Here is a 93081-nt window from a genome sequence, read left to right on the forward strand (position 1 = left end):
CAGATCAAATGGATTTTAGAGATCAGGAAAGTTCTGATAAAGTTCTGCGTTAATCATCTTAAATCGGCGGGAGATTATGCGCTTCCGCAACAAACATTAGTAACAGTTATTTTTCCCGCAGATCAAACGGATTTTGCAGATCAGGAAAGTTCTTAAAGCAACGATCTGGGTTGATCATCTTAAATCAGCGGGAGATTATGCGCTTCCGCAACAAACATTAGTAACGGTTGTTTTTCCCGCAGATCAAACGGATTTTGCAGATAAAGAAAGTTCGTAAACAATCGTCTGCGTTAATGATCTTAAATCGGCGGGAGAAAATGCGCTGCAACAACAAAACATTAGTAACAGCTATTTTTCCCGCAGATCAAACGGATTTTGCAGATCAGGAAAGTTCTTATCAAGTTCTGCGTTAATCATCTTAAATCAGCGGGAGATTATGTGCTTCCGCAACAAACATTAGTCACAGTTGTTTTTCCCGCAGATCAAACGGATTTTGCAGATCACTAAAGTTCTTAAAACAACGATCTGGGTTGATCATCTTAAATCAGCGGGAGATAATGCGTTACAGCACTTCCCGCTATTAAATCCTAAAAATTTAAAGTCGCCTTTAACATGGCTACCCGCCCGGGAATATCATAAGTCCCGGTAGTAAGGGAGTTGGCTGAAAGGTAAATGGCATCAAACCTTTTAATATTAGTCAGATTCGTGACTCCAAATTCTAAATCGGTCTTCATCTTTAACCATTTGTAGCGCAGGTTTGCATCGGCAAAAAGGTATTTCAAATCAGGTTGTGATGATTGGCGGGTAAACAGGTGTTCAGCAGATAGGTTTACATACAGATTTTTAAATGTGGTAATCGCTAAAGCAGACTGTTGCCTCAATTGCTTAAAATTCGTTTTTACCCCGCCGGCTACCATAGCTTTATTATCGGTAACGGCAAAATTGGCAGCGTAAGACCAGTTGATGAAGTTGCTCAGTTTAGCTTCAAACCCAAGTTTGTAAGCTATGGTTTGCGTGTTAAATGGTAAAAGTGCATTGTTCTGTAGCTGATTGTATCTGCTTTGAGAATAAATAAGGCCGGCATTTACGGTACTTTTTAAGGTAAACAGGTATTTGCTGGCGTTTGCTGCAAGGGAGAAGTTACGCATATGGTTATTAAGCGGCAATACAATTTTCTGTTGGATGTTGTTGCTCAGGTTAAAAGCTGAAATGGTGTTCACCTCCGTATCGCTGTAATTGGCTGTTAAGTTGGCGAATAACATTTGCATGGCTTTTCTAAAGTTGAAACCGGCTCCTATATTATGTGTTTTGGATTCAGTAACTGGTGCGTCGTTTGAAAATAACGACCGGTAGTTTTTTAAGATAGTACCGCGGTACACATCACTAATATTTCCAAGATCGTTTCTGAAGCTATAGTTTGCCGTTACATAATTTTCGATACTGGTTTGATATTTTAGATTAAATGCGGGATTTATAAATAGTTTATTCAAGCTGTTGTCCAATTGATTAAGCGCATCGCTGTAGTTGATCTGGTTGTAGCTCAGTGGTAAGCTTAAACCAGCCTTTAACTTATCATTGGTGTACTCGTAAGTAGCTTCAGTATAAAGTTTAGTCTTAAGCCAATGAAGGTTATTCACTGTATTACCGGCCACAGGCTCTGTTTGCTGATTGTTTTGTGTGCGGAAAAGTTCCGAATTAAGTTGCTGCTGTTGCACATTAAAACCTGCCTTATAGGTTTGTACGAAATTGTTTTTTACAAAAGCGAACGATACATAATTATTGTTATACCAGGTTGGTAATTTAATAAATTGTGTTAAACCGAGGTAGCTATTTCCGTTATTCAAAACATCGGCATTTAGACCGGGCGTAATGTTCAGTGTTTCGGGTTGCGTAGTGCGATTTAAGTAGGAGTAGAAATTTATTATATCGTCCGATTTTAACTTTTTCCGGTAACTAAATTCGTTCGACAAGTCGAAGGTTTCCTGTTTAAGCACCTGGTTTGCTGCTACCTTGTTAATTGCAAAATCTGATGTGGTTTTAAAAGGCGTATATTCCAATACCAGATTGTTGTTCAGGTAGTATTGTTCAGCGTTACCGTTTAGGTTGAACTGCGCCCTAAGTTTTTGTGGATTAATGGTGTTATTTTGCGTTTCGGCATATTGTATGGTTTGACCGGGAAGGTAAGTCTCGGAAAATTTATTGTATTCCTGACGTCTTTGGTCATATAAATAGGAGATATTGGCCCGCAACTGAAGGTCGGGATTGAACTTGTATAGATTATTTAGATTAACTAAGCCAGCTTTATTAAACAGATATCTGCTTTGTGGTAAGAATGGTACTCCGGCAGCGCCCGTAGATAGCAGTCCGTTTGGTTTATCGTTGTCTAGTTTTTTTGTATAATCAGAAAAATTGTGTGCAATAAGGTCACTCCCCGGGTCAGTTCCGATATTGTTTCCTTTAATGTTGTTGATAAATTTTAGTTTTTTATTAAATAACATGGCGGTTAGGTTTTCATCAAATCGATTAGGTATGCCGGCGCCAACGGTGGCATCGCCCATCATTTTAAGCTTAGCTTCATCTTTGATCACCAGGTTTAGAGCAACTTCATCACTCATATTATTTTTGCGCATCATTTTAACAGGTTGATCGTTTTGGATAACCTGCACCTTATCAACAGCCCCATGCGGAATACTTTTGGTGCCTATATTGTATTTGTCATCCAGCAGGTTGTCGCCATCCAAATAAAGGTTAGATATCGATTTCCCGTTATAGCTGATCTTCCCATCCTCAGCCACTTCAACACCTGGCATTTTTTTCAGTACATCGCCAATACTTCTGTCTTGCTTATCGGCAAAGTCGGCAGTGCGGTAATTTAAAGTATCGCCCCTGGCTGTTAATGAAGGTCGGTTTTTTACGGTTACTGTTTCCAGCGAGGTTTCGCTGGTTTGCAAAGTCACTTCGTAATTTTGATTAACATCTGTTACTGTGGTAACCAGCTTTTTGAAACCGATGCTCGAAGCTTCAAGTTTGTAACCCGCAATCGCATCATTTTTGAGTTCCATGGTAAAAACACCATTTTTATTAGTCCGAGTAAAATTAATGATGTTGCCTTCAGGATCTTTTAAGGTGATGTTAACAGACTCAATACCTTTGCCACCAACATCTTTTACCAACCCCTTAAGTGGCTTTTGGGCAAAAACAGCAAAAGCTGCCAGCAAGAGCCAGCAGCTTAAAATGAACTTTCTCATTTTTTATCTTCAATTTCTATCGGGTTGTTAATTGCAGCTTTAATTGTATTTGTGCCGGCTGGGCGTGGTGCCTGATTGGTTTTGAAAGAGCCCTGCATACCATTTGCTGCCATTTGTGCCTGCATAAAACCTTGCGGGTCTTTATCACGGGCGGCTTTAAGTTTATCAAGTTCTTTACGCGTGGTTTTTATGGCATCGGTAGGTAGCTTGATTTCAGGCCCCAGGTAGCCTGTGCTGATATCCATGCCCATAATTTTTACCGAATTCACTCCGCCATTTGGCGCTGCAATTTTCACCTCTCCATCGGCGTTGGTTACGGCAGCCGCCTCTTTCACATTTTCTAATCCTGCAAATTCAAATTTCACTTCCTTTTTATCATCATAAGCTTCTATAATTAATCCAGGCAGGCCATTTAACTTCCAAGGACCGCTTTGAAGTGGAATTTCAGTAGCAAACCAGGCTATCCAGTTACGGCCTTTAAAGCGTGTGGTTGCTTTTTGGCAGGCAATTCCTGAAAAACTCATTGTGTCTTTTAATATCTTCCAGTTAATGGCTGGAGCGGGTTCTTCAATCAGGTAATTGTTGAACACGCGCTCTTTCGTAATCATTTTATGCGCATTTGTAAAAAAGAAATAGTCTTCCTGGGTAAGGGGAGCTTTCGTTTCACTTTTTACTTCAATTTTAACGTTGTTATTGCCTGTCTGGTTCTTCATTTGCTCCATTATTTGCATTTGCATGTTCTTTGCCTGGTTCAGTTTATCATAACTGGTAAATACCGATGCATTTTTGCCGGTTACCAGAAGCATATTCTCTACTTTAGGTTTATCCTTTTGTGTAGTATCAGTTACGTGTGTAAAAGTGTAGCGTACCCGGGCCAACGCTTTGTCTGGTTCCTGGGCCTTTGCCGAAAGTAAAATGGCCGTAGCCAGGCAGGTAATTAGAATTTTTTTCATGATATGGATATTTAGTTTCTATTTAATTTTCGTAAATCTACGAAATATTCGTAATTAAAAAATATTTTAACTTTTTTTAACGAGGAGGGGTACAATGGAAGACGGATGATGGAAAATGGAAGATGTAAAAATGGAAGATGGAAAATTGGGAACGAGAGGGTACGTATTTATTTGCCGGGATGAATAGACACCTACATTTTCGATATGTCATTTGAGTGGAGTTGGAACCGACAGAAATAATATTTGGAAATGAGCGTTGGGTGTTTCTTGGCGGCTTGCGGCCCCGCTTTCGCTTATAGTCCTCGCTGCGCTGTGGGCTATTCCGCTTAATCGGGTTTAGAAACAAAGCTTGTGCACCCTGGAACTTTACAAACGAGAGTATTCCGATTATAGATGATAAGCATCGCTGAAAAAGCGGAGGCCTTTCATTGCTATTGTGTGTGTAGACAGAGTGTGTGCAGGATGCGAGAAAGGAACTAAAATGCGTATCTTGGCGCTTTAAAAAACGATAACGGGGCGGGTAAACGGATCAGGAAGATGGGGCGAAGAAGAGGAGAATGTTTTGACTAAAAATATTTTCGATATCTATTTGTGTGTTAATTGAATTTGTTCTATATTTGCACCTCGTTAAATAAAAATTAAAAAACTAATATTTAAACAATGTACGCAATAGTAAATATAGCAGGGCAGCAATTTAAAGTTGCTAAAGACCAGCACCTTTTTGTACACAGATTACAAGGAGATGAAGGCGCTAGTATTGAATTTGATAATGTATTGTTGGTTGATAACGGTGGTGCAATTACTGTAGGTGCTCCTGCAGTTCAAGGTGCTAAAGTTTCAGCTAAGATCGTATCTCATTTAAAAGGTGATAAAGTAATCGTTTTCCACAAAAAACGTAGAAAAGGTTACAAAAAGAAAAACGGTCACCGCCAGTTTTTCACTAAGATTCAGATCTCTGATATCACGTTATAATTAATTGTTAACCCAATAATCCGCTTTTAGCGGCTTACAAAATATAAAATCATGGCACACAAAAAAGGAGCCGGTAGTTCGAAAAACGGACGTGAATCGCATAGTAAGCGTTTAGGTATTAAAGTTTTCGGTGGTCAGTTAGCTATCGCAGGAAACATTTTAGTACGTCAACGTGGTACAAAACACCATCCTGATAAAGGCGTGGGTATTGGTAAAGACCATACTTTATTCGCTTTAGTTGATGGTACTGTTGTTTTCAAAAAGAAACAAGATAACAAATCATATGTTTCTATTCTTCCTATTACCGATGCGGAGATCGAAGCAGCAATTGCTAAGCCAGCTGCTAAAAAAGCAACTGCAGAAAATGAAGTTGTAGCTGAGGCTGCACCTGCTAAAAAAGCGCCTGCAAAAAAAGCAGCTAAAAAAGACGAAGCTACTGAAGAAGCTGCCGCTGCAGAATAATTAGTACAAAATAATATATTAAAGAAGGTTCTGATGCAAATCAGGACCTTTTTCTGTTTACGCTCGTTTGTTGGTCATTGGTCATTGGTTGATCGGTCATTAGGTCAGTCTGTAAGGAAATTGAGGAGGCGCGCGGATGCATAGCTTAATTTTAAGCGATGTAAATTAGATTTTTCCCCGCCTGTACCGTCAGGGCCTGTCAGCAAAGGCGGCCGTTTCGACAACGGTGAAAACCGTAAAAACGACTACCTTAATATTCCCTGGCCATTAATTGGTGGGTAAGTGTTAACAGGCTTTCTTTTCTTTCATCGCACACATTGATCTGTTTAAATAAGGACAAAGCTTTATCACGGTAATGGTTCATGTGTTCTCTTGCAATTAGCTGTATATCGAGTGTATCGTAAACTGTTCTAACGGTTTCTACCTTTTCTTGTGCATTAAACGCTTTAGCAGTAGTCCAGGTATTTAAAATAGCCTTGTTGTCGCCTTCAGCTAGTTCAAAAGCTTTTAACAGGAGGAAAGTTTTTTTATTGGCAATAATGTCGCCGCCAACCAGTTTGCCAAACTTTTCAGGATCAGCATAAACATCTAAAATATCATCCTGCAGTTGAAAGGCAATGCCTATGTTTTCACCAAATTGCTCAATCAGGTCGGCATCTTTTGCTGATGCACCGGCAATGATTGCCCCTAATTTTAATGCACCGCCCAACAATACAGCCGTTTTGAGTCTGATCATATTGATATATTCTTCAATACTTACATCATCACGTCCTTCAAATTCCATATCAAGCTGTTGCCCTTCGCAAACACCTTGAGCGGTAGCATTGAAAGTATCCAATGCATCTTTAAGGAAAACCGGATTTACTTTAGCCAGGTTTTTATTGGCTTCTACCATCATCACATCGCCACTTAAAATAGCCACGTTGGTACTCCATTTTTCATGTACGGTGGCCTGTCCCCTGCGCAATGGCGCATTATCCATAATATCATCATGTACCAGTGTGAAATTATGGAAAATTTCAATGGCCATGGCAGCGTGGACAGATTCATTGGCATCGGTACCAAACAATTCGGTTGCCATCAGTACCAATAGGGGCCTGATACGTTTGCCGCCAAGGTTGATAATGTAACGGATTGGATCGTAGAGTTGCTTTGGGTAACCTGGTAAATTTAAATTTTGTATTGCGGTATCTAAAATCTGCTGTAATTGTTCTGTAGTTTGCATGTTTGTTTCAACCTTGTGTTTCGGACACAAATGTCTTAATTTTTTAATCAGGAATAAGGGTAAAATCGATCTGACGTTTAGAAAGGTCAACTTTTTTTACACGGATCATTACTTCATCTCCCAGTTGATACTTTTTCTTCTTTCTTTGACCCACGATACAGTAGTTTTTCTCGTCGAGTACATAAAAATCGTCTGATATATCCCTTAACCGGATCATACCTTCGCATTTATTCTCTTCAATTTCTACGTACATGCCCCATTCGGTAACTCCTGAAATAATGCCTTTGTACTCGGTACCGATATTGTTTTCTAAATATTCTGCCTGTTTGTATTTAACTGAAGCCCTTTCAGCATCAGCTGCCCGTTTTTCCATTGCCGAAGAATGTGCAGAAGCCACTTCATAAAATTCCATATCAGCAGATTTGCCGCCGTCAAGATAGGTTTGAAGTAAACGGTGTGCCATCACATCAGGATAACGACGGATGGGTGAGGTAAAGTGGGTATAATAATCGAAAGCCAGACCATAATGACTGGTTTTTTTGGTGGTATAAATGGCTTTGGCCATAGAGCGAATGGCCAATGAGGTTAGAATGTTCTGCTCTTTTTTGCCTTCTACATCGGCCATTAAGTGGTTGAGCGACTTTGCAATTTCCTTATCAGATTTGGTATTGATTTTATAACCGAAACGGGAAGCAAAGTTGGCAAAAGTTTCGAGGGTTTCCATATTTGGCGAATCATGTACCCGGTAAACAAAAGTTAATTTTTGTTTGCCTTTGCTTTTTTTAGCAATAAATTCGGCCACTTTACGGTTGGCTAATAGCATATAATCCTCAATCAGCTTATGGGCATCTTTACGTTCTTTTACATACACGCCTATGGGTTTGCCGGTGTCATCGAGTTTAAACTTAACTTCCGTACTTTCAAAACTGATGGCACCGTTTTTAAACTTACGCTCACGCAGGATATAGGCCAACTCGTTGAGTTTTTCTATTTCGGTTGCGTAATCGCCTGATTTACTTTCAATTAATTCCTGGGCTTCTTCATAGGTAAATCTGCGGTCGGAGTGGATTACGGTACGGCCATACCATTCATTTTGAATGTTTGCCTGTTCATCAAGTTCAAAAACGGCTGCAAAGCACAATTTATCTTCGTGTGGACGAAGCGAACATACACCGTTACTTAAACGCTCCGGCAACATCGGGATTACACGGTCAACCAGGTAAACCGAGGTAGCGCGGCTATACGCTTCTTTATCAAGTTCACTTCCCTGAATCACATAATGTGAAACATCGGCAATGTGAATTCCGATTTCGTGGTTGCCATTTGGTAGTTTCTGGTAAGAGATGGCATCATCAAAATCTTTTGCATCTGCCGGATCAATGGTAAAGGTTAACACCTCTCTGAAATCTTTGCGTTTAGCGATTTCAGCAGCAGGAATTTCTTCCGGAATTGCATTTGCTTCTTTTTCTACCTGTGGAGGAAATTCGAGCGGGAATCCGTATTGAGCCAGAATGGCATTCATTTCGGTGTTGTTTTCACCCTGGTTGCCCAGCACATGTTTTACCACACCTATTGGATTTTTCGCACTTTCAGGCCAATCGGATAATGTGACCAATACCCGTTGTCCACTTTTTGCACCATGCGTATCGGCTAACGGCACAAAAATATCATGCATCATTTTTTTATCGTCGGCAATAACGAAAGCAAAGCGATCTGATATTTTAATTACACCTGTAAAGTCTGATTTCGCTCTTTTAATAATTTCAACTACCTCACCATCATTTTTACGGCCACGTTTTTTGGCAAAAACATAAGCTTTTACGGTATCGCCATGCAGCGCATTTTTAAGCTTGCGGGGAGCTACGAAAATATCTTTTTCAAACTCATCTTCAGGAACAATATAAGCAGAACCATCGGCCGTCATATCTACCGTACCAATAATAAAGTTCTGTAGTTCTTTGAGTTTAAATTTCCCTTTTTGAGGTTCTAAAAAAATGCCTTCGCTTTTTCCTTCCTTTAATATCTCTAAAATCGTCTCTCTTGATTCCTGATCGTTTAGGTTCAATTTGGCCGAAACCTGTTTGTAATTAAGTAACTGATTGTTGTTTTTTTCAAAAACATCACTAACCAATTGATTCAGAACCAATTTAATATTTGCCGATTTTTTCTTTGCCATACGCTCAACTGAATTTACCGAAGATACAGAAAAGATAGGGAAGTGGCAGGATTTGCAGTGTAAAATGTGGGGGAGGTATGAGATTTGAGAAGTGAGCAGTGAGATATGAGATCCAAGATGAGGATCCCAACTATTGTTTTGTTAACTTAAGTTCTACATAGGTAATGTTTTTACGCTCAGCAGTATAACTGATATGGATGTTTCCTTTATCATCCTGAATAATGGCTGGATAGCTATATTCGCCCTTCAAATGGTTTTCGAGGGTATAGATGTCTTCCCAGTTTTCACCATCGCTTGATATGGCCAGTTTTAATACCGAGCGGCCTTCCCACCAGTTTTTACCTGCTGTTAAAGGGTTGTAAACAAGCAATTGCCGACCGTCTTTTAAGGTTACCGCATCGCTGCCCGAATTGGGATTGGGCAGTTGGGTAGGCTTTAGTTTTGACCAGGTTTCGCCGTCATCTGCCGACCAGCTTTCTACAATTACGTTTTGGCGGCTTCTGCAAAGCAATTGTAATTTATGATTAGGATAGATAAGGATGGATGGCTGGATAACGCCAAAGGTATCACAGTCGATCTCTATTTTCCTCCAGTTTTGGCCATTTGCATCCGATTTTTCGATGTGGATATGCCAGGTTTTTTCATCCTGGCTTTCGGTGCTTGACGGATAGAGAATGGTTCCGTTTGCCAGTTGGATGGGTTTGTTTTTGATAGGTCCCAGGAAATTTTCCGGTAATTTTTTAGCTTCAGACCAGCTTTTACCATTGTTGGCAGACGTTTTATATTCGGCCCACCAGGTACGGGGATTTAAGCCTACTTTGTAATGTAAAAATAAGATGCCGTTTTTTGCTTTAAAAAGAACCGGATTCCAGCAGGCTAAACGGCTGGTATCACTTTGTATCCCGTTGGCAATTTCAATAGGCTGGCTCCATTCGGTGCCCTTTTTTACCGCCGACCAGATAACCACATCTTTGCTGCCTTCGTGTTTACCACCAAACCAGGCGGCCATTATCTTTCCGTTTCCGAGATCAACCAGTGTGGAAGCATGGCAGGCTTCGAAAGTCACCTGCTTAAAAATAGGGCCTGATTGTATTATTTCTATTTTTTGCGCGTAGGTTGCTATGTAGAGCAGCAGTATAACAGTAAAAGAAAAAAATCTTTGCATAATTTATGGTTGGCCGGGAATAGCGGCTATAAGTTTCCGGGTATATTCGGCCTTAGGGGCATTAAACAATTCTTCAGGGAAGCCTTCTTCTTCAATTTTACCTTTATTCATCACTAAAATCCGGTCAGAAATATGCTTGATTACCGCCAGGTCATGTGAAATGAAAATGTAAGTGAGGCCAAACTCTTCCTGTAAGGACCTGATGACGTTGAGTACCTGCGCCTGAACAGATACATCAAGCGCTGATACAGATTCATCGCAAATGATAAATTTAGGCTGTAATGCCAAAGCCCGGGCAATAACCACGCGTTGCCGCTGGCCTCCGCTAAACTCATGTGGGTAGCGGTTAAAATGCCCGGCCTTTAAACCAACTTTCTCTAAAAGTTCTATTACTTTTTGTTTGCGTTCGGTATCATTTTGATAAAGCCGATGTACCTTCAGGGGCTCTAATATGGATTGGCCAATACTTAACTTAGGATTTAGCGAAGCATAGGGATCCTGAAAAATAATCTGGATATCTTTTCTGAGCTTTCTCAGCTCATTTTTATTTAGGTGCGTAATATCCTGACCATCAAATATGATATTGCCGGAAGTGGGTTGGATCAACCTGAGGATGGTACGGCCCAGGGTGGTTTTTCCGCAACCAGATTCACCGACTAAACCAAGGGTTTCACCAGGAAAAACCTCAAAGTTGATACTGTCTACCGCTTTGACATAATCGGTAGTTTTACCGAATAATCCGTTGCGGATAGGATACCAGGTGCATAAATCTTTAATTTGCAGTAACGGTTTTTGCTCATATAATTTTTGCCTTCTCTGTGTAATTTCAGTTAGTGTTAACTGATTAGCAGCCATTAAATAAGCAGGTAAATCTCCGGTTTGGTGGTTTAAAAAGTCAGCTACAACCGGTAATTTTTTTAATTGCAAGTTTGGCGAGGGTCTGCAAGCCAATAAACCTTTTGTATAAGGATGCTGTGGATTTTCGAACACTGATTTTGCCGAACCCTGTTCCACAATTTCTCCTTTATACATCACGGCAACACGATCGGCAATTTCGTTTACCACACCTAAATCGTGCGAAATAAAGATCATGGCCATGTTGCGCTCTGTTTTAAGCTTAAGAAGCAATTGCAGAATGGTTTTTTGAACGGTTACATCCAGGGCCGTGGTGGGTTCGTCGGCAATGAGCAGTTTAGGGTTGCAGCTTAAAGCCATGGCAATCATTACCCGCTGTTTTTGTCCGCCTGAAATCTGGTGCGGATAACTGTCAAAGATCTTTTCGGGCCGCGGAAGTTGCACTTCATTAAACAGCGCAATAGTTTGCTTTTTCGCTTCAGCTTTACCCACCTTTTGGTGCAGGGTAATCGCTTCAGCCACCTGATCGCCGCAGGTAAAAACAGGGTTCAGGGAAGTCATGGGTTCCTGAAAAATCATTGAAATCTGGTTTCCCCTGATCTGTCTGATTTCGTTGGCATTTAAATTAAGCAGGCTAATGTCTTCAAAATCTATATCACCGGTAATTTTGGCAAGGCCTTCATCGTGTAAACGCATAATGGAAAACGAAGTAACCGATTTGCCGGATCCCGATTCGCCTACTATACCCAAAACAGTACCTTTTTTAACCGTAAAGCTAATTTTTTTAACTGCATTGAACCAGCTTCTATCTTCCTGGTTGTAGAAATCAATATTTAAATTTTCAACGTTTAGCATTAAATTTTACCGATTACAATTTCTTTTGAACCTGATTCTAAACTATTACAATCATCTAAATGATAATGGCAACCGAGGGGAGTTTCGATTTGTGCCAGAAAAAGCAGCTGTTTTGCTAAAGAAATTAAGCCTGACTGGTTCGCTGAGATCACAATCTGATCATTTATAACTTTGCTTTTAATTACAAATCCATCCTCCCACATAGATATAGCACCCTTTTCTTTATCGTATTCCGGAATGTTTATTTTTAATTCAGCCATCAGGTTACAATGGTAATATTTTCTTCCGGAATTATATCCATCCCTTTAAATTTTAACAGCACCTGTGCCGTAGTAATTACATCTTTCTGGCAATAGGTTACAATCCGGGGCAGGTTTTTTTCTTCATAGTATACCTGTTTTACCTGACTGCCGTTGATATCATCTTTTGGAGTAGGTATATCCAGAATGGCAGCCAGGAGGTTAAGCGACGTGAAATGTTTATAATCGCCAAATTTCCAGAGTTCCATGGTATCGATATGATTAATTTCCCAGGGTTTTTTGCCCGATAATTCCAGTTGTAAAGGAATTTCTATTCGATTGATCAGAAGTCTCCGGCACAGGTAAGGAAAATCAAACTCTTTTCCGTTATGGGCGCAGAACATCAGGTTTGGCGTTTGTTTGTTCAGCAATGTTGCGAATTGTAAAAGAATTTCATGTTCATCATGGCCGGAAAAGGATTTGATGCGCAGTTTGTTTATTTTTTCCTCCGTATAAAAAATGCCGAGACTGATGCAGATAATTTTACCAAATTCGGCCATGATACCTGCACGGTCGTAAAAGTCTTCAGCACTTTGGTCACCATTGCGCTGGTAATGCGTTTTTTGTTCCCAAAGTTCCTGGAACTGAGGTGGTACATCCTGAAAGGAAGGATATTGTGGAACGGTTTCAATATCAAGAACCATAACCTGGTTTAAATCTATCGTTTTTAACATATAAACAGTTTTCAGTTAACAGTTTTCGATTAACAATTTACAGTTTTCTGTTCATAATTATAGAGACAGAGTGTATTTAGTTACACATGTGAGCAGGCAGGTCACGCTTTAGGGGAAGGAAAAGTCAGAAATGACTTTTCTATTTTTGGTGCATATAGCAGTCCGAAATTGGGTGAGCAGTCTTGAAGCCCGTTATTAGGGATTTGTAATCCCTAATAAAGTTTGTCTTTTAGCGCGGATTTACGTAGTAGAGATAACGATTATTGGCTAAATGTAATCTAAACTAAAATAAGCTTGGTGAACCGGGCGAAGCCTGGTTGGCCATTGCAGGGATCTTTAAATTTGTCCCCACCGCTTTGTTCAGTTTTTCTGTAAAATAAGCGGAGAATAACGGAGAGGAAAGTTCAACATTTTGATGTACAAAGAAGTATAAGTTTTCTAAACCCTGCTCTTTCCAGGTTACAATTCTTTCAATCCAGTCATCCAAACGCCTTTTATCGATTTCGTCATCATTGGCACCCACAAAACGTATAAATGCTGTTGGTGTAGTTAACCGCATGTGCAGCATGTCTCTTCGGCCCGAAGTATCAACAAGGATGTTGGTAATCCCATTGTTTTCAAAAAGTTTTGCAAATTCATTCGCGATGGCCGGATTGGTAAACCATTCTGTATTTCTCACTTCCACACCCAATGGGATTACCTTTGGAAATTCGTTGATTACAATTTTCAGCCTTTCAAAATCCTTAGGTTTAAAGTTATCGTGCAGCTGAAGAAAAGCCATGCCCAATTTATCTTCGAAATTACTAATGGCATCGCAGTATTGCGCTACAGGTTCCTTCACGTTGATTAATCTTTTAAAGTGACTGATGGTATTGGTCAGTTTCGGAAAAAATTTGAAATCTGCAGGTGTTTTTTGTGTCCAGGTGATAACCTGTTCACGGGTAGGCATACCGTAGAAAGTGGCATTCAATTCGATCGAATTAAACTGGGTAGCATAATAGGTCAGTTCATCCTTTGTTCCTTTTGGATAAAAACCTTTTAAATCGGCCTTGTTCCACTTTGCACAGCCAACAAAAGCCTTAAAAACCTGTTTAGGTTTATTTTGAGCCAAAATGGCCGCAGTTTCCGGAGCATCTGCCGGAAGGGTATAATCTATTATGGAAGGATCTTCTACTTTACCGAATTGCATTTTTTAAAAATATGTTAGGTGATACTAATTACGTTGACTTCTTCTGTTTTATTTAAAAGAACTTCTAATGCTGGGTTAATCTTTGGTTCCAGCCTTTGCCAAAACAGTTTGTTTGAACAATTCCCGAATTTAATAAGAATAAGTTTTGGAGGAGCACCAAACCAATCGATTAATTCTTTGAAATCAGAATCCTTGGAAACAATTATGACATTCTTTTTAATTTGAGCCATTCTAAAAATGGTCAAGTCATCTACTGAATGCAAATTTAGGCAGAAAGAGGATCTTGTTTTAAAATTTGTGTATTCTGAAATCCACTTGGCAATTATAGGAGATATATTGGTGTCGACCCAAATTTCCCAATCATTCATACATTAAGTCCTCATCTACTTTTTGGGCGCTGTATAAAAGGACAGCCCTAATATCTTCCTTTTCCAGGATGGGATGTTCTTCGAGGATTTGTTCCTCACTCATGCCACTTGCTAATAGTTCAAGTATATCAGAAACCGGAAATCTCAACCCGCGTATTGTTGGTCTTCCTCCCATCAAACCATCAGTAGCAATGATCCGATCGAATAACTTAATTTGTTCACGTGCCATATTCAAATATAAAAAAAAATACCTCAGTAAAAAAACTGAGGTATTTATGTATTTTAATTAATGTTTTGTTTTACGCTCGCTAAATCAAATGATCTAGTAACCCAGTATCTTCAACACTTGCTTACTGTTCTGCTCTTCACCAAAAACTTCAAAATTGAAACTCTCGTCACGGTTTCTGCGGATTAACACATGTTTCGGACTTGGCAATAAACAGTGATGTATACCGCCATAACCGCTCAATACCTCTTGGTACGCACCTGTATGAAAGAATCCTAAATACTGCACCTTACGGGTTTTAGGCATAAATACACTGTTCATGTGGGCTTCCTGGTTGTAATAATCCTGTCCATCGCAGGTAATACCGCCAAGGTTAACCCGTTCGTACTCTGCATCCCAGTTGTTAATTGGTAGCAGGATATATTTTTGGTTTAAAGCCCAAACGTCTGGCAGGTTGGTAATAAAAGAACCATCCAACATTAACCAGCGTTCGCGGTCGTTTTGCTGTTTACGCCCTAAAACCTTGTATAAGATACCCGAAGCCTCCGCAACGGTATACTTACCAAATTCGGTAATAATATCTGGTTCCATAACTTCGTGGATGGCGCAGATTTCTTTAATCCTTTTTACAATTTCGTTTACCATGTATTCGTAATCGAAATCAAAAACCAGCGAATCTTTGAACGGCATACCCCCGCCGATATCAAGCGTATCCAGATCAGGGTTGATTTTTTTGAATTTACAGTAAAGGGTTACGTATTTTTCCAGTTCGTTCCAGTAATAAGGCGAATCGGTAATTCCAGAATTAATAAAAAAGTGTAATAGCTTTACACGGAAGTTAGGATTGTGTACAATTTTGTTGTTATAAAAGTCGATTACGTCTTCCATACGCACACCTAACCGCGAAGTATAAAACTGCGAATCTGGTTGCTCTTCGGCCGCTATACGGATGCCCAGGTTACAAGGGGTATCGATATCTACCTCATCATCAAAAAGGTTAAATTCCTCTTTGTTATCTAAAACCGGAATAATATTGGTATAACCATCGTGTAGCATATCAATGATATACTGTTTGTACTGGTAAGTTTTAAATCCGTTGCAAATAATGGTTGTATCTTTGGTTAATGCACCTTTTTTTTCCAATGCATCAACCATAGGCATATCAAAAGCAGAAGAAGTTTCGAGGTGGATATTGTTCTTTAGGGCTTCTTCAACAATGTGTCTGAAATGCGAACTTTTTGTGCAATAACAATATTTGTAATCGCCGCGATAGTTGTTTTTTAAGATGGCAGTTTGGAAAAGAATTTTCGCCTGTTGAATTTTCTTGCTTACCATGGGTAAGTAGGTGAAACGTAGGGGAGTGCCATAAGTTTCGATCATTTCCATCAGGTTTAAATCCTGAAAATATAATTCATCATCTATCACATCAAAGCCTTCCTGCGGAAAGCCAACGCTTAGATCGAGAAATTCGGAGTAACTCTGCATTTACTGTTAAATAATTTTTGCAAAAATGTAATTTTAAATCGAGAATTAAACGGTATTAAGAATATTTTTACGGTGAATAAACGCTTAGATTAGCTACTAAGTTTCAATAGCGGGTTATTTTTAATAAGGAGCATCAATATATTTTATTTAACTAAATGGAAATCAGTAATATATAAGTGGTGATTATGTTTCCTGTATAAGAAAAGCAGGTTCCTGTTTTCTATAGATTTTGGTTAGCCCTGCTCTCTACTTTACTCGTTGCACTTGTGTTCGTTTCGATCAGGTTTAGGTGGCAAGAACCGTACAGCTATTGATGGTTTTATAGCAAGGTGCTTTAATGTGAAAGTTTTCCGTGTGTTCTGAGCTTCCGTGGCAAAAAATAAATGGTTCGTGCAGATACGAACCACGGCAGAAAAGGTTTGTTAAGTAAAAAATGATGCTTGCTGATCACGTGGAAAGCAGTTTCCTTTTTTTATGGGTCGGGTTAGTCCTGCTCTCCACTTTACTCGTTGCATTCGTGTTCGTTCCGATCAGGTTTAGGTGGCAAGAACCGTGCAGCTATTGATGGTTTTATAGCAAGGTGCTTTAATGTGAAAGTTTTCCGTGTGTTCTGAGCTTCCGTGGCAAAAAATAAATGGTTTGTGCAGACACGAACCACGGCAGAAAAGGTTGGTTAAGTAAAAAATGATGCTTGCTGATCACGAGGAAAGCAGTTTCCTGTTTTTATGGGGTCGGGTTAGCCCTGCTCTCCACTTTACTCGTTGCACTCGTGTTCGTTCCGATCAGGTTTAGGTGGCAAGGACCGTACTACTGTTTAGGTTTTTATAGCCCGGTGCTTTAATGTGAAAGTTTTCCGTGTGTTCTGAGCTTCCGTGGCAAAAAAATAAATGGTTCGTGCAGACACGAAACACGGCAGAAAAGGTTTGTTAAGTAAAAAATGATGCTTTCTGATCACGAGGAAAGCAGCTTCCTGTTTTTATGGGGTCGGGTTAGCCCTGCTCTCCACTTTACTCGTTGCACTCGTGTTCGTTCCGATCAGGTTTAGGTGGCAAGGACCGTACTACTGTTTAGGTTTTTATAGCCTGGTGCTTTAATGTGAAAGTTTTCCGTGTGTTCTGAGCTTCCGTGGCAAAAAAATAAATGGTTCGTGCAGACATGAAACACGTCGTATATTGGTGATAATGGCATTGATAACGATACAATCGTTGGGCTACTCAGGCACGTGTTAGAAACGCGCGCTAGCTATGAGAGTGAAGGATATGGTTTTGTAACGATACAATCGTTGGACTACTCAGTCACGCGTTTGAAACGCGCGCCAACAAACAACTGCTAACACGAAACGCCAGCTCGAAATTAACCTTTTCTCAGATATTTAGTTAAAATCACAATGGTCTGCCCTTCTACTTTACCTTCAATCTGTTCAGTATTATCATGTACCAAACGAATGTTTTTGACTACAGTACCCAATTTAGCACTCAATGTTGAGCCTTTAACATCAAGGGTTTTAACTAAAACTACGGTATCGCCTTCAAATAAACGGGTGCCGTTGCTGTCCTGATGGAATTCCACTGTGCCTTCCTGCTCATGGTCGCCGGTTTTTTTAGCCCATTCCAATGTCTCATCATCGAGATATAAAATATCCAGACTATCTGCTGCCCAACCTTCATTTCTCAGCCGGCTTAACATGCGCCAGGCCACTACCTGAACAGGGGCAAATTCAGACCACATGGTTTCCGTCAAAATTTTCCAGTGACCGGCATCAAGCTGTTCATTTTTTTCAATCTGATCTAAACAGGTCTTACAAACTAAAATGCTATTATCGGCATTGGCGTTGCTGGTGGGTGGTACCTCGTAAACCGATAAGCTGTTTTGAGCGGTACACAGTTCGCATTTATTGCCTGAACGGGTTTGCAATTCTTGTAGTAAAGACATGGGTATATAAATTTTCCGCGAAAGTAATAAAACTAATTGGAATAAGCAGGGATTCTGATGTATACAAAACTTCTTCATATCGATCCTCGGCAAAAAAATTAAGTGGTTCGTGCAGGCACGAACCACGGCAGATAAAAATAACAAGTACTATCCGGTCTCAGCGTCCACTATCTAGTCTTAGCGAGACGCTAAGACGCTCTGTAAGATTGAATAGGATTTAATATTTAAACGATAATTTGGAAAGCACGTTCCTGTTTTTTATAGGTTTGGGTTGGCCCTGCTCTTCACTTTACTCGTTGCACTCGTGTCCGTTTCGATCAGGTTTATTCATTTAGGCCGGTGCTACTATTTGCGGTTGAATAGCAAGGTGTCCTATCTGGTTTTAGCGTCTCGCTAAGACGCTCTGTAAGATTGAATAGGATTTAATATTTAAACGATAATTTGGAAAGCAGGTTCCTGGTTTCTATAGGTTTTGGGTTGGCCCTGCTCTCCACTTTACTCGTTGCACTCGTGTCCGTTTTGATCAGGTTTAGCTGGTGAGGACCGTTCAGCTATTTATAGTTTTATAGCAAGGTGCGTTAATGTTTAAATTTTCCGTGTGTTCTGGGCTTCCGTGGCAAAAATAAATGGTTTTTGAAGATACGAACCATTGGTTATATATTTGATAATGAGGTTAAAAAGAGGAAATCGTTAAGCTGTCAGGCACGCGTTTTAAACGCGCGCCAGCAGTTTTTATCAGAGCATAATGGTTCGTGGAGACATTAACCACGGCGAACAATAGCGCTATATTAAGAATAACTATACCGTTTATTTAACCGGCAAATGTATTTCTGCCAGCATACATCTTGCGCTGCCACCGCCATTTTTTTCAATGGTGTAAAGTGGAGCATAAATGATGCGGCTGTATTGTTCCAGCGCCTTAACTTGTTCAGGGTCTAAGGATAAATAAGCCTGCTCAGACATTACCAGCAAGCTTTCGCCGCTCGTATTGGAAACCTGTAACATATTCCCCGCAAATTTATTCATCTGCGCTAAACTGATTTCGATAATTTCCTTACCGCTACCTTTTAAACTGATGCCCACCTGCAGACGTTCTTCAGCATTGCGGATCGAATCAAGGCAAATTACGGCAAAACGATCGCCGATACACATCATCACGTTGGTGTGGTAAATCGGGAAGTTATCGCTATCTACTGCCTGGAAAACAACAGATTCATACCCGGTAAGCATGCAAAAGTTGTTTAAAACCTCTTCATCTGTACGTACACTTAAGCAGGCATAGGCAATTTTATGGGTTCGATCCAGTACCATACTACCGGTACCTTCTAAAAAAGCATGCTGCATTTCATAAAAACTCAGGTCGCTAATATGGTTTACTTCAAAGCGTTTTTTCAGATCTTCGAGTATTTCCTTCCTGCGCTCTAAACGGCGGTTTTCAGAAAACATAGGGTAGAGGTAAACCGAACCATCTTCGTGAAAAGATACCCAGTTGTTCGGAAAAATTGAGTCGGGGGTTTCTGGTTGCAGGCTATCATCAACTACCGTAACATCAACCTCGTTTTGTCTCAGCAGTTCAACAAAACCATCAAACTCTTTTAAGGCCTGCGCCTGTACGTCCTGGGTTTCGGATGCAACCTGAAATTTGTTGTTCGCCGCGGTTTGCTCGTTATACTTAAAATCGACCGGGCGGATCATGAGGATATGGCTGGTAGTCTGCATAATGGTAAAAGATAAAAGGCGTAAGGTTTAAGGTATAGGGTGAAAAGTATAGGTTGCAGGGGTTAAGGTAAAGGGTTTAGGCATATAAACCTTACACCTTTTACCTCACGCCTTTCACCTCAGATATCGTCTCTTAAAATAGGTAAACTCATGCAATGGAAACCACCACGGGCACGCGAAAGTTCTGCTGATGGCATTAAAATCAATGTATCGGTTATGGTTTCTGCATTTACCCTGCCACTTTCAAGATCCTGGATTAAATCTTTCACATCAACCACATCAAAACCGGCAGCTTTAAAGGCTTCAACGGTTTTATCATTTCGATCATAACCTAACACTACACCTTCTTTAATGGCTAACAAGTTACACGAATCAGTCCATTGTTCTCTCGAATCGTAAGGGAAAGTATTGTTTCCGCTATATATAATTTTAGTAGGTTCAGTACTTTTTAAATCATGCTGACTGATATCGTTCAGCAAAGCTTCCACGTGCTCAAAATGCTTCGGTTCCTGCGGGTTTGCTTTGGTAAACTGAATGGCTGTGGTCGCTTCGAGCTTCTCGGGTTCCTTTAAGAAGTTGATCGGCTCATAAGGATTGTATTTCGGTGAATGCGCAATTGAGTTTAAAATGACCCAGGTATTGCGTTTTACCTGTGTGAAAACGGTATCAAGGTGCATATAATCTCGCTTGCTCGGTATTTTTACCACGGTCACTTTTTCGACCACATTTTGCTCGAATAATAGTTTAATGGCTTCGTTGGCACCATGTTCTGATGTCCGTTCGCTACAACCGATTAATACATGATTGGGACTTACCATCATTACATCTCCACCTTCCAATGTGGTGCTGAAAGCAGGCTCATCTCCAGGGCGTAAAAAATGCATGGTCACATCCGGAATCTCGAGGATGTTGTTGCGGTAGTTTTCAAATAAAGGGTGGTTGAAAAAAATATAACGCATTAAAAGCGTTTCGCGTACGCGGGCTTTTTTGGCCGGTTTATTTAACAGAATGTGGTTGTTGATGGTGGTTCCCACATCCCGGGTAAAAATCAGGTTGGGAATTGGCGCAAAAATCATGGTATCATCTGCCAGCGTTCCCGAAATAAAAATCTCTGCAAGTTCTTTAGCCGGCGTTTTGGTCAGTGCAATTTGCACTTTATAGGTACAGCCTTCAATAGCACAAACTGCAGCTACCAGTTTCTTCCGGATGGATTCATCTTCCAGCATTTCACTCAGTAAATTCTGTATTTCAATTACTGCTGTCGAGTTGTGAAACTCAGGATGATTGGGCTTATAGAAATTTCGGTTGGCCGCTTCAGAATCAATTTCGGCCAGTTTGCCTTTTATCTTATCCGGATCTAAAAAATACATCAATAATTTGATGTAATAATCGTACTCCCCCTTACGGATGGTATCTAAATGTACAATATCTTCAAAAAGCCAGTCTTGTGCTTTCGAAGGTACCACTTTGCCCAAACCACTATCCGGGCTATGAATTAACAATTTACGCAACCTGCCGATTTCGGTGTTTACATTCACTTTAAAGTTTAAATTCTGCTCGCTCATAAATAAATTAATTGTTACAAATCTATTAGAATTTTTTAAAAGTCAGAGGTCGGAAAGTTTGGAGGTCTGAAGAATTGCCAGGCCACTGAACTAGATCCGTGGCTTTATTGCACAGCCAAAACATCTTAAACCTTATTGCAGCGACAGCTCCCGATTCCTTCAATCGGGACTATAGCGGAAAGAAGGACCATCAGTACCGACATGCACTACAGCACCTTTCCAAACGTGTAGAAGCTCAAAAACCTTCCCGCTTAAACCTTTCACCTTCCGCCTTTTTTACCTATTTTTACGCCATGAATTTTATTATTACCGAGACGCAGAAAGCTATTTTGGAGCTTTATAAAGAAGAAATAGCCGAAAGTGTAATCAATATACAGGAAACCCGTAAAGAATTTGAAGGTCAGGTTACTATTGTAGTTTTTCCCATCACTAAAATCTCTAAAAAATCGCCTGAACAAACGGCTACCGAAATTGGCGAATACCTGGTTGCCCATTTAGAAGATATTACTAAATTTAATGTTGTTAAAGGCTTTTTGAACCTTAGTATTGCTGAAAGTTATTTCTTAAAGCAATTTAACGAAGAAGTTTTAGCGACTGATTTTGGTGTTTTCCCATCAAACGGGAAAAAGGTCATGGTAGAATATTCATCGCCGAATACCAACAAACCGCTTCATTTGGGGCACGTACGCAATAATTTATTGGGTTATTCGGTTTCTGAATTGCTTAAAGCTTATGGCTACGATGTGGTAAAAGTGAATCTGGTAAACGACCGTGGTATTCACATCTGTAAATCGATGCTGGCCTGGCAAAAATGGGGTAATAATGAAACGCCGGAAAGTACAGGTGAAAAGGGCGACCATTTGGTTGGAAAATATTACGTGATATTTGATCGGGAATATAAAAAAGAAATTGAAGCTTTAAAGGCAGCAGGACAAACGGAAGATGAAGCCAAGAAAAATGCTCCATTAATCAAAGAAGCGCAACAAATGCTTTTAAAGTGGGAGCAGGGCGATGAAGAGGTGGTTTCGCTTTGGAAAAAGATGAACGAATGGGTATATGCAGGTTTCAATATTACCTATAAAAACCTGGGTGTAGATTTTGATAAGTTTTATTACGAAAGCAATACCTATCTATTAGGAAAAGGCACGGTTGATGAAGGTTTGGCCAAAGGTGTTTTCTTTAAAAAGGAAGATGGTTCTGTATGGATTGATTTAACTGAAGATGGTTTAGACCAGAAACTGGTACTGCGCGCCGATGGTACTTCGGTTTACATTACACAGGATTTGGGTACTGCCGAAATGAAACACGACGATTTCAACATGGATGAGTCGATTTACGTGGTCGGTAACGAGCAGGATTACCATTTTAAGGTTTTGTTTCTCATTTTAGAGAAACTGGGCAAAAGCTGGGCGAAAGGTTTATACCACCTATCATACGGCATGGTTGATTTGCCTAACGGAAAGATGAAAAGCCGTGAAGGAACCGTGGTAGATGCCGATGAGCTGATTGAAAGCATGATCAGCACTGCACGCGAGAAAACGGAAGAATTGGGTAAAACCAACGATTTTCCTCAGGAAGATAAAGAAGAGCTGTATAAAAACATTGGCTTGGGTGCTTTAAAATATTTCTTATTAAAGGTAGAACCTAAAAAACGTTTGTTGTTTAACCCTGCAGAGAGTATCGATTTTCAAGGAAATACCGGACCGTTTATTCAGTATACGCACGCCAGGATTAAATCATTGTTAAGTAAATCTGATTACAAGTTTGGCGTTGGGAGTTTGGCGTTTGGCGGGATAAGCGATGTAGAACTGGAAATGATCCTGCAATTGGCCAGATACCCTGCAGAGATAGAAATTGCGGCCAAGGCTTTTAGTCCGGCGAGTTTAGCCAACTATTTATACGAACTGGCCAAGCTGTTCAATAAGTTTTACCATGAGGTTCCTCCAATAGTAAAAACAGAAGATGGGGAGGTAAAACAATTCCGCCTAAACCTTTGCAAAAAAACGGCCGATATTATTTATGCCGGCATGCTCATTCTGGGTATTACTTCTCCGGAAAGAATGTAAATGTAAAGAAAGCCGTAAAATGGAAGATTTGAAATTGAAAATGTGAGATGGAAGAGGTAAGGTGGCTGATCTGTTGACAAGTGTAGAATGGCAACAGAACTGATTTTACTTTGTTTGGTGGCTTTTGCTGCCGGATTTATAGATGCAATTGTAGGTGGCGGTGGTTTATTGCAAACCCCAGCCATTTTACTCATTTTACCTCATTACCCCGTTGCCACACTTTTAGGAACAACCAAAATACCATCGGTTGCGGGAACAAGTTTAGCTGCATTTAAATATTCCCAACGAGTTAAATTTAATTTCAAAGTGCTTATTGCCTGTGCCAGCACGGCATTTGTTTCCGCTTTTCTGGGCGCTTTTCTGGTGAGCAGAATCGATAATTCGGTAATTAAGCCCATTATCCTGGTGGTATTGGTTTTTGTAGCCATTTACACTTATTTTAATAAACAATTCGGGATCCATCAGGAAAAGCATCATTCTATTCAAAAGCAAGTCTTAATGTCGGCTGTTTTTGGTTTGGTTATCGGATTTTATGATGGTTTGATTGGCCCCGGCACGGGAGCTTTTCTCATATTGATTTTCGTTGCCGTGATCGGCTTCGATTTTATTGGTGCGAGTGCGCATGCCAAAATCGTGAACATGGCAACCAATTTGGCGGCAATTCTTTACTTCAGTTCAACCGGGCATATCTTATTTCAATATGCCATACCCATGGCCGTTTTTAATCTCTGTGGTTCTTTTTTTGGCACCAAACTGGCCTTATTAAAGGGAAACAAATTTGTGAGGATATTTTTCCTTGTTGTGGTGTTTGGTACGATTTTGAGATTTGCTTATGATGTATTATTAAAGTAAGATAATCTTATTAGATTTGTTAATCCATGATCAGATTAACGTTTAAATTTATTCTCGCTTCGTTTTTAGTTACGCTTTTTACTTCGTTAGCGGCACGTGCAGAAGTTTTTTTGGTGACTTCAAATGCAGATGCCGGTTCAGGAACTTTAAGAGAGGCCTTAGTTAAAGCAGCGGCAAACGGTATTGTCGATAAAGACTTTATTCATTTCAACCTGGCTGATCAAAGTGAAAGCGGGAGAACCATCACTTTGTTAAGCCAATTGCCAGATGTCTCTTCAAATCTGGATATTGATGGATCGACACAATCAGGAAGTGTTTTTGGTGTAAGTACAGCTAAAGTGCAAATAAAAATGTCATTTTCTTATTTGACCACTTATTACGGATTAACCTTGATCAATGTTAATGATGTAGGTATTTATGGCATTTACATCATAAATTTACTGCCAACCACCGCGCCGGGTAGATGGGAGCAACGGCAAGGAATATGTTTGCGGCAGGCAAAAAATATAAAAATTGGCGCGGCTGGAAAAGGAAATGTGATTTGTGGCTTTACACATGAATTGGGGGTTAATGTGCATTTAAATGGTGGACAAATTCAGTATTATTCTGAAAATTTAACAGTGCAGGCCAATATTATTGGTTTTGAATCTGATGGGGTAACATTGCCCATGTCTTTTTCTGGAGCTCAGTCCATGTATTACATATATGGACTGGTAGATATTGGCGGAGCTAGTCCTGCAGAGGGAAATGTATTTGCAAAAGGTATCAATTTCTCGCAGAGTAATTACAGTTCTAATAATGATCCATTATATTCTACCCCGGCAACGATAAAGATTAGAAATAATAAAATTGGTACAAATTTTACCGGAGATATTGCAACACCATTGTCATCAGGTTTTAGCGTGGTAACAGTTAGCCCTAATGGTAAAAATACAATCGATATAGAAGATAATGTCATTTCAAGCGAAGGATATGCAATCAACCTCTTAAATAATGGAATGCCTGTAAATATCAAAAGAAATTTTATTGGTATTGACAAGAGCTTAACTAAACGATTGCGAGCTTCAACAGGTGTTTTTGTTTACTATTCGGATGGTGTAGTTATTGGCGGGCAAGACCCTGCAGACGCAAACTACATCGGCTATTGTAAGCCGGTAAATGTTTGGCCATTTTCTACTGTTTCAGTGAATAAGAATAGCTTTTTCTGTACAGTTGGTGCATATCCAATGATATTTACCAACAACACTCGTACGGTTCCAGTGGTAAATATTAACAATTTCACCGCAAATGCTGTTTCTGGCACAGCCACACCAAACTCAGCCATAGAACTTTTTTACAGCGACCTGTGCGGAACATGTTCTCCCGAAACCTATTTTGCCAGTACCACAGCTGATGCCAATGGCAACTGGAGCTATAGTGGTAACATTTCAAGATCTGTAATTGCTTCTGCAACGTTAAATGGCTCCACATCAGAATTTACCCGAACAAGAGTGGATGTCGCAGGCATTAAGATTATTAATACCTGTTCTAATAAAGGTTCTATTACAGGGGTTTTGCCTTTAAGCGCTGCTCATATAGAGTGGTTAGATGTTAATGGCAATGTAGTGGGCAGGGAAAAAGACCTTGTAAATGTGCCAGCCGGTACTTATCGGTTAAAAGCAAGTAACGGAGATTGTAGTGAGTTAACGCCATGGTTTGAAATTAAAAAAGGATTGATCATCAATTCTGCAAATGTTCAGATCATAAATCCTGCATGTGGCACTGGCGGCAGGATTAGTGGATTACAGGTGGTCAATAATACTTCATCAACCGCAGTTTACAGTTGGAAAAATGAATTGGGTTCTGAAGTAGCTGCAACATTAAATTTAACCAATGTTATACCGGGTAGATATACTTTAACCATTTCTGCAGCCGATAATAGTTGTACAGAAACTTATGGACCGATCACATTAACAACCATTTCCGGACCCAACGTTAGCCTGCTTTCCTTATCCATAACGGCGGCTAATTGCGGTACAAATTCTGGTCGTATTACCGGAGTTGTAGCAACCGGCAATGGCGCTTTATCCTATAAATGGAAAAATGGCAACAACTTGCAGGTGGCAAACATTAAGGATCTGGTTAATCAGCCACCCGGAAATTATACTTTAGAAGTGACAGATCAATCTGGCTGCGGACCGGTGATTACACCGGTTATTACCATTCCGGATGCCAATGCCATTACCATCGATGATAGCCAGAAACAAATTCTCAATCCTACATGTGTGGGTAACAATGGAAGTATAAAAGGTTTGTTAATTACTGGAGCTAGTTCGTATGTATGGAAGAATGGTGATGGCCAAATCGTTGGTCATCAGCTAAATTTAGAGGGAATGTCTTCCGGAAGTTACCAGTTAACAGCTGCAAATCAATCCTGTACTAAAACATATGATCTCACCCTGGTTGCACAGCCAAATTTAATTGATATCAGGGGTGGTATCACCAAAATGATTACCGATGCTTCTTGCGGATTAAACAATGGGAAAATTACTGTTACCATGACAAATGCAATTCATCCGCCGATAAGTTATAGATGGGAAGACGAATCAGGTAGAACGCTTGGTGGAAATACCGCAGTACTGGAAAACTTAGATGCGGGCAATTATAAAGTTTACGGAATAGATGATAACGGTTGCGAAAAATACCTGATTAGTTACAGGGTTAACAGGCAGGCTGAACTTGCTTTTTTAAATAGCAATGTCCATATCGCACAAGATCAGTGTAATCAAAAACAAGGAAGTATTACCGGAATCAAGATTACTGGTGGCCTTGCGCCTTTTAACTATAAATGGACCAATAGTGCAGGTGTACAGGTTGGCAATAGTTTAGATATAAATGATTTATCCAAAGGTAATTATAAACTGGAAGTTACTGATGCTATAAATTGCCAGCCATTGATTTCGGAATTTGTGGTTGATAACCTGACCAGTCAAATTGAAGTACCGGCAGTGACGCCCGTACAACTTTGCTCGCCGGGCGAAGCCATACTTCGGATAAATGGATTAACATCAGCCACCAGCTATGCCCTTTACGAAACTAAGGAGGCCTTATTCCCTGTTGACGTTTCTGTTAATGGCATTTTTAAAGTGGATGCCAGGAGCAATAAAAGTTACTTTGTTACTCAGCGTATTGGTGATTGCGAAAGCGTTAAAACAGAAGCTAAAATTACAGTAGGTTTATCAGGATTAACGGTAGCAAACTCGTTTACACCCAATAACGATGGTACTAATGATATTTGGAATTTAACGGGTATTGAAAATTATCCAAAGGCAAACATTCAGATTTTTAACAGAGCAGGAAATAAGGTCTATGAATCGGTTGGATATAAGATGCCGTTTGATGGAACCAGTAAGGGGACCAGACTGCCTACCGGTGTATATTATTATGTTATAAAGTTAGGTCAGGAATGTGAAATGGTTAGGGGTTCGTTAACGATATTATACTAATGTTGGCTATTGTGAGGAAACGGGCAAGCAAAAATAACCGGTATGGGTTGGGAAATAAATAATGCATTTCTGATGATGATAAAAAAAATAAAACTAATGATGGCCTTGGCGATGATCACTTTTGCGGTTCAGGCACAGCCTTTCCTGCTCAGATCAACTTCCGGAGCCAAACCCTTTCTCATGAATATCTATTATGCTGATGGCGGGAAGGGAGCCTATGTAAAATACCGTGGGCAGCAGGGAATTCTTCCCTTAAGATTAAAAAAACGAACAGCGCAGGGTAAAACATCAACATTAAATGTGGCCTATGTTTGGGATGAAGTAGTGGAAGGAAAAGTAACCGGAGTGTATACACTCAGCCAGATAGGCGATCAGATAGCAGCAGCATCATACTTAAGAAATAAAGATCAAAAGCTATTTAAGCTGGAGCAGGTAAAAAACGAGGAAGATGGTTCTGGAAAAGCAGGTTTTCTGTTGCATGGCGTAATTATATCTTTCTCGCAAGGTATGGATGAAATGCTTAGCTTCAGTTATCCGGATAAAACTGTTAAAACAGCCCATTTACCTGGTTTTGACAGCCCGGACCCACAGCGTAGAGGCACCATTGCAGATTATAATTTTGACGGTTATGATGATGTGGCATTTTCGATCCCGGATGCGGGAATGGGAGTTTACCGTACTTTTACCATTTACCTGTATAACCCGGTATCAAAGCGCTTCGACTTACTTGCAGAACCAAATGATCCCAGAGCCAAATGTTCCGGATTTTGTGATGTAACATTAGATAAGAAAAATAAGTTGCTTCTTACAGCCTGCAGGGGCGGGGCAAGCTGGTGGAATAATGTATATCAATATACTTCCAGTAAAGATTTAACCTGGGTAAGTTCCAAAAGAGCTAACAATTAGTTATCTTGTTCTTGGTATCAAATTCATAATTAAGCAAACCTTTTATTGCAAAACCAACCAAAACCAATACCATTGAAAGCCAAAGTATCTTTTCTTGTTTTTATCCTGTTAGCTTTATTCCATACAGTAAGCTATTCGCAAATCGTGCTTCCATTTGAATTGTATGACAGCAAAAGTATTCTGATCAAATTACCTGCTTTGAATGGTAAAGATTCTTTAACTTTCTTTTTTGATACGGGTGCCTCTACAATCTTACTGGATAATCAGATAGCCGAAAAATTTCATATTAAAGCAGATCTTCAACAAGAAGTTCCCGGAGCAAGTGGTAGTAAAATGTACCGCTATGCTACAGACCAAAAATTTTTCCTGAACCAATCAACAACAATTGATCACGTGAATTTTGTGCTTGATGATCTTTCAAGGTTAAATGCCACCCACGGCAGAAAGTTTGATGGTATTATTGGCAATGATATTCTAAGTAGATATTTAACGGTGGTAAATATTACGAAAAGACAAATATTGTTATATCCCTTTAAAACAGTCTTAGATACCACTAACTATAAGACGATAGATTTCGTGTTTGGTAATGGAATACCTATTCCCCGCTTCTCTATTGATGTTCAGTTATTGAACGGGGAAACACTTTCCGGAGATATCTTATTCGACAGCGGCGCAGGACTCACACTCTTGTTTAATACTCCTTTCCAGCAAAAAAACAATTTATTGGCAAAAGTGGGGAAAACGGTTTTGAGTACGCAAAATAATTTAAGCAATAAGAGCGCTACAACGCTTGCGGCCGTTGCCTCCGTATCTATCGGACCATATACATTCAAGGGTAAACTTCCGGTAAATATATCTTCGGATCAGGCAGGGGTTAGTTCATATAGTGGGTATCTGGGGATCTTAGGAAGCCAGATTATAAACCGTTTTGATTTTATTTTAGATTATGCTTCCAAAAAACTTTACCTGAAGCCAAATTTTTTATATCAACAGGATTTTACTACAGCTGTTCCGCCATTTAAGATCATCTTACAAGGGGGGAAGGTAATGATAGATGATATCATCGGGCAATCTGCAGCCTATCGTTGTGGTCTTCGTAAAGGCCAGGTTATTTTATCCATCAATAAAGTGAAGTCGGCAGACCTACAGGTTTATCGGCAAATGTTGTTGAATGAAAACGAAAATATAGAGGTAGGCTATGTTGACAGTGGTGGCAGAGCCAAACAATGTGTATTCAGGATAGAGAAATTACGATAGTTATTCTATTTAATAAAAATAAAATTGTGGAACAAAATATTTAAATTTTCTTATTAACCGACACGTGATGTTAAACAGTCAGCAAAAACTGATCAATCTGCAGTTGTAAATTCGATCAGATAGGGTTTAAGTGGCATTCCATTTTCATTGCGGAAACCGCTTCCTACCAGCAGCTGGTATCTGGTATTGGGTTTTAATTCTACATTAAAGGAGGCCGAATACCCATCTTCAGAAAAGCCTGTAAATTCTTTGATCTTCAATACATGTGTTTCTCCTAAGGGTCCAAATTCAAAATTCCGGTATCTTTTATCCATTTTGGAAGAAAATTTGATGGTTATCTGTGTTAAATCCGGATTCACTTTTTTGTTTCCGTTTTTAAATTCTTTAATGCCCACAACCGTCGGCCGACTGTTATCGTATTCCCGGTAAAATTTCGATACTGGTTTGTTAAAATAACGGGAGTGATCAACAAAACGATATAAAGCCGATGGATTATTGTAATCCAGGTTAATCATTTCATCAATGGCCCGTTTTTTATCTTTAGTGTTTTTATAATATTGTTTACAGATTTCATACCCAACATAGTAGCCCAGATCGCGCATTTTAAATTCATTTTCCGCATTACTGTACAACCAGAATCCGGTATCTTCAAAAAACATTTGTCGGGTAAATACGCTTCGTATATTTTCGAAATGCTGCTCTCCAAAATGAATGGCCGGCGAAGGTGATGGCTTCCCTGTAACCGTAACCGCTACAAATTCTGCTACACCTTCAATAACACATTGGGAGAGGAGATTATAGCCAATACTGCTTTTCTGCTGGGTATGCACGTATTCATGTACATTTAAGAATACGGTACCGTTTATCGGATTGCTCTTAAAAAAAGTTTTCAGGTGCGATAGCGCTTTCGGAAATTCAGAAGAAACGGTATTTTCATCCGCCAGGGCGAGTTCACTGCCGATCAGCACGTTTCCATCCAATGTTGTTCCATTGGTGCGTAAGGCGCCAACCGTAAAGTAAATATGGGCAGGTTTAAGCTTGCTGTAAATTCTGGCCAATTTATCTACTTCTGTGGCAATGCTATCTGCAAACTCATCTGCACGTAGGGTGTTGGCCCTTATCGAATGCCAAAAAAGCGGATAATGATAAATGGCATCTAAATAAGATTTAGCGGTGTATTCTCTCGCTTGCATGATCGATTTTAAGCCATCAGTACCTTTATCAATGAACAAATCGTTAAGGTAACCTATGTGCAAAGTACTATCATTGGTCTCCTTAATCTTATCGTACGCCGTCCAAAAGTTTTTAATATCAGAGGTAATAATACGCTGTTGCAGATTCTGGGCATTTGCCCTGAAGAGAAACAGGGAAAGAAGGAATAGTAGGGAAGATGGTTTCAACTGAGCTGTTTTTTAATGATTACAATAAAATTTGAAATAAACATAAGCAATTTTAAACAATCTTCCGACTAATAACGTTACAGGAAAATCTATGTCAAACCATTGCTGGCCATCAGGCAAAATCGAATAATCAATAACAGAAGCTTTTGCAGGTTATTTTTCGCTTATTTTTCCAAAATCGACAATCTCTTTCTCTTTAGGCAATTCATTATGGTGTAGATCATCCAAACCCTTTTGGCTGCCCGATCGGTAATGGTCAATTACATAAGGAATACCTTCTCCGGAAAGTAGTTTAGCGGAGGTGGTTACCTCAAAATGCAGATGTGGTTCCCGTGCATCTCCTGAATTGCCAATGTTGCCCAATAGTTGCCCTTTGCTTACATGGTCTCCTTTTTTAACACGCACAGTACCCGGCTTCATGTGCATATAATGGGCGTAGTGTCCGTCACCAAGATCAATGACGATATGGTTGCCCGGCAGTTTTTCAAAGGTTAGTGGCACTGCCGGGTGGAAGGCTTTTCCATGACCAGGAATGTTATCTGGTAATCCGTCTGTAGCAGTGATCACCGTGCCATCGGCCACTGCAAAGATTTCTTCCCCATAACAGAAATATGAACGTACATTTGCTGCATCGCCAGAAAAAGACACGCTGTCTTTAACCTTTTTCCAGTCAATAGCGAAACGTCTTGAATTTACTGCTCGTCCGCCAAGAACGATGTTCCCCCGCCAATGGTGATTATCAATGCTATTGCCGGGACCATCAGCAGCAATCCAATCTGAACCTGACACAGGAGCATGAAGCGTTTGAAGTTTAGAGGTATGTGTATTTATTGCCGCTCCATCTAAAGAATCAGTCGAGGTAATGATCCGATGTATGATATGATTGGGAAATGGTATCTTTTTGCTCGTTTTTGCCTCTATATATACGACTGCACTCTGCCCGGCTTCAATACTTAGTGCATCTTTTGTATTGTCGCTACCTAAAATTTTCACCATGGTTTTCAGTTCCGGTGAATCAAAAGACAGGAGCGGAACGTTGCTTTTTCGGTCTCCGTCAAGAAATTCCATCCGTTGTAAACGAATGGGTGATGCACTGAAGTTAGTGAGATAAAGTTCATAGATCAGGAAAAAATCTGATCCGTTCGGAAAAGCAGTAGGGCCAAAAGGGACACGCATTTCCAATTGCAGGGGAAATGAAAAAGGCTGAGCTGTGCGCTTCGACGCCGAATCTTGTGCGCTTAAAGGACTCAAAAAAACAAAATGGAGTAACCCAATTAAATAGATTATTCTTAGACCAATACTTTGCATGCGATAATATTTCTCTGTTAGATGTGGCTTGATGGATTTAGGTTACATGATGATATTGATAATAAATTAAATGATGTAAGATTAACACGTCATCAGTTCAATTCTCGTTTTTCCTGAAAGCGGTTCCTATCACTTTGCCATACTCCAGCATTTCGAGTTTTACCTCCTGGTTGGGCAATTCGGTAAATCTAAGTACGCCATCTGCACCGCCCTGTCTGATGCCCTGAAATTGATTTTCAGCGATGGGGAAAAAACGCATGTCCCATTTAATCTTATTGGTGTTATGAACCAGATGGCCTTCCAGATAGCTAATGAGCTGTGCTTCGCCATCATCTTTATTGATATAAGTACCTGCGTACTTTGCAATCTGAGCATCAGGCAATGTGATTTTTTTAGGGTATTCTATCTCAATTTTGCGATGGTCCAAAATCTGGTTAATCGTCTCGAAGGGGTAAGCGCCCATTTTGAAATTCTGCAGGGTAATAATCGTCCTGTCTTTATTTACATGATGGTAAATAAAAGATGCATAACCATCCCAACTGCCGGTATGGCCATATGAAAGATTCTTTTTCCCTCCGGAAAGTTCAAGCCCGAAACCGTAGGGAATATTTTTTCCTTTTGAGGTTTTGGTCACTTCTGTCATCAGTTCAAATTCTCCAGGCGTGAAGAATGTATTAGATTTTAATGCCTTTTCCCATTTATACAGGTCGGAGATGGTGGAATTGACCTTTGCACTTCCTACTATGCCGTCCAGGTAGTAAACCACACTATCGCCATAGTTAGGGTTTTCAGAAGTGATTTTATCAAACGATTGGCGCTTCCAGACATAGCCGGTAGCATAATTTTGTATCCTTTCAGGATTTAGTCTTCGGTTATAAACAAATGTCGACTTCATTTTTAGCGGGCTAAAGATGTTATCCTTAAGGTAAACTGCGTAAGTTTTGCCCGAAATCCGCTCAATGATACTGGCCAGAAGCGCATAGTTTGTATTGTTGTATCTGTGTAGGCTGCCCGGTTTAAAACTCAACGTATCCTTCCGGGCGGCATAAAATCCGATCAGATCTTTGTTGGTGGCGATTTTTCTGTGGTCCCATCCTCTGGCCATATCCCCGATATATTCAGGCAGTCCGCTGGTGTGCCTGAGCAGATGATATATGGTCACATCGTGCCATCGTTGAAGTTCAGGGATGTATTTGTCTATCGCATCATCATATTGCAGCAAACCTTGCCGGTGCAGCAATACAATGGCTGCCGCCGTAAACTGCTTAGAGCAGGAGCCCAGCTCGTATATCGTATTTTTATTGGTGGGATACCTGGATAAAGTATCACGGAAACCATAACCTTTTTCCAGCAATACTTTGCCTTTTTCGGCTACCAGTACAGAACCGTTAAACTGGTTTTGATTATACATTACGGTAAACACGCTATCTAAGCTGGCACGGGAGGCCTTCTGGGCATAAATATTAGTGGAGATAAGCAATAGAAGTGCAGTAATTCCGGTTTTATTCATCAATATTATATTTAAAAGTAAGACGCCGGATTTACAAATGTGTTGCATCTGGCACGAGATCTTTACCTATACTTTTAAAGTAATAATAGTGGATTCAAAATACACCCCGCATTTATTTTACCGTATTGTGCTAGTTGTTTTTATGCGCTGATAATGATTTAAGTTTTGTTACCGCTTCATTTCTGCTATTGATCTCCATTTTCATGAAGATATTTCTCATATGGTATTTCACCGTATTTACCGAAATAAAAATCTGCTCCGCGATCTCCGGATTAGACATCCCTTGCGCAAGAAAATGTAATATTTCTAATTCCCGGTCTGTAAGATCGTATGTATCCCGAAGGCTTTGCAAATCAAGTTCTTTTGGATCTGCCTTTTCCGCCAGATGTTCCTGTATTTTTTGCCTGAAATAGCGGTTTTCATTGAGTACCAGGCTGGCACGCTGGATCATACTATAAAGAAATACGATCATTTCAGTTACACAACTGACCTTTAGCTGACCTGAAAAAATTTGGATGCTCGGTAGACCGACTTGTCTGAAAACATAATATTCTATGGCGAAAAATAAATAGATGGAATACGCAAATACATAAGTTTTGGCATTCTCATTATGTTTAAACTTAATTAAGGCAATAAGCCAATAACTGGTTAGCATAGCCAGGGCAATACATTCGGCCATGATATAAAATAACATATTGCCGTTTTTGACGTATAGTAACCAGGCCAAACCACTACAAATTACAGCCAGGATGACGACCAACCGCATCTTTCTGAAAATTTCAGGAGCCTTTATAAAATGTTGAGAAAAGAAAAACCCGGCAACAAAAGCACCAATGTGGAGTGGAATATCAGCATAGTTTAAGAGATAGGGGTCATTGCTGAAAAACGTTAACAGGCCATCAGAACAGGCAATAGAGGTGACAATACAAGCCTGAAAGAGTCCGTAATAAGCAAATACCCGCTCGCGAAAAAAGATAAAAAACAGGGCATTTACGATAAATATAACGGTAGCAAGTCCGTAAAACATGCCTAAACTGAAATTTCCTTTTACTTCAAACCGTCTGAATTGATATTCCTCCATTAATTCAACAGGAAAATAGGCGGCCTTTTTAAAAGAGGTAACCAGGTAATAGGCATCTGCCCCGCCATTTACCCTGAAACGCGGATATCCCCAGGGGGTGATGTCGCTATGGTAGTCGTTTCCCGCACTATCAATTGGATAGAGGCTGTTTTGATCCAACTTACATAATTGGATACTCGACAGGTGTTCTGTCGGGAAATATAAGATCAGTTTTTGATGCCCGTTGGTTTTGATATTTGGACGGATCCTGAAAAGATAATAACCATCACGGTGGGCCTGAGCTTCAGTTGCATAAGGCTTAAAATGTAGCGTATTCAGTGCTAAGGGCCATACCATTTGAGGTAATCTGGCATATTCAATACGACAAGGCAGTTCAGCTTTTCCCTTCTCAGCTAAAGAAAGGAAAAGCAGCAAAAAGAGGAGACGATACAAGGATAAACTAATTTTGACAAACTTATCAAAAAAATTACAAAGCTTAAAACCAGACACTTTTTTTGACGCTTTGAAAGTATATACTCATCAGTACTATCGTGCGTAATAGCTTGTTTGAATGGTCATTCGAGGCTCAGACCTGTCAATTGATATGATAAATGTCAAAAGATATTTTACAACGCATGGTATGGCTTTGCCTCTAGCGAAAAGCTATGGGCCTAACCAATGTCGTGGCAAAGGAACACCAGTTTGTGATACAGGTTCAGTTGAAAGCCGTTTTGCTAAAACCGGCATGGTAGCACCATCAATCAATCGGTAAAAGAGATCATACCTTTGGCGAGTTTTAGGCCTGGCTTCCGAATAAGATGGAATAGATTTTCTACTCCATAACTGAACAGTTTAAATACGGACATGATGCAAAATCAACCCTGATTTTAGCGGATGAGGATGGTCAATCAAGGCTCGCAAAAAAAAAATCATTTTGAGCGGTAAAATGGCGCCTGTGGTACACGTGCCGTTAAGCTACCCCCCCACTGGATAGGCCTAAATCTCAATTTAGCGCTTTTTTTAAGTAGAACTACCCGGGGTGGGTAGGTAAAACTATACCATCAGGGTGGGAAAACGCAAGCTAAGGCCAGCTAGTTTTGCAGTACCAAACAAAAAGAATAATGTTTACCCTCCCTGTTTCAACTGGCACCACTGTCTCTCAGTGGAGCAGCAACTTTTTATTGAGAAAAAAATTATGGGCCTTGCTTATTGGCTTGATGATCAGTCTTAGCGCAATGGCTCAAACGCCTGATGCCAATGGCATCTTGTACGTGGATATCAACAAAACCAATGGTGACGGCAGTAGCTGGGATAGCCCGATAAAACAACTGGCCGATGCCTTGAAATTTGCCAATGAAAATGAGGGGACGGTGAAAGCTATATATGTAGCAAAGGGTACTTATACACCGCTGTATTTTCCAGATAATAGTACTAACACGACTAAAGATCCACGCAATAAAACCTTTCTGATGGTAAATAAGGTCAATTTGTATGGTGGTTTCGATCCCGCTAATGGCATAAAGACACTAACAGACAACCGTATATTTCCAAGTGCAGATGGCTCAGATTCGGGTACTATTTTATCTGGGGATTTTAATAATGATGATGTAGTAAGTGGTAGTGGAAAAGACTTAACTTTTAGTAATAATGGAGAAAACGCTTATCATGTACTTGTTTCTGTTGATGTAAGTTCTGCTGAATTAGATGGATTTAGCGTTAAAGATGGAAATGCCGCTATAAATGGTTATTACATTACCGTTAAGTCACGTAACATTTGGGCTCGTCACGGGGGAGGTATATATAATTACTCATCTTCACCTGTCATTAATCGATGTAAATTTTATGACAATAAATGTTTCCTATTTGGCGGAGGTATATTTAATGAAATTAACTCTTCTCCCGTCATCAAACATAGTAGCTTCTATCAGAACAGCGCTACCTTGTACGGAAACGGTGGGGGCATTTATAATAATGGAGGAAATCAGACGATAACCGATTGTATCTTCAGTAATAATTATGGTGGTTCAACTGGTGGGGGGATATATAATGATTCAAATTCTTCTACACAGATCAGTCGTTGTAGCTTTAATAATAATACTGCTTCTGATGGCGGTGGAATGTATAATTATAAATCCACTTCAAATATCAGTCTCTGTAATTTTTATAAAAACTTTGCTTCCAAGGAAACAGGAAGTGGCGGATTGACCAATGATAGCCAATCTTCTGCAACAATTAGTCAAAGTATTTTTTACGGAAATATTGGTGGCTACGTTGTGCATAACACTCAATCATCTACAGCTTGGTTTATCAACATCAGCATGAGCGGTAATGTAAACACTAGCAACAATGGACCCGCGTTAGGGCTTTATTTAGATTATAATTCCAACGGCAGTATTGTGAATAGTATAATATATAATGATCTAAATTCAACAAATACGCAAGTTATATGTGAAAATGGAGGTCAGCTTACTATAAAAAGCAGTATTGTTAGAGGTTTCAATCCATATAAAGCTAAAAATATAGCACCGGATCAGGTCATCACGAATGACCCCTTATTTAATGATCCCTCTAAAGGTGATTTAACTCTTCAATCGAAAAGTCCTGCTATTGACAAAGGTAACAATGATGCCTATACGAATGCTGGCGGTCAATTAAGTACTGATAAAGACCTGGCCGGCAATCAGCGTTTAGCGGGCAGCGCTATTGATATGGGGGCTTTCGAAGCACAGTTCATCAGTCAGTCCATCACAGCCAGCAACATCAATAAAACTTATGGCGATAGTCCATTTGAACCTGGCGCTACAGCTAGTTCTGGCTTAGCGGTCAGTTATGCATCGGCAAATAATAGCATTGCTGAAGCCTACCAGGATGCCAATGATGGCAACAAATGGAAAATTAAGATCAAAAAAGCGGGGAAAGTGAATATAACGGCTAGCCAGGCAGGAAATAGTAATTTCTATGCGGCTACACCTGTAACTTTTGAACTTAATATTGCAAAAGCACCTTCCACGGCTTCTGGCAGCGGTGCAGACCAGATCACTTTTTCGGATGCCAGCTTTGTCTACGACGGCATGGCAAAAGATCTTTCTGTAGCCAACCTTCCAACCGGTGCTACGGCGAGTTATAATGGCAACGGCAAAACGAACGTGGGCAAATATGATGTTTCAGTCACCGTTTCGCAGCCAAACTATGAGGACATTGTTAAAACAGCCAAGCTGACCATTAGCAAGGCACCAAACACGCCATCGGGCAGCGGCATCAATACCATCACTTTTTCGGATGCCAGCTTTGTTTACGATGGCACGGCAAAAGATCTTTCTGTAGCCAACCTTCCAACCGGTGCTACGGTGAGTTATAATGGCAACGGCAAAACAAACGCGGGAACCTATACGGTAACGGCGACTGTTGTACAGCCAAACTATGATGATATTGTTAAAACAGCCAAGCTGACCATTAGCAAGGCACCAAACACGGCATCGGGTAGCGGCATCAATACCATCACTTTTTCAGATGCCAGCTTTGTCTACGACGGCACGGCAAAAGATCTTTCTGTAGCCAAACTTCCAACCGGTGCTACGGCGAGTTATAATGGCAACGGCAAAACAAACGCGGGAACCTATACGGTAACGGCGACTGTTGTACAGCCAAACTATGAGGACATTGTTAAAACAGCCAAGCTGACCATTAGCAAGGCACCAAACACGACATCGGGCAGCGGCATCAATACCATCACCTTTTCGGATGCCAGCTTTGTCTACGACGGTACGGCAAAAAATCTTTCTGTAGCCAACCTTCCAACCGGTGCCGCAGTGAGTTATAGTGGCAACGGCAAAACAAACGCGGGAACCTATGCGATAACGGCGACTGTTGTACAGCCAAACTATGAGGACATTGTTAAAACAGCCAAGCTGACCATCAGCAAGGCACCAAACACGGCATCGGGCAGCGGCATCAATACCATCACTTTTGCAGATGCCAGCTTTGTCTACGACGGTACGGCAAAAGATCTTTCTGTAGCCAACCTTCCAACCGGTGCTACGGCGAGTTATGTGGGCAACGGCCAGATCAACGCTGGAATTTATACGGTAACGGCGACTGTTGTACAATCAGACTATGAGGACATTGTTAAAACAGCCAAGCTGACCATTAGCAAGGCACCAAACACTACATCGGGCAGCGGCATCAATACCATCACTTTTGCAGATGCCGGCTTTGTCTACGATGGTACGGCAAAATATCTTTCTGTAGCCAACCTTCCAACCGGTGCTACGGTGAGTTATGTGGGCAACGGCAAAACGAACGCTGGAACCTATGCGGTAACGGCGACTGTTGTACAGCCAAATTATGAGGATATCGTTAAAACGGCCACTTTGACAATCCGCAAGGCAGCATCACCAGATGCCAACGGTATCCTGTATGTGAACATCAATAAAACTGATGGAGATGGTAGTAGCTGGGATAGTCCGATGAAACAACTGGCCGATGCCTTGAAATTTGCCAATGCCAACAACAAGGTAAGTACGAACAAGCCGGTAACAGCCATTTACGTAGCAAAGGGAACTTATAAACCATTATACACGCCTGAGGACAGACAAAACTTCAAAGACAGTACCGCTTTGGTAGTAGCCAATAAGAATCAGCGCGACCGTGCCTTCCTGATGGTAAAAGATGTAAAACTTTTTGGCGGTTTCGATCCGGATAATAATATCAAAGCAATAGGTGACCAACGCATATTGCCAGGTAAGGATGGATCAGATGTGGGTACTGTTTTATCAGGAGATTTTAATGATGATGATATAGTTAAAATGGTGAATGATAAATTGAATTTTAAAAACAATGGAGAAAACGCTTATCATGTACTGATTTCAGCCGGAGATGTTGGTTCAGCAGAAATAAATGGTTTTGGAGTAAGAGGAGGTAATGCTAATGGTAATCAATCTGGTATTGAGGATGGTATCAAAGTAAATAACTTTAGTATCCCATCTAATAACGGGGCAGGATTGTATGATCTGAGATCATCTCCTTTGATCATTCAGGTGAGCTTTTATAACAATAATGCCTTTAGTCAAGGCGGCGGGATCTATAATTTCGATCGTTCTTTTCCAACTATCAACAAAAGCAACTTTTTTAACAATAACGCAACTGCCCGTGGAGGGGGTATATGTAACATTAATTATTCATCTTTAACCGTTAGTGAAAGCAATTTTTATTCGAATACGGCTAAATATGGTGGCGGAATAAATAATTGGCTTGCTTCTTCTACTAATCCTCCCAACATTAGCCGGAGCAACTTTTATAACAATAGCGCTATTAGTGGTGGCGGGATTTATAACAATAACTCTTCACCAATTGTTACCCAAAGTAGTTTTTATAAAAATATTGCCTCGCAAGGTAGTGGAATCTTTAATTCGTACTCCTCCAACCCTACACTTCTTAATGTTAGTATCACAGGCAATACGGCTGTTACAAATGATGGCAAAGGAGGCGGTATTTATTTCGATGCTACGTCAGCCGGTAGCCTGATCAACAGTATCCTCTATAACAACACCACTCCTGATAATAGCAACAATCTCAACAGGCAGGAGGTTTACAGTGAAAACACGGGTAGCGCCCCGGTTAGTATCAAGAATAGTATATTAACAGATTATGATGCTTCCAAAACGCTTAATGTGCTGGCCAGTGATGTTATAAATACTGATCCTTTATTTAATGATCCAAGCAAAAATGATTTCACCTTAAAATCAGGCAGCCCTGCCATTGGCAGGGGCAGCAATGAAGCTTATAACCTGACCACAGGAAATAAACTTAATACTGACAAAGACCTGGCCGGTAATCCACGTTTAACGGGTGCCAATATAGATATGGGTGCTTATGAATCATTGGTCCCAGATCAGGCTATTACCGCCAATAACATCAGCAAAACTTATGGCGATGCACCATTTGAGCCTGGTGCTACCGCCAGTTCTGGCTTAACGGTCAGTTATGCATCGGCAGACAATACTATTGGCGAAGCCTTTCAGGATGCCAATGATGGCAACAAATGGAAAATTAAGATTAACAAAGCGGGCAAGGTAAGCATTAAGGCCAGCCAGGGTGGGAACGGCAGTATACCTGCTGCCACACCGGTAACCTTCGAGCTTACTATTGCACCAAAAAACATTAACGCCAGCATAAATGCCAATTCCGTTATCAGCAAAACTTATGATGGAAACAGGCAAAACACCATTGATGCTACCAACTTAAGTTTCGGCCAGAATGACGTACTTAATGCGGATGACGTTAAGCTCAGCCTAAGTGCCAACACTGTCTATTATGATAATAAAAATGCAGGTAAAAACAAAATCATAAAACTGCCAATAAGTGCTATACAACTCTCAGGCGCACAGGCAGGGAATTACATACTGGCCAATACCGATTCGCTGAGCGTCAGCACGGCAGAGATTAAGCCAGCCGATTTAACCATCACCGCGAAAGATAGCACGAAGATTTACGACGGAACTCCATATACCGGCGGAAATTCCATCAGTTACAGCGGTTTTGTAAATAATGAGAACGAAAGTGTACTTACAGGAGCGTTAAATTATGGTGGTGCAGCCAATGGTGCAGTAAATGTAGGTGAGTACCAGATTGAATTGTCTGGATTAACCAATCCTAATTACAGCATTAAATATAATACAGCCAAGCTCACCATTACTAAGGCACCAAACACGACATCGGGCAGCGGTATCAATACCATCACCTTTTCGGATGCCAGCTTTGTCTACGACGGTACGGCAAAAGATCTTTCTGTAGCCAACCTGCCAACCGGTGCTACGGCGAGTTATAATGGCAACGGCAAAACGAACGCTGGAACCTATGTGGTAACGGCGACTGTTGTACAGGCTAACTATGCGGATATTGTAAAAACAGCTACGCTGACGATTAGCAAGGCACCAAACACGACATCGGGCAGCGGCATCAATACCATCACCTTTTCGGATGCCAGCTTTGTTTACGACGGCACGGCAAAAGATCTTACTATAGCCAACCTTCCAGCCGGTGCTACGGTGAGTTATAATGGCAACGGCAAAACAAACGCGGGAACCTATACGGTAACGGCGACTGTTGTACAGCCAAATTATGAGGATATCGTTAAAACGGCCAATTTGACAATCCGCAAGGAAGCATCACCAGATGCCAACGGCATTCTGTATGTGAACATCAATAAAACTGATGGTGATGGCAGTAGCTGGGATAGCCCGATGAAACAACTGGCCGATGCATTAAAATTTGCCAGCACCAATAACAAGGTCAGTACGAATCCACAGGTAAAGGCCATTTATGTAGCAAAGGGAACTTATAAACCATTATATACTCCTGAAGACGGACAAAACTTTAAAGATAGTACTGCGTTGGCAGATCCCCGCGACCGTGCCTTCCTGATGGTAAAAGATGTAAAAATGTATGGCGGTTTTGATCCTGACCAGGGAATCAGGTTAATGAGCGACGAACGCATATTGCCTGCTGATGACGGTACGGAAAAAGGAACCATCTTATCAGGAGACTTCAATAATGATGATGTGGTGGCGGGCAGCAATAATCAAAGCCCCAGAATAACTAATAATGGCGAAAATGCTTACCACGTGCTGATCGCCACCGGAAATCTGAATACCGCAGAACTGAACGGATTCAGCATCAAAGGGGGAAATGCCACCGGCGATCCCAAACGAGCATATCAAGTAGGTAACGTAACGGTTAATCTTCATATGGGTGGAGGATTGTCCAATTCCAGTCCAAAGTTTAGTATTAAGCAAAGTGCCTTTTACCATAACAAAGCGAAAGATGGAGCTGGAATATTCAACAATAATGCTCGTCCTTTAATTAACCAGACCAGTTTTCACCACAACGAAGCTTATAGTGGCGGGGCCATGTACAATATGTTTTTTTCGGCTCCTTCCATCAGCTTATGTAAATTTTATAATAATACCGTAGATAGCATCGGTGGTGCATTACGGAATTCTAATTCTTCTCCAAATATTAGCCAGAGTAGTTTTTATCGAAATTTGGCAGGCTGTACCGGCGGAGCAATATTTAATGCCGTTAATACTCATCTCACGCTTCTTCAAATCAGTATGAATGGAAATGAGGCAGGCAAAAGCAAGGGTAGAGGTGCGGCAATTTATTATGATAGCACTTCAGACGGACAAATCAATAACAGTATCGTGTATGGTAATACTACGCCTAATAATGTAAACAACCCTAATAGACAGGAGATAGATAGTGACAATGGAAACATCAAGGTGAACGTGCTGAACAGCATTGTGAAAGATTACGATATTTCCAATACTTTGAACCTGGCCGCTACCGCTGTCATGAATGAAGATCCTATGTTTAGCGATCCTTCAACTGGCAATTTAGCACTCAAGAAAGTAAGTCCTGCCATTGGTAAAGGCAGCAATGAGGCTTATACCAGGGCTGGTGGTAAACTCACTACCGACCTGGATCTGGCTGGAAACCCACGTCTGATTGGTGCAAACATTGATATGGGGGCTTATGAATCATCGGTACCTGATCAGGTTATTACTGCAGGCAACATCAGCAAAACTTATGGCGATGCACCTTTTGAGCCTGGTGCTACCGCTAGTTCCGGCTTAGCAGTAAGTTACGCATCGGAAGACAATACTATTGCCGAAGCTTACCAGGATGCTGCAGATGGCAACAAATGGAAAGTTTCCATTAAAAAAGTGGGTAAGGTTAAGATTACGGCTAATCAGTCAGGAAATGGTAGCATCCCTGCTGCAACACCAGTTACTTTTGAACTTAATATAGTACCAAAATCCATTACTGCAGGCATAAATACAAATACTATTATCAGCAAAACTTATGATGGCAACAGGCAAAACACCATTGATGCTACGAGCCTAAGTCTCGGCCAGAATGATGTGGTCAATACGGACGACGTTAAGCTCAGCCTAAGTGCCAATACTGTCTTTTACAATAATAAAAATGCAGGCAAAAACAAAACCATAAAACTGCCGTTGAGCAGTTTACAGCTCTCTGGTGCACAGGCCGGGAATTACATACTGGCTAATACCGATTCGCTGAGCATCAGCACGGCAGAGATTAAGCCAGCCGATTTAACTATTTCACCCATGAATAGCACCAAGGTTTACGACGGAATTCCATATAACGGTGGCAATGCCATCAGTTACAGTGGTTTTGTAAATAATGAGAACGAAAGTGTACTTGCAGGAACGTTAACTTATGGTGGTGCAGCCAATGGTGCAATAAATGTAGGTGAGTACCAGATTGTGCTATCTGGATTAACCAGTACTAACTATAGCATTAAATATAATACAGCCAAGCTGACCATTACCAAATCGGGTTCTACCGATCCGGGCAGCGGCATCAGTACCATCACTTTTGCAGATGCAGCGTTTACCTATGACGGAACAGCGAAGAGTATTTTTGCGAAAGACCTTCCGGCAGGTGCTACAGCAACTTATACAGGCAATGGCCAAACCAATGTGGGTGTATACACGGTAACAGCTACGATCACACAGGCGAACTATGCCGATGTGGTGAAAACGGCTACATTGACCATTAACAAGTCGGCATCAACCGATCCGGGCAGTGGCATCAGTACCATCACTTTTGCAGATGCAGCGTTTACCTATGACGGAACGGCGAAGAGCATCTTTGCGGCCAATCTTCCTGCAGGTGCTACGGTGACTTATACGGGCAATGGCCAGACCAATGCGGGTGTGTACACGGTAACGGCCACGATCACACAGGCGAACTACGCCGATGTGGTGAAAACCGCTACTTTGACCATCAACAAAAGTGCATCGGCCGATCCAGGCAGTGGCATCAGTACCATCACTTTTGCAGATGCAGCGTTTACCTATGACGGAACAGCTAAAAGTATCTTTGCTGCCAACCTTCCGGCAGGTGCTACAGCAACTTATACAGGCAACGGTCAGACCAACGCGGGTGTTTACACGGTGACAGCCACGATTACACAGGCGAACTATGCGGATGTAGTGAAAACGGCTACACTGACCATTAACAAGTCGGTTTCGACCGATCCGGGCAGCGGCATCAGTACCATCACTTTTGCAGATGCAGCGTTTACCTATGACGGAACAGCGAAGAGCATCTTTGCAACCAATCTTCCAACAGGTGCTTTGGCAACTTATGCAGGCAACGGCCAGACCAATGCGGGTGTGTACACGGTAACGGCCACGATCACACAGGCCAACTATGCCGATGTGGTGAAAACCGCTACTTTGACCATCAACAAAAACGTATCAACCGATCCTGGCAGCGGCACCAATGCCATTACTTTTGCAGACGGTAGCTTTACTTACGACGGAACAGCGAAGAGCATTTTTGTGACCAACCTTCCTGCAGGTGCTACAGTGACTTACTTGGGCAACGGTCAGATCAATGCGGGAACGTACACGGTAACGGCTACCATTTCGCAGCCAAATTATACGGACATCGTTAAAACAGCAACGCTGGTGATCCATAATGCCATCGTTCCACATGAGGTAAGCTATGTTTCGTCAGTAATATTAACCAGGGGAATGCCAATGTCTGATTTATCACCTCTTGTAAAAGGTGGTACTGCTGCAAAATTTGATATTACACCAGCATTACCAAATGGTTTAATTTTCAACATCGCTACAGGAGTAATCTCCGGTGTACCAGCAGTGATCAGTCCAGAAACGGTGTATAAGATTTCGGTAACTTTTACAGATAATACAGTTGCTGTAACCACTTTAAACCTGGCGGTTATTGTTCCTGATTTGATATACACAGGGAAAGAGCCGATACAAAATATGCTTACCCCAGATGGGAATGGCAAAAATGATGTATGGGTACTTGATTTCATCAAGTCTTTCCCTAATAATATGGTGAAGGTTAGCGACCGTACCGGGCGTTTGGTTTACCAAAAACAAAACTATGATAACTCATGGGATGGTAGTTTCAATGGCAAGCCGCTTCCGGAGGGTACGTACTATTATATTATAGACCTTGGCCAGGGCATACCAAAACGCAGAGGATTTATCACCATTCTTTACAGATAATAGATTTATAACCATGATCAAATTAAATTTAAAAAGAAATCATATCATCTTAATATGCGGCCTGTACTTTATGCTCTTAGGCAATAAAGTATCGGCGCAACTGGAGCCATTATTTAGTCAATATTATTCCAATCGTTATCTGGCCAATCCGGCTATGGCTGGTTTGGAACAGCGGGTTCGTCTTAATACTGCTTTCCGTCAATCCTGGACCAGGTTTCCCGGCTCACCTGCCGTACAGCAGATCAGTGCAGATAAAGGTCTTGGTAAAATGGCGGCGGGCTTAAATCTGTCCAGTGAGACAGCCGGACTGCTCAGACAATTTTCGGCCTTTGGCACTTTTGCCTATCATTTGCCTTTAAATGCCCGTGGAGACCACCTTCATTTCGGACTAAGTGGCGGCTTGCTCAATCGCTCAATTAATCAAAACATGGTTGTAGGTGATGTAAATGATGAAGTGATTCCCATTTATAACAATCGGCCCACAACATTTGATGCTGATTTTGGTATGGCTTATACCCGTGGCGGTTTAACTGCCCAGTTGTCCTTAAATAACATGATGTATCTCTTCTCTAACCATACGGTAAGAAATATAGACCAGTCTACATTTTACCTCGCTACATCTTACCGGTTTGCGCCGGGCACTAAGAACGCCGTTGTGTTAGAACCCCTGGCTGCACTGAGGGGAATAAGAGGCTTGGATCCCATTTTCGATATTGGCATACAATCCGCTGTATTGAATGAGCAACTGGCTTTTACGGCCCTGTACAGTACATCTAATGTGTTAAATTTTAATATCGGCTATACCTATAAGCAAAAATATACCTTGAATTTTACCTACGGTACAAGTACTTCTTCGCTCTCTTCTTATAACGGTGGCAATTTTGAATTTGGCCTTAGGGCTGTACCCTGGTAAGCCGTTTTTTACCTGGATAGGTTTGCAGATGAAACTAATATATAAACGATATCAATAAATTAAACATGAATAAAAAAGTAGCAGTAATTACAGGGGGTACAGCCGGTATCGGTAAACAAACAGCCATCGAACTAGCAGCGAAGGGCTGTAAAGTGGTCGTTGCTGGCAGAAATATGGAAGCAGGTAAACAAGTAGCTGATCAGATAGGACAGGATGGAGGCGAAGCGATTTATGTTTATGCCGATGTAACTACAGAACATGATGTTATTCATCTTACCCAGGTTGCAATAGACCATTTTGGCCAGATAGATTATCTGTTTAACAATGCAGGTACAGAAGGTGTGCTAGGCCCGCTGGAAACTAATTCAGAGGACATTATCGACACTGTTCTTTCGGTAAATATCAAAGGTGTAATCTTATGCATCAAACACATACTTCCTGAAATGAGAAAACAGAAAAATGGTGTAATTGTAAATACGGCATCTTTTGTAGGTACTACTTTACCTTTACCTGTAGCGGTAGTTTATGGCGCAAGCAAGTCTGCAGTACTCAGCATCACAGCATCTGTAGCTGCTTCATGTATAGAAGATAACATTAAAGTTTACGCTGTTTGTCCGTGGGTAACAGATACCCCAATGGCCGACCGTCTGACTGATCATAATGAAGAGGCAAAAGCAGCTTTTGGTGCAAACATTAATCCGGGTAAAGCAATTGTTCCGGTTGAAGAAATTGCATCGGTTGTGAGCCAGCTATTTGAGGGAACAGCCAATATTCAAAGCGGCGAAGCGATCCTCGTAGACAAAGGAAGTGCTTGTAATCTGGTAAATATGATGTCTGTTGGTAACAGAGTATCTTTGAAGGTCAATAGGTAATCCCATCTCTTGGTGTATTGTAAAAACCGGATTTTTATGAAAATTTTCAAGGGTCAAAATCTTCAGGAGTTTGCTGAACGCTTTAAAACAGATTTGGATTGCGAAGAATATCTTGCCCATTGGAAGTGGGGAAATGGTTATTCTTGTCGCAAATGCGGCCACACAAAGTATCAGGTTAGAAAAGATTTTTCAAGGACCTGTAATATTTGTAGCGATACCGAAAGTCCAAGTTCCTGTACACTTTTTCATCGGGTTAAATTTGGTTTGCGAAAGGCTTTTTTCATTTGTTTTGAGATGAGTAAAACCCCAAAAGATTTGTCTGTATGGCATATCTCATTTCGTTATGGTATTGCAGAAAATACGGTTAGATTATTTATGCATAAAGTTCGGGAAGCAATGAAATCAGACCAAAAATATGAAATGAATGGTTCAAAAGCTGATTTAATAGGTAGTTAAGTTAGGACCTCTAAGTATCTTTATAAGAAAAGCTATTAATGAAATTACAAGGCAGATGAAAAACATTGTTTATAATAAAGAATTGAAGGAGACCATTCATTTCCGGAAGACTTCGGTAGAAACATCGGGGCTATACAGCGAATTAGAAATTTCATTGGCTCCCCGCGGTGGCAATCCCCTACATTATCATGGCACTTACAGTGAACTTTTTACCGCTGTAGAGGGAAGGCTTGGGATAGAACTCCAGGGCGGAAAGGAGATCTTGTTGCAGCCTGGGGAATCTTACCTGGTAAAAAAAGGTGAAATCCATCGCTTTTTTAATCCGGATCAGCAGCCCATTACCTTTACCAATAGGGTAGAACCCGGTTCAACAGGATTGGAAAATACCCTTCGGATTTTATGCGGCCTGGCTGGCGATGGCCTTTATTCCAAAAGTAATATTCCACGTAATCCCCTGCACCTGGCGGTATGTGGAAAAATGAGCGACATGAGGTTGCCTGGCTGGACAGGAAAAATGACGGGTCCCTTTATTAATTTACTTTCATGGGTGGCCGTCAAAAATGGGGTGAAACAAAAGCTGGTGGATAAATACTGTGTTTAAATCCGAATATGATTAGTGGAATAGCCATCCGATCAATTCCTTAGCTTGGCATTTTCGTCGGATGGCTGCCATTGTCGTGATTAGCAAAGCTTAAATTAGGGGGAATCTGAACCCTGCTATTATCGAATTATTAAGTGACTGTTTCTTTCCTCTACATATCCTCTTATGATATGGCCATAAGTCAGGATTATATTGCTCTTTGTCAGGATCATATTCTGTGACTTCCTGCTTGCGAGGCAATTTTTCTGCCAGCTATGCCATTGGCCTTGATGAAATGATGTTTGGATGAAGGGAAACAAGCAAATCGTATTAAGATATGCCAAATTCATCACTCGCTCATTACAAATGATCAAGAGTGGTGGATATACCTGCAAAATTCAAAGTCAAGAAGCAAAAAACAGCATTATAAAGCCTAAAAACGCAAAACCTACCCGGGGTGGGTGGGCAAAACTACACCAGGTGGGTTGGAAAAATACCGCTTGGCGAGTTTAGTTTTGCGGCACCAAACAACATTATGAGAAAAAAACTACTTGCCCTTCTGCTGAGCTTAATCGTGGGTTTAAACCTTATGGCCCAAACACCAGATGCCAATGGTATCCTTTTTGTGAATATCAACAAAGCCAATGGCATTGGAAATAGCTGGGATAGCCCAATAAAACAATTGGCTGATGCGCTTAAAGCTGCGAAAAGCAATACAGCCATTAAACAAATTTGGGTGGCCAAAGGCACTTATAAACCCATGTATAGCCCGCAGATTGGAGATAATAATTTTAAAGATAGTACCGGATTGGCAAATGGAGCCGACCACCGTAACCGCGCCTTCCTGATGGTTAAAGATGTAAAGCTATACGGTGGGTTTGATCCAGATCATGGAATTAAAACTTTAAACGATAAACGCATATTGCCGGGTATGGCAGGAGGTAATAATGGCACCATTTTATGTGGAGATTTTAACAATGATGATATAGTTTCAGGTAGTGGTTCAACCTTAAAGATTCAGAATAACAAAGAAAATGCCTATCATGTAATCGTTTCAGGTGAATCATACACTTCAACGGAACTGAATGGTTTTAGCATAAAAGGGGGGAATGCAAATGGAATTTCTTATATCATAATAGACAATGATATTGCTGTTTCAGATAATTCCGGTGGTGGAATATTTAACGCATCATGTCCTCTTACAATCCGTCTGTGTAATATCTATGAGAATATAGCTAGGAATAAGGGAGGGGGTATGTATAATGGTTTTGGTTCTCCTTCTAAAATCAGCATAAGTAGTTTTTTTAATAATTGTGCTGCTAATGGAGGAGGAATATATATATCAGATACATCCAAACCGGTTCTTCTTAATGTTAGCATTACTGGAAATACCGCTCTAGCGACTGATGGAACCGGCGGAGGAATTTATTATGATACATATTCAGATGGACAGATCATCAATAGCATTCTGTATGGTAATCTTACGCCAAATAATCCGAATAATTTGGATAAAAAAGAGATTAATAAAATGTCCTCTTTAAAAAATACTTATAAGTTAAAAATCACAAACGGTATTATAAAAGATTTTGACGCTTCGAAATTTGAAGGTATTGAGTCTGCAGATGTTTTTACTGTTGATCCCAAATTTATCAACCCATCCAGAGGTGATTTAAACTTGCAACGTTTTAGTCCGGCAATAGAGAAGGGCAATAACCCTGCTTATAATGCACAAACAGGGAATAAATTGAGTACAGATATTGATCTGGCCGGCAATCCACGTCTGTTAGGAAGTAACATAGATATCGGGGCTTACGAGTCATCAGTTAATACTACGGTCAGTAGTTCGGCTGGTGCTTCAGGTAGCTCGGTTAGTACATCCCCATTTCCATTTACCGTAACTTTCTCGGAAGCCGTTAATGGGTTTACAATCTCTGATATTATGGTAACCAATGGCAAAGCAATTGAACTTAGCAGTGCTAATAATACCATTTTTACTTTTATTGTCAAGCCTTCCGGTAGTGGTGCAGTTAGTGTGATAGTGCCTGCTAATGTAGCACTGGGTGAAGCAGGAAACGGTAATACGGCTTCAGCAACTTACACCCTTACCCCGCCGAATGCAGCCCCTTTGGTTACCACAACAGGTGGTTCAACTACCTTTTCTGGTTCGCCAGTGGCAATAGATAATGCCTTAACAGTTACAGATGCAGATAATACAACGTTAAACAATGCCACAGTAACAATTAGTGGAAATTTCCATGCTGACCAAGATATTTTAACTTTTACCAATACCAGTGGTATGCTTTTCGGTAACATATATAGTAGTTACAGTTCTGGTACAGGGGTATTAACTTTAGCATTACGTGGCGGTACTGCAACCGTTGAGCAATGGCAGGCTGCTTTAAGAGCAACTACCTTTCATAATCTCGTACCTTCGCCTAATACAGCAACCCGAACGGTAAGTTTTACGGTAAATGATGGTAATGCAGATAGTAATACGGCTACTAAAAGTGTAACTGTTATTAATGAGGCTGCAGTATCTTCAATAGTTCGCAGCAGTTTGAGCCCAACTAATGCCTCAACAGTTCCATTTCAGGTGACGTTTGACAAACCTGTATCAGGAATAACAGCCAGTAACTTTTCATTGACCACTACCGGGATAAGCGGTGCCTCGGTAAGCAGCGTATCCGGCTCCGGCAACACCTATACGGTTGTTGTTAATACGGGAACTGGCGATGGTACCATCAGACTTGACCTGGCCAACGCTACAGGCCTGAGCAGGAGCGTCAGCAATGCGCCTTATACTTCTGGTCAAACCTATACCATCACCAAAAGTTTTGCCGCTGCGCCAACATTGTGTATACAGAGCGCTGGCAGTGCTTCAGGCAATGGTGATGTTACCGCCTTTGTAGACCAGGTGGAAGTTCTTGCTAACGGTACCAGTACACTTATCCCAAATGCACTACAGAATAATAGCTTTGAAGACAACAATGTCACATCAGGTAACTTCCTCAAGACTACACAGCGTGTATTTGGTCCTCCTTGGACCTTTACCGGAGAAGCAGGTATCTCACGGAATAACAGTGCTTTAAGTTCTACAGCCTATGATGGCGATGCCGTTGCCTTTTTGGCAAGTAGAGGAGATAATAATGCTGGCATTTATCAGTCTTTGGCATTGCCTACCGGCGCCTATCAGATCCGCTTTAAGGCAATACAACGTAACTATACGAGCCTTGATCAACGTTTGAATGTCTTCGTTAATGACGTCTTCATTGGGAGTATTCAGCCAAACAACATAACTACTTATGATACATTTACATCTGCACCATTCAATGTCACCGCTCCGGTCTTGACAGCTACGGTGAGTACCACATCTGCCAGCCCAACGAATAATTTCCCTATTCCCTTTACTGTAACCTTTTCTCAAAGTGTGGGTTCTACATTCACAGCTTCTGATGTTACAGTGAGCGGTGGAAGTGTGGACCCGACCAGTTTTTCTAATTCAGGTTCGGGTACCTATACCTTCAGCGTTACACCAAATGGAACAGGAACCGTTTCAGTCAGCCTGGCTGCCAATGTAGCCAGCGATGCGAATAACACTGGCAACTCCGTTTCTAACTCCGTATCGGTACAATTTGTTCAACCCACTACTGCCGCGCCGGTAGTGAATGGTTTTAACAATGGCGGTTTCATTAATACAACTTACCCAACCTTTACAGGTACTGCAACGGCGGGTGCAATTGTAACAGTTTATGTAGATGGAATGGCTAAAGGTACCACAACAACAGACAGAGATAGAAACTGGTCCCTTACGACACCAATGGCATTGTCACAAGGTGCGCATACCGTTTATGCTACTGCAAAGGTAACTGGTAATATGGTGAGTGCAAATAGTAATACTCATACTTTTACAGCTGATACCAGCTCCCCAACAGTACAAATTACCAGTGATAGATCTACACTTAAATCAGGGGAGGTTGCAAAGATTACCTTTAGTTTGAGTGATGATCCGGGTGCTGCTTTCACTCAGAGCGATATTTCAGTCTCGGGCGGAACATTAAGTTCCATTTCTGGCTCTGGCTTGCAATGGTTTGCAACCTTTACACCAACTGTTAATATCAATGAAGGTCAGGCAACTATCGGTATTGCAGCGGGCGCCTACTACGATATTGCGGGAAATGCAAGTTTAGCTGCGTCAAGCTTAACGATCACTTACGATACACAGGTACCGGATGCGCCATCCGTTTCTCTGGCGTCTTCCAGTGATAGCGGAAGGTCGGGTACAGATAGAATCACAAATAAAGAGGAACTTACATTTACGGGAACGGCCGAAGATGGTGCAGTAGTTACCTTACTGTACATGCCCTTACGTGATATATTGGGTACTGCTATAGCACAAAATGGTAAGTGGTCTATCTTTACAAGCAGTAAGATAAATAATGGTGAGCTAAAGGTTAAAGCATTTACGACTGATGCTGCCGGTAATATTGGGCCTGATTCAGATTTATTTAGTGTTTTCATTGATACGCAGGCACCAGATGCGCCATCTATTTCTTTGGCATCGGCTAGCGATAGTGGAATATCGTCAACAGATCACATTACAAATGTTAGTAGACCAGTTTTCAGTGGAATGGCAGAGCCAGGTGCAAGTGTTACACTTTATGATTCAGTAACTGAAGTAATAGGTTTGGGTGTCGCAGGAGCAGACGGAAACTGGTCTGTGACAAGTATGAGACTTACGGATGGCATCCATTTAGTCAAAGCACGTGCAACTGATATTGCCGGTAATGTTAGTCAGCTTTCTGCTATAGTAGAAATCACCATTGATACACAGGCACCAATTACTGAAGTGTCGTCCATATCCATATCTGCAGACTATGGGCTTTCTTCAACCGATATGATTACAAATGTAGCATCTCAAAATATCTCAGGTAAATTATCTGGGAATTTAGGAGAAGGTGAAAGCATTTTACTCTCTTTTGATAGCGGAACAAGCTGGTATACTGCAGTCTCAGTGTTTGGCAATACATTTTCCTTCCAAAATGCTATCTTGTTAACCGGAACCCATTCTTTAATGGCTAGAGTAGTTGATGCTGCTGGTAATACGGGTGTTCCTCTAACTGCTCCTTACTCGATAGATACCACTCCACCTGTGGCCCCGTCAATATCTTTAGAGGCGGCAAGCGATAGTGGAGTATCCTCAACAGATCAAATAACAAATGTAACAAGTCCTACTTTCAGCGGAATGGCAGAATCAGTTGCAACCATTACCCTTTATGATTCAGGATCTGACGTTATAGGTTCAGGCATTGCCGGAAGAGATGGGAAATGGTTGATAACGAGTAGCAAACTTAAAGACGGCATTCATTTCATCAAGGCAAGAGCAACTGATATTGCAGGTAATATTAGTCAACTTTCTAATGAATTAAAAATGACCATTGATACAAGTTCCCCAACAATACAGATCACCAGTGATAAATCTACACTTAAATCAGGAGAGGTTGCTACAATTACTTTTGAATTCAGCGATGATCCGGATGCTGCCTTCACTCAGAGCGATATTTCGGTCTCGGGCGGAACATTAAGTGCCATTTCTGGTACAGGTCGGCAAAGGTTTGCAACCTTTACACCAACAGGCAATATCAATGAAGGTAAAGCCATTATAGGCGTTTCAGCGGGTGCTTACCATGATGTGTCTGGAAACTCAAGCTTAGCAGCGTCTGGCCTGACAATAACTTATGATACACAGGCACCGGATGCTCCATCCATTGCTTTGGCATCAGCAAGTGATAGTGGAGTATCCTCGAACGACAGGATTACAAACTTAACAAACTTAACTATTACCGGAAGTGCAGAATCAGGAGCAACCGTAAAGCTTGTTGATGAAAACGGTAGCTTGCTGGGTTATGGTTTATCGGATAATAATGTATTCTCGATTGCAATTCCTGCAATGGCAGCGGGCACGCACACCCTTACGGCAAAAGCCACTGATCTGGCTGGAAATGTAAGCCCTGAGTCATCAAAGCTAAGTATTCTGATCGATGTTACGCCTCCAGTGGTGACAGGTGTTTTAAAGAATAAAGACTACACTGCACCTGTTTCTTTAAATATAACTTTTGATGAAGGTACAGCGATATTGAACGGAAAGAATTTTGCAAGTGGCTCCACTGTTCAGGCGGCAGATGATTACGAGCTAGTGGTCACTGACGATGCTGGTAATTCAACTACAGTCAAATTCAGTATCAGTAAATCAACGCCTGTTCTTACCTGGGCAAAACCTGTCGATATTACTTATGGCATGGCCTTAACCGAAGCGCAACTGAATGCCAGTGCAAATGTAGAAGGAACATTTGCCTACACACCTGCGCTGAATACGATTCTGAATGCCGGAGCCAACCAAAGCCTGAAGGTCGATTTTGTGCCAAAGGATGCTGCTAATTATGTGGCGACCAGCGAGACTGTACACATCAATGTAAATCAGTCAACCCCTGTTCTTTCCTGGGCAAAACCTGTCGATATTACTTATGGTACGGCCTTAACCGAAGCGCAACTGAATGCAAGTGCAGATGTGGCCGGAACATTTATCTATACGCCTGCGCTGAACGCGATCCTGGATGCCGGAGCCAATCAAACGCTGAGGGTTGAGTTTACACCGATTGATCTGGATAATTACAAGCCGATTAATAAAATAGTCAGCCTCAATGTACTAAAAAAATCAATCAATGCAAAAATTGATATTGAGAATAAGATCTATGATGGAAGTGATTCAGCCATAATTACAAAAGCGAGTTTAAATGATGTGTTAGCAAGCGATCAACCATATATTACGCTGAATGTGGGCAAGGCAGCATTTTTGGATCAAAATGTAGGCGCTGCGAAGATAATAAAAGTGACGGGACTAACCATAACGGGAATGAGGGCCTTCAATTACATGACGACCGATACAGCGTCTGCGAGAGCCAGTATCAATCCGAAATCCATTACGGTAATGGCCAATGCACAGCGCAAAACCTATGGTGATGCTGATCCTGAATTGAGCTATACTTTTGCTCCAGCACTGGTAACCGGCGACAGTTTCACAGGTGGTCTGACCAGATTATCAGGCGAGAATGTGGGTACCTACGCGATCAACCAGGGCACATTGACTTTGAGCAATAATTACGATTTAAGCTACACCGGCGCTGATCTGACGATCGGGAAGAAAGCGGTCACGGTAACAGCCGGTGCACAGCGCAAAACCTATGGTGATGCTGATCCTGCATTGAATTATACTTTCAGTCCGGCTTTAGTAAATGGAGACCGTTTTTCAGGTAATTTAACCCGTGCATCCGGGGAGGATGCAGGAACTTACACCATTAGCCAGGGCAGCCTGGGTTTGAATGCGAATTATATCGTTAATTACATTGCTGCCAAACTGGATATTGCCAAGGCAATACTCAAGGTAAGGGCGAAGCCGGAAAAAATGTGCCAAGGTGATGGTTTACCGGTATTAGGGATGAGCTACAATGGATTCAAATCCGGGGATACAGAAAATGTTCTTGGCAGCAAACCAAAGGTGAGTACCACAGCTGACAGGAATATCGCTGGCACGTACCCATTAACTCCGGCCGGAGGTGTATCTGGAAATTACGATTTTGTTTATGAAGAAGGTACCTTAACCATTCAGGCTCTGCCTACCGTAAATATTGTCAGCGATATGGGTACGGAACTCAGCAAAGGCGGAACCACAATACTAACGGCCAGCGGAGGCACAGCTTATAGTTGGTCTACAGCAAGTGGTATCATTGGCGGACAAAATACCGCTACGTTAACGGTACGTCCGGCGCAAACCACAACATATACTGTGCGGGTTACTAATGCAAGTGGGTGCAGCAGTATCCAGTCCATTATCATTAAGGTAGCTGAAGATTATCAGCTGGTAGCCACGAACATCCTAACGCCAAATGGCGATGGTATTAACGATACCTGGATGGTACAGAACATTGATATGTATCCGCAGAATGAAGTCATTATCATAGATGGTAATGGGAGGAAGGTATACCAGAAAAAAGGTTATGACAACACCTGGAACGGTACCGTCAATGGCAGTCCACTGGCAGAAGGTACTTATTATTACATCATCACCTATGGACCGGAAAAACTGGTTCAAAAGGGTTTTATCACCATCTTAACAAAGTAATGACGATGAAAAAATCAATAGCCGAATACACGCTACTCTTTTCTTGATGCTGAAAATAGTTGGTCAAAGCAGGTTACGATAGAAAGAACATTTAATCGGATTTCTTTTGTTCATCCTAAAACGGTTAGGGTGAGCAAAAGGAAGTCGTAGCTTACTTAAATTTTGGCTCCAATGAAGATTAAACTTTAATAACACACTAATGTTAACATGTGTTTTATGCTAATTTAAGTTAATTCGTTTGGGAAAAAACGATATGTTTTTAGCTTTACTTTACTTAATTTGCGGATATGGCAACGGATCACGCTCTTCATGCAACAGACTTTCTTACTTTTGTCTCTGCGCTTTCCAGCCTCGAATGTGAAACAAATCATGCTTTAGCAGCAAAACTTTATCAAAAGAAATACCGCAAAGGTGAACTGATCCTGGAGAGCGGAACGGTTTGTAAGCGGATTTATTTTATAGACAGCGGTTTGGTTAAAACTTTTTTTTACACAGATACCCGCGATTTCATTATGCGCTTTTTCGCTGAAGGACATATGTTTACCGTTTTGGACAGTTTTGTACTTCAACAGCCTTCTGCATATGCCATTATGGCCCTCGAAGATACTCTGATTACCTGTCTCAATCATGATGATCTTGACACGCTTTGCCATCGGTATCATTCCATCGAAACCTATTACCGGAAACTACTTTCTCTGGCTGCGGTGAATATGATGGAAAGGATTGGCGGTACCCTTGAAGAAACAGCTCATATCGCTTACCATAAATTCCTGAAAACATACGGGCCGCTTTTGCAACGTATCAGCCTGGCCGATCTGGCTTCCTATCTCGGTATCACGCAGGTATCATTAAGCAGAATCAGGGCGATAAAATAGTTTTTATCATTTGATAAATGCCAGGCTTTTTACGGATCGTACTTTCGGGTTAAAATTATTCTGGTATGAAAACCCCCTTATTATTATCTCCAAAAGTCAGCTTTCTGGCGGCCTGTACTTTTACCGTTGTAGCGCCCGTGATGGGTTATTTTGCTATCGGGCTTCCACCGGTTATTATCGTAGGTGGCGCGGCATTGATTGGCTTCTGTTGCTGGTATTTTACCTATCTGAAAAAGCCTGTAGATCCCAGCATTATCCTTCCGCTTTTTATACTTACGGTTGCCGGTTTGCAGATTCATATTGTTGAAGAATACCTGATGGGTTTTGCACCGGCAATGAGCAGGCTGTTTGGTATCCCATGGAGTGAAAGGAGTTTTTTAATGGTATTTGCACTAATCGGCCCGGTTATTTATACCCTTACTTCGCTTGGGCTGTATTACAAAATACCGATAGCCGGATTTGTGGCCTGGTTCATCTTTATTGGCCCGGGCGTTGCAGAATTTACCCACTTTATTTTTCCGTTGATTGCTCCCGAGCTGCTTCCGCATGATCCGCATTCGTTAACAGCATCAATTAAAGGCACCAGAATATCACAAATGCCCAATTTTTATGTAAAAACCACCGGAAAGTATTATTTTCCCGGTATGTGGACTGCAGTTCTGCCGATGATTCCGGGTTGCCTGGCTATTTATCGTTTACTTATCAGGAAAAGATTGTAATCTCAAATCAGCAAAATCTGCCGACTGATAAGGCTGGATCAGCAGTAGATGATACTGGTTCACTGATGGGAGATAGTAACGGCTTCTTTTTAAATTTAAATTTCATCTTCCCAGACAACCTGGGCAATTTTCCATTCGCCATCCTCTTTCATAAAATGAAAAAACTTATGTCCGCGGCTTTCAAAGTAAACGCCGTTTAGCAGTCCTTGTTTACGATACTTTGAATAACGCTGTGCGATATTTCCGACAACCCTGGTTTCTTCATCTGTTTCAAATTCGCTGAATTGCTGTAGAGTCCCGTCCGTCAATATTTCTTTTCTGGGTTTAATAAAAGATTCCAGTCCGTAAACATCTGCTTGCGTGCCAGATTTCCTGATGATGCTTGCAGAAGCAGTGCATAGCTGATATACCGGCTCAAAATCGGGTTCATTAAGCGTATTGTTAAACAGGTTAAAAAATGAACGGGTAACTTTTCCAATCTGTATTTCGTCTGCGCTTAAAGTGTATTGCAACAGTATTTTTCCGGCTACATCTACCTGGCGTTCAAATGTAAACTTTAGCTTTTGCAGTAGCTTTACCGACCGCATGTTTTCTCCCTTGGTAATGGCCAGTATTTTATCTGTCAAAATCGTTTCCGGAAGCGAATCAAGCACAGCATTTATAGCTTCAAAGGCATATCCTGCACCTGTGTAAGCAGGTAAAAAAGCAAATCCGATATCATAATGCTCCAGATCATCTCTTTTAATCAAGGTGATGATTCCGGCAGATTGGTCATTTGCCTTCAATTTGACTTTCCAGTATTTAGTAAAAGGACTGGCTATAATTTTTTCAACATAGGCCAGCGCATCTTCAGCAGTACGTATATTTCTATCGCCAATAAACTCCAGCCAGCCTGCAGAATTAATCAGTTCCAAAATAAACAAATGGTCGTGCGTTTCCAGTTCATTTAATATCAGCCTGTCTGTTAAAATTTCTTTTTTGATCATGATCAGTCTCTTCAGATAAATATAGGCATTTCTTTTTTGATCGTTATAAACAAGAACTTACGGGTAGGCAACCAGATAAATTAAACTTTGCTGAACTATTTTATGTGCAGCAATGTTGTTACTTAAACTAATAAGCATTGTTATGATAGACCCTAAAGAAAAGGAAGAGCGGCCAAAAGAAGAAAATGCGGAGCAGCAGGATAAAACCGGACAGGATTCGAACTGGGATGAACACCAACGCGTTGACGAGGAAGGAAATGAACTAGAACCTGATGATATTAAATAAGATTTATGAAAAAAATATTGATGGTATTAACATCACATAGCGGGATGGAAAATACAGATGGGAAAACAGGTGTTTGGCTGGGCGAGTTTACAGATCCCTACTACGAATTTATAGACGCAGGTTATCACGTAACTTTAGCCAGCCCGAAAGGAGGGAGGCCACCTGTTGATCCGATGAGCGAATTAACCGAGCATTTAACCGGTTCCAACCGGAGGTATAATGATGATGAGGCCGCAAAAGCAGCTTTTTCGCACACACAGGTTTTAAATCAGATCAGCGCTGAAGATTATGATGCCGTGTTTTATCCGGGAGGACACGGTCCGATATGGGATCTCGCTCAGGATAATAACAGTGGTATTTTAATACTCAGTTTCCTTGACGCTGGAAAACCGGTTGCTGCTGTATGTCACGGACCGGCGGCACTGATTAGTGCAGAAAGGCAACGCGCAGGGTTTTTAAAGGGAAAAATCATCTCGGCTTTCAGCAATACCGAAGAAAATCTGGTGGGCCGAAGCGGAAATGTACCTTATCTGCTTCAAACCAGATTGGAAGAACTGGGTGCAGAAGTAAAAACGGCACTTGTGCCATTTTTATCGCACGTTGAAACGGACGGCTTGCTGATTACCGGTCAAAATCCACTATCGGCAGGCCCTTCTGCAAAGGCACTTATAGATTTATTAACTAAGACGGCAGCGACCAGCTAATGCCTTAAAACCGGAAAATGTAACCCGAACCGTAAAAAGTTCGGGTCCACATCCGGATGATTGATTACGAAATTAAGCTGATGCAGGTAGTGTTTAAAGTTTTGAATTGTGCTTATCTCATTTTAAGTGTTTTCTTCATTCCCGAAAATTTGCATGAATTTTTGGACAGATTCGTGGTTTGGCGAAGCAAAATCCTCAATCCCCTCTACAGTCTCTTCGCTGATAGGCGAAGCTCTTGCAAACATCATTTCTTCGTAAGCGCTTAGCGCAGCCTCTACATTTGGATAAACTCCGCTGCTTAGGCAGTTGCTAAGGTCAAGCGCATCCAGCATCGCCAGATTTACGCCCTCGCCATTTGGCGGCATCAGGTGTGCAGCATCGCCCAGAACGGTGATGTTGGGTCTGGTTTGCCAGCGTAAGTTTAACGGATGGTAGTTGAGCGGCCGGTAGATGAATTGTGTACAGGCTTTAAAAAGTGTATAGAATGCCTGATGCCAGCCATTATAAAATTTGTAAAGATATTTACGCACTTCTTCTGGACTATTGAAATTTAAACCGCTGGTCTTTTCCCAATTTTCAGGGTACATAGCCGCTGCATAAAAGGTTAGGCCACCATCACCCCTGGGCTGAATGGTAAGCATTTTTCCCTGTCCGGTTGCCATCAGGCTTCCATTGCTGAACATTTGGTATATCTCCGGGCAAGCTGTTTTCGGATCATCGATTTCTCCCTGGATGATGGCCGCACCGGTATATACCGGTTTGATATCGGTGAGATATTCCCGTATGCGGGAACGGTATCCATCACAACCAATAACCAGATCGGCGCAGGCGTAACTGCCGTTCTTAAATTGCATTTCCCATCGGCCATTATGGAGCGACAGGTTAATCAGCTGACTGTCCCATACTAGGGTACCCGGCTGTAACGAATCGATCAGGATATCCCTCAGCGCACCCCGGTCAATTTCAGGACGGAAATTTTCATCGCCAAAAGTGTATCTGCCACTCTGAAAAAAATCATCTAACAAGATGTTTGCATTTTCATCTAACAGCTTAAACCTATCTGCCCCCTGCATATACCAGGCCTTAAAAGCGTCAGTTAATCCTGCTACTTCAAGCACTTTCAGTCCCGAGTGGTAATGCAGATCCACAATGGCGCCCTGTACACGCGCTTTTTGATTGATATCTCGTTCGTAAACTTTCACATCTGCGCCTTCGAGCTGTAGTAAACGTGCCAGGGCAAGTCCCCCGGGACCACCGCCAACAATTGCGATCTGGCGTCCATGTATTAAATTTATATTTTTAGAAGTTTCCATATGCTATTTTATTAGCACAAAGGAACGGCATCAGCGGTTTAAAAAGAATGTTCTAATCAGTGTAAGTATAGGACTAACCGCGGTTTTTGAGTTTGAAATCTAAAGGTTTTGATCCGGTAACCTTAACAAACAGCCGTATGAAATACGAATAATCATCATAACCGAGCTCATTCGCGATTTCTTTCACCGATTTGTCGGAATGATAAAGAAGCCTTTTGGCTTCCAGGATAACGCGCTGGTGTATATTGCTGGAAAGCGATTGCCCTGTAGCAGCCTTTACACATTCGTTGAGATAAGAAACTGAAATGTTCAGGAAATCTGCATATAACGCCGGACGTTTAACGGTTTTGTAACGAAGTTCCAGTTCCTTTCTGAATGCCCTGGCTATAGCATTAAACCGGTTAGGATTTTCAGTAAGACTGGATTGAGCCTGGTACAGGGAGGTAATGAATGCCGTTAAGGTATTAATACTCTCTTTTAGTGTGGTATGATATAGGTTGTCTTCAATTGCTGTGTAAAGGGTATAAGATAGCGTTACCATTTGTGAAAAAATAGAAAGCTTATCTTCGCTCAATGCCAGGGCACTTACAGGCATAAGGTCGTTCAACCCCCTCAGGTAAGCCGGATGAAGGTTTTCTTCTTCGATGATCCAGGTACTGAGCTCGGCTTTTTCAAATGCAATTAACCGGTGAACCTGGCTGGGATGGAGATATACGATAGCGGGTGCCTGAATACGATAGGTTTTAAAATCTATCTCTATATGTGTAATTCCTTTTTCCTGCAAAATGAAGGTATAGCCATGATCACGGTGCGGTCGCCTTACCTGCTCATTATCAGGGACGCCATCAAAGTATTTTCTTAACATCATGATGCCCCGGCTGGTACCCTTCGGTAAAACGTTAACCGGAATGTGTCTGATTTTTTTTGCCATAAGTTAAAATGACAAATATATTAGAAATTGAGATCAAAAGCTTGGTGGAGATATTGCTGCTTAGTATAGGTAAACGTTGTAGGATCCAGCGAGCGAAGTAATTTTTCTGGATGTAATAAAGGAACCTATCTGATTGTTTTCCAGGCGCTGTAAATATAGAATCACCAAATTTTCCGTCAAAAGTAAAGAATAACCCAAAACTGCACGAAGATCCGTCGGAAAAACACTCCTGAAGCTATTTCACATACTAAAAAATTCATATCATGGGTTTGTCATAAAAATAAAAATGATTAATCTGTCGAATATTGCGCTAGATTCCAAAATCCAAGTAAAAAATAAGGTTAAAAATAGGAGTAGACAATTACTAAAACCTTTTAAAAATGCATGAAATTGGCGATATCTCGAAATAAGAGCAATTTTTTGGTGATGTGAAGCATATTTTAGGAATAAAATCTGCAGTAGTAGAGCCGAAAAAATATCATTCTCTCCAAACAAAGTTATAAAATGTGTGTTACGTGTACGATTTATGAAAAAGCACCATACAAACTCAACTCCTACGCCTTGGCAGCGGCTTGTAGAAATGCTTCACGTGGAGCGATCTACAATTAATTACATCTTTCTTTATGCCGGTTTCATCGGCTTGATCGGCTTATCCCTTCCACTGGGTACAGCAGCAGTTTTCAATCTGCTCGCAAACGGTTCGATGTACAGTTCAACCTATATTCTGATTGCTGCGATTTTAATTGGAATTGTAGTTGGCGGGATGCTGCTTTTGGGGCAGCTTTCGCTGGTAGAGTATTTAGAACAGAAAATCTTTATCAAGGCAGCGATCGGATTTGCCTATCGTTTGCCCAGAATCAAAAAAAAGGAGTTTGAAGGTGAAGATCCAAGAGAACTGGTAAACAGGTTTTTTGATATTCTCACCATTCAGAAAGGTCTCACCAAGTTATTGATAGATATTGTGGCATCAGGGGTACTGATATTTTTCAGTGCCATACTACTCTCGTTCTACCACCCGGTATTTATTGGTTTTGGCATTTTTACCATCGCCTGTATCGTTGTCATTATTACCATTTATTACCGTAGAGGAGTGGAAACCAGTATCGAGGAATCGGAGTATAAATATGAGGTTGTGGCTTATCTGGAAAATGTGGCCGAGGATCTGGATGCTTATCGCGGAAAAAAGCATGAAATGGATAAGATAGTACAAGTGACTGACGAAATCACCTCCAGGTATGTGGAGGCCAGAAACGATCACTTTAGCATTTTGAAACGGCTGTTTGCCAGTGCAGTAGTCTTAAGGACTACCCTGATGGGGGCGCTTTTACTGCTAGGCTCTTATTTTGTTGTTCAAAGGGAGATGACTTTCGGGCAATTTGTTGCCGCAGAGGTGATTATTGTACAGATTACTTATGCCGTTGAAAAATTGATGACCAGTTTAAATACCGTTTTTGATATGGTAACAGGAAGTGAGAAACTTGCTGTGGTAACTGATATGGAACTGGAGGAAGGAGAACTGCAGCATGATTAGTCAGACTAAAAAACTAGTAGTGAGGAAAGTGAATGAATATGCGGTGTTATCTAAGGGCCAATTGATTTCAGTGAACGGCCCAAGGTTGCTGGGGAGAATAATGATTGGGGTAGCTGTTCTTTTTATCATCATATTGCTGCTGCCATGGAGGCAAACCATATCTGGTAGGGGCACTGTTACAGCCCTACGCCCTGAAGACAGGCCGCAGACGATACAAAACCAAATTGGCGGACGTATTGAATACTGGGCCGTAACAGAAGGGCAGCAGGTGAAAAAGGGCGACACCATTTTGGTGCTTTCTGAAACCAGCCATTCTTATTTCAATCCCGAATTGCCTGAACGGTTGGACGAACAGCTTACTGCCAAAAGGGGGAGCGAGCAGGCAGCCGATCAAAAGATTTCTGCAAGCGATGCCAAGATTAACGCCCTGAATAATGGCTTAAAAGTACAGCTCGACGCCGCCCGTAACGACGTGAAGCAGGCGAAAAACAAAGTCAGTATTGATAGTGCTGAACTGGTGGCTGTAAAAAACTTTTACCAAACCAGTAAAGTACGGTTGGAACGCTATGAAGTAGGTTATAAAAACGGTCTTTTTTCACTGACCGATATCGAATCGAGAAGATTAAAACTGGCAGAAGATAAGGCTAAAGAGGTTGCTCAGGAGAATAAACTCAATAATTCCAGACAGTCGCTGGCCAATGCCATTATCGAACTGGATAACATTAGAGTAAAATATGCGCAGTCTTTAGCCTCAGCACAATCAGATCTGAGTTCAGCGATTTCAGGTAAAGCATCCGTAAGAGAAGAGATATCAAAATTGCGGAATGAAATGAGAAATATTAACATCAGGAGGGGGCTTTACGTGGTGCGTGCTCCGCAGGATGGTTATATCGTAAAAACATATAAAGCGGGTATCGGCGAAAACATTAAGGAGGGAGAGTCTGTGGCAACATTGCAGCCATTATCTCCTCAGGTTGCTGCCGAAATTTATGTAGATGCAATGGATGTTCCCCTGATTTTAGACAGTAGCAATGTTAGGCTGCAGTTTGAAGGCTGGCCCTCTGTTCAGTTTTCAGGTTGGCCATCGGTAGCAGTGGGTACTTTTGGAGGTAAAGTATCTGTGATCGACAGGGTCAGTACAAATGGCAAATACCGTATACTGGTGAGGCAACTCGACAAGGTGCCTGAGGGTGATGAGCCATGGCCAATTCAATTGAGACAGGGTTCAGGGGTTTATGGCAGGGTTATCCTGCGCTCGGTTCCGGTATGGTATGAGATCTGGCGTCAGCTTAACGGGTTTCCACCAAGTTTAGATAAGGCTCCGACCGCCGAAAATATCAATAATAAGTAAATGAGAACCGACTATGCAAAGCATGCCTCCGGACCAGGATGGTTGGCGGCATTATTGAAGCGCAATGTTTTTATCATCTACCTTTCTGTAATGGTCTGCTCCGCGTCTGCTCAACAAAAAAGCAACGCTGGTGTCCAGGTGTTTTCGATCCGCGATTTACAGGAAATTGTACTGGCAGGACACCCTGTTGTTAAACAGGCTGCCTTGCTGCCTAAAGCCTCCCAAGCCAAAGTGTTACAGTCGCTGGGGAATTTCGATCCGGAGGTGGTTGCATCTTTTGGTCGAAAAATTTTTGGTGGCACTGAATATTATAACCACTGGAACAGCCAGTTGAAGGTTCCGCTTTGGTTGGCAGGTGCAGACTTAAATGTGGGTTACGACCGTAATGTGGGTACCTATAATAATCCGGAAACCAGGACCAGCAACACGGGGCTTACGGGGATAGGCCTCAGTATCCCGCTGGGGCAGGGGCTTTTAATAGACTCACGCAGGAATACGATGCGGCAGGCTAAGATCATGGTCGACTATGCAGAGGCAGATAAAATTTCGCAGATCAATGCGGTATGGCTGTATGCACTCAAAGACTATTGGAACTGGTATTATGCTTTCGAACAGCAACGTTTTACTGCCGAAGGCGTTGATCTTGCTGAGAAAAGATTCCTGGCCTTAAAAGCACAGGTGCTTATTGGTGATAAGCCACCGATTGATTCTGTAGAGGCATCCATTACACTTCAAGACCGTAGGGTTCAGCTTCAGGAATCGGTAGTTAAATTAAACAATGCCCGGCTAATACTTTCGAATAATTTATGGTCTGCAGATGGTGTACCTCAGGAACTTCCTTTACTTGCTGTGCCCGAAAATATAGCAGATGCAAAAGGTTTAATGAACAGTGTACAGCTTGATTCGTTGGTTAGCCATGCCACAGAAGCTCATCCGACGCTGTTGAAAATCAAAAGCAAGCAGGCCCAGTTAGGTGTTGAGGAACAGTATAGAAGAGAGATGTTAAAACCTAAGCTGAATGTGAAGGGCGCTTTTTTAGCCGGGAGGCGTGATTTTTCGTACGTAGCAGATAGCTATGATTTTCGGTTGGCTAATTATAAGGTGGGTATCGATTTTGCTATCCCTTTGTTTTTAAGGGAAGAGCGAGGCAAGCTTCGTGAGGTAAGAATCAAGCAGGCTGATATCGCATATGGCCTGCAGCAAACAGGTAGGGAAATCCAGACCGCAGTATTGGCAGCATTTAACCAATACAAGGGTTATCAGGGGCAGCTTGAATTGCAAACCAGGAACGTAGCCAGCCAACGCACACTCGTGAACGGTGAACAGCAAAAGTTTGAACTGGGAGAGAGCAATCTTTTCCTGATTAATGCAAGGGAAACTAAGCTGATTGAAATGCAGGTAAAGCGGGCCGAATTACAGGCCAACCTGCAGAAAGCAATGGCTGAAATTTATTATCAGGCAGGGAAACGTTTAGCGCGCTGATTATTATAGTTTATTTTCAATAGGTGGATAGTTGATTTAAAGTGAAAATAATTTGAACAAAGGCCATTTTGCCTTGTTGCCTTAAAGTAACATTAAGATATCTAACTATGGAAAATGAGCAAAACAAAGCATTGAAAAACCCACTCGAACAGTATCCTAAACCACCTTTTCAACGTCAGCCACAGCAGCCGCCCGGACTGGCCAACAAAATGATCCCTCAGCCCGATCATGGCGAGGAAAGTTACCGTGGCTCCGGCAGGTTAAAGGGCAGAAAAGCCTTAATTACAGGTGGCGATTCTGGTATTGGCAGGGCAGCAGCCATTGCTTATGCACGTGAAGGGGCAGATGTGGCAATCAATTATCTGCCGGAAGAACAGACTGATGCGGATGAAGTGATTAAGATTATTACCGATGCCGGACAAAAAGCATACGCCATTCCAGGTGATATTACCAGCAGCGACTTTTGCAAAAAACTGGTTGATGACGCGGTAGAAAAACTGGGCGGCCTGGATATATTGGTCAATAATGCTGGTAAACAACAGGCCATTGACTCACTTTCAGACTTAAGTGAAGAGCAATTCGATGCCACCATGAAAACCAATATCTACGCACCATTCTGGATCACTAAAGCAGCACTTCCACATTTAAAACCTGGATCGGTGATTATATCAACCAGTTCGGTACAAGCTTATGACCCTTCGGAAAATCTTTTTGATTATGCACAGACCAAAGCTGCCAATGTAGCCTTTGTTAAATCTTTATCAAAACAACTTGGTCCTAAAGGCATCCGTGTAAACGGAGTGGCACCTGGTCCGGTATGGACTCCGCTTCAAACCAGTGGTGGTCAACCACAGGATGCCATTGAAAAGTTTGGCGAACAAACACCTTTGGCCCGTCCTGGCCAGCCAGCTGAATTGGCTTCAATATATGTGCAACTGGCAGATGACAGCGCAAGTTATGCAACCGGTCAAATTTATGGTGCAGCAGGTGGAGGCGGACACCCTTAGTCAATTACAAATCAATTTTAATCATTTGCCCTGATCATCATCAGGGCATTTTTTGTACTGATATGCTAATCACCCACAAACTAAAATTTTTAAAAACACCTTTTGTTAAAATAAATTGTTGATTAACAGTTTATTACTTAAGTGTTGAAAACAATTTTGCAAAAAACCAATTATATGAGCATGAATAATACGCAAGTACCTAAACTTTTGAAAAGCTTGTTGATGCTTTTACCATTACTGATACTATTTGAGGCCTGTAACAAGCCTAAGTCTGAAACCGGTGCTGAACTGACCAAAGTGACCGGCATTAAATTATATAAAGAACTTGATGCTGAAGTATTAAGCGATAAGTTGAAAGCTGTGTTAAGCAAAAAGGCTAAATCAATGTCTCACCCAAAGTTTACACAGCAAATTTATGAGGAGGCAGACTACCAACCGCTTCTGATCGCTAAATTTCTTTCCGATAGTGGATTAGTGAAGGCCGCTAAAAAGATTAGTGCGGCGAAAGAACACGGTCTTTCGCCTGAAAAATTTCAAGTGACAAAACTAAATGCTGCATTAGCGAAAATTTATTCTAAAAAGGAGGTCAACACGCTCGATCAAGCTTATGATGCGGTTATTGATCTCGAACTGATTGCAAGTGCTGCTATTACCGATTATGCTGCAGCCATGCAATATGGGGTGGTAAGTCCAAGGAAAATATTTGCACAGTTTTACACCAAGGTGCTCCGGCCAGATTCCCTTTCATTTAAAAAACCTTATCAAACCCGTGATATCGATACGTTTCTAGATAGTATCCAACCCAGTTCCGAAGCTTACAAAATGCTTCAGACGGCGTTGAGTCAAAATATCGCTGCTCCGGGCCATTCTGTTGAGGAAACCAGACGCATTGTTATCGTAAACATGGAACGCCTGAGATGGCATACTGCTCAACAGGAAGATAAATATGTATGGGTAAATATACCGGCTTTTGAACTTCAGGTAATTGAAAAGCAAAAGCCGGTTTTAAGCATGAAAGTTTGTGTAGGGGAAGGACGCAATACCGGGCAGGCAACCTCATTGACCGAATACGATGAAAATGATCTGAAAAAGGACCGGGCATTTAACCGCGAAACTCCTCAGCTGAAAAGTATGATACACAGTGTACAGGTTAACCCGGTTTGGAATATTCCCGAAAGTATAGCCAGTAATGAAATTGCGAAGTATGCCGCTCAGGACCGCTATTATTTAAGCAACAAAAATATTGATGTTTTTTATAAAGGTAAAAAGGTAGAAGATACGGAGACTATCGATTGGTCGGCACCTGATGCCGGTAAAACCTACACCTTTAAGCAGCAGCCGGGAGCAGACAATTCTCTGGGTAAAATCAAATTCCTGTTCAATAACCAAAGCAGTGTTTACCTGCACGATACACCAGCCAAAGCTGCCTTTAATTTAGCAGTAAGGGCCGTAAGTCATGGCTGTGTGAGGCTGGAAAAACCTTTGGAACTGGCCAGGGTACTTTTTGGCCCAGGTGAAAAATTTAATAAAATCAGGGAAGGCATGCAAAGCAAAGATCCAAAGGCCGAAAACATTTCACTTCCCAAACAGGTTGCAGTATACCTGGCCTACTTTACCTGCTGGAAAGATTCAGGCAGTGGAAAATTAATGTTTGCTAATGATATTTACGGTCAGGATGCGGTACTTTATACCCACTTAAATAAAGCCTAATCCAGATTAAACTGGCCCTGATCACTGTTGTTGTTCAGGGCTGGTAAAGCGGCCAATGCGGCATGCTGCTCATCTAAATAGCGTGAAGCATATTTCTCTGCACTTTTATTGATGAAAAGCACGCTACCTTCGCCCATTGCACTGATCAACTGATCGGAAAGTTCAGGACTTACCGCCGGACAGCCCTGGCTTCTTCCTAGACGCCCCAAAGCGGCAATCGTACCCTGGCTAACATAAGGTGCACCGTGGATAACAATAGAACGAATCCGGGCATTATCATTATAGCCGGCATCCATACCATCCAACCTGAGCGATCTGCCATGTGTCCCAACATACTCTTCACCCGTAACGTAAAAACCGATACTGCTACTGTACGAATCATTTTGGTTGGAAAAAGTCACTGTTTCATCATCGCCACTGCGCTGGCCATGGGCTACCCAGGTATTTAGAACCATTTTCTTCTTACTCAGGTCGAGTACATATAACCGTTTTCTCGTACTTCTCTGGTCAAAGTCTGCAATACTCAAAAGCGCATGATCCGATAATCTACCAGCTTCCTTTAGGTTAAAATAGCCGGTAAGGGCTTTTTCAAACACCGGATAAGTCAGCCCGGAATCCTTTAAATGAACCTGGTTATAAAGCGACTTTGCATAAGCGGAGTAACTTGGCCTGATTGAGGTTGAAACACCGGCAACCGTTTTCGGATGCTGGATTTTTTTATCGCCCATGGCCAATAAGAAAAAGCTTAACGATAAAATGATACAGAAGATGCCCAAGATATATTTTCTCATAGATAACTAATTGAAATGATTTAAGTAGGGCTATTGCTATAGGCTGTTTGGATTATTGTGTAACAAATATACGACATTGGGACGCGATTTACTAATATATCCCAAATGCTGACAATTACATGATGATAGAGATCTGACTGTAGTACCTTTTTATTGGTGTTATCGCCCGGCTAGTGATTTTAAAGTCGTTTCAGAATAGATTTATTCAAACTTTTTAACCTCCTGGCAAGTTAAGATATCATGGATATTTCACTGGTCACGATCGTAAAAAACCGACGCAATGCACTCATCAATATGATTATCGGCGTGGAACGTGGCACAACACAACCTTCGGAACTCATCATTATACACATGAATGAGGAACCCTATCAATTGCCTGCCTGTACTTTTCCGCTCAAACAGTATGTGGTTAACTGTGTTCATCATTTACCATTGGCAGCGGCAAGAAATGCTGCGGTATCATCAGCAGGTTACGATCGGGTAGTGTTTCTGGATGTCGACTGTATTCCTGCGTCAGATTTTCTTTCCGTTTATGCCCAGGCTTTTAACGGCACTGATTCACTGATCTCTGGTCGGGTGCGGTATCTTACGGCAAAGGCCATGGAAAAGAAAGACCTCTTCGAATGTATGAGGGAATACAGCATACCAGATCCTGTACGCGAAAATGTTGATCAATACCCTTATGAACTTTTTTGGTCGCTTAATTTTGGCTGTAGTAAAGCCGTTTTTAAAGAAATTGGTGGATTTGATGAGCTCTTTACCGGATACGGGGCAGAAGATACCGATTTTGCGTTTGCCGCAAAAGCCAGGCAGATACCTATGAATACGATAAATGCGATGGCCTTCCATCAGTATCATCCCAGTTATGATCCGCCTATGAATCACCTTTCAGATATCGTCAGCAATGCAAAAGCTTTTAGGGGCAAATGGGGAATTTGGCCTATGGAGGGCTGGCTGAGAAAATTTGAACACGCGGGATTGATCGAATGGTCGGAAGGCCATCTGGAGTTAAGGCGATTGCCTTCAGCACAGGAAATTGAAAAAGCGCTTAAATTGACTTAATGATGCTGAAAAACAGAGCGGTGGGTATTCATCAGATAATCTGCCGCGCGTTCGGCTGCATCGCTTCTGATAAACCCGGTCCAGTTGGGGCGGCTGGTTAACAAATTTTCAAGCATCTCTTTCCAGTCCGTGTGGAATATCGCCGAGGCCGGGAGGTGCGTGGCCAATTTCAGTTCATCAATAATAACGGCTTTTTCCTCCTGCTCTTTAAATGGACGTTCTTCGGCTATAGCAATAAAACGTTTATTCAGCGAAGCACATTCCATCACTGTGTTATGGCCGGCATTTCCAATCACTATGCAACAGTCTGCCAGAATAGCTCGGGGATCTTCCAACTTCCCATGAAAATATAAATTATTAATGTTTTGCGCATGTTGACCATTGCCCACAATGTGGAAGGTCCACTCTGTGCATTGCCAGGCCAGATGATTTAAGAAATGGTGATCTATACTCGTGCCACCACTGCCAATCAGTACAGCTACATGCCTTTTGGCGGCGTCAGACAGGTCTGCACTGGGTGCAAAACGGCTGAGCCCACCTGTATAAAAAGTTTTTTCATGGATCCATGTTGGCACTCGTCCAGACATCCGCACATCAAACGGAGCCAATAATCCAATGGCATTTCGATAACAGATTTGATGTGGAAGATCATCTCGCAAACCATGTTGCCTGACAACGATTGTGGGTACGCCACACAGCCTTGATAGCATGGCCATTTCGGCTGAAACATCGACAACAAATAGCAATTTGGGGCGGCTGGACAAAAAGCCGGTCATGATATTTACCCGCTGGAGCTGTCCACCAACATTAAGCGGTGCGTAGTGCAGTCCCTCCAGGCTTCGATTTAGGAAATAATGGTCCTCATCAGTGGGGGTATCCATTGGTAAATAAATAAGTTCGATAGTGCCTGGGATTATTGATTTATATGGTGCCAGCCCACTTCCCAAAAAAGTAATATGGCAGTTTTTGAGGGCAGAGGCAATGGCCAGACACCTCATCAGATGGCCTGAACCATGATGATGAACGTAAAAAGCAATTTCCATATCAGGCTACACGGGTTACCGTATCCGTTAGCAATAATTCATAAGCATCTATCATCCGTTCAATATCCAGATTTTCTTCGGCCTGGCGGCGGCAGGTTGCCCGATCCATTTCAACAGCCGTATTGATGCAATTTGCCAGTTCTCCGGGATCATTACTGCTGGTCAGACAACCTGTTCCGGCGGTCACCAGATAGGGCAATGCCCCACGAGAAATGCCGGCTACAGGCGTACCACAGGCCAGGCTTTCGGCCACAACAAGGCCAAAGGGCTCATCCCAGCAAGGAGTAATGAGCGCGCATCTGGCGTTGCCTATTAACTCATTAAGCGTTTCATGGCTACAGTTTCCAAGCAGTTCTACGCGCTCGTCAATCAGCGGTTCAACGTAAGTCTGGAAATAGTGCGAATCTGCAATACTCCCGGCGACTTTAATCGGATAGCCAGCCAGTTTAGCGGCCTGTATGGCAATGTGTGTTCCCTTGTCCGGGTGAATCCGTCCAAACCAAACCAGGTAATCACCAGCAGGTTTGGCATAAAATTTCCATAATGAAATATCCACGCCATTACAGATTACCTCACAATGGTTAAGGAAAGGCTGCCAGGCAAGTGCATTCGGTTTTGAAACACTTACATAGCGTATGCGGCCTGTTTTACGCTCCTGTAACATCGCGCGCTTCATTTCGAAAATAGGAGGCGTATGTAGCACGGTAACCATTGGCGTTGCCGTAACGGTAGACATGGTAAGTGGCACGTAGTTCAGGCTATTATTGAAGATAACATCATGTTCGCGGCCATCAATATCCTGCATCAGCTCTAAATAGGCGTGGTGCGTGGAAATAAAATCTTCGCTCAGCTCATGCGACCTGAACCTGCTTAGCGTTTCCCTATCGTAATCCACATCAGTGAGTATAACATTAACATTGAGATCAGGATCGCTCAGTTCACTCGCATACAAGGTAACAGTGTGTCCCCTGGCAATAAGTCTTTTGGTCACTTCGTAAGTGAAAGCTTCCAGTCCGCCCATGTATGGCTTACGGATGGGATGTTTTAAATGCGCTATTATTCCGATATTCATTGGGATTTTTAAAGGTGTTACCATAACAACTGGATAAAGCGGCGAAAGTTTTGGGTAATTCTGATACCGAACCTTTTTGTATTTATTTCCCGTATTTAACCCCAAGTAATCTACTGATCAAGACATATATCAGCATTTTTCTTATTGAGCTGTTGGCATTGTTTAGATTATGTTGAGCCGCTTATTAAACAGGCTGCCATATTCTCTGAAACCAATTGCTGAAGTTTTGCGTTTTAATGACGATGCAAGAGAAGCAAAAAATAGCAGAGCGTATATTATTGGTGGCCGGTCAGCGCGGAGCCGATAAAAGCACCTGCCCATCAGAAATTGCCAGAATGCTTTATCCTGATCATTGGCGTAAATACATGGGAACTGTTATGGAAGTGGCTATTGACCTTTGTGTTAATGGTAAGATTTCCATCACCCAGAAAGGCAAGGCGGTTGATGTGGAAAAGATTAAGGGGCCGGTTCGGATTAAGCAACCAACGGACTGAACTGCCTCATAACTTAAGAAATGTTCATTTTGATCAGCCTTTTAGATAAATGATTAAACTCTTTTTATTTTGTTAAAACCAAATAAGTTCCAAATGGTTATATCATTACACTTGGAAGGATGATGAAAAAGAAAATAATGGTTTTAGAAGACGATCGTGATATCAGGGAAATCATAGGATTGCTATTAGATGATGAAAATTATGAGGTGAAGCTATATCCTGATATCAGAAGCTTTAGGAAAGATTTACTTTTTACTTCACCAAACCTTATGATTTTAGATGTCCGTCTGCCTGATGGAAATGGACACGACCTTTGCCGGGAAGTGAAAAATGATCAACGCACCGTTGATGTGCCGGTTCTGATGATGTCTGCACATTGTTCTGCAAATGAGGTTAACCGAAAATGTCATCCGGATGATTTCATTCCAAAACCTTTTAGTATAGACGATTTTGTTGCCAGGGTAAATGCAGTGGTAAACTAGCATTCAGCATGTTTGTTGAACTGGATTTTGATTAGTTAGCCTAAGCAACTTCCCGGATAAAATACGAATAACTGTATGTCCAAACAGCTTAATTTAGTTTCTGTTCCAATTCCAGCACATTTCTAAACATGGGATCATTTTGTAATAAAATGTTTTCCCGAATATATCGTGGCTTATCGTGCGCAGGTAAAGATTTTCAATGGGATAAGAAACCGGATATTCTACATGGTTCTGGAAAACATCTTCCAGCTTTCTGATGCTTGGTTTTCGGGTTTGATGATAATGGTTTCCAACTGATTTTTCTCTATGTTGCTGCGGGCCTCATTCCACTCATTCGCAGAGGAAGCTGTAGGTGTTACTTGTTAATTTAAACAGCCTGCACAGGCAAATATAAACCTTTACTTTCTTAAATCAATCCATTAGGTTTTACTGGTTAAAACCCCTGGTTTTTGGTTTCCGCAAATAAGTAGAAATTATAAAAATGGCAAATCCAAAAAGCCAGGTTGAAAATAGTACGATAAAGAAAATTGCCCTGATGGATGGATGAAAAAAATTTGGCTGGTAAAAAAGCCGGTTTAAAATATTGATTTTCTCAACCAGCGCGTTTCGGTTAAAATTATTCCTGATCTGGTCCAGCTGCTCGCGGTCCTGATCCCGGAAACGGAATACATCTCGGGTAAGCGTTGCCGGATCGATAGCAGATTCGACCTGATATTTTTTTAGCAATAAGTTTAGTTTTTGAAAAGCATGAAGTAACGAATCATGAGGCAACTGATAAAGAAGCTGATAGCGGTTTATGGCGCTTTGCCGCTGCTGTACTGCAATAGCTTCGCCATTAACCGGGCTGAGTAGGGTGTTGTTTTCCAGAAAGACACAGATGCTGTCGTCAAACCTCGGGTTGACTGCAGCCCCTCTGAATATGATCTGAGTACTATCTTTGCTGATGGTTTTGGACAGGATCCTCTTCTGAAATTCTTGCTGATCGAGACCCGGCAACTCAGCGGCTATATGGGCTGCGCTTTTTAACTTATTGTAAGCTGACGTAAGCATTTTAAGCGTATCGATACTGTAATAGGCCGACTCGACGCTATAATATGCTTTGTTTCCCGGCTCGTAAAAAACAGTATCTGTTACTTCGGTTACCGGATAGGGCTTTGGATACAGAATGTTGGTTACCTTGAACAGGGTTTCTGACCTGTAATAGGAGCCAGGGTATAAAAGCGGATTTAAAACGTTCAACAGCCTTTTATCTGCATTGAAATTTTTGGCAGATAACTCCTGTTTAAGTTTAGCATTCATGCCAAAGCTATAACTCATAAAGAAGCTTAAGGATAAAAACACCATAAACAGCAGTATGGCCCCGATTTTAACCAGATTTAGCATGTTATACCTTTCTTTGGAATGATTCCGGACCAGTAAAATAAGCACCGTCAGTAAAAATAAACCGCTTACAAAAAAGTGCGAAATGGATACATCATCATAAAACTTAAACCGGTAAAACTCCGTGTAGATGTAGATTCTGCCAATCCCTACAAACCTGAAATAACCGTAAATAAAATAGGCGAGGTGTATGAGGCCTAAAATGAAAATCGATTTGCTAAAAAATGACTTGAGGGCTTTGTTGATCATGATGTTAAACTTATTCGCTGGAATAACTGATATTCTCCGGTACTGTAACCAACAATTCAGCACCTTAAATGTTATAGGTAAACAGAAAAATAAACAAACAGGTGATTCGTTACCGGTTAAACCAGGTTAAAACCAATAAGTATGAGCTTCGATATTTCGCTATCTAGAATTGAAACCAAGGAAAAAGAACAGGCAGGCCGTGAGGAGGGGTTTTTCGAAAACACAGAAAATTTAGTTCCCTTTACAGCAGAACAGTTTGAAGCCTTGAAAGAAAGGTTATTGAGGTACGATTATAAACTGACGGCCGATGACCTTTACGGACTGCATTTTACTCATGTCGACGAAGATTTTGGAACGGCCCTGTTAACAAAGGGAGCGGTTTACTTTATGGCGGGCTGGAACAGGGATTCGATTTTTGAAGTGGGCATGACGGTTTCTGAATTTACAGATTCAGGACAATTTGCAAAATATGATCGCCAGACCGGCAAATGGGAAACATGGGAATGAGCCGGGTGGGTAAATACAGGAGCTGAAGCCGTTCGATATTGATGACATAATAAATATGAACATGATATAAAGCGGCAGTATTTGGCCCTGTTTAAGCATCTTTTGTGCTTTGGGCCATGTTTTTTAAAACTGAAATCGGTTTTCCGTCCCGGCAATTTGTAATTATATTTGCGCCAGAGATGAAAAGCGAGCAGATACAGGAAACCTTCGGAAACATAGATGTTTATTTATTTGACCAGTTACTGAAAGGTACTTATGATGAGTGTAAGGCGATTCTGGACGCCGGTTGTGGAACAGGAAGAAACCTGTTGTACTTTTTAAAAAGTGGCGCACAGGTTTATGGCGTAGATCGTGATCCCGAAGCCATAGCACAGCTTAAAGTAATGGCAAGTGCTTTTAAGCATATTAATCCGGATGAAAACTTTAGCACCTCACCGGTAGAACAATTGCCTTTTGAAAATGAATGTTTTGATCTGGTGATCAGTTCGGCCGTACTGCACTTTGCCATGAACCAGGCACATTTTGAAGCGATGTTAACTTCAATGTGGCGTGTACTTAAACCAGGCGGATATTTTTTCTGCCGCCTGGCTTCAGAAATCGGTATAGAATCACTGGTCCGTTTTATCGGAAATGGCAGGTATATGCTTCCAGACGGATCGGAACGTTTCCTGGTTAACCAGGAGATGCTGCTGAGACTCACCAAAAACCTTGGCGGGCAGCTTCACGAACCGATTAAAACAACCAACGTACAAAATACCAGGGCCATGACCACCTGGTGCGTGCGCAAATAACAACCGTTTTAATTACTTTGCAAAGCCTGTTAACCAGATGATTTATCTTAATGGTTGAAAAACCTGAGCTGGTGATTATTTTATAGCAAAGGCGCGCTGCTTATCATCCAGTCCGGGAACCAGTATCCCATCTAATTAACTTTAACCAGCTCAACCCTTCGGTTTTTTGCTTTGTTTTCGTCAGAATCATTAGCCACCAGAGGGCGTTCAGCACCGAAACCCCTGGCCGACAGGCGTGATTGTGCGATATGAAGCTTAACCAGCGCGGCCATTACGGCATTGGCCCTATCAGCCGACAATTTTTTGTTGTGGGCGGCATTACCTGTATTATCGGTATGTCCTTCGATGCTGATTTTCAGGTTTTGATCTTTGTTCAGCGCTTCGGCAATTTGATTTACGGTTTCTGCACCAGCAGTTGTGATGCCGGATTGATCGGTATCGAAATGAATATAAAGGATAGACTTTCCACGGTCAGCAAGATCCTTTATAATCGAGTCAGCGGTGATCTTGCCAATGGTTTGGGTAAGTGCTTTTTGTTGCAGGATATTCAGCTTTGCGCCAACATTTGTAGCTGAATACTGCACCAGGATATTCCCTTGTTCTTTACTTCGGATGGCATAAACATTAATTTGGTCTCCATCATAGCCAATGTCTCCTTCGCCTCCTTTATTTGGATCTTGTTTATGGTAACGTTCATATTCCTCACTTGTAATGGTTCCTGAATAGACTTTAACGGCTCCAACGGATTTAAGGTAATTGTCTAAGCTGCTTTCAAAATAGTGCTGTGAGAATTTTGTTCCGTCCTGGCCCGTGATGTTAGCCTTGTATAATTTGCCTTCAAAGCCTTTCATCACACCGTTAATGGGAAAAAAGCAAATGTCGAAATCATTCAGCAGGGGTTTGTTCATTTCTGCAAGTCCTTTGGGCAAAGTGAAAAATGGAAATACGCCGAGATCGGCCCTGGTGTAAGGTATGGTTTCGAAGCTAAACGTTTGTGTAGTGTCTGGTATAACCTGTTGCAGGGCTGCTGGTTCCTCCTGTTGAGCAGCCTGTATGTTATTTTCTTTTGGCTTTTGCTTACAGGAAATAACAATAGCGGCCAGTGCGAATAAAAATCCAATTTTTTTCATCGGTACGTGATTTTGGTTAAGTGTAAAATGTCAACTTACAAAATTGCGTTTATGGTGTAAAAAGGGATTTAATTTCCTGATTTGACCAAAAATGCTGTAGCGAATTTAGCGGTAAAAGTTAAACATCGTTCCAAATCCACACCGGTATCTTCCCCTAATACTGAAAAATACCGGAATACCAGTAGAAAAAAATACTGCAATTAAACCATTTTTACCCAATGATTTCCTGCATTGATTATGCAGCATGATGTTATCCAAAATCGTTTTCAGAAGGTAAAATTTGAATCAGTTGGCTGAAGTTCCAGGGGATAACCTTTTAACTGATTCAATGCATTGCGTAACCGTTGTGACAAACATTTTATAGAAATGGATGTTAGTGGTTTAAAAAATAATTTATGAAAAAAGAGATACAAAAAGCATTGCTTTTTTTAACCCTGCTGCTTGGTACTGCATTGATGGTTTCATCTTGTAAGAAAAATGGTGTAGGGGAGGAGCAGATGGAAACTGCCGCCACGCTAAAGCGAAAAGTGTTGGGTAAATGGGAATTATCTAACGGCTTAATCACTTACTATGGCGCCAATGGCCAGGTGATTAACCAGGAAGATTTATCAGGAACTAAACCTGCTCCGGTTTGGGATTTCAGGGATAATGATATTCTTCACCAGAATGACGGCGGCAGGGAGGAGACATTTTCTTACCAGGTAGCTATTGATGCGAACGGTAAATCAAAACTGATTATTGACACGGATTATGATTTCAATGTGAACGTTATTGATCAAAGCAATATGAAACTGTTTCTGGAACGCAAGTTGTCAGACGGCCAGGAGGGCACGATTAGAAGGGAAACAATGGAAATAGAATTTAAAAAACTGTAGCCCACTGTTTTGCTTCAGCCCTGGTGTTTACCGGTTACAGCAGATCATAAAACCTTTAAATTACGGGCAGTTTCGTTATCAAATCTGTTTTTATGGACAGAAAAATTAATTGAAAACCTCCTCTGAATCTGGGGCTTTTACAATTTATGGATTTTTTTCTGTCTGCTCAAAATAATCTAATATCAAACCGATGGGATCTGATACCGTATCGGAGATTGGGACATCGGGAAGGATCCCGAAAGGATCAATGGCATTTTGAGGGAGATTTATGGTGCGTATAGATGTGGGGTAACGTAGGCTGCCACCGTTAAAGCGGATAATATTACCGTTATAACCATCTATGCAGCCTGCCGTAGCAGTACCAAAGGTGGTTACCCTTTCACTGGTTTTGCCCTTTAGCACCAAAGTTTCACCACTGCTGGCAGTTTTGGAATCCATGAGTATGGCCACGTTTTGTGGAGATTTTGCATAATGAGCTGCGCTTAAATACGGGGTTTCTGAAGTAGTTGCCCATGTTCCCCTTCTACTAGTATCTGAAGGGTTTAGCTTTTCCAGGATACCCAGCTCACGGAACAGTTTAACGTTTTCATCGCTAAGATAGTAGCCAACCTTAGGCTGTATACTCGCTTTGGTTAACATATAGGGTAGCAGGGCCCTGTAGGTCCTGTCACTTCCTCCTCCATTTCCCCTTACGTCGACAACTAAATTTCGACATTGTTCTAATTTGTTTTTATGGACATTGATCAGGCTATCGACTACCGATCCGAATCTCGGAGCGCAGCTGGGCAAGGTAAAGATAGCCGATTTTTCGTTTATCCATTTAAGCGTTGGCTTGTAGGGGTCTGCCTGGTTCATTTCAGCCAGTGTCGGAATGTGATCAGTTGGAGCGGTTGGTTCCAATTTACGCCAGCTAAGGCCGTCGTCATCTAACAGGGTATATTTGCCGGAAAATCTGATCGTCGAACTTACCATCGTTGAGTCGCGCCGATAAAAGTCCATGTCGTAAAAACCATCTTTTTTTATCAGGTGCATCTTGAGCATCCCGGGCTTGAAAGTGTCATTGTCTGCCGAGACGATCAAGGCATTAAATTGGCCATAGTTCTTAAGGTCTGGAATAATAACGGCACGGTAGCCTTCCATTTCCCATAAGCCTTCAATGGAATCTTTAGCAATTTTATGGTCGAGCCAGCGCTTTCGATATGATTTTAACGCCAGGCGGTACTGAATATAGTCGATTTTTTCTGCTTCAGTGTCAACAGTAACCCATAGATGTTTATCTCTAAAATAAGCTACCCAATCGTTGAGCAGTTTCTGGCAGGCTCCACTTTGTTTTATGGATTGTGCCTTGATGAGATAGAGGCGGTTGAACGATTGGTATTCCTTGAAATTGTCTGCGTTAACCTTGATCTTAAAGAGGGCGTAATTGTTTTCGATCCCCTTAATACTTTGTTGAAGTATCTGGCTGCAATCGCAGTTTTTGGCCATTGTATTAACGGATAAAAATAGGGTAATGGGCAAAAGGAACTTGTATAATCGCATAATCAAATATAATTGAATTTTTGCTGCTTTCCGAAAAGATTTGGTAAGATGAGTTGAAGTGCATAACAGCAGTTTTTTCTAAACTGTGTAAAGAAATGCCTCCTGATGAGATTTGCCGGTGATACTTTCACCTAAACCAGCCTGCAACAACCACTGGTTTTGTGAATTTTGGAGGGGTGGGTCGAAAAACAAAAACATTGGCTGTTTGAGGGTGTTCTAAAGGATATTCTTAAAAAACAATAAAGTTAAACCTATGAAATTCTTAAAAACAACATCCACAAATGGCGAAGAAATTAACCTGCACTATCAGGACCTGGGTACCGGTACACCGGTTATCCTGGTACACGGCTGGCCACTCGATCACCAGATGTGGGACTACCAGACTACCGCCCTTACTGATGCCGGATTCAGAGTGATCAGCTATGACAGACGGGGCTTTGGTAAATCAGACAAACCACTAACGGGTTACGATTATGATACTCTGGCTGATGATTTAAAGGCGCTTATTGATGAACTTGGTGTAGAAAACGCCATATTGGCCGGCTTTTCGATGGGTGGCGGCGAGGTAGTGCGCTACTTTAGCAAACATGGCGGTAAAGGTATTTCGAAAGCGGTCTTAATCAGTTCTATCGCACCCTATATGTTGCAAACGCCCGACAACCCGGATGGGGTTCCGCAGGAAAAAATAGACGAAATTACGGCGGGCCTTATTGACGATCGTCCCGGTTTTTTGGGCACCTTTGCAAAACAGTTTTACGGGCAGGGGTTATTGAATAAACCGGTGAGCAGCGAAAGGCTGGCCACTGATCTGAACATTGCCATGCAGGCTACCTTAAAATCAACCCTTGACTGTGCAGCCGCATTTTCTTCGACAGATTTAAGGTCAGAAATGTCGTCGGTAACGGTGCCTACACTAATTATCCATGGAGATGAAGACCAGACCGTGCCCATTAAAGCAACCGGAGCGCAGGCTGCCCAGCTTTTGCCCCATGCAGAATACAAGGTTTATGAGGGCGAGCCACATGGCCTTTTCATTACCGCAAAAGATCGTTTGAATGCAGATCTGATAGATTTTATACGCAAATAATCGTTAGCGGTAAATCAGGCAGGAACGAAAAGGTCCCTGCCTGAAACGTTTACTGATCGACAGCAGCTAACTGCAGACTATACCGCTATCAATTTAATATAAAATCATCAACTGCCCGTTGCCTACATTAAATCTACCTACACTTAGCCAGAGTTTATGTAAAAACATGGGTTGATAACTGCCGGACAAGGCATTTAACTGAAAAAATTAAGATGGCCGGGTTTTACTTTTTACCCGTTTTTGGTGCCAGGGTTAGGAACATTCTTTTGCCCTCGAGTTTTGGCAATAATTCCACTTTGCCTACTTCTTCGAGGCCTTGCGCAAATCTCAACAGTAAAATTTCGCCCTGATCCTTATAAACTATAGAACGACCTTTGAAGTGAACAAAGGCGCGTACTTTTTCACCATTTTCTAAAAACGAAACCGCGTGTTTAAGCTTAAACTGAAAATCGTGATCGTCTGTATTTGGGCCGAAACGGATATCTTTAATGATGGTCTGCTTGGCCTTACTTTTTATCTCCTTTTGCTTCTTTTTCTGTTCGTAAAGAAATTTACTGTAGTCGATCACCCTGCAAACGGGAGGCACGGCGTTCGGTGAAATTTCAACCAGATCAAGGTCTAGCTCTTTAGCTATTTTGAGCGCTTCCGCGAGCGGGTAAATATTGGTTTCAACATTATCTCCCGTCAATCGCACCTCTGGTGTGGTTATAAACTCATTAATTTTATGTTCTGCTTCTTTTTTCCTGAAGGGTAAGCGTGGTCCCCTATAAAATCCTGCTTTTTTTAATGCCAAATTTGAAAAGTTTTAATGAAAAAATAAATCAACAGAGCGCTTAATCTGGACGGTATTAGCAATATAGCTTTTTTATCATAAAGCGGCAAGTCGCTGGCGCAATCATGACGCTTTACGTACATTAGGTCGCTTTTCCGTGAGGTTACCTCAATAAATGATCTGAAAAGCCTCCGGCCATCACTATAGTTTTCTTTTTAACCTGTGGTGATCTCGTTCGCCACTTTATCTTCGATTCTCAGCGCTTCGAAAGTGATGAGCATAAAGCCTGATATGAACAATACAACTGCTAAAAATTGCAATAGCTTTTCTATACTTTTGGTGTTTACCATTCTGTCCGGGCAGGTAAATCCATTAATGCCTGTTAGTTTCCTGCGCTTGTTCCTGCGCCACATGGCGAAGATGAAAATAAATGTCCCGAAAACCAGCGCTAAAACACCAATGATAAAGGGCATTGTGGTAAAATTTAAGGTTTCTTGCATTTCTATCATATAAAACAGACCAACAGCAGCCTAAAAAGTTTAAAAAAAATATTTTTTATTTTAACCAGGGCCAATTTTAAAGCCCTTTCTGATACGATCGGCGGTGTTTTACCTAAATAAGAAACATGATGCAGGCTTTGATGGTTTTCTGATTGCTGCTGTCAAAGATCTACCGCCACGCCTTATAACAAGAATAGAAAGATTGGAAAGAAACAAGCCTGAGCATGAAGATTTATTTTGTTTGATCCAAACATATTCAGGCTCACCCTGTTGTTATTAGAAAATATTTAAACTATGGAAAATACAGAAAAAACAGTAGAAATTTTAAATGATCTCATTCAGATTAACAATGATAGAGCAGATGGTTTTGATAAAGCAGCAGCCGATCTAAAAGAAGAAAACATTGATTTAAAGGCGACCTTTGAAAAACTATCAACTGATAGCCGCGACAACGTGATAGAACTGGCCGGATTGGTTGGTAGAAATGCGGAGACTCCTGACACTGGAAATACGATTTTGGGAACGTTGCACAGAGCTTGGATCGATATTAAAGCATCCTTTGGTGGCGACGACAGACACAGTATCCTGGCTGAGTGTGAACGCGGTGAAGATGCCATAAAAAAGGCATATCGTGATGCACTGGCAGAAAATGAGCTTGGTGAAAATGTTAGAACCGTATTATTAAAACAACAGGAAGGCATTAACGCCAGCCACGATGCGATCAAAGCATTGAGAGATGCTCACGCTTAAATTAGCCGATTTCATCTAAGAAAAAGCCATCAAAAAAATTGATGGCTTTTTTTGTGTCTGGGTAAAAAACCGATTAGTGATTCTTTATCCACCATCATGATCACCCGTTAGGTGTTAAATACATGGTAATGTGGCTCGATAGGGGTTTGAAGTGGGCACTGGTGAAATTAGGTGGAAAGCTTCGGTGGCCGGCCATCATTTCTGTATAAACAGCAGCCGGTCCCTGGCGTATTGTTGTTTAAATGCCTGGCTAGGAAATGACAGCTTATAGATGCGTAATCCGTTAATGTGCGAATTTTTTGAACGGATGGTATCCATGAGCCTTACCTGATCTGCAATGAGATGAATGTTTGGTCCGGTTAATTTGGTCAGGTAAATGATGGTGTGTTGATCCAGGTTTTTGGGCGACTGCGTTAGAAAGCTGTTTTTTGCCGATATGACCAGGGGCAGCGCTGCATCGCCGTAATGTTTTAAGGCGCCGGCTATGGCATAATCATTGGTTAAAATTAGTCTGGCTTTACCCGATGTTTCCGTTTGTTTGCTGGCGTTCTCCAATTTTGAGGTGAGGTATTCCCAGTCTGTCATGTCGGCGAAAAACTGTGGCATTTTTCCATACGTTCCATCCTCATAGCGCAGCGGTCGGGAAAAACCTGTTAGCCTGACCATTTCAGACATGTAGAATTGATTATCGGTAACGGAAAAAATAGGGATCACCACCGGAAGGCTTAGAAGCGCAAAAGTATAGAGCATTGATATAAACACGACGCTACAAGCGCTTTTGAAGCGGATTAACATGAGCTCCCAACAATGTCCGCCGTTGGCAAATAGCAGGGGGAAGAGCCCTAGTCCATAATATAACTTGCCTTTTAGTACGGACAATACCACAATTACAACTAGGGATGCGATGCCTAAAAAGAAGTAGGCCCTGCTTTTTGGGTTTGTCATCAGAAAAATCAGTCCGGCAGACCACACCGCCACTGATGCGCCGTGAAAAAAAAACAGTTGGAGAATGTAATCGCCGGGGTCGACCTCAAAGTTTGTTTTCGCTACCACGGCTGTAAAATTTAGAACAGGAAAGCCATGTTCTATTTGCCAGGCCAGGTGTGGAGCTAAAATCAACACGAAAACCAATGCAGGTAGTAAGTACTTCTTCCAATTGGTAATATAGGTGCGCTGCCCAAAAACTAACCAGGCAAGGAACGCTGAAAATACCAATAACAGGATGCTGTATTTGTTTAGTATGCCGAAGGCCAGGGCCACTGCCATAAGCCATAAATAAAAAGTTTTACGGCTTTTATGGTACGCAATGAAGGCGAAGGATAGGAGGGTCCAAAAGAACTCGTCGAATACAGCAGGTTGCAGAAGGTAGGAAGTAGCTAAAAATGCAGGTGAACAAATAATCGCAGAGCAAGCGATGGTAATGGCTAAACGTTTTCCGCCCAGGAAGTGCGTGATATAACCCGTTATTACAACTGTTGCAGCAGAAAAAAAACAAGGCAGTATCCGGTATCCGGTTAAAGATGAGCCAAAAAGCAAATTTGATATACGTGCCATCCAGGTAACAAAGGGAGATATATCGGGGAAACCCCATTGCCATTGCTTTCCAAGTTCGACGTAATAAATCTCATCAGCATGATAGCCGTATCCTTTTAAGGCGGTTAAATGGACCAAAAATTTTAATATTCCAAAAAACAGGATCAAGAGGTGAGGTCTCCAAATACCGCGTGAAAGGTTTTGGTTACCGGAAATACTAACCATTGACGAATGGAAATTGGTTGACGCGCTGATTTAGATGCTTCAGGTTCATGTTTAGTATAACAGCTAAGAATTAAATTGGTTTAAAAAGGATGTAATTGGAGGATAAGTATTATCATGCTGGCTCATTCAGCTCAGACACGTGTTAAGAAATATATTTTATCATATTAAAAAATACATTAACTTAGTATTAAAACTACAAAATCAACATTATGAAAAACACAAGATTAGTTATGCTATTGCTGGGGGGATCGCTGTTGCTGTCTCAGGCCTGTAAAAAAGCGGCTGAAGATGATGCCAAGTTATCATCAGCAAAAAGTGCCTCTGAAATAAGGCAGGGTTATTATTTGGGATCATTGATCAGTTATGAACGAATTGACGGTAAAAATATCTTTAACGGTGATATGGTTATTCCGGATGAACAGATTACCACAAAACTTCCGGAAGTAACCACTGAAGGACATGGGCCAGCTGGTGCATACAAATGGCCAAACCATAAAGTATCTTATCGGTTTGCCGCTGGATTTACGACTGCGCAGACTAACACGATATTAACAGCCATGGCCGACTGGACAGCAAAATCTGGAATTATATTCGAAGAGGTAACTTCGGGCTACTATCTGACTATACAGCCTGGTAGCGTAAATAATTGCACGGTAGGTTATGTTAGCGGGGCCACAATGAATCTTTCCAATCCGGAAGCTAAGGGCATCGTTGTTCATGAGTTAGGTCATGCTATCGGGTTACACCACGAGCAGCTACGTGCGGACCGTGACTCCTATATTCTGGTAAAGTGGGACAATATCAGTACATCAGCTCAATCGGGTTATAATAAGCTTACAGGTATGAATTATGGGGGGACAACATTCGATATTAGTTCGATCATGCTTTATGGATCATACAATGGTTATGGTGCCATCAACAGCAGCCTTCCAACCACCACAAAGTTAGACGGTTCTACCTGGATCGATAATTCATGGAGTGGTACAAAATCACCCTCCGCCAAAGATGCCAGCTGGGTGAAAACTATTTATGGGATTTAATTTTGGGTTTTTGTCAATTTGTTAGAACCCGGTATGTAATGTCGCATGATATTAAATATTTCAAAAATGAAAAACGGGAACCTATCCTAAGATAGCTTCCCGTTTAAATCTAAATTAACGCTCTCGTATATATAAGCGTAATTTTTTGCTGTTTATTGTGTCCGTTAAAAAAAATATTGGGTTTTATAAAGGGTATCAAAATATTGATCATCGGCAGGGCTAACTTTCTCAAATTTAGTAATACACTTTGTTTCCGGTATTATAAACTGATGATTTGTTTAGCTGTGTCCGGCGGCTGCAATATATTCAGGGTCCACAGGCGAGGCCGTATCGCTCGGCGTATTATCAAGATAAGATTGTTCAAGTTTGCCCAGTAAGGTTTTAAGTTTACTGATCTTAGCGATCACTTCATCTTTTTGCGCTGAATTGTGCTCCGGAGCACCATCCATGGCGTTTATCGTGTCTATGGCATAGTCCATAAACCCTTTTGCATTTTCGGATAATGTTAAGTTTTCCATATTGGTATTTATTGGTAAGCATTTGGTGCGAACGCTATTGTAATACAAAATTTCGGTTAATTGGTTTGAAGTAGAATAAAAATTGATTATTTCTCTGTGTTTTCTATTAAAGCGATCGCTTAGCCCTGTGATGGTTTGGTGATCAGTTTTGTTAAACGTGGCAAAAAAATAGTGTCATAAAATGTGCAGCATTGAAGGATTAATCCAGCAGCGGCTCAGGTTTCTTTTTATTTGTTTGCTGGCGCTCGTATGCTCCGTTTCTATAATCCTGCTGAAAGGCACCATAGTCTGCACATACCAGGGCTGCCTGCTCGATGGCGATATTAAGGATTTGTTGTTGCCACCCTCTTTCGCTGGCAAAAGCTTTCAGCTCATCTTTTGTGGCAGCACCATCCATTCCCGAACTCCTGAGTTGAGAGGATGCAGTAAGCATGCCCATATCATCAATTACCTGATAAAGTTTCCGGTATTCTGCTTTGATGAGTTTGAACTTGAGGGTATCTTTTACCGGCTGTAATTCCTGCACAACGTAATCTTCTCCTTTGAATGTTGCGGTAGAGAGCAGTGATGCCGAAACATGTTGCATGCGTTTCTGTACAGAAACAATGCGCCTGGCTTCATTCTCCCATTCGGGCTGTGGAATATCCAAAAAGGGCGATAGCGAAGATGGGTAAGCCTGTTTCATGTCAAGAAGCAGGTATCGGTCTTTTTTTCGCGTGCTTTTCAGGAGGAACAAAAATCGTTTCTGTCCGAGGCTGCCGGTTCCGGCAAGCCGGTAAACTACATCTTTAATGCAGTAATTGTATGGGCTGTCGCTGTTTTGGGATAGCCAGTTTTCCATGTGGCTGATCAATTCGGCTTTCAATTCTTTTTTTAGTTTGAAGTGACGCTCGTCACTGGTGTCAAGATGTAATTTTCTTCCTTTTTTAAATGTCCTTTTATGTAGTAATTCATCTGCAGAACTTCTTTCCGCACGTTTTAAAAAAACGCCGGTAATGCCTTTGGACGTTCTGGGATCCAGATCCATGGCTTTTCCACCAGTTAGGGTCGTACCATAGCTTTTCAGGAATAGTACGGCCATATTCATGGCTTGTTCCCCGTCAATCTCCAGGGTTTGGAAAGCGATAAAAATGCTGGTTACCAAACGTACCACCTCCCAAAGTACCGGTGCCTTTATAGCCTCATCGAAATCATTGAGATCAAAGTAGACCAGTTTATTATCACCTCTGTAACTGCCAAAATTTTCAAGGTGCAAGTCGCCACTGATCCAGCCTACGGGCGATTTTGGCATTGTTTTCAGCGAAGCAATCCTTTCATAGAAAAGATGACAGGTGCCACGGTAGAACCGGAATGCGTTTTCGAGCATGGCGCTGTATTTAAGCCTGATGATGGATGGCAACCGGTTTCTATTGAATGCTTTTATTTTATCGGAACGTTCTGACATATATGTATAACTTATAGCTAGTACAACCTGAAAGGCATAATGGTTTTGACTTTGTGTTAGATACAGCTATCAGGCCATAAATTTTTTCTCCGGTTTGCTGTACCAACTGGACTAGGACGCTGGTTATTATTGGTATTTTGTGTTGATGACCAAATTGTTCACATCTATAAACTTGACTCGAAGCACGATTTCGTCTTCATTTTTTGGAAAAAATATTTGACATCTATTCTAATAATCGTAATTTAAGCGAAATTAAACCCGCAATACAAACGTCTCTCTAATGTTTAAAGATCCCTTTTCTTTTTACGGCAGGATCCGCCGTACGGAATTTGCCCTAACCCAAATCTTTTATTTCATTGTTCATTTTTTCGTATTGATTGTTGAGAACAACAAGTCAGTTGGGAGTTGGATTGAACTAATCAAATTATTGCCGATCTATCTGTTGCTATCGCAGGATCAAAATTTTCGGAAATAAACAAGAAAAAATCATTTAGAGTAAAACGTTAAATCCGTAAAAATATGAAGTCTCCAAAAACGATATCCATTTTACTGTTACTCACCCTCTTTGGCGCTACGCTTCAGGCTCAGGAGGTTGCAAAGCCTGATCCGGTTACAATTGTTAAAAACTGCATAGAAGCGAGGGGTGGCGAATCCTTTCTCCGTACTATTACTACTTTGTATAGCGATCTGAAAACGGAAATGGAAGGTAGAGCGGTAAATTACATCACCAAAGAACAATTGCCAAATAAGGGTAGTTTTAAGATTGTGTACAAGGGCAGAACCGTCTTTCAAAATTGGTTTGATGGGAAAACAGCTTTTGAAACCGTTAACGGAGAAGTGAAAAAAGCAGATCTGGCGGAGTTTAAGGACAAGTTTGATAGAAAAAATATTTTTAATGAACTGGATTGGATTATGCCCGAATTATGGACGCTCGAATTTCTGGGCGAAGAGAAGGTAGGAGAGAAGGATTGCTATAAGATCAGGGCAAAGCGTAAAAGCGGGCTGATACAGCTGTTGTATTTTGACAAGGAAAGCAAGCTGCTATTGCGTGATGATAAAGTAGAAGATATCAATAAAAACAGTTTTGCGACGACACTTTATTTGACTTATAAAAAATATTCAGGACTTACCTTTGCTTCGGAGATGAAAGTTGGTGATAAGGACAGCTCACAAACCCTTACTGTTGTTGAGCTGAAGATTAATGCTGATGTCAGCGAGGCTGACTTTAGGCCGTAATTTAGCTTAGTTACAGCAGTTTGTTTAACTGGTAAAGAGCTGCTTGTGCGGTTCCAAGTCGTTTGACGAAATTTGTTGTACACCAATCACCATTTCAGATATTAGTTAAAAATCATATCCGATAATATTGTACAAATCTATCCAGTTAAAAGAATCATCCATACTTTTGTTTTCGATATAATTTTTTAAGATTTCAAAAGCTTTTTCTTCGTGTAATTATTATAATGCAGCCTGCTCATGGAGTCTCGCAAAGAGTTGCCATAAAGCGTTTTTTTATTTGTAAAAAATAATTAGCGGTAAGGTTATAGCGGGTTGGGATGACCCTTGTTGACTTTTATGATATGTTTCTTATAGTTAATTCCGGGTCCGGGCATAATGTTTCAGTAAATTGTCTTTAATTAGCTAAGCTATTAGATTTTGATTCCATAACAATTGCGGTTTTAGAATAGGCCTTTACCGGTCCAGCCACAATTTAAACTGAGGGATTCTGATACGGCTCACCATCACTTCTGCCTGACGGTCCCTTTTCAGGACGACTTTCAGTTTATCGTTAAAATATTTGTGGATGCTGTCAATGCTGTTGATATGCAGGATATACTGGCGGTTCGCCCGGAAGAAATACTGTGGATCAAGCTGCTCTTCCAGCTCCTCCAGAGTATACGGCACGGCGATGGAAGTTCCGTCCAGCACGTGGAAGTAAACATTTTTATTTTCCAGACAGATGTAATCGATCTCTTCCACCGGAATCACCTTGTAGGTTTCCCGGTAATGCAGCAGGAAACGGCTTTTATAAGTTTTCTCTCGGGTACGGAACATTTCCATGATGGCACTGATCTCATCTCCGGAAATTTTCGGCTGCACCCGTTTTACCTTTTCCAGTGCTTCTTTCAATTCCTCTTTTTCGATAGGTTTGAGCAGATAGGCAGCACCGTAGACCTTAAAGGCCTGTAATGCATACTCATCGTAAGCCGTTGTAAAAATAACGGGCGAATTGACTTTTACCCGGTTAAAAATTTCAAAAGATAGTCCGTCCGCCAGCCGGATATCCATAAAAATGACGTCCGGAGCGGGATTTGCTTCCAGCCATTCCACACTTTCCTGTAGGGAAGGAAGTATTTCCAGCAGTAGGGCTGCAGGATCCGTTTTCCCTACCAGGCTTTTCAGCAGTGCTGCGTTATGGGCTTCGTCTTCTATAATCAGGTAATTCATTGTTCCGTTTTTTAAATGTTCAAGAGCGGCAGTGTAACTTCAAAAGAAGTACGGGTTTCTGTGATTTCCGGCATTTTACCTTCCAGCAGCTGGTACCGCTCTTTGATATTCTTCAGCCCCATACCCGTACTTTTATAATCGATATTGATGCGCTGAAGATTATTTTTAACGACAATTGTACCGTTATCATCGCTTACAATCGATAAATACAACGGTTTTTTCAGAGTAGACATATTGTGTTTTATAGCGTTTTCCAGCAGCAGCTGCAATGTAACGGGCGGAATACCTTTCCTTCTGTCTGCTTCCGGCACATCAACAGTCAGATGGATGGTTTCACCGTGCCGGATTTTAATGAGGTGGAAATAGGTTTCCACGAACCTCAGTTCCGCATCCAGGGAGACAATGTCTTTTTTACCCGTAGTGAGGATGTACCGGTACACTTTAGAAAGGCTGGACAAAAATTCCTGTGCCGCTTCTTTATTGATCTCGATGAGCTGGGTCAGGATGCTGAAGTTGTTGAACAGGAAATGAGGATCCAGCTGCAGCTTTAAGACTTCCAGTTCGGCTTGCAATGCATTTTCCCTAAGCTGGTGCGACAGGATTTCCAGCTTATTGGTTTCCATAACTTCCGATTTCCATTTTTCGAAAAAGAAAAAGGAATTGTAGAAGCTGTTGACAAAAGCAGCAACTACGATATTTACCACGAGATAATTCCGTACATCGACCTCCACCTCTCCGTTTCCGTCAGCAGATTCCGGCCACAGCTGTTCGTAAAATACATTTTCCAGATACAGCAGCAGGAACATGCAGACAATGACCACACCGGTGGTCAGGACAAAATGAACCAGAATATTGTCTTTCAACCTGTTTTTCCTGTTCACCCAACCGGACAGCAGCCTGATAATCCCGAAAATAACGGCATACATCGCAATGCCTCCGGCAATGGTGATCCAGATTTCTGTCCAGAGGGCTTCCGTATAAAAATCCCACCATTTGCTTTGTGGGTTCAGCAGGTACTGGATCAGATTTGCCAAGGCCACTGAAACCGGCACGCCGCTCCACTGGAAAATGGTTTTCCACATCGATCCTGACTGGTTTTTCAAATTGCTGCCCATCTAATTTCCGCCTAATGATTTATACAAAGCAAGATAAGTATTTATTTCCTTCTGGCGGGCA

The 93081-nt window shown here is 41.5% G+C and carries 66 protein-coding genes and 1 pseudogene; 32 read left to right on the plus strand and 35 right to left on the minus strand.

What is annotated here, in order from left to right; genetic code table 11:
• Window positions 1–587 precede the first annotated feature (587 nt).
• Together QZ738_RS08720 and QZ738_RS08725 are read right to left on the minus strand one after the other, a co-directional pair.
• The gene (locus QZ738_RS08720) at window positions 588–3248 is read right to left on the minus strand and encodes a hypothetical protein (protein ID WP_293786649.1); all 2661 of its coding nucleotides are present in this window, start codon (window positions 3246–3248) and stop codon (window positions 588–590) included.
• Complete coding sequence (locus QZ738_RS08725; protein ID WP_293786650.1) at window positions 3245–4201, minus strand: GLPGLI family protein; 957 nt, start codon at window positions 4199–4201, stop codon at window positions 3245–3247. The genes QZ738_RS08720 and QZ738_RS08725 overlap by 4 nt, the downstream gene beginning before the upstream one ends.
• Window positions 4202–4861: 660 nt before the next feature.
• Here QZ738_RS08725 and rplU point away from each other — a divergent pair.
• Window positions 4862–5173 carry a 50S ribosomal protein L21 gene (gene rplU, locus QZ738_RS08730; protein ID WP_196099264.1) on the plus strand — a complete coding sequence of 104 codons (312 nt, stop codon included), beginning with the start codon at window positions 4862–4864 and terminating at the stop codon, window positions 5171–5173.
• A gap of 51 nt (window positions 5174–5224) precedes the next feature.
• Complete coding sequence (rpmA, locus tag QZ738_RS08735; protein ID WP_293786653.1) at window positions 5225–5635, plus strand: 50S ribosomal protein L27; 411 nt, start codon at window positions 5225–5227, stop codon at window positions 5633–5635.
• Window positions 5636–5885: 250 nt separating this feature from the next.
• Here the strand turns inward: rpmA and QZ738_RS08740 are convergent, their stop codons facing one another.
• The 13 genes from QZ738_RS08740 to QZ738_RS08800 form a co-directional block, all read right to left on the minus strand.
• A complete protein-coding gene (locus tag QZ738_RS08740) occupies window positions 5886–6860 on the minus strand; it encodes a polyprenyl synthetase family protein (protein WP_293786654.1) in 975 nt (324 codons plus the stop codon).
• A 43-nt stretch (window positions 6861–6903) separates the two neighbouring features.
• Window positions 6904–9036: a ribonuclease R gene (rnr, locus tag QZ738_RS08745; RefSeq protein ID WP_293786655.1), complete on the minus strand. Its 2133-nt coding sequence runs from the start codon at window positions 9034–9036 to the stop codon at window positions 6904–6906.
• A gap of 130 nt (window positions 9037–9166) precedes the next feature.
• Window positions 9167–10201 carry an exo-alpha-sialidase gene (locus QZ738_RS08750; RefSeq protein ID WP_293786657.1) on the minus strand — a complete coding sequence of 345 codons (1035 nt, stop codon included), beginning with the start codon at window positions 10199–10201 and terminating at the stop codon, window positions 9167–9169.
• A 3-nt stretch (window positions 10202–10204) separates the two neighbouring features.
• On the minus strand, window positions 10205–11911 hold the full coding sequence (locus QZ738_RS08755) for an ABC transporter ATP-binding protein (protein WP_293786659.1): 1707 nt from the start codon (window positions 11909–11911) through the stop codon (window positions 10205–10207).
• Window positions 11911–12171 carry a hypothetical protein gene (locus tag QZ738_RS08760; protein WP_293786661.1) on the minus strand — a complete coding sequence of 87 codons (261 nt, stop codon included), beginning with the start codon at window positions 12169–12171 and terminating at the stop codon, window positions 11911–11913. The genes QZ738_RS08755 and QZ738_RS08760 overlap by 1 nt, the downstream gene beginning before the upstream one ends.
• Entirely contained in the window at window positions 12171–12884 is a 714-nt protein-coding gene (locus QZ738_RS08765) for a 3'-5' exonuclease (RefSeq protein WP_293786663.1), read from the minus strand. The genes QZ738_RS08760 and QZ738_RS08765 overlap by 1 nt, the downstream gene beginning before the upstream one ends.
• 283 nt (window positions 12885–13167) lie before the next feature.
• Window positions 13168–14073, minus strand: coding sequence for a DUF72 domain-containing protein (locus QZ738_RS08770; protein WP_293786665.1), 906 nt, complete (start codon window positions 14071–14073; stop codon window positions 13168–13170).
• Window positions 14074–14087: 14 nt separating this feature from the next.
• A complete protein-coding gene (locus tag QZ738_RS08775; protein WP_293786667.1) occupies window positions 14088–14441 on the minus strand; it encodes a DUF5615 family PIN-like protein in 354 nt (117 codons plus the stop codon).
• A complete protein-coding gene (locus QZ738_RS08780) occupies window positions 14434–14670 on the minus strand; it encodes a DUF433 domain-containing protein (protein ID WP_134203763.1) in 237 nt (78 codons plus the stop codon). The genes QZ738_RS08775 and QZ738_RS08780 overlap by 8 nt, the downstream gene beginning before the upstream one ends.
• Before the next feature lie 93 nt (window positions 14671–14763).
• Window positions 14764–16152 (minus strand): arginine decarboxylase, encoded by a 1389-nt coding sequence (locus QZ738_RS08785; RefSeq protein ID WP_090496099.1) that lies wholly within the window; start codon window positions 16150–16152, stop codon window positions 14764–14766.
• A 1353-nt stretch (window positions 16153–17505) separates the two neighbouring features.
• The gene (locus tag QZ738_RS08790) at window positions 17506–18084 is read right to left on the minus strand and encodes an alkylphosphonate utilization protein (RefSeq protein WP_293786669.1); all 579 of its coding nucleotides are present in this window, start codon (window positions 18082–18084) and stop codon (window positions 17506–17508) included.
• Between the two features lie 807 nt (window positions 18085–18891).
• A complete protein-coding gene (ctlX, locus tag QZ738_RS08795) occupies window positions 18892–19803 on the minus strand; it encodes a citrulline utilization hydrolase CtlX (protein ID WP_293786671.1) in 912 nt (303 codons plus the stop codon).
• Between the two features lie 119 nt (window positions 19804–19922).
• Window positions 19923–21368 carry an arginine deiminase family protein gene (locus tag QZ738_RS08800; protein WP_293786673.1) on the minus strand — a complete coding sequence of 482 codons (1446 nt, stop codon included), beginning with the start codon at window positions 21366–21368 and terminating at the stop codon, window positions 19923–19925.
• A gap of 293 nt (window positions 21369–21661) precedes the next feature.
• Between QZ738_RS08800 and argS the strand changes: the two genes are divergently transcribed.
• The 5 genes from argS to QZ738_RS08825 all read left to right on the plus strand — a co-directional run bounded on the left by argS (window position 21662) and on the right by QZ738_RS08825 (window position 29934).
• On the plus strand, window positions 21662–23434 hold the full coding sequence (gene argS, locus QZ738_RS08805) for an arginine--tRNA ligase (RefSeq protein ID WP_293786675.1): 1773 nt from the start codon (window positions 21662–21664) through the stop codon (window positions 23432–23434).
• Between the two features lie 87 nt (window positions 23435–23521).
• Window positions 23522–24286 carry a TSUP family transporter gene (locus QZ738_RS08810; protein WP_293786677.1) on the plus strand — a complete coding sequence of 255 codons (765 nt, stop codon included), beginning with the start codon at window positions 23522–23524 and terminating at the stop codon, window positions 24284–24286.
• 26 nt (window positions 24287–24312) lie between these two features.
• Window positions 24313–27771: a gliding motility-associated C-terminal domain-containing protein gene (locus QZ738_RS08815; RefSeq protein ID WP_293786679.1), complete on the plus strand. Its 3459-nt coding sequence runs from the start codon at window positions 24313–24315 to the stop codon at window positions 27769–27771.
• Between the two features lie 72 nt (window positions 27772–27843).
• Window positions 27844–28677 carry a hypothetical protein gene (locus tag QZ738_RS08820; RefSeq protein WP_293786681.1) on the plus strand — a complete coding sequence of 278 codons (834 nt, stop codon included), beginning with the start codon at window positions 27844–27846 and terminating at the stop codon, window positions 28675–28677.
• Window positions 28678–28749: 72 nt separating this feature from the next.
• Complete coding sequence (locus QZ738_RS08825) at window positions 28750–29934, plus strand: aspartyl protease family protein (RefSeq protein ID WP_293786683.1); 1185 nt, start codon at window positions 28750–28752, stop codon at window positions 29932–29934.
• Window positions 29935–30026: 92 nt separating this feature from the next.
• Here the strand turns inward: QZ738_RS08825 and QZ738_RS08830 are convergent, their stop codons facing one another.
• From QZ738_RS08830 to QZ738_RS08845, 4 genes are all read right to left on the minus strand, one after another.
• Window positions 30027–31334: a DUF2268 domain-containing putative Zn-dependent protease gene (locus QZ738_RS08830; protein ID WP_293786685.1), complete on the minus strand. Its 1308-nt coding sequence runs from the start codon at window positions 31332–31334 to the stop codon at window positions 30027–30029.
• 153 nt (window positions 31335–31487) lie between these two features.
• A complete protein-coding gene (locus tag QZ738_RS08835) occupies window positions 31488–32510 on the minus strand; it encodes a M23 family metallopeptidase (protein ID WP_293786687.1) in 1023 nt (340 codons plus the stop codon).
• A gap of 229 nt (window positions 32511–32739) precedes the next feature.
• Window positions 32740–34152, minus strand: coding sequence for a serine hydrolase (locus QZ738_RS08840; RefSeq protein WP_293786689.1), 1413 nt, complete (start codon window positions 34150–34152; stop codon window positions 32740–32742).
• 130 nt (window positions 34153–34282) lie between these two features.
• Window positions 34283–35665 carry a LuxR C-terminal-related transcriptional regulator gene (locus QZ738_RS08845; RefSeq protein WP_293786691.1) on the minus strand — a complete coding sequence of 461 codons (1383 nt, stop codon included), beginning with the start codon at window positions 35663–35665 and terminating at the stop codon, window positions 34283–34285.
• Window positions 35666–36333: 668 nt separating this feature from the next.
• Here QZ738_RS08845 and QZ738_RS08850 point away from each other — a divergent pair.
• From QZ738_RS08850 to QZ738_RS08885, 8 genes and pseudogenes are all read left to right on the plus strand, one after another.
• Window positions 36334–46284: an MBG domain-containing protein gene (locus tag QZ738_RS08850; protein WP_293786693.1), complete on the plus strand. Its 9951-nt coding sequence runs from the start codon at window positions 36334–36336 to the stop codon at window positions 46282–46284.
• Window positions 46285–46297: 13 nt separating this feature from the next.
• On the plus strand, window positions 46298–47197 hold the full coding sequence (locus QZ738_RS08855) for a PorP/SprF family type IX secretion system membrane protein (RefSeq protein WP_293786695.1): 900 nt from the start codon (window positions 46298–46300) through the stop codon (window positions 47195–47197).
• 65 nt (window positions 47198–47262) lie between these two features.
• Entirely contained in the window at window positions 47263–48069 is an 807-nt protein-coding gene (locus QZ738_RS08860; protein WP_293786697.1) for an SDR family NAD(P)-dependent oxidoreductase, read from the plus strand.
• A 36-nt stretch (window positions 48070–48105) separates the two neighbouring features.
• A pseudogene (locus QZ738_RS08865) lies at window positions 48106–48474 on the plus strand (transposase); the annotation flags it as partial.
• 106 nt (window positions 48475–48580) lie between these two features.
• A complete protein-coding gene (locus tag QZ738_RS08870; RefSeq protein ID WP_293786699.1) occupies window positions 48581–49126 on the plus strand; it encodes a cupin domain-containing protein in 546 nt (181 codons plus the stop codon).
• 514 nt (window positions 49127–49640) lie between these two features.
• On the plus strand, window positions 49641–57281 hold the full coding sequence (locus QZ738_RS08875; RefSeq protein ID WP_293786701.1) for an Ig-like domain-containing protein: 7641 nt from the start codon (window positions 49641–49643) through the stop codon (window positions 57279–57281).
• 287 nt (window positions 57282–57568) lie between these two features.
• Window positions 57569–58156, plus strand: coding sequence for a Crp/Fnr family transcriptional regulator (locus QZ738_RS08880; RefSeq protein ID WP_293786703.1), 588 nt, complete (start codon window positions 57569–57571; stop codon window positions 58154–58156).
• A 65-nt stretch (window positions 58157–58221) separates the two neighbouring features.
• On the plus strand, window positions 58222–58875 hold the full coding sequence (locus QZ738_RS08885) for a hypothetical protein (protein WP_293786705.1): 654 nt from the start codon (window positions 58222–58224) through the stop codon (window positions 58873–58875).
• A 95-nt stretch (window positions 58876–58970) separates the two neighbouring features.
• Here QZ738_RS08885 and QZ738_RS08890 read toward each other — a convergent pair whose 3' ends face one another.
• On the minus strand, window positions 58971–59861 hold the full coding sequence (locus QZ738_RS08890; RefSeq protein ID WP_293786707.1) for a GNAT family N-acetyltransferase: 891 nt from the start codon (window positions 59859–59861) through the stop codon (window positions 58971–58973).
• A gap of 142 nt (window positions 59862–60003) precedes the next feature.
• Between QZ738_RS08890 and QZ738_RS08895 the strand changes: the two genes are divergently transcribed.
• Window positions 60004–60147: a hypothetical protein gene (locus tag QZ738_RS08895; RefSeq protein ID WP_293786708.1), complete on the plus strand. Its 144-nt coding sequence runs from the start codon at window positions 60004–60006 to the stop codon at window positions 60145–60147.
• A gap of 5 nt (window positions 60148–60152) precedes the next feature.
• Window positions 60153–60851 (plus strand): type 1 glutamine amidotransferase domain-containing protein, encoded by a 699-nt coding sequence (locus QZ738_RS08900; protein WP_293786709.1) that lies wholly within the window; start codon window positions 60153–60155, stop codon window positions 60849–60851.
• A 122-nt stretch (window positions 60852–60973) separates the two neighbouring features.
• On the opposite strand, the gene QZ738_RS08905 is transcribed toward QZ738_RS08900, so the two are convergent.
• Together QZ738_RS08905 and QZ738_RS08910 are read right to left on the minus strand one after the other, a co-directional pair.
• On the minus strand, window positions 60974–62164 hold the full coding sequence (locus tag QZ738_RS08905) for an NAD(P)/FAD-dependent oxidoreductase (RefSeq protein WP_293786710.1): 1191 nt from the start codon (window positions 62162–62164) through the stop codon (window positions 60974–60976).
• Between the two features lie 73 nt (window positions 62165–62237).
• Window positions 62238–63095 carry an AraC family transcriptional regulator gene (locus tag QZ738_RS08910; RefSeq protein ID WP_293786711.1) on the minus strand — a complete coding sequence of 286 codons (858 nt, stop codon included), beginning with the start codon at window positions 63093–63095 and terminating at the stop codon, window positions 62238–62240.
• 526 nt (window positions 63096–63621) lie between these two features.
• Here QZ738_RS08910 and QZ738_RS08915 point away from each other — a divergent pair.
• From QZ738_RS08915 to QZ738_RS08935, 5 genes are all read left to right on the plus strand, one after another.
• Window positions 63622–64626: an ABC transporter ATP-binding protein gene (locus tag QZ738_RS08915; protein WP_293786712.1), complete on the plus strand. Its 1005-nt coding sequence runs from the start codon at window positions 63622–63624 to the stop codon at window positions 64624–64626.
• The gene (locus tag QZ738_RS08920; RefSeq protein ID WP_293786713.1) at window positions 64619–65977 is read left to right on the plus strand and encodes an HlyD family efflux transporter periplasmic adaptor subunit; all 1359 of its coding nucleotides are present in this window, start codon (window positions 64619–64621) and stop codon (window positions 65975–65977) included. Before QZ738_RS08915 ends, QZ738_RS08920 begins: the two co-directional genes overlap by 8 nt.
• Window positions 65978–67459: a TolC family protein gene (locus QZ738_RS08925; RefSeq protein WP_293786714.1), complete on the plus strand. Its 1482-nt coding sequence runs from the start codon at window positions 65978–65980 to the stop codon at window positions 67457–67459.
• A gap of 107 nt (window positions 67460–67566) precedes the next feature.
• A complete protein-coding gene (locus QZ738_RS08930) occupies window positions 67567–68466 on the plus strand; it encodes an SDR family oxidoreductase (RefSeq protein ID WP_293786715.1) in 900 nt (299 codons plus the stop codon).
• 180 nt (window positions 68467–68646) lie between these two features.
• Window positions 68647–70176 (plus strand): L,D-transpeptidase family protein, encoded by a 1530-nt coding sequence (locus QZ738_RS08935; protein ID WP_293786716.1) that lies wholly within the window; start codon window positions 68647–68649, stop codon window positions 70174–70176.
• On the opposite strand, the gene QZ738_RS08940 is transcribed toward QZ738_RS08935, so the two are convergent.
• Window positions 70173–70967, minus strand: a complete 795-nt coding sequence (locus tag QZ738_RS08940; protein WP_293786717.1) for a murein L,D-transpeptidase catalytic domain family protein — start codon at window positions 70965–70967, stop codon at window positions 70173–70175. The two genes, QZ738_RS08935 and QZ738_RS08940, sit on opposite strands and share 4 nt — an antisense overlap.
• Before the next feature lie 240 nt (window positions 70968–71207).
• On the opposite strand from QZ738_RS08940, the gene QZ738_RS08945 reads away from it, so the two are divergent.
• Window positions 71208–72029 carry a glycosyltransferase family 2 protein gene (locus QZ738_RS08945; RefSeq protein WP_293786718.1) on the plus strand — a complete coding sequence of 274 codons (822 nt, stop codon included), beginning with the start codon at window positions 71208–71210 and terminating at the stop codon, window positions 72027–72029.
• On the opposite strand, the gene QZ738_RS08950 is transcribed toward QZ738_RS08945, so the two are convergent.
• The gene (locus tag QZ738_RS08950) at window positions 72026–73072 is read right to left on the minus strand and encodes a glycosyltransferase (protein ID WP_293786719.1); all 1047 of its coding nucleotides are present in this window, start codon (window positions 73070–73072) and stop codon (window positions 72026–72028) included. The two genes, QZ738_RS08945 and QZ738_RS08950, sit on opposite strands and share 4 nt — an antisense overlap.
• A 1-nt stretch (window position 73073) precedes the next feature.
• Window positions 73074–74144, minus strand: coding sequence for a glycosyltransferase family 4 protein (locus QZ738_RS08955; RefSeq protein ID WP_293786720.1), 1071 nt, complete (start codon window positions 74142–74144; stop codon window positions 73074–73076).
• Between the two features lie 242 nt (window positions 74145–74386).
• Between QZ738_RS08955 and QZ738_RS08960 the strand changes: the two genes are divergently transcribed.
• Both QZ738_RS08960 and QZ738_RS08965 read left to right on the plus strand, forming a co-directional pair.
• Entirely contained in the window at window positions 74387–74638 is a 252-nt protein-coding gene (locus QZ738_RS08960) for a DUF3253 domain-containing protein (protein ID WP_293786721.1), read from the plus strand.
• Between the two features lie 119 nt (window positions 74639–74757).
• Window positions 74758–75120: a response regulator gene (locus QZ738_RS08965; protein WP_293786722.1), complete on the plus strand. Its 363-nt coding sequence runs from the start codon at window positions 74758–74760 to the stop codon at window positions 75118–75120.
• A 426-nt stretch (window positions 75121–75546) separates the two neighbouring features.
• Here the strand turns inward: QZ738_RS08965 and QZ738_RS08970 are convergent, their stop codons facing one another.
• Window positions 75547–76749 (minus strand): hypothetical protein, encoded by a 1203-nt coding sequence (locus QZ738_RS08970; protein ID WP_293786723.1) that lies wholly within the window; start codon window positions 76747–76749, stop codon window positions 75547–75549.
• A gap of 141 nt (window positions 76750–76890) precedes the next feature.
• Here QZ738_RS08970 and QZ738_RS08975 point away from each other — a divergent pair, with 141 nt between their 5' ends.
• Window positions 76891–77256 (plus strand): hypothetical protein, encoded by a 366-nt coding sequence (locus tag QZ738_RS08975; protein ID WP_293786724.1) that lies wholly within the window; start codon window positions 76891–76893, stop codon window positions 77254–77256.
• A 179-nt stretch (window positions 77257–77435) separates the two neighbouring features.
• On the plus strand, window positions 77436–78047 hold the full coding sequence (locus QZ738_RS08980; protein WP_293786725.1) for a class I SAM-dependent methyltransferase: 612 nt from the start codon (window positions 77436–77438) through the stop codon (window positions 78045–78047).
• 131 nt (window positions 78048–78178) lie between these two features.
• Here the strand turns inward: QZ738_RS08980 and QZ738_RS08985 are convergent, their stop codons facing one another.
• The gene (locus QZ738_RS08985) at window positions 78179–79177 is read right to left on the minus strand and encodes an OmpA family protein (RefSeq protein ID WP_293786726.1); all 999 of its coding nucleotides are present in this window, start codon (window positions 79175–79177) and stop codon (window positions 78179–78181) included.
• Between the two features lie 395 nt (window positions 79178–79572).
• On the opposite strand from QZ738_RS08985, the gene QZ738_RS08990 reads away from it, so the two are divergent.
• Window positions 79573–80052, plus strand: a complete 480-nt coding sequence (locus tag QZ738_RS08990; RefSeq protein ID WP_293786727.1) for a hypothetical protein — start codon at window positions 79573–79575, stop codon at window positions 80050–80052.
• A 144-nt stretch (window positions 80053–80196) separates the two neighbouring features.
• Here the strand turns inward: QZ738_RS08990 and QZ738_RS08995 are convergent, their stop codons facing one another.
• The gene (locus tag QZ738_RS08995; RefSeq protein ID WP_293786728.1) at window positions 80197–81591 is read right to left on the minus strand and encodes a S41 family peptidase; all 1395 of its coding nucleotides are present in this window, start codon (window positions 81589–81591) and stop codon (window positions 80197–80199) included.
• Window positions 81592–81844: 253 nt separating this feature from the next.
• On the opposite strand from QZ738_RS08995, the gene QZ738_RS09000 reads away from it, so the two are divergent.
• Window positions 81845–82678, plus strand: coding sequence for an alpha/beta hydrolase (locus QZ738_RS09000; RefSeq protein WP_293786729.1), 834 nt, complete (start codon window positions 81845–81847; stop codon window positions 82676–82678).
• A gap of 223 nt (window positions 82679–82901) precedes the next feature.
• On the opposite strand, the gene infC is transcribed toward QZ738_RS09000, so the two are convergent.
• Together infC and QZ738_RS09010 are read right to left on the minus strand one after the other, a co-directional pair.
• Window positions 82902–83471 carry a translation initiation factor IF-3 gene (infC, locus tag QZ738_RS09005; RefSeq protein ID WP_293786730.1) on the minus strand — a complete coding sequence of 190 codons (570 nt, stop codon included), beginning with the start codon at window positions 83469–83471 and terminating at the stop codon, window positions 82902–82904.
• Between the two features lie 194 nt (window positions 83472–83665).
• On the minus strand, window positions 83666–83950 hold the full coding sequence (locus QZ738_RS09010; RefSeq protein WP_293786732.1) for a hypothetical protein: 285 nt from the start codon (window positions 83948–83950) through the stop codon (window positions 83666–83668).
• Between the two features lie 294 nt (window positions 83951–84244).
• On the opposite strand from QZ738_RS09010, the gene QZ738_RS09015 reads away from it, so the two are divergent.
• Window positions 84245–84700 carry a PA2169 family four-helix-bundle protein gene (locus QZ738_RS09015; protein ID WP_293786734.1) on the plus strand — a complete coding sequence of 152 codons (456 nt, stop codon included), beginning with the start codon at window positions 84245–84247 and terminating at the stop codon, window positions 84698–84700.
• 195 nt (window positions 84701–84895) lie between these two features.
• Here QZ738_RS09015 and QZ738_RS09020 read toward each other — a convergent pair whose 3' ends face one another.
• Window positions 84896–86371 (minus strand): glycosyltransferase family 39 protein, encoded by a 1476-nt coding sequence (locus QZ738_RS09020; RefSeq protein WP_293786736.1) that lies wholly within the window; start codon window positions 86369–86371, stop codon window positions 84896–84898.
• 296 nt (window positions 86372–86667) lie between these two features.
• Between QZ738_RS09020 and QZ738_RS09025 the strand changes: the two genes are divergently transcribed.
• Window positions 86668–87498, plus strand: coding sequence for a M12 family metallopeptidase (locus QZ738_RS09025; RefSeq protein ID WP_293786738.1), 831 nt, complete (start codon window positions 86668–86670; stop codon window positions 87496–87498).
• A 278-nt stretch (window positions 87499–87776) separates the two neighbouring features.
• On the opposite strand, the gene QZ738_RS09030 is transcribed toward QZ738_RS09025, so the two are convergent.
• Together QZ738_RS09030 and QZ738_RS09035 are read right to left on the minus strand one after the other, a co-directional pair.
• The gene (locus tag QZ738_RS09030; protein WP_293786740.1) at window positions 87777–88016 is read right to left on the minus strand and encodes a hypothetical protein; all 240 of its coding nucleotides are present in this window, start codon (window positions 88014–88016) and stop codon (window positions 87777–87779) included.
• 199 nt (window positions 88017–88215) lie between these two features.
• Window positions 88216–89460, minus strand: a complete 1245-nt coding sequence (locus QZ738_RS09035; RefSeq protein WP_293786742.1) for a DUF2252 family protein — start codon at window positions 89458–89460, stop codon at window positions 88216–88218.
• A gap of 519 nt (window positions 89461–89979) precedes the next feature.
• Here QZ738_RS09035 and QZ738_RS09040 point away from each other — a divergent pair.
• Entirely contained in the window at window positions 89980–90696 is a 717-nt protein-coding gene (locus QZ738_RS09040) for a hypothetical protein (protein WP_293786744.1), read from the plus strand.
• Between the two features lie 453 nt (window positions 90697–91149).
• Here QZ738_RS09040 and QZ738_RS09045 read toward each other — a convergent pair whose 3' ends face one another.
• Together QZ738_RS09045 and QZ738_RS09050 are read right to left on the minus strand one after the other, a co-directional pair.
• Entirely contained in the window at window positions 91150–91905 is a 756-nt protein-coding gene (locus tag QZ738_RS09045; protein WP_293786746.1) for a LytTR family transcriptional regulator DNA-binding domain-containing protein, read from the minus strand.
• Window positions 91906–91916: 11 nt separating this feature from the next.
• Window positions 91917–92987 (minus strand): sensor histidine kinase, encoded by a 1071-nt coding sequence (locus QZ738_RS09050; protein WP_293786748.1) that lies wholly within the window; start codon window positions 92985–92987, stop codon window positions 91917–91919.
• Between the last annotated feature and the right edge of the window lie 94 nt (window positions 92988–93081).

The sequence above is a fragment of the uncultured Pedobacter sp. genome (assembly GCF_913776295.1).
GTDB lineage: Bacteria > Bacteroidota > Bacteroidia > Sphingobacteriales > Sphingobacteriaceae > Pedobacter.

Coding starts and splice junctions, on each gene's coding strand:
- QZ738_RS08720 (WP_293786649.1), bottom strand. CDS start 3,248: ATGAGAAAGTTCATTTTAAGCTGCTGGCTCTTGCTGGCAGCTTTTGCT.
- QZ738_RS08725 (WP_293786650.1), bottom strand. CDS start 4,201: ATGAAAAAAATTCTAATTACCTGCCTGGCTACGGCCATTTTACTTTCG.
- rplU (WP_196099264.1), top strand. CDS start 4,862: ATGTACGCAATAGTAAATATAGCAGGGCAGCAATTTAAAGTTGCTAAA.
- rpmA (WP_293786653.1), top strand. CDS start 5,225: ATGGCACACAAAAAAGGAGCCGGTAGTTCGAAAAACGGACGTGAATCG.
- QZ738_RS08740 (WP_293786654.1), bottom strand. CDS start 6,860: ATGCAAACTACAGAACAATTACAGCAGATTTTAGATACCGCAATACAA.
- rnr (WP_293786655.1), bottom strand. CDS start 9,036: ATGGCAAAGAAAAAATCGGCAAATATTAAATTGGTTCTGAATCAATTG.
- QZ738_RS08750 (WP_293786657.1), bottom strand. CDS start 10,201: ATGCAAAGATTTTTTTCTTTTACTGTTATACTGCTGCTCTACATAGCA.
- QZ738_RS08755 (WP_293786659.1), bottom strand. CDS start 11,911: ATGCTAAACGTTGAAAATTTAAATATTGATTTCTACAACCAGGAAGAT.
- QZ738_RS08760 (WP_293786661.1), bottom strand. CDS start 12,171: ATGGCTGAATTAAAAATAAACATTCCGGAATACGATAAAGAAAAGGGT.
- QZ738_RS08765 (WP_293786663.1), bottom strand. CDS start 12,884: ATGTTAAAAACGATAGATTTAAACCAGGTTATGGTTCTTGATATTGAA.
- QZ738_RS08770 (WP_293786665.1), bottom strand. CDS start 14,073: ATGCAATTCGGTAAAGTAGAAGATCCTTCCATAATAGATTATACCCTT.
- QZ738_RS08775 (WP_293786667.1), bottom strand. CDS start 14,441: ATGAATGATTGGGAAATTTGGGTCGACACCAATATATCTCCTATAATT.
- QZ738_RS08780 (WP_134203763.1), bottom strand. CDS start 14,670: ATGGCACGTGAACAAATTAAGTTATTCGATCGGATCATTGCTACTGAT.
- QZ738_RS08785 (WP_090496099.1), bottom strand. CDS start 16,152: ATGCAGAGTTACTCCGAATTTCTCGATCTAAGCGTTGGCTTTCCGCAG.
- QZ738_RS08790 (WP_293786669.1), bottom strand. CDS start 18,084: ATGTCTTTACTACAAGAATTGCAAACCCGTTCAGGCAATAAATGCGAA.
- ctlX (WP_293786671.1), bottom strand. CDS start 19,803: ATGCAGACTACCAGCCATATCCTCATGATCCGCCCGGTCGATTTTAAG.
- QZ738_RS08800 (WP_293786673.1), bottom strand. CDS start 21,368: ATGAGCGAGCAGAATTTAAACTTTAAAGTGAATGTAAACACCGAAATC.
- argS (WP_293786675.1), top strand. CDS start 21,662: ATGAATTTTATTATTACCGAGACGCAGAAAGCTATTTTGGAGCTTTAT.
- QZ738_RS08810 (WP_293786677.1), top strand. CDS start 23,522: ATGGCAACAGAACTGATTTTACTTTGTTTGGTGGCTTTTGCTGCCGGA.
- QZ738_RS08815 (WP_293786679.1), top strand. CDS start 24,313: ATGATCAGATTAACGTTTAAATTTATTCTCGCTTCGTTTTTAGTTACG.
- QZ738_RS08820 (WP_293786681.1), top strand. CDS start 27,844: ATGATGATAAAAAAAATAAAACTAATGATGGCCTTGGCGATGATCACT.
- QZ738_RS08835 (WP_293786687.1), bottom strand. CDS start 32,510: ATGCGTGTCCCTTTTGGCCCTACTGCTTTTCCGAACGGATCAGATTTT.
- QZ738_RS08840 (WP_293786689.1), bottom strand. CDS start 34,152: ATGAATAAAACCGGAATTACTGCACTTCTATTGCTTATCTCCACTAAT.
- QZ738_RS08850 (WP_293786693.1), top strand. CDS start 36,334: ATGTTTACCCTCCCTGTTTCAACTGGCACCACTGTCTCTCAGTGGAGC.
- QZ738_RS08855 (WP_293786695.1), top strand. CDS start 46,298: ATGATCAAATTAAATTTAAAAAGAAATCATATCATCTTAATATGCGGC.
- QZ738_RS08860 (WP_293786697.1), top strand. CDS start 47,263: ATGAATAAAAAAGTAGCAGTAATTACAGGGGGTACAGCCGGTATCGGT.
- QZ738_RS08870 (WP_293786699.1), top strand. CDS start 48,581: ATGAAAAACATTGTTTATAATAAAGAATTGAAGGAGACCATTCATTTC.
- QZ738_RS08875 (WP_293786701.1), top strand. CDS start 49,641: ATGAGAAAAAAACTACTTGCCCTTCTGCTGAGCTTAATCGTGGGTTTA.
- QZ738_RS08880 (WP_293786703.1), top strand. CDS start 57,569: ATGGCAACGGATCACGCTCTTCATGCAACAGACTTTCTTACTTTTGTC.
- QZ738_RS08885 (WP_293786705.1), top strand. CDS start 58,222: ATGAAAACCCCCTTATTATTATCTCCAAAAGTCAGCTTTCTGGCGGCC.
- QZ738_RS08890 (WP_293786707.1), bottom strand. CDS start 59,861: ATGATCAAAAAAGAAATTTTAACAGACAGGCTGATATTAAATGAACTG.
- QZ738_RS08895 (WP_293786708.1), top strand. CDS start 60,004: ATGATAGACCCTAAAGAAAAGGAAGAGCGGCCAAAAGAAGAAAATGCG.
- QZ738_RS08900 (WP_293786709.1), top strand. CDS start 60,153: ATGAAAAAAATATTGATGGTATTAACATCACATAGCGGGATGGAAAAT.
- QZ738_RS08905 (WP_293786710.1), bottom strand. CDS start 62,164: ATGGAAACTTCTAAAAATATAAATTTAATACATGGACGCCAGATCGCA.
- QZ738_RS08910 (WP_293786711.1), bottom strand. CDS start 63,095: ATGGCAAAAAAAATCAGACACATTCCGGTTAACGTTTTACCGAAGGGT.
- QZ738_RS08915 (WP_293786712.1), top strand. CDS start 63,622: ATGAAAAAGCACCATACAAACTCAACTCCTACGCCTTGGCAGCGGCTT.
- QZ738_RS08920 (WP_293786713.1), top strand. CDS start 64,619: ATGATTAGTCAGACTAAAAAACTAGTAGTGAGGAAAGTGAATGAATAT.
- QZ738_RS08925 (WP_293786714.1), top strand. CDS start 65,978: ATGAGAACCGACTATGCAAAGCATGCCTCCGGACCAGGATGGTTGGCG.
- QZ738_RS08930 (WP_293786715.1), top strand. CDS start 67,567: ATGGAAAATGAGCAAAACAAAGCATTGAAAAACCCACTCGAACAGTAT.
- QZ738_RS08935 (WP_293786716.1), top strand. CDS start 68,647: ATGAATAATACGCAAGTACCTAAACTTTTGAAAAGCTTGTTGATGCTT.
- QZ738_RS08940 (WP_293786717.1), bottom strand. CDS start 70,967: ATGAGAAAATATATCTTGGGCATCTTCTGTATCATTTTATCGTTAAGC.
- QZ738_RS08945 (WP_293786718.1), top strand. CDS start 71,208: ATGGATATTTCACTGGTCACGATCGTAAAAAACCGACGCAATGCACTC.
- QZ738_RS08950 (WP_293786719.1), bottom strand. CDS start 73,072: ATGGAAATTGCTTTTTACGTTCATCATCATGGTTCAGGCCATCTGATG.
- QZ738_RS08955 (WP_293786720.1), bottom strand. CDS start 74,144: ATGAATATCGGAATAATAGCGCATTTAAAACATCCCATCCGTAAGCCA.
- QZ738_RS08960 (WP_293786721.1), top strand. CDS start 74,387: ATGCAAGAGAAGCAAAAAATAGCAGAGCGTATATTATTGGTGGCCGGT.
- QZ738_RS08965 (WP_293786722.1), top strand. CDS start 74,758: ATGATGAAAAAGAAAATAATGGTTTTAGAAGACGATCGTGATATCAGG.
- QZ738_RS08970 (WP_293786723.1), bottom strand. CDS start 76,749: ATGATCAACAAAGCCCTCAAGTCATTTTTTAGCAAATCGATTTTCATT.
- QZ738_RS08975 (WP_293786724.1), top strand. CDS start 76,891: ATGAGCTTCGATATTTCGCTATCTAGAATTGAAACCAAGGAAAAAGAA.
- QZ738_RS08980 (WP_293786725.1), top strand. CDS start 77,436: ATGAAAAGCGAGCAGATACAGGAAACCTTCGGAAACATAGATGTTTAT.
- QZ738_RS08985 (WP_293786726.1), bottom strand. CDS start 79,177: ATGAAAAAAATTGGATTTTTATTCGCACTGGCCGCTATTGTTATTTCC.
- QZ738_RS08990 (WP_293786727.1), top strand. CDS start 79,573: ATGAAAAAAGAGATACAAAAAGCATTGCTTTTTTTAACCCTGCTGCTT.
- QZ738_RS08995 (WP_293786728.1), bottom strand. CDS start 81,591: ATGCGATTATACAAGTTCCTTTTGCCCATTACCCTATTTTTATCCGTT.
- QZ738_RS09000 (WP_293786729.1), top strand. CDS start 81,845: ATGAAATTCTTAAAAACAACATCCACAAATGGCGAAGAAATTAACCTG.
- QZ738_RS09010 (WP_293786732.1), bottom strand. CDS start 83,950: ATGCAAGAAACCTTAAATTTTACCACAATGCCCTTTATCATTGGTGTT.
- QZ738_RS09015 (WP_293786734.1), top strand. CDS start 84,245: ATGGAAAATACAGAAAAAACAGTAGAAATTTTAAATGATCTCATTCAG.
- QZ738_RS09025 (WP_293786738.1), top strand. CDS start 86,668: ATGAAAAACACAAGATTAGTTATGCTATTGCTGGGGGGATCGCTGTTG.
- QZ738_RS09030 (WP_293786740.1), bottom strand. CDS start 88,016: ATGGAAAACTTAACATTATCCGAAAATGCAAAAGGGTTTATGGACTAT.
- QZ738_RS09035 (WP_293786742.1), bottom strand. CDS start 89,460: ATGTCAGAACGTTCCGATAAAATAAAAGCATTCAATAGAAACCGGTTG.
- QZ738_RS09040 (WP_293786744.1), top strand. CDS start 89,980: ATGAAGTCTCCAAAAACGATATCCATTTTACTGTTACTCACCCTCTTT.
- QZ738_RS09045 (WP_293786746.1), bottom strand. CDS start 91,905: ATGAATTACCTGATTATAGAAGACGAAGCCCATAACGCAGCACTGCTG.
- QZ738_RS09050 (WP_293786748.1), bottom strand. CDS start 92,987: ATGTGGAAAACCATTTTCCAGTGGAGCGGCGTGCCGGTTTCAGTGGCC.